The sequence below is a fragment of the Streptomyces sp. NPDC091649 genome (assembly GCF_044756785.1).
GTDB lineage: Bacteria > Actinomycetota > Actinomycetes > Streptomycetales > Streptomycetaceae > Streptomyces.
In genome coordinates, this window is sequence record NZ_JBIVTR010000007.1 from 208,829 (window position 1) to 298,585 (window position 89,757).

Consider the following 89,757-nt stretch of genomic DNA (forward strand, 5'->3'; position numbering starts at 1 on the left):
CGTCACCGATGATCAGCGGCGGCATGAGCCGTACGACATCGGGGGCGGGCGCGTTCACCAGGAGGCCGGCTCCCTGGGCCGCCTGCTGCACCTGCGGTGCGAGGGGTCCGGTGAGCACGATACCCAGCAGCAGGCCCGCGCCGCGGACGTGGGAGACCAGTGGGTGCCCCAGCGCCTCGACGCCGTCGCGGATCCTCTCCCCGAGCCGTTTGACGTCGTCGAGCGCGCCGTCGGCCGCGAGGGTGTCGATGACCGCGAGCCCCGCGGCGCAGGCGACCGGGTTCCCGCCGAACGTGGTGCCGTGGTGCCCCGGCTTCAGCAGGTCGGCCGCCGGTCCGAAGGCGACCGTCGCGCCGATCGGCAGTCCGCCGCCGAGGCCCTTGGCGAGGGTCACGATGTCCGGCTCGACGCCCTGGTGCGCCTGGTGCTCGAACCACTGGCCGCAGCGGCCGATCCCGGTCTGGACCTCGTCCAGGACGAGGAGGGCGCCGGTCGCCCGGGTGATCTCCCGGGCGGCCTCCAGATAGCCCTTGGGCGGCACGACGACGCCGTTCTCGCCCTGCACCGGTTCGATGACGACCAGCGCGGTGTCGGTGGTCACCGCGGCCCGCAGCGCCTCCGCGTCGCCGTACGGCACGTGTGTGACGTCACCGGGCAACGGCCGGAACGGCTCCTGCTTCCCCGGCTGGCCGGTGAGGGCGAGCGCGCCCATCGTCCGGCCGTGGAAGCCGCCGTCGGTGGCGACCATGTGGGTGCGCCCGGTGAGCCTGCCGATCTTGAAGGCGGCCTCGTTGGCCTCCGCGCCGGAGTTGGCGAAGAAGACCCGGCCCTGACGGCCGAAGAGCTGGAGCAACCGCTCCGCGAGTGCGACGGGCGGCTCGGCGATGAACAGGTTCGACACGTGGCCGAGGGAGGCGATCTGGGTGGAGACGGCCTCGACGACGGCGGGGTGGGCGTGGCCGAGGGCGTTGACCGCGATGCCGCCGACGAAGTCGAGGTAGCGGGTGCCGTCCTCGTCCCAGACATGGGCGCCCTCGCCGCGGACGAGCGACAGCCGGGGCGTGCCGTAGTTGTCCATCAGCGCGTCCTGCCACCGCGGGGTGAGCCCTGCGGTCCCGGTCATGATTCCCCCTGTTCCGGTACTCCGTGCACGTCGATGGGGGCGTCCGGCACGACCATCGTGCCGACGCCCTCGTCGGTGAAGATCTCCAGCAGGATCGAGTGCTGGACGCGGCCGTCGATGACGCGGGCGGTCTCGACGCCGTTGCGCACCGCGTGCAGGCAGCCCTGCATCTTGGGGACCATGCCGCTGGACAGCTCGGGCAGCAGCTTCTCCAGCTGGCTCGCGGTGAGCCGGCTGATGACGTCGTCGCTGCTGGGCCAGTCCTCGTACAGGCCCTCGACGTCGGTGAGGACCATCAGTGTCTCGGCGTTCAGGGCGGCGGCGAGCGCGGCGGCCGCGGTGTCGGCGTTGACGTTGTAGACGTGGTGGTCGTCGGCGGAGCGGGCGATGGAGGAGACGACCGGGATGCGGCCGTCGTCCAGGAGCGCCTGGATGGCCCCGGTGTCGATGGCGGTGATCTCGCCGACCCGGCCGATGTCGACCGGCTCGCCGTCGATGGTGGGCCGGTGCTGGGTGGCGGTGATGGTGTGGGCGTCCTCGCCGGTCATGCCGACGGCGAGCGGCCCGTGCTGGTTGAGGAGGCCGACGAGCTCGCGCTGGACCTGTCCGGCGAGCACCATCCGCACGACGTCCATCGCCTCGGGGGTGGTGACCCGCAGGCCGGCCTTGAACTCGCTGACGAGGCCCTGCTTGTCGAGCTGGGCGCTGATCTGCGGGCCGCCGCCGTGCACGACGACGGGCTTGAGGCCGGCGTGCCGCAGGAAGACGACGTCCTGGGCGAAGGCGGCCTTCAGCTCCTCGTCGATCATGGCGTTGCCGCCGAACTTGATGACGACGGTCTTGCCGTTGTGCCGGGTCAGCCAGGGCAGCGCCTCGATGAGGATCTGCGCCTTCGGGAGTGCGGTGTGCTTCCGCGCGGCGCTCATGAGCTGTACGCGCTGTTCTCGTGGACGTAGTCCGCGGTGAGGTCGTTGGCCCAGACGACCGCGGACTCGGTGCCCTCGGCGAGGTCTGCGGTGATCCTGACCTCCCGGTAGCGCATGTCGACGAGGTCGCGGTCCTCGCCCACCTGGCCGTTCTTGCAGACCCAGACGTCGTTGATGGCGACGTTGAGCCGGTCCGGCTCGAAGGCGGCCTTCGTGGTGCCGATCGCGGAGAGGACACGGCCCCAGTTGGGGTCCTCGCCGTGGATGGCGCACTTGAGGAGGTTGTTGCGGGCGATGGACCGGCCGACCTCGACGGCGTCGTCCTCGGTGGCCGCGTTGATCACCTCGATCCGGATGTCCTTGGACGCGCCCTCGGCGTCCCCGATGAGCTGCCGGGCGAGGTCGTCGCAGACGGCCCGTACGGCCTCGGCGAACGCGCCCTGTTCCGGAGTGATGCCGCTGGCGCCGGAGGCGAGGAGCAGCACGGTGTCGTTGGTGGACATGCAGCCGTCGGAGTCGACCCGGTCGAAGGTGGTGCGGGTGGCGTCGCGGAGCGCTGCGTCCAGCGCGGCGGCCTGGACGTCCGCGTCGGTGGTGAGGACGACGAGCATGGTGGCGAGGCCCGGGGCGAGCATGCCGGCGCCCTTGGCCATGCCGCCGACGGTCCAGCCGTCGCCGCCCGCGACGGCCGTCTTGTGGACGGTGTCGGTGGTCTTGATGGCGATGGCGGCCTTCTCACCGCCGTGCTCGCTGAGGGCGGCGGCGGCCCGCTCGATGCCCGGGAGGAGCTTGTCCATGGGGAGCGGGATGCCGATGAGCCCGGTGGAGGCGACGGCGATCTCGCCCGCGCTGTGGCCCTGGAGCACCTCGGCGGCCTTCTCGGCGGTGGCGTGGGTGTCCTGGAAGCCCGTGGGGCCCGTACAGGCGTTGGCGCCACCGGAGTTGAGGACGACGGCGGTGACCTCGCCGCCCTTGAGGACCTGCTCCGACCAGAGGACGGGCGCGGCCTTGACGCGGTTGGAGGTGAAGACGCCCGCGGCGGCGCGGCGCGGCCCGTTGTTGACCACGAGGGCCAGGTCCGGGTTGCCGCTCTCCTTGATTCCCGCGGCGATGCCCGCCGCGGAGAATCCCTGTGCTGCCGTGACGCTCACGGTGCCACTCCGATCGTCGAAAGACCTGTGTCCTCGGGAAGTCCGAGGGCGATGTTCATGCTCTGGAGGGCGCCGCCCGCGGTGCCCTTGGCGAGGTTGTCGATGGCGCAGACGACCACGATCCGTCCGGCGGCCTCGTCGTGGGCGACCTGGACCTGTACGGCGTTGGAGCCGTACACCGCGGCGGTGGCGGGCCACTGCCCCTCGGGCAGGAGGTCCACGAACGGCTCGTCCGCGAACGCCTTCCCGTACACCTCGCGCAGGCTCCCGGCGCTCACGCCGGGCTTCGCCTTCGCGCTGCACGTGGCGAGGATGCCGCGCGGCATGGGCGCGAGGGTGGGTGTGAAGGAGACGGTGACCGGCTCACCGGCGGCGGCGCTGAGGTTCTGGATCATCTCGGGCGTGTGGCGGTGCCCGCCGCCGACGCCGTACGGGGTCATGTTGCCCATGACCTCGGAGCCGAGCAGATGGGGCTTGACCGCCTTGCCCGCCCCCGAGGTGCCCGACGCGGCGACGATCACGGCCTCCGGCTCGGCGAGGCCGCCCTCGTACGCGGGGTAGAGCGCGAGGGACACGGCGGTCGGGTAGCACCCGGGCACGGCGATGCGCCGGGACCCGGCGAGCGCGGCCCGCGCGCCCGGCAGCTCGGGCAGCCCGTAGGGCCAGGTACCGGCGTGCGGGGACCCGTAGAACGTCTCCCAGTCGCGGGCGTCCTTCAGCCGGAAGTCGGCCCCCATGTCGACGACGAGGACCTCGTCCCCGAGCTGCTCGGCGACCGCGGCGGACTGCCCGTGCGGGAGCGCCAGGAAGACGACGTCGTGACCGGCGAGCACCTCCGCGGTGGTGGGCTCCAGCACCCGGCCGGCCAGGGGCCGCAGATGAGGCTGGAGCGCTCCGAGCGGCTGCCCGGCGTTGGAGTGCCCGGTGAGGGCGCCGATCTCGACCTCCGGGTGCGCCAGCAGGAGGCGGAGCAGCTCCCCGCCGGCGTAGCCGCTCGCCCCTGCCACTGCTGCTCTTACCACCATCGGTAACCCTCCTGATCGATGGCATGACTATACGCATAAACGCAGTTTTATGCAAAGAGTGACCGGGAATCCCGGACGGGCCGCCTCCTCGCACGACGGGGAGCGCCCCGCTCGTGACCGCGGGGTTCGAGGGGTCGAGCTCCGCCGCCCGCCCCCGCGTCGGAGCGAGCTGTCGGGCATGCCGCAGGCGTCGGCGATCAGCTTGGTGGAACGCGGCCGGGCCCGGGCGGAGTGGCCGACGCCGCCGTCGCCGCGCCGCAGGCCCGCACACCGCCGTGCCGGGGAAAGGACGGCCGCAGCGGTGGCGGACACCCTGGCCAAGGCGGTGCCGGTGCCGGCCGAAGAGATCGCCGCCGGACTCGGGAAGCGTCAGCGGCGCCATGCGCGGTGCGCGGGCGCCTGCCGTAGATTCCCGCCATGGACACGAACACACAGCCCGATGCGATCGAGCTGATCCGGCTGACCGACCCCTCCCAGAGCATCAGCGTTCGGCTGCGCTCGACCGTACCCGCCCACGAGGACCTGGGCGTCCGGTACTACGACGCGGAGGCCGTCGTCACCAGCGGATTCGTGAGCGGGACGGTCTACCTGGGGTTCGATTCCGAGGACCTCACAGACTGGGGCCGGCTTCTGGACGCCATCGAGGAAGCCGGGCAGGACGCTGATCCCGACGAGCCGTTCACGGCGGACTGGCCCCCATCGGGCCGCACCGCCTACCTCCGCCTCATCGCCGACGACCCCTACGTGGTCGAAGTCCACGACGGAACCAGCACACAGATCGTCGTCTCGATGCCGCTCGACATGGACGACGAGTGGATAGCCGCGTCCAGGGAGCGACTCTCGGCGGCCCGAGTCGCCCTTGACGGGTGACACAGGGGGCCACCATGGCGCACGTCGCCGTCCGGAGCCGGCCTGCACCCATTCCGGCCGCTCGACGACGACGAGGGGGAATCAGTCACAGGACGGCCCCGTCGCGGGGCGGCCGGACCACCGCCGTCCCGTCCCAGGTGATCCGGGGCGTGCGCCGTCATGCCCGCGGACCGGCCGGGAGCGCGAGTCCGACGCGGCGGCGTCCCCGAGGGGACGGGCCGCCGGGGGCGCGGCGGAGCTGTCACTGGTGACTGCGATGATCGCCTCGGCCGGCGTGAGCGCGCCGGCATGGCGAATACTGGGTGGCTTCGAATGGATGCATGGCGGGACCTTTCCGCGCTGGTGGAGGAGCGGCTGAAGGCGGTGTCGTCCGGGGAGCGTGCCGTGTTCGCCGCCGGTGTCGCGGAGCGCCTGATGAGTCGGCACGAGGCCCTGCCCGAGGACGAGCAGGCCCCGTTCACCGTGAGCCTGCGGCCTCTGCTGCACTCCGTATGGGAGGGCGTCCTCGGCGACTCGACGGCCTTCGCGGCCGTCAAGCGCGGTGTCGGCGAGTACCTGCTCAGCGTGTACTGCCACAACGACGGCCAGGACGGGCCGGACGACGCGGACGAGTCGGCTGCCGCGGCGACGTTGTACGCCGCACACGCCTACCTGTTCCGCTGCCAGGAATTCGCCGCCTGGACCAGCGGCCGGGCGGTCGAGGCCATCGACCAGCACCTTGAGTACCTGGCCGGTCGGGAAGAGGACGAACTCCCCGACGCGGACGCGGCGATCGCCTCCGAGCTCCAGCGGCAACTGCGGGATCTGGAGCTCATCGCGCGCCACTCGAAGGACCTTCGCCACGCCGGCTTGGGACTGCCCATCGACACGTCCGTCCGACTGCGCGCCGAACTGCGCGCTCCTCTCTCCAGCGGGGAGTGACCTCCCTGGCGGCCACCACCTCGGCACGGATCACCTCCGGGAGACCGCCCGCAGCCCTTCGGAGGGGCAGACGCGGACAACGGGGACAGCACCCGGGAGCCCGGATCCCCGGCTTTCGGCTTTCGGGCGCTGGGCCGGCGGGCTCGGCGACGCGGTCGGCAAGCGGCCCCGCCGTGCTGTTCCCCGGCTCTCAGGAACCCTCCGCACGGCCCGCACGGGCGATGTGGGCGACGGCGCGGCGGCGCCAGTTCGAGGTCCACGCCGAGGCGGCGAAGAACAGCGCCAGGCCGGGGGGGGAGGAGGATCGGGTCGGCCAAGTTGTTCTCCGGCTGGACCCATGCCCTGATGCCGGTTCCGGTCATCAGGAAGGCCGCGACGACGGACCGACCAATCAGGCAGCCCTCGCCCCGCAGGAGTGTCGGCAGGTCCTTGGGCCTGATCCGTGCCGTACGGGGATCGATCCGCAAGATCGCGTCCGGCTCGCCCGGTGGCTCGGGGGCGGGCTGCCCCGCCGGCGTCCGCCGAGCACCGTCGGACGGCCCGTCACGGTCCGGCCTCGGCGCCTCGGAGTGCGGGCCGGCGATCCGGGTGGTGAAGACGGCGCCCGGAACGATGACGACGGCATTGCCGTCCGTCGGCGCGACGCGCAACTGCCGCAACGCCGCCTCGGTGTGCGGGGAACCGAGCGCGGCGATGTAGCCGGCGAGGGCCCGCCCGGCCTCCGCCTCGGCGGGGTGGTCGCCGCCGGTGCCGACCGGTGAGCAGAAGGGACTGTCTTCGCTGTAGTGCGCCCAGGTCCACGCGGTGTCCACCCGGTCAAGTTGTCGACACCGGGCGTACCTGCGCGAGGGGGTCGCGGCCCCTTCCGCGTACACCCCGCGGGCTGGACGAGCCCCTCCCCCAGTGCGTCGGCCGGTGAATGCCGACGGCCCAAGCGGTCGGCGACACCTCGCCGCCCCCCGGGACCGGGCCGATGCGCCGCGGCGCCCCGCGTACGCTCTTCCCCGTGCCCGCCCCGCCCCTGCGCCGTGTCGCCGTCCTCGTGCTCGAAGGCGCCAAGCCCCTCGATGTCGGCATTCCCGCGCAGGTGTTCACGACACGCGCGAGCATGCCGTACGAGGTAGGGGTGTGCGGTGCGGCACCCGGCCCCGTGACCGGCGGCGACGGCCTCTCGTACCATGTCGCCCACGGCATCGAGGCACTCGCGTGGGCGGACATCGTCTTCGTCCCCGGCTACCGCCACCCGGACCGCGACGACCCGCCGCGGGCCGTCATCGAGGCGCTGATCGCCGCGCACGACCGGGGCGCGCGGCTCGCCGCCATCTCCACGGGCGCCTTCGCGCTCGCCGCCACGGGGCTGCTCGACGGCAAGCGCGCGACAACGCACTGGCACTACACGCGCGCACTCGCGGCGAAGCATCCGCTCGTCCGGGTCGACGCGAACGTCCTCTTCGTCGACGAGGCAGGCGTGCTGACGTCGGCCGGCGCCGCCTCGGGCATCGACCTGTGCCTCCATATGCTGCGCGGCGATCTGGGGGTGGCCGCGTCGAACCACGCCGCTCGGCGCCTCGTGGCGGCCCCGTACCGCAGCGGCGGGCAGGCGCAGTACGTGCCGCGGAGCGTGCCGGAGCCGCTCGGCGAGCGGTTCGCCGCCACCCGGGAGTGGGCGCTGCGCCGGTTGGGCGAGCCCCTCACCCTCGACCTGCTCGCCCGCCATGCGGCGGTGTCGCCGCGCACGTTCTCGCGGCGCTTCGTCGAGGACACCGGCTACACGCCGATGCAGTGGGTCATGCGAGCCCGCATCGACGTGGCGCGTGAGCTGCTGGAACGTTCGCAACGGGGCATCGAGCAGATCGCCGCCGACGTCGGTCTCGGCACCGGGACGAACCTGCGGCTGCACTTCCAGCGCATCCTCGGCACCACGCCGAGCGAGTACCGGCGCACCTTCGCGCAGGGGCAGTAGATCCCGGCCCTCACCGCGGGGCGAGCATTCTCCTCCCCACCGCGTGGCGCGATCCTTGCGGACCGTGGCGATCACGCCGCTGTCATGGGTGGATGACGAGCGGGAACCTGTTGGCGAACCCGAAAGGACACCACTCATGACTCGCATCGCCATCAACGGATTCGGCCGCATCGGACGCAACGTACTGCGCGCGCTGCTCGAACGGGACAGCGACCTGGAGGTCGTCGCCGTCAACGACCTGACCGAGCCCGCCGCTCTCGCGCGGCTGCTCGCCTACGACTCGACGGCGGGCCGGCTCGGGCGCCCGGTGACGGTCGACGGGGACACGCTCGTCGTCGACGGCCGCAGGATCACCGTGCTCGCCGAACGTGAACCGGCACAGCTGCCGTGGGCGCGACTCGGCGTCGACATCGTGCTCGAGGCGACGGGCCGCTTCACGTCCGCCGCGGCCGCCCGCGCCCACATCGACGCCGGTGCGGCCAAGGTCCTCATCAGCGCGCCGGCGACCGGGGCGGATGTCACCCTGGCGTTCGGGGTCAACTCCGACGCCTACGACCCGGCCGCGCACACGATCGTCTCGAACGCGTCGTGCACGACCAACGCGCTGGCGCCGCTGGCCAAGGTGCTCGACGATCTCGCCGGGATCGAGCACGGCTTCATGACGACGGTGCACGCCTACACGCAGGAGCAGAACCTGCAGGACGGCCCGCACCGCGACGCCCGCCGCGCCCGCGCGGCCGCCGTCAACATCGTGCCGACCACGACAGGCGCCGCCAAGGCGATCGGGCTCGTGCTGCCGAACCTCGAAGGGAAGCTGTCGGGCGACTCGATCCGCGTACCGGTTCCGGTGGGCTCGATCGTCGAACTCAACACGACCGTCGCCCGCGACGTGACGCGCGAGGACGTGCTGGCGGCGTACCGGGACGCGGCCCGGGGGCCGCTCGCGGGCGTACTGGAGTACTCCGACGACGCTCTCGTGTCGTCCGACATCACGGGCAACCCCGCCTCGTCGATCTTCGACTCGGCTCTCACCCGGGTGGACGGGCGCCACATCAAGGTGGTCGCCTGGTACGACAACGAGTGGGGCTTCTCGAACCGTGTCATCGACACGCTCGAACTCCTCGCCGCCGGCTGACGCGCGGCCCGTGCGGGTGCGGCCGAGCGCGGGACCGGCCGCCGCTCGGGACCGGCCGCCGCTCGGGGACGGCCGGTCGAGGCGTGACGTCCGGCCGGCCGCCGTGTGACGGCCGGTCGGGCGGGGGCGTCCGGCCGGTGGGGCGTGGCGGCCGGGCCAGGCGTGGCGTGACGGCTGGTCAGGCGGTGTGTGACAGCCGGACAGGCGGTGTCCGACGGTCGGCCGGGCGGAGCGGTGCGATGCGGTGGGTCGGTCAGACGAAGAGGACCGATCGCACCTTCAGCCGCTCCGAGGCCCCGCCGGTGTGCGGACGGAGAGCGAAGGAGTCGCCCCCGCAGTCGGCATCGGTGAAGACCTGCGCCCAGGCGTCCGTGCGGTTCTTCGGGGAGTGCCCGGGCTCGGGGTTCTCGGGTCCGACGCCCGGGAGGTTGATGCACGCGCCGCTGGGCGGACTGTTCAGGAAGCCGGTCGCCTCGTATCCCTCGACGGTCACGTAGTCGTAGCGGAACTGCCCCTCGGCGGCCGAGGCGGAGGTGGGGACGGCGGCGAGGAGCAGAGCGGCGCCGAGAACGGCGGGGAAGGCGGAGCGGAAGCGCATGGCTGAGATCCTTCTGGTGGTGGGGAGGCGCTGCGCGGCCCTCGTCTCCCGGCAGGCAGGACCGGTCGCGGATGGGGCCACGCGCGGGAACGGGTATCCGCGGGCGCGCTGACGTACGGTCACCGAAGCGACTGATGGCGTCACGCTGCGCACATATGGTGACACACAAAGCGACCGGTCATGATCCGGGGGCGAGCGCCGGGGGGCGGCCGGCGATGGCTCGCGGCCCCTGGCGGTGCCGCGGCAGCGAAGCCCTTCGGAGAACCGCGGCGGGTCGGCCCGGTGCCCATCCGGCGAACACCGAACGGGACCGCACACACCGAAGGCCCGCCCCCATGCCCTCACGGCACGCCCGCCCGGCGCCACCGACGAGCGGGAGCCCTCAACGGAGCCTCGCGCCGTGACATTCGCCGTTCTGCGGCGGCCCCGGGGGCCCTTGCGGGCGGTGTGTTCGCGGGCGGTCGCGGCGGGCTCCGCGGAGTCCGCCCGTCGGCACTGTCGGCGGCCCTGCGTACTGTCTGCGCATGGTCGATCAGAGCACCTCTTTGCCACGGGTACGCGATTTCGCGGCCTGGGAGCCCGTACTGCGGCTCATGCTGGCCGACGACGCGGACCGGCGTGCCGCCCGGCCGGCCCGGGTCGCGGGACGCGTCAGCCGGCACGGCTGGAGCCTCGCCCACCGGGGGCCCATGACCTCGTCGGCGCGGGCCGCCGTGGAGCAGATACAGGGGGCGCTCGCGCGCGGCGCGGTTCAGGAGGTCGCGTTCCGGGCGGAGTGCCGTCCGGACGGCAGGACCACGCTCGGCCTGGTCTGGCCGTGCCCCTCCGTGGAACCGGCCGTCGGTTACCCGGACCTGGGAGTGCTCCTTCTGGCCGATGGCGCCCTGCCGGGGCCGTGGCTCCGGCGGCCCGATCCGGTGCCCGGCGCGGCGCCCGCCCCGTCGGCGGATCCGAAGCTGCTGGAGCGGACGCTCCGCGAACGGTTGCCGGACGCCGTCGGCGCGACGGAGGAGGAGATCACCGCCGCCGAGGCGCGCCTGGGCGTCGCCCTGTCCGAAGAACTCAAGGTGCTCTACCGGGTGACGCGGTGCGACTGGGAGGAGGACTTCGAGGCCGCGGTCCGCGCGGGCGAGGCGGTCGGCTGCGAACTCTCCGGCCTGGAGGATCTGCGCCCTGTCGACGCGGCGGCCCGGTGCCCCGGCTGGGCCCTCGGCTCGCGGCGTGCGGCCGGCACCGCGCACGGCTCCCCGGTGCAGGGCCTCGCCGGCTCGCCGGGCTGGATCGGCTTCGGAGGCAATGGCGGCGACGAGTTCGCGGTCGATCTGACTCCCGGGCCGGCCGGACACCTCGGCCAGGTCATCCTGGTCGATCACGAGCAGAGCCTCGGTGCCGAGCTGGTGGCCGACTCCCTCACCGATTTCGTCCTGGGCCGGGTGCGGAAGGAGCGGGGCGGCCGCCACGCGGACCACCTGCCGGCCGTGGCCGAGGTCGGGCCCGGCTCCGGACGCCCGGGGTCCGTCCGGGCCGCCGCCCACCCCGCCCTGGAGGTCCTGTCCATCGATGTCCCGGACGGCGCACCGGTCACGCTCGCGCCGGTCGTCGGAGCGCCAGGGCTGCGTACGCTCACCGCCGCGCCCGGCGCCCTGGCCGACCCCCTGGAGGTCGCCGCGCTCGCCGGACTGGAGTTCCTGGAACTCGGCGCGGGGGAATGGCGTTCCCTCCTGGACGCGGGAACCGTTCCGCGCACCCTCAAGGCCGCCGCCATCGGTGTCAGGGACCAGGACCACCTGCCCGTCGTGGACCTCGCCAACGAGATCCTCGCCCTGTACGGCCGGCCACCGGTCGTACAGACACTCCTCGATGGAGACCTCGGCCCCGTGAGCTGACCGGCGCGGAGGCGATACTGGTCGTAGCAGTCCGCCTCGCCGCCGAACCGGCTCCTGGCCGTCGCGGGCCGGTGGGGGTCCGCCTTTGTCGACGCCTTGAGGGGAGCCGTTCATGACCACGGCCACAGACCTGTTCATCCTCGCCATGGACCCGGTACCGGAGCACACCGTGGGACAGGGTGACCTGTCGCTCGCGCTCGCGGGAGCCGAACTGCTCGATCTGATCGGTGCGGGAGCCGTCACGGTGGACGGCGACCTCATCGTGCCGGGTGGGCCGGCGCCCGACGACCGGCTTCTCGGCCAGGCCGCCGCGCAGATCATCCGGCGACCTCCCCACGAGCGGATCGAGGACTGGCTGTGGCGGCGCGGCCGGGATCTGGCGGCCACCTATCAGGACGCTCTGGAGGAGGACGGCGAGCTCACGCAGCGGAGAAGCGGCCGGCTGCCCTTCGGCCCGAAGCGTGTGGAACTGGTGGACACGCCCGGCCGCCGCCGGGCCGCCGACCGCTGGGAGGAGGGGGACCCCGTCCTGGCCGCCCTCGCCTCCGCCGTGGGCATCGACGGCGGACGGTCCGGCGACGAGGAGCCCCGCCTCGACGACGAGACGGTGACGACGGTGGTCGCCACCGTCCATGAAGCGGTGATGGAGCTGGAGGCCGTACGTCAGCGGCGGACCATCGAGAACACGGCTTTCGCCAACATCTGGCGCGGGCCGTGAGCCGGGGTCAGGCCGCCCCGGCCGCCCCTGACATCCCGGCCGCACCGGTCGGGACTTCCGACATCACGGTCCCGTGTCGTCTCCCGTGACGCCTCGGGGGACGCGTCGCGGAGCCCTGGGCCGGCCGGCCGGTCCAGGAGCAGCGGGACCGCCAGGACGGGCAGCAGCCAGACGAACACGATGAGGCGGTAGCCGAGCAGCTGGTCGAGATTCGGGTGGCCCGCCTGGTTGAGGAGGCCGGCCGCCCCCGCCGCCACGGCGACGGGCAGCACTGCGGAGCGCCGCCGCAACAGGGCCCAGGCCGAGAGTGCGAGCAGGACCGGGAGGACCGGATAGGTGGCCTGGCGCCGGAGCCACGCCGCCCAGAAGACCCGCTCCTGGACGAAGAACTCCGGCCAGGGGTTGGGCAGATCGGGGCGCTGGTAGTGGTGGGTCAACAGGTCCTGGGCGCTGTCCTGGCCCATGGGCCAGGACAGCAGATGCGCCCCGGCGTAGATGAGCGCCGCCGCCGCCCCGCACCATCCGGCCGTCCGCAGTACGGGGGCGGCCTCCCGGCGCTTCAGGCGGAGCCACCCGTACCGGACCAGGAGAACGCCCGCCAGGGCCGCCGCCAGCAGCAGCGCCTGCGAGTAGCGGACGAGGAACATCAGGGCGAGGCCGCCCGCGACGAGCGCCGCCCCTGTACGGGGCCGGTCCCGCAGCAGCAGGGTGCAGCCGAGGACGACCGCCGTGCCCAGCGCCAGGGAGAGCCCGTCGCTCAGGGGGTTCATGGCGACGGTGCCGGTGGGCAGGGCGAGATACAGGGCCTGCCCGGCCAGGCCGGCGCGCCGGGAAGCACCCGCGCTGCGGAGGGTGAACAGGACACACACGCTCCCGGCCAGCGCGACGACGATTCCGGCGAGCCAGAGGCCCCAGGTGAGGCCGAAGACGGTCACGAAGGGGACCAGGAACAGTGGATAGCCGGGTCTGGCCTCGAAGATCGCCATGAACCGCTGGTTGGCGAACGGCGCGGTCATCCCCGAGGTGTTGCCGTGGCCGGACCAGTACGCCACCGAGTCACGCAGCCGGCGGACGCACTGCTCCTCCGTCTCCCCCGCGGCCTTCCTGCTGGTCCACGGGATGGAGTCCAGGGGGGCGTGCTGCCCGCTGGCACAGGAGTAGCCGATGGCCAGGCGGCCTGCCTCCTGACGGCTCTCGCCGCTGAGGCTCAGGGCGTAGGAGAGGTAGTTCTTCGTGTCGGGCGAGGCGCGTCCGGTGACCGCTGTCAGCTGGAGCCCGGTGAAGGCCAGGGCGATGAGCAGCATCCCGACGAGGCCGAGGCGCCGGCTCCTCCGGCTGGTGTCCGACGTCCCGAGGATGCCGGGCACCGGTCTGCGGACACTGTTCTGCATCGCTCTGCGGATGTTCGGCATCGGACGGACGCTCCCCTGCATACGGCGTTGTTCCGTCCAACGAGACAACCGGCGTGGGGTGGCGTCGTGGCGCCCGTCCCGATGGCCCCCGCGAGCGCGGGGCCCCTCCTTGGGCCGGCCGGCGGGTCGCCCGGACGCTTCGACCGCCGGAACGCCTCGCGGAGACCTTCGGCGCCGAGGAGCGGGCGGCCCGGCCGGAGGGCCGCACGGGGCCGGGAGCGGGACCCGGCCCGCGGCACGGTGAGCTGCCGGACCGGTCCCGGGCCTGCGGCCCGGTGCGCTATCGGCCCCGGGGTTTTCCGCGCTTGCCGCTCTGGCCGCCGGCCCGGCCGCCCGACGGGGGCTTTCCGCCCGATGCGGGCTTGTGCCGGGTACCGCCCGTGCCCGGCCGCTTGCCCTTGGCCTTCTCCTTGCCCTTGGTCTTCTCCGTGCCCTTGGTCTTCTCCGTCGGCCGCGGCGGGGTGGCCGCTCGGCCTCGGGTGCTGTTGACGGTGCGCCCCCGGACGATCCCGATGAACTCCTCCACCAGGTCGGGGGTGACCTCCGCCTCGGGCCAGGACAGGGCGACGCGCGACTCGGGGGCCTCGGGCACCGGTCGGTAGGTGAGGTCCTTGCGGTGATGGAGACGGGCCAGGGACTGCGGGACGAGGAGGACGCCCACGCCCGCCGCCACCAGTTCGATGGCGTCCGCCGTCGTCTCCGGGCGCTCGATGGCGGGGAGGCCGGGCAAGGTCTCCCAGTCGAGGAGGTCGTCCAGCGGGTGCAGCACGATCTCGTCGGCCAGGTCGGCGAGCGACACCTCGTCCGCGGTGGTCGCGGCGTGGTCCTTGGGGATCACGACGACGGTCGTCTCGGTGTAGAGAGGAATCGCGCTCAGGACGCTCCGGTCGACCGGGAGCCGTACGAGACCGGCGTCGGCCCCGCCGCCCGCCAGCAGCTCCGGCGCCTCGGTGGCATCCGCCTGGACCAGCTCCAGCGAGGTGTGGGGCAGCCGCTCGTGCCAGACCCTCACCCACTTGGTCGGCGTCACGCCGGGGACGTACGCGAGCCTGAAGGATGAGGGGATCTCCGAGCCTGTCACGGAACCAGGCTACCGGTCGGTGGTCGGAGGTATGTCCCATGGTCGATACCCTGGACCCATGACGTCGCACAAGACCGCCCAGACCATGAAGCCCGCCACGGCGGCGAAGAAGCTGGGTGTGTACCTCCAGGCCACCCCCGCCGAGTTCCAGGAGGGTGCCGTCTCCCGCACCGAACTCAACGCCCTCCAGACCGATCCGCCCGCCTGGCTGGTGGAGCTGTACCGCACCGGCCCGCACCCCCGCCCGGTCGTCGCCGCGAAGCTCGGCATCTCCATCGCGGGGCTCGCCCGCGGCGGGATCACCGAGGCGCTCACCACCGAGCAGATCGACGCGCTGAAGGACGAGATGCCCGAGTGGCTCCGGAAGGAGCGCGCCACGCAGGCCGATGTGCGCAAGGAGGCCGCTCGCATCAAGGAGCGCAACGCGGAGCGGGCGGCGCAGTCCGGCGGCCCGCGCCCCTGACCTTCCCGCCCGGGCCACGCGCCCGGGTCACACGCCCGGCCTTCCGCTCCTGGAGTCTTCTGGAGTCAGGCCCGGGTGTCCGGAGCCCCTCCCCGGGCCCACGCCCATCGGGCGCCCGTCCTCGACCGAGACGTTCACGACCCGCTCGACGTCCGTCCAGGGGAGCAGAGCGACGGCGCCCGCGATGCGATGGCCCCCGCTCGTGCACGCCTCGCATCCTGCCCGACCGCGGGGGCGCCGGGGGCAGGGCCGGACGAGGTGGAGTCGCGGGCGGAGACCCCGGGCCCGATAGAAGCGGAGACATACCGAGGGCCCGTGGCCGGTCCGCCCCGCCGACGCGTACGTCGGGTGGAGCGACCCGCCACGGGCCCGTCCCGTTACCGGATCGCTCAGAGAGCGCCGGACTCGGCGATGGTGACCTTGGCGCTGGTGCGGCCGCTGGAGGAGCCGAGCGCCTCGATCTTGCGGACGAGGGCCATGCTGTCCTCGTCGGCGACCTCACCGAAGACCACGTGCTTGCCGTCCAGCCACGGGGTGAGCACCGTGGTGACGAAGAACTGCGAACCGTTGGTGTTCGGTCCGGCGTTGGCCATCGAGAGCAGGCCCACCCGGTCGTGCTTCAGCTTGAAGTTCTCGTCGGGGAACTTCTCGCCGTAGATGCTCTTGCCGCCGGTGCCGTCACCGCGGGTGAAGTCACCGCCCTGGAGCATGAAGTCCGTGATGACGCGGTGGAAGGAGGAGCCGGCGTAGCCGAAGCCCTTCTCGCCGGTGGCGAGCGCGCGGAAGTTCTCCGCCGTCTTGGGGACGACGTCGTCGAACAGGTTGAACGTGATCCGCCCTGCGGGCGCATCGTCGATGGTGATGTCGAAGTAGACCTTGGTTGTCATGGTGACATCCTCACATTCCCGGCAACCGCAAGGGAAACCCGGGTTGGGTCGGCACGTCGGATGTCCGGCGCCCGCCGTCTCCCCGCGGTCTTCCGACAGGCCGCGGGGACGGTGTGCGGGCCCGGGGCCGGGCCCGCACACCCCCGTGGCGGACGGGAATGTGTGAGATACGGCCTACCGGCCCGGGAGCCCGTCGAAGGCGGTACGGAGACGGCGTACGCCCTCCGCGATCTCGGCCGCACCGGAGACCGCGGCGAAGCTCAGGCGGACGTGTCCGGCCGGGGGCTCGGCGCAGAAGTAGGGGCGTCCGGGGGCGATGGCGACCGAGGCGCGGAGGGCGGCCGAGACGACGGCCGGCTCGTCGGTGCCCGTTCCCGCGCCGCCGCCGGGGAGCCGGAGCCAGAGGCTGCCGCCGCCCGCCGGCAGAAGCGGCAGCGCGAGTTCCGGCAGCTCGCTGCTCAGGGCGGCCGCCATGACCGTGCGGCGGTGTCCCAGCTCGGTGGCGACGGCGGCCAGATGGCGGCCCCAGGACGGGGAGCCGACGAGTTCCAACGCGGCTTCCTGAAGCGGCCGGGGCACGAAGAAGCTGTCGACGACCTGGATGGCCCGCAGGCGCTCCCGCACGGGCCCGCGGGCGGCCAGGGCGCCGACCCGCAGGCTGGGTGAGGTGACCTTGGTCAGGGAGCAGACGTGGACGACGACGCCGTCGGGATCGTCGGCGGCCAGCGGCGCGGGGAGCGGTCCGGCGTCGTCGTGGACGAGCCGGCGGGCGAAGTCGTCCTCGACCACGAACGCCCCGGCCGCGCGGGCGATGGCCAGGATCTCGGGGCGGCGGGCGGGCGCGAGGGTGGCTCCCGTGGGGTTCTGGAAGAGCGGCTGGGTGACGAAGACCCGCGCGCCGGTGGCCCGGAACGCGTCGGCGAGCAGCTCGGGCCGGACCCCGTCGGAATCCATCGGCACGGGGACGGGGCGCAGCCCGGTGGCGCGGGCGGCGGCGAGCATCCCCGGGTAGGTGGGCGACTCCACGAGGACCGGGGCGCCGGGCGGGGCGAGCGCGCGCAGCGCGGTGGCCAGCGCGCTCTGGCCGCCCGCGGTGATCAGGACGTCGGTGCCGGAGACTGCGGGGCCGATCTCGCGGGCGAACCAGGACCGCAGTTCGGGCAGTCCGTCCGTCGGGGGGCGGCCCCAGGCGCCCGGCCTGCGGCCCGCGCGGGCCAGGGCCGCGGAGAGCGCCCGCTCGGGCTGGAGCGAGCCGTGGAGGTAGCCGCCGTTGAACTCGATGACCCCGGGCGGCGGTGCGGCGAGGGTGACCAGCACCCCGGAGGCATCGACCGTACGGGGGACCACTTCCGGCCCGCCGTCGCCGCTCAGCGACACCTCCTGCCAGGACGTGTCGCCCGGGGCGGGCAACGCCGCGCGGAGGTGGGCCCGGAAGGCGCCGGATCCGGGGCGGGTGACGACGAGCCCCTCGGCGGCGAGCTGGGCGATGGCGCGGGAGACGGTGACGGGACTGACCCGGAACCGTTCGACGAGCGCACGACTGGACGGCAGCTTTCCACCGGGTGAGTAGCGGTTGAGATCAGCCCGCAGGGAAGTGACCAGTTCGGCGACGCTGCTACGCTCTTGCATGAGAGCAGAGAATAGCGCTACCCCGTCCTCGCCGATAGCGGTTGCCCAGTCGGACGGCACCCCGCGAACCGCCCCGGCCGTCATGTCGAAAGCGGCCGCGGACGGGCCTGCGAGCGGGTCGGTGCCGACGCCCCCGTCCGGCCGGGGCGGCACCGTACTCGCCGGGCTCGGTGTCGTGGCGTTCTCGCTCACCTTTCCGGCCACGGCCTGGGGCCTGGAGAGTTTCGGCCCCTGGTCCCTGGTCGCGCTGCGCAGTGTGCTCGCCGCCCTGATCGCGGGGAGTGTGCTGCTGGCCGCGCGGGTCCCGCTGCCCGAGCGCCGGCACTGGGCCGGGCTCGCGGTCGTCGGGGGCGGGGTGGTGGTGGGCTTCCCGCTGCTGACGACGCTGGCCCTGCAGACCTCCACCACCTCGCACGCGGCCGTGGTCGTGGGCCTGCTGCCCCTGACCACGGCGGTCCTGGGGTCCCTCCGCACCGGCGAACGGCCGTCCCGCGTCTTCTGGATCGCGGCCCTCGCCGGCGCGGCCGTGGTGATCGCCTTCACCGTGCGGGAGAGCGGCGGGGCTCTCGCCTCCGGCGACCTGTACCTGTTCGGCGCGCTGCTCGTGTGCGCGGCCGGATACACCGAGGGCGGCCGGCTCGCCCGGGTGATGCCGGGGTGGCACGTGATCGGCTGGGCCCTGGTCCTGTGCCTGCCGCTCGCGGTGGCGGGCAGCCTGGTGGCCCTGCCGCTGGAACCCGTGCACCTGAACGCCCACGGCGTCGTCGGCCTGGTCTGGGTCGCCGCCGGATCGACCTTCCTCGGGCTGTACGTCTGGTACCGGGGCATGGCGGCGATCGGCGTCGCCCGCGCCAGTCAGCTCCAGCTCGCCCAGCCGCTGCTGACGCTCGTGTGGTCCTTTCTCCTGCTCGGCGAGGAGATGTCCGCCGCCGCTCCGGTCGCGGCGGTGGCGGTGCTCGTCTGCATCGCCGCCACCCAGCGGGCCGGGCGCCGCGCAGGACGGGTATCCAGGACCGTACGGTCCTAGACTTGTCGATACGGACACCGTCTCCCCCTGTGAGGAGGTCGCTCCCGATGGAGGCACACACGGGCGACCGGCTGCTGATGCACGGCAGGACCGTGGGACAGCACGACCGGGTCGCAGAGATCATCGAGGTGCTCGGCGACGGGGGCGCTCCCCCGTACCGGCTCCGGTTCGAGGACGGCCGTGAACACCTGATGTCACCGGGCCCCGACAGCGTCGTCCAGCACATGGAGGCGCCGAGGGACGGGCAGCCGCAGTAGGAGCGCCGGGCCGGGACCGCACGCCAGGGCCCCGGCCCCCGCGCCCCTCCACCCTCCGGAGACAGGCCCCGGCCGCGGCTCACCCCGAAGGACGGCCTCGGTGCGGGTAGGAGCGGCCCCGGTCCGGGTAGAGCCGGACGCGGTCCGTGTAGTGGTCGGCCACCACGCGGCGCATCGCGCCGATCCGGTCCGCCACGACGCTCCTCCCGGAGAAGAAGACGTGACCGCCCACCTCCGCGTGCTTCCGCGCGAGAGTGAGGTGGCGGGAGAGTTCCGCCGGGTCCTGCCAGGGATCGGGCTGGGCCGGGTCCCCCGCCTTGTACAGCGCCTCGCCGGCGTACAGATCGACGCCCGTGCCGCGGACGGTCCCGCTCCACCAGGCGAGCACCTTGGCGTAGTCGGCGGCGGTCTGGCCGATGTGCCAGTAGATCTGGGGGCAGATGTAGTCGACCCACCCCTTCCTGACCCACTTGCGGGTGTCGGCGTACAGGTCGTCGTAGGTCTGCACCCCCGCGCGGGTGTCCGAGCCGAGCGGGTCGGTCTTCGCGTTGCGCCAGACCGCGAAGGGGCTGATGCCGAAACGGACGCGGGGCTTGAGCCGCCGGATGCGCTCACCCGTCTCGCGCACGAGCCGGTCGATGTTGTCGCGCCGCCAGGCCGCCCGGTCGGCGAAGCCGCCGCCGTACCGCGCGAACGCCGCGTCGTCGTCGAAGGTCTGCCCGGCCACCGGATACGGGTAGAAGTAGTCGTCCCAGTGCACCGCGTCGATGTCGTAGCGACGCACGGCGTCCAGCATCGCGTCCTGGACGAAGCGGCGGACCTCCGGGAGCCCGGGGTTGTAGTAGAGCTTCCCGCCGTACGGGACGACCCAGCCCGGGTGCTGACGCGCCGGGTGGGAGGCCGTCAGCCGGGAGGGGTCCGTGTGGTTCGCCACCCGGTAGGGGTTGAACCAGGCGTGCAGCTCCAGGCTCCGGTCGTGCGCGGCCCGCACCGCGGTGCCGAGCGGGTCCCAGCCCGGGTCCTTGCCCTGGGTGCCGGTGAGGCAGGCGGCCCACGGCTCGTGCGGCGAGGGCCACAGGGCGTCGGCGGTCGGCCGGACCTGGAGCACCACCGTGTTGAGCCGCAGCTCCACCGCCCGGTCCAGATAGGCGATCAGCTCGGCCTCCTGCCGCGCCGCCGTGAGGCCCGGCTTCGACGGCCAGTCCAGATTGGCCACCGTGGCGACCCACATGCCGCGCACCTGGCCCGCCGCCTCCTGCCGCCCGCCGCCCCTGGCCCTCCCCGCCGGGGCGGCGACCGCGTCTCCGGCCGACGTCATCGCCGCCAGCAGCCCGGCCGCGCTCAGCACGAACGCCCTTCTCGCCACACCCGTTCGCCGCATCCTGACCCACCTCTCTCCACGTCACGCCCGACATCCGACGGAATAGCCCTACGTAACCGCATCATGCCCATCGGTAGCCGCCATGACCCGCGGGCGGCCGGGGTCGGCGTTCGGAGTAACGTCGTGGGGTCGAGGCGGGCTCCGGAATCACACGGGACCCTGCGATACGGAGAACAGCGAAAGGCACGAGGTGACGGACTCTATGGCCGACATTGCACGCGTCGGAGTGGTGGGCTGTGGCCAGATGGGCGCAGGTATCGCGGAGGTCTGTGCGCGCAGCGGCCTCGAAGTGAAGGTCGCCGAGACCACCGGCGAAGCGCTGGAGATCGGCCGCACCCGTCTGCACAACTCCCTCTCCAAGGCCGCCGAGCGCGGCAAGATCAGCGCGGAGGAGCGGGACGAGACCCTCGGCCGCCTGAGCTTCACGACCGATCTCGGAGAGTTCGCCGACCGCGACCTCGTCATCGAGGCCGTCGTGGAGAACGAGCAGGTCAAGACGGAGATCTTCCAGGTGCTCGACCAGGTGGTGACCCGGCAGGACGCGATCCTGGCCTCCAACACCTCCTCGATCCCGCTGGTGAAGCTGGCGGTCGCCACCTCGCGCCCGGACCGGGTCATCGGCATCCACTTCTTCAACCCGGCCCCGGTGCAGAGGCTCGTCGAACTGATCCCGGCGCTGACCACGTCGGACGAGACGATCACGCGCGCCGAGGCCGTCGTGCAGGACGTGCTCGGCAAGCACCCGATCCGGGCCCAGGACCGGTCCGGGTTCGTCGTGAACGCGCTGCTGATCCCGTACCTGCTCTCCGCGATCCGGATGTTCGAGTCGGGCATCGCCAGCCGTGAGGACATCGACAACGGCATGGAGATGGGCTGCGCCCACCCGATGGGCCCGCTCAAGCTGGCGGACCTGATCGGCCTGGACACCGTGGCCTCGGTCGCGGACTCGATGTACGCCGAGTACAAGGAGCCGCTGTACGCCGCTCCCCCGCTGCTCCAGCGCATGGTCGACGCGGGGCGGCTGGGCCGCAAGACCGGGTCGGGGTTCTACCCGTACGCCTGAGATCGCACGGCGCGGGGCCCCGGGCGTACGAGACCCCGTAGGCCGGGGCCCCATGCGCCCCCGACCCCGTAGGCCGGGGCCCCGTACGCCAGGGGCCCCGTACGCGCCTTCGCTGTCGGGAGCCGGTCCCGGCCGCCCCGGGGCCGGCTCCTCGCGCGTACGGGACCCTCGTGCGGATACGGGGTCAGCCGAGTCTGAGGTGGTGCAGCATCAGCAGGGCCGCCGCCATGTTCGCGGCGGGCACCTCGCCCCGGGCGATCATGTCCGGGACCACCTTGAGCGGCACCCACTCGCGGCGCGAGGACTCGAAGGCGTCCTGCGGCGGCCCGGTCCAGTGCGCCTCGTCGGACCAGTACAGGTGGTGGCGGGCGTCGGTGAGGCCGTTCGACGGTTCCACGGTGAGCAGCGGGCGCAGCTCGCCCGGGCGCCAGCCGGTCTCCTCCTCCATCTCGCGGGCCGCGGCCGCCGCGATGTCCTCGCCGTCCTCGACGACGCCCGCGGCCAGTTCCCATCCCCAGCTGCCGGTGATGAACCGGTGGCGCCACAACAGCAGCACCTCGTTCGCCTCGTTGACGACAGTGGCCGCCGCGACGGGCCGCAGCCGGATGACGAAGTGGTCCAGGTGGCTGCCGTCGGGGAGCTGGACGTCCGCCAGGTTCACCCGGAACCACGGGTTCTGATACACATTCTGTTCGCCTAAGTTCGTCCACTGCACGGTTGTGCCGCCTTTCGACATGTTGGGGTCAACATGTCAGCAGGCGCGGCGGCCGGGGAGAACGAACGACGGGGCGTCGGCGGAGCTCACAGGGGCACAAGGAGCGCCTCGTCGATGAGGTCGGTGGTGCGCACGGCGTCGGCGCACCCGCTCTCGGCCAGCTCGCGCCGGACCTGCCGCAGCCGGTCGCGCAACCGCTGGGACTCCATTCCCCGGGCTCGTGTCGCCATTTCGGCAGCTGTACCGGCCGCGCGGTCGGCCTCGCCCTGTAGCAGCTCGATATGACTGAGCATCGCGAGACGGTGCACGCGCCCCCGGTCGTGCGCCGGGGCGCGCACCGCGGAGGCCGCGTGCGCCCGGGCGGCCGGCAGGTCCCCGAGACCGAGCAGCGCCTCGGCCACCTGGACATCGACCAGTCCCGGCTGGACGTACCCCGTCTCGTCCGGCTCCCGGCCGGCGTGGATGCGGTCCGCCTGCGCCTCGGCCCGCCCGATGCAGACCCGGGCGTTCGTCCCGTCGCCCAGCTTGGCGTACGCCTTCGCCTGCATGGCGTGCAGGTCGGCGGCCAGCGCCGGGGTGAGGTGGTCTCCGGCGGCCCGCAGCGCCGCCTCGGCGAAGGCGATGGAGCGGCGGTGGTCGCCGAGGAACAGCGACTGGGTGACCAGCAGGGCGATCACATAGCCGCCGAGCCCTCGGTCGCCGCTGGACTTGGCGAGCCGCAGCGCCTGGTGGAAGTAGCGCTGCGCGAGACCGTGGGCGTCGGAGTCGTAGGCGCAGATGCCCGCCACCGCCACCAGGCCCGCCGTCGCCCGGTGCAGGGCCCGGCCGAGGGAGTCGCTGTAGCCGCCGCGCAGCAGCGGCGCGGCCTCCGCGTCGAGGAAGCGGACGATCCGGGGCCTGGTCGCGATGCCGCCCGCCTTGCGGTACAGCTGCTCGTAGTGGTCGCGGGCCGCCTTCAGCATCGCTATGTCCGCCGGACCCACCCGGCTCGGTCCCGGCCGCGAGACGTCGGTGTCCTCCGGGGGGTTCTCCCACTCCCAGACCGGTATCACCGCGGTGGTTCCGGTGACGGCGGGCACGGTGGCCAGGTGCGGGCGCCGCTGATCGTCGGAGCGCCACAGGGCGGTGGCCCGCTCGACGAATCCGGTCAGGGAGGCTCCGCCGGCGCCGGCGGCCGCCGGCGCGGCGCGGGCGCCCATCCCGATGTCGTCGAGCCCCACGGGCCGCCCCAGCCGGCCGGCCAGCACCTCGCAGATCAGGTCAGGCACCTGGCCGCGCGGGCGCTGGCCCTTGAGCCAGCGGGAGACCGCCGTGTGTTCGTACCGCAGGCTCACTCCGCGGGTCGTCCCTGCTCGGTTGACGTGACCGGCGAGGCCCGCACGGGACACCCCGGCCTCCTCGATCAGGGCTTCGAGCAGGACATTGGGCTCCATCGTCCCCCCAGGTGCGTGTCGCAATGATGCTAGTGGAGCACGGTTCACACGGGGTGTGAACGGAATGCCCGAACCCTCCTGCTGTGCACTCTGCCGCACGGTCCCGGGGTTGGGTTGAATGAGCTCCCTCGCAAGAGGCGGCCCGGGTCGTCGGCTCCCCCTCGTAACGGCCCACGACCCGTACCCGCGCCGTCCGCACCGCTGACCTGCCCGACACTCCGAGGCGGCGCGGACGGCGCCCGGACCGCACGGCCCACTGACCGACGACGAAGGAGGGTGGCTGCGGAACGGAGGCGGGAATCGTGTTCCTCCCGGTTCCCGCTCCCGGTCCGGCGTGTGGTCCCGTCCGCCGCTCGGCGGGACGGAAGAAGGGGCGTATCCGGTGGCCGGATACGCCCCTTCTCGACGCGCTCGCAGGTGCTACGCCCCGCGCAGCACCGCGCCCGTGCGCTCGGCGGCCAGCGCCACCGCGCTGTCGCGGGCGGCCGACGCCTCCTCGACGGTCAGCGTGCGGTCGGCGGCGCGGAAGCGCAGCGCGTACGCCAGGGACTTGTTGCCCCCGCCGATCTGCTCGCCGGTGAAGACGTCGAACAGACGCAGCGATTCGAGGAGTTCACCCGCGCCCTCGCGCAGTGCCCGCTCCACGTCGGCGGCCGGGACGTCCCCGGCGACGACGAGTGCGACGTCCTGGGACGCCACCGGGAAGGTGGAGATCCGGGGCGCTTGGAGCGCTCCGTCGACGGCCCGCTCCAGGACGTCCAGCTCGACCTCGGCGGCGCAGGTCCGCTCGGGCAGGTGGAGCGCCTTGATCACGCGCGGGTGCAGTTCGCCCGCGTGTCCGAAGAGGGTCTCCTCGCCGTTCACGGTGACGTACAGCGCGGCGCAGCGGCCGGGGTGCCACGGGGCGTGCTGGTCGGCGCGGACGACGACCTCCACACCGGCCTCCGCGGCGATGGAGCGAGCGGCCTCGACGGCGTCCGCCCAGGTCGCCGGGGCGCCCTTGCCCCACCAGCCGGACTGCTCTCGGGCGCCCGCGAGGACGACGGCGGCGCGGCGCGGCTGACGCGGCAGGGCCGCGTCGAGGGAGGCGATCTCCTCGTCGGTGGGCCGGCGGTCGACGGGCAGCCGGACCGCCTGCGTCTCCTGGCCCGTCGGCCTGAAGACGAGACCGGTCTCGAAGAGCGCCAGGTCGTGGCTGCCGCGGCCGTCGTTGCGCCGCAGTGCGCCGAGGAGGCCCGGCAGCAGCGTGGTGCGCAGCGCCGGCTCCTCGTCGGAGATCGGGTTGACGAGCGTGACCGTGCGGCGGCGGGCGTCGTCCGCCTCCAGACCGAGCTGGTCCAGGACGGCGTCGCCGATGAACGGGTAGCTCAGCGCCTCGACGTATCCGGCTCCGGCCAGCACCCGGCCGATGCGGCGGTGCAGCCGCTGGCGGTCGGTGAGACCGCGGCCGGAGGGGGGCGTCGGGAGGGTGGAGGGCAGGTTCTCGTAGCCCTCCAGCCGGATGACCTCTTCGGCGAGGTCGTTCGGCTCGTTCAGGTCGGGACGCCAGGACGGGACGGTGACGATCAGTTCGTCCTGCCCGTAGACGTCGCAGCCGACCTGCTGGAGGCGGCGGACGACGGTCTCGCGGCCGTAGCCCACACCGGCGACCCGGTCGGGGTGGTCGGCGGGCATCGCGATGGTGCGCGGCGCGGACGGGGCGGTGATCTCGGTGACCCCGGCCTCGGCGGTGCCGCCCGCGAGCAGGACCAGCAGGTCCACCGTGCGCTGCGCGGCAGCGGCGGCGGCCTGCGGGTCGACGCCGCGCTCGAAGCGCTTGGACGCCTCGGAGGACAGCTTGTGCCGGCGCGCGGTGCGGGCGATCGAGATCGCGTCGAAGTGCGCGGCCTCGACGACGACCTCGGTGGTGATCGCGTGCTCGCCGTCCGCGTCGGCGATCTCGGTGTTGGCGCCGCCCATGACGCCCGCGAGGCCGATCGGCCCCCGGTCGTCGGTGATGACCAGGTCCTCGGCGTCCAGCACGCGCACGGTGCCGTCCAGCGTGGTGAGCTTCTCGCCCTGCGCGGCGCGGCGCACCCCGATCGGTCCGTCGACCCGGCTGCGGTCGTAGACGTGCAGGGGCTGGCCGAGCTCCAGCATCACGTAGTTGGTGATGTCGACGGCCAGCGAGATGGGCCGCATCCCGGCCTTCTGCAGGCGGCGCCGCATCCAGATCGGGGAGCGGGACTCCGGCTGGAGGCCGGTGACGGTGCGCGCGGTGAAGCGGTCGCAGCGCGCGGGGTCGGAGATCTTGACCGGGTAGCCGTACGCGTTCGGCGCGGGCACGTCCAGGAGCGCCGGGTCGCGCAGCGGCAGCCCGTACGCGATGGCGGTCTCGCGGGCGACACCGCGCATCGAGAGGCAGTAGCCCCGGTCCGGGGTGACGGCGATGTCGAGGACCTCGTCGACGAGCTGGAGCAGCTCGATCGCGTCGGTGCCGACCTCGTGCTCCGGCGGCAGCACGATGATGCCGTGCGTTCCGTCGTCGCCCATGCCGAGCTCGTCGGTGGAGCAGATCATGCCGTGCGAGGTCTTGCCGTACGTCTTGCGGGCGGCGATCGCGAAGTCGCCGGGCAGGACCGCGCCCGGGAGGACCACGACGACCTTGTCGCCGACCGAGAAGTTACGGGCGCCGCAGACGATCTCCTGCGGTTCGCCGGTGCCGTTGGCGGAGCCGACGTCGACCGTGCAGAAGCGGATGGGCTTCTTGAAGCCCTCCAGCTCCTCGATGGTCAGGACCTGTCCGACGACCAGGGGGCCCTTGAGGCCCGCGCCGATCTGCTCGACGGTCTCGACCTCAAGGCCGACGGAGACGAGCTTGGCCTGTACGTCTCGGCCGGTCTCCGTCGCCGGCAGGTCGACGTACTCCCGCAGCCAGGAAAGCGGGACGCGCATCAGATCTCCATCCCGAACGGCCGGGTGAACCGGACGTCACCCTCGACCATGTCTCGCATGTCTTCGACGTTGTGGCGGAACATCAGCATCCGTTCGATGCCGAACCCGAAGGCGAATCCGCTGTACTTCTGGGGGTCGACGCCGCAGGCGGTGAGCACCTTGGGGTTGACCATGCCGCAGCCGCCGAGCTCGATCCAGCCCTCGCTGCCGCAGGTGCGGCAGGGCCGGTCCGGGTTGCCGACGGACTCGCCGCGGCAGACGTAGCAGACCATGTCCATCTCGGCGGACGGCTCGGTGAACGGGAAGAAGTTCGGCCGCAGCCGGGTCTTCATGTCCGGTCCGAAGAGCGCCTGGACCATGTGGTCGAGGGTGCCCTTGAGGTCGGCCATGGTGAGGCCCTCGTCGACGGCGAGCAGCTCGATCTGGTGGAAGACCGGGGTGTGTGTGGCGTCGAGCTCGTCGGTGCGGTAGACCCGGCCGGGGCAGACCACGTAGACGGGGGGCTTGCGCTCCAGGAGCGAGCGGGCCTGGACCGGGGAGGTGTGCGTACGCAGTACGACGCCGGACTCGTCGCCCTCGGTCGCTTTCCCGTCGGGCGTGGTGCCCCGTACGAAGAAGGTGTCCTGCATCTGGCGGGCCGGGTGGTCGGGCACGAAGTTCAGGGCGTCGAAGTTGAACCACTCCGCCTCGACCTCGGGGCCCTCGGCGATCTCGTAGCCCATGGCCACGAAGACGTCCGCGACGCGTTCCATGATGGTCGTCAGGGGGTGGCGGGCGCCGGCCGGGGTGCGGTCGTAGGGCAGCGTGACGTCCACGGCCTCCTCGACGAGCACCCGGGCGTCCCGCTCGGCCTCCAGCTCAGCCTGCCGGGCGGCGAGCGCCTTGGAGACGGCTCCGCGGGCCTGGCCCACGCGCTTGCCCGCCTCGGCCTTGGCCTGCGGGGGCAGGGCGCCGATCTCGCGGTTGGCGAGGGACAGCGGCGAGGTACCTCCGGTGTGCGCGGTCTTCGCCTGGGCGAGCGCGTCGAGGTCGCCGGCGGCGGCGAAGGCGGCGAACGCCTCGTCCCGCAGGCGCTCGATCTCTTCCGGTTTCAGTGCCTCGACCTCGACTGGGTCGTACGACTTGTTCGGTGCCGACATCTCTTCCCGTGCTTCCGATTGGCTGGTGGCGCGACCCCGCTCGACGACTGGAGGACGCAAAGGTGCCAAAGGTCGAGTCTAAGGGCCGCAGGACGGTCGGGAGGCCCGTGGGCTGCTCACACCAGGCAGGCGGGCATGCTCACGGGCAGAATAAATCGGAACTCGGCCCCGCCGCCGGGTCCCCGGTCGACGGTGATGGTGCCGCCGTGGGCCTCGACGATGCCCTTGACGATGTAGAGGCCCAGGCCGGTGCCGCCGCGCTTGCTCCCCCGCCAGAAGCGGGTGAAGACACGGGCCATCGACTCCTCGGGGATGCCGGGGCCTTCGTCGCTCACGGTGACAGCCGTTCCCGTCTCGTCGCTCGTCCCCGGCGCGGGTGCCGGGGCGATCTCAATGGTGACGGTTCCCTCGCCGTGGCGCACCGCGTTTTCCAGGAGGTTGCCGAGGACCTGGTCGACCTTGTCGGGATCGGCCCACAGGGCGGGCAGCGGGCCCCGGGTGCGGACGAGGAAACGGTCGGGGGTCTGGCCTCCCGCGATGAGCGCCTGGATGTGCCGGGCCACGGCGGCGGAGACATCGACGGGCTGGCGGCGCAGCTCCAGGCGGCCGGAGTCGATGCGGGAGATGTCGAGGAGCTCGGCGATCAGCCGGGTGACCCGGCCGGCGTCCGCGTCGACGGTCTCCAGCATCAGCCGCTTCTGGTCGTCGGTGAACCGCTCCCACTTGGCGAGCAGGGTGGCGGTGAACCCCTTGACGGAGGTCAGCGGGGAGCGGAGTTCGTGGGCGACGGTGGCGATCAGTTCGGCGTGGCTGCGCTCGGTACGCCGACGGGCCTCGGTTCCCCGCAGCGAGACCACGACCCGGTGCACCGGGCCGAGCGGGTGATCGCGTACGTAACGGGCGGAGACGAGCACCTCACGGCCGCCGGGCAGCAGCAGGTTGCGCTCGGGCTGGCCGTTACGGGTGGCGAGTCCGCCGTACGGGTCCGTCAGCGTCCACCAGCGCTTGCCCTTGAGGTCCTCCAGCGGGAGGGCGGCCTCCAGCCGGCGGCCGATCGCGTCGGCGCGGGGGGTGGCGGTGATGCGGGCGGCGGCGGCGTTGAAGCAGATCACGTGCCCGCTCTCGTCGGCGACGACGAGACCGTCGGGAAGGTCGTCCAGGCTGATGCCGATGGCGTCCGGACCGGCCGTCGGCCCGTGCGGCTCCTCGTCCGCAGCGGGCGGTGCGGTGGTGTGCGCCGGTCGCGGCGAGCTCATGCCGACAGCCATCTTCCCGTATCCCCACCTCTCGAACCGGTGCAGTGGGCCCCCGAGTTCGTCACCCTACTAGCCGTCGGTGAACGGGCGACACCCTGTGGGGGCGCGGAGGGGAGTGTGCCGGTGGGACGGGGCTGGGATTGGCCGGGATCATGTGCTCACAGGCCGGGGAAGCGTCGTTCCGCTACGCGCCGGGGACGCGCCGGGGACGCTGCGCGCGGGCGGAGGCGTACAGGCAGACGGCGGCGGCGGTGGCGAGGTTGAGGCTCTCCGCCCTGCCGTGGATGGGGACGCGGACGACGGCGTCGGCGAGCGCGCGGGTCTCCTCCGGGAGTCCCCACGCCTCGTTGCCGAAGACCCAGGCGGTGGGGCCGCCCATGGTGCCCGCGTCGAGCTCGTCGTCCAGGTCGTCGGCCCCGGCCCCGTCGGCGGCCAGGATGCGCACCCCGGCCTCCCGCAGGCCCCGCACGGCCTGTTCGACGGGGACGCCGACGGCGACGGGCAGGTGGTAGAGCGAACCGACCGAGGCCCGTACGGACTTGGGGTTGTAGAGGTCGACCGAGGCGTCGGTCAGGATCACCGCGTCGGCGCCGGCCGCGTCCGCGCAGCGCAGGACCGTCCCGGCGTTCCCGGGGTCGCGCACATGGGCCAGAACGGCCACCAGCCTGGGTCGCGCGGCGAGGATCTCCTGGAACGGGCTGTCCAGGAAGCGGCAGACGCCGATGAGGCCCTGCGGGGTGACGGTCTGCGAGAGGTCGGCGAGGACGTCGTCGTCGGCCAGGTGCACCCGGGCGCCCGCCGTGTGGGCGGCCTCGACGATGTCGGCGTACCGCTCGGCGGCCTCGGGGGTGGCGAACAGTTCGACGAGGGTCGGCTCCCCGTCGCCGCCCCGGTGGGCCGCCGCCTCGCGCACGGCCTGGGGTCCCTCGGCGATGAACCTGCGCTCCTTGCCGCGGAAGGTGCGGCGGGCCAGCCGGCGGGCGGCGGCGACACGGGGGGAACGCGGCGAGATCAGTTCGGGGGTGCCCATGGTCGGCGGCGAGCCTCTCTGCGTACGGCTGTGGCGGTGTGGGGTGTCGGGCGGGGGCAACGCACCGGACCCGCAGGCGGCGTGCGCCTGCGGGTCCGGTTCGCGTACCTGGAAGGGGGTGCCTGGATCAGGCGGCCTTCGGGGCGTTGACGTCGCTCGGGAGGGCCTTCTGAGCGACCTCGACGAGGGCGGCGAACGCGTTGGCGTCGTTGACCGCGAGCTCGGCCAGGATCTTGCGGTCCACCTCGATGTTGGCGGCCTTCAGACCCTGGATGAGGCGGTTGTACGTCATGCCGTTCTGGCGGGCAGCGGCGTTGATGCGCTGGATCCACAGCTGACGGAAGTCGCCCTTGCGCTTCTTGCGGTCGTTGTAGTTGTAGACCAGGGAGTGGGTGACCTGCTCCTTGGCCTTGCGGTACAGGCGCGAGCGCTGCCCGCGGTAGCCCTTGGCCGCCTCGAGGATTGCCCGGCGCTTCTTGTGGGCGTTGACTGCCCGCTTGACGCGTGCCACTTGTTAACTCCTTGTAGCGGGGCCGTGGGTGTCCTCACACGGCCCGGAAACGAATTGGTCCCGGTGTGATCGAAGTCGAGCCTCCGGGGCGAGCCGGAGGCCGGACCTCACTTGCCGAGAAGCTTCTTGATCTTCTTGGCGTCGGCCGGAGCCACGACGACCGTGCCGGTCAGCGAGCGGGTCTTCTTGGACGACTTGTGCTCGAGAAGGTGGCGCTTGCCGGCCCTCTCGCGGAGCACCTTGCCGGAGCCGGTGATCTTGAAGCGCTTGCTGGCACCGCTGTGCGTCTTGTTCTTCGGCATCGCGCCGTTCTCTCCTCGTCAGTGGCGCCCCTCACGGTGCGGGGCACCGGACTGCAGGGGCGTCAGATCTCTATGGGATTCCGGGGAGACCCGGGGGCGCCTGGATGGCGGCCCCCGAAAGTCACGCCTCGGAAGGTGTCTCGGCCGAAGCCTCGTCCGCCGCGGCCGGGGCCTCGGCGATGGTGTCCTCGGACGGAGCGTCGGTCGTGCCCTGACGCTCGGCCTTGCGGGCGGCCTGGGCCTCACGGGCTTCGGCCATGGCTTCGGTCTTCTTCTTGTGCGGGCCCAGAACCATGATCATGTTCCGGCCGTCCTGCTTCGGGTTGGACTCGATGAAGCCCAGGTCCTCGACGTCCGAAGCGAGACGCTGGAGCAGTCGGAAGCCCAGCTCGGGGCGGGACTGCTCACGACCACGGAACATGATCGTGATCTTGACCTTGTCGCCCTGCTTGAGGAACCGGACGACGTGACCCTTCTTGGTGTCATAGTCGTGCGGGTCGATCTTCGGCCGGAGCTTCATCTCCTTGATGACCGTGTGCGCCTGGTTCTTGCGCGCCTCACGGGCCTTCATGGCCGACTCGTACTTGAACTTCCCGTAGTCCATGAGCTTGCACACGGGCGGACGGGCTGTCGCCGCCACCTCGACCAGGTCGAGGTCATACTCCTGTGCGAGTTCCAGGGCCTTGGCAAGCGGAACAATCCCGACCTGCTCGCCACTGGGACCGACAAGTCGGACCTCGGGAACGCGAATCCGGTCGTTGATGCGGGGCTCGGCGCTGATGGATCCTCCTCGGTAGCACCACGCGACCGCCTGGCGGACAGCCGCGTAACGTCTGTAACGTCAAGACCAACCGAGCCGGAAGCGAAAAAAGGCCCCGGACGGGACACAGGCGAGGCTCCAGGAACTACCGGAGCACCGCCGCAGTCAACCGCGGGGCGCATCGGACGGCTCCATCGTCCGTACGGAACGATGGGGACCGCCTGACCGGTGACCCGCCGCCCGATGAGGGCAGCCAGGTGGGAGATCGGAGCCTCCACTTGTGGGCCGGGCACATAGATGTCCGGCCGGTCGTTACACAAGGTTAGCAGCCCGGTCCCGGGTGCGCTAATCCCGCGTCGCCGCCGGTTTCCTCCCCCGCCGTTCCGGCGCCCCGGACGCCCTCCCGCGCGCGGGAGGGCGATGGCCTGGCCTTATCGTGTGGACATGAGTGACGCGACCCCCAGCAGCGATAACCCCGGCTTCGACGACATGGCCCGCGACATCGCGGAAGTCCCCGCGGTCGAGGTGATCGTGACGGTCGCCGTCAACCTGATGAGCGCGGCCGCCGTGAAACTCGGCCTCACCGAGGAGGGCGAGGAGCACAAGGACCTCGACGAGGCCCGCAAGCTGGTCCAGGCGCTGGCCGGGCTGCTGGACGCGAGCGCCACGGAGATCAGCACCTTCCACGCCTCCCCGCTGCGCGACGGCCTGAAGTCCCTCCAGCTCGCCTTCCGGGAGGCGTCGCTGGTACCGGACGAGCCGGGCCACGGCCCCGGCGAGAAGTACACCGGCCCGGTCTACGGCTAGAGCCCCCGCCTTCCCCGTACGCCAGGGAGCCCGCCGTCCCCCGTGGGGCGGCGGGCTCCCTGGCGTGCGCGGCCGGGACGGCCGCTCAGACGGCGTCCTCGGTCTCCTCGGTCTCCTCCGTCTCCTCGGGCGGAACGTTCGGGCAGGGGTGGGTGAGCCGGTGGGCGTAGGCGGCGATCGCTCCGCCGACCAGCGGCGCGAGGAGGAACAGCCAGAGCTGGGAGAGCGCCCCGCCGCCGGCGAACAGCGCCGGGCCCAGGCTGCGCGCCGGGTTGACCGAGGTGCCCGTCAGCGGGATGCCGACGAGGTGGATCGCGGCGAGGGCCAGGCCGATGGGCAGCCCGCCGAAGCCGGTGACCGCCACCTTGCGGGTCACCGCGAGGACCACGTAGACGAGCAGGAACGTCAGCACCACCTCGGCGAGGAAGGCGCCGCCGATGCTGATGCCGACCGCCGACCGGTCCTCGTAGCCGTTGGTGCCGAACTCGCCGCTGGTCTCCAGCCCCGGGATCTGCTTCGCCAGCAGGAACAGCAGGGCCGCGCCGACGATCGCGCCGAGGATCTGGGCCGCCCAGCGCTCCACGGCCGAGCGGAGGTGGATCCGGCCCGCCATGTACAGGCCCAGCGTCACGGCGGGGTTGACGTGGCAGCCGGAGATCGGGCCGAGCGCGTAGGTGAGCGCGAGGAGAGTGAAGCCGAAGGCGAGGGCGATGCCCACCGTGCCGAGGTACTCGACGGCGACCACCGCGGACCCGACGGCGAAGAACACCAGCAACAGGGTGCCGAGGAACTCTGACGCAACGATCCGCTTCTGCATGGAACCACCTCGCGAGCTTGACCGGTCGGTCGGATTTCTCCGAATTTCCGACAATTCTCGCGGCGGCGGGCGCTCGGCGCGCGCGGACCGGGTCGGCCCGGCACGTCAGCGGGCGAAGAGGGGCTCCCCCGGCGTGGCCGTGCCGGCGGGGAGAACGGCCAGATCCAGGCCGCTCACCAGCCGGGCCCGCAGCACCTCGCTGGCCGACAGGGCGCGGGCGACGCGGCGGGCCGCCTCGGCGGGCGCCGCGTCCGGGGCGAGGACGAGGGCGAGCGTGCCGTCCGCGCTGCCGGGCCCGAGCTGGGCGCGGACCACGGCGGGCTCGGCCGCCACGATCTCCCGCACGGCCTCGATGACGGCGGGGTCCTGGAGCGGGTCGGTGCTCGTGCGGTTCTCGGCGAGGGCCAGGAGCGCCTGCCCGCTCAGTTCGAAGGCGACGGGCCCGGCGAGGTCCAGCACGACGGTGTCGGCCTTCTCGTGGGCGGCGGCCTGGAGTGCCTGGTGCAGCGGTACGGCGACGGGGCGCGCCTCGGGGTCCCAGAGCGCCAGCGTCGCGGTCGAGGTGAAGGCGGGGAGCGCGCGCCGGTCGCCGGCCCGGAGGGTGGGTACGGCCATGTCGCTGGTCTTCTCCCGCCGGAGCCCGCCCCCCCGTCTCCCACCACCGCCCTTCTGAAGTGCTTCGCGCCCCTCTTGACTGTCCTCCTCGACCTCGCCGAGGACGGCGACGACGGGGACCAGGAGACGGGCGTCGCGCAGGGCCGAGAGCACCGGGCCGACGGCGCTCCGGTCGCGGGACCAGGCGTCCAGCGCCTCGGTCAGGGCGGGGGACGCCGAGCCGTCGTCGTCGGAGAAACCGGGGTCCGGGATGTTCTTGAGCTCCACGGGACGAGGGTAGTGCCTGGGGTCCCGCCGCTCGCCCGCAGGTGGCAGGTGACCGGCCCGGGGGCGGGGCCTCAACGCCCGGTCGCCCCGGCCAGCAGGGCGTGCGCCTCGTCGCGGGCGTGGGCGATGGGTTCGGGGAAGACCTTCCGGCCGTCCGCGACCAGGGCCCCTTCGTGCGGCAGCATGAGCGTCCCGCCCAGCCGGTCGGCGACGTCGGGGCCGATGCCTCCGACGTCCCGCGTGGTGCACCGCGGTGCGGCCCCGCGCGGCAAGGGGCCCGCCGGGTCTGCCGTCGCGCCGGATCCGGCCCGGCGCGAGCGGACGGACGCGGTGCCCGGGGCGGCCCGATGAGGTGGTGCGGGCCGGCCGGTCCGGGCGGCGGGCGTCCCGCGGCGGCGTTCCGGGCGCGGTGCGTTCAGCGGCGGCCGGGGGCGTTCCGGCCGCGCCACAGGACGACGGCGACGGCCAGCAGCGCCGCGCCGAGGCCCCCGGCGAGCGGCGCGGCCCAGCCGGCCGTACCGTCGGCCGCCCCGGCCGGGGCCGGGCCCTCGCCGAAGTACCGCCCCTGGTGCCCGGCCGGGGCCTTGGCGCGCAGGTCCCCCGGGCGCAGCCGGGAGCCCGCTTCGATGGCCTCCGCCGGGTCGACGATGCCGTAGCCGCGGGCGTCGTCGCGGCCCTGGGCGGGGGCGTCGCGGGCGGTGTCGGCCAGGAGCTTCTTGATCTGGGCGGGGCCGAGGCCGGGGTGGGCGGCACGGACGAGGGCGACCGCGCCGGAGACGAACGCGGCGGCGGCCGAGGTGCCCCACTCGATGTAGTAGTGCCCGTCCGGATTGGCGACCACGATGTCGACGCCGGGGGCGCTGACGGTGGCGTACCAGCGGCGGGTGGAGAACGAGGCGTGCGTGCCGTACTCGTCGACGGCGGCGACCGCGATCACTCCGGGGTAGGCGGCGGGGTAGGAGATCCGGTCCCCCTTCTCGCCCCCGTTGCCCGCCGAGGCGACCACGGGCACGCCCTTGGACAGGGCGTACTGGATGGCCGCGTCCTCGCCCGGGTCGGGGTGGGCGGACTTGCTGTCGTCCCCGAGGGAGAGGTTGATGACGTCGGCGCCGTTGTCGACGGCCCAGCGGATGCCGTCGGCGAGTGCGCCGCCACGGGACTTGCGGGCCTTGGCGCGGGCCGGGTCCTTGGACTCCAGGATCACCCGGACCGGCAGGACCCGGGCTTCGGGGGCGATGCCGAGGATGCCGTCGGCGCGCCCGGGGCCGTTGCCGTGCCCGGCGATGATCCCGGCCATCGCGGTGCCGTGCAGGGCCCAGGAGGAGTCGCCGCGGGCGGCGCCGAAGCCGACGAGGTCCTTGCCGGGGAGCACCTGGCCCGCCAGGTCGGGGTGGGCGTCGTCGACCCCGGTGTCCAGGACCGCGACGGTGACGCCCTGGCCCCGGGTGGTCTCCCAGGCCCGGTCCGCGTGCAGGGCCTCCAGCGCCCACTGCTGGTCACGGATGGCGTCCGCGTGGGCGGGCCCGACGGAGGTGAGGGCGAGGACGCCGGCGGCGCAGACCGCGGCGAGGACGCGGTGGGGGCGTCGGGTCATTCCGGCTGCTCCGTGAGGTCGGCGACGGCTCTGCGCAGCCCGCGCTCCACCCGGTCCGCGATGCCCTTCGCCTCGTGGCCGAGCCCCGCCTGGGCGATGTCCGTCGTGGCGTCCGGGGCCACGGCGTCGGACGCGGGCTGCGGATCGGTGACGGGACGCCCGTCCGCGAAGCCGGAGACGGCGAGGACGACGACCGGGATCTCGGTGAGCGGGCTGACGGTCCAGCTGGCGCGCTGCTCGTCGCCGAAGGAGGCCGCGAGAGTGCCCTCGGGGGCGTACGTACGGGGCATGAGGTCCTTGCGCGCGCCGAGTCTCTGCTCGGTGAACCGGGTGCGCAGAGCTTGCATGCCCGGGGCGTCGGCCTCCGCGAAGACCAGGCCGACGGTGGTGACGGCGGAGCGGGTGGCGTCGGTGTAGGTGGCGCGCACCAGCCGTTCGCAGCCGACCGGCCGGAGCGTGGTGCCGAGCAGCGGGTCGAGTCCGTCGGCACAGGCGCTGTCGGCGGCGACGGCGAGCCGCGTCCAGGTGCGGTCGGTGCCGCCGGGGCCCGCGCCCCTGCCCTGGAGCGTGCGGGGGAACAGCGTGTCGACGGGGACGCTGTGCCAGGCGCCGCGTGCGGTGCTGTACGGGCTCCGGGCGGCCCCGGCCGAGGAGTCGCCGGTCAGCCAGGCTCCGGTGGCCGCCCCGCCGATCAGCCCGAGCCCGAGCACGGCGCAGGCGGCGGCCGCCGTGGTACGCCACCGCTGCCGGGGCCGGACCGGCCGCAGCCGGGTGGTGGTCTCGGCCGGGGTCTCCGGGTAGCCGTAGCCGTAGCGGGCCGGCACCCGGTAGCCGCCGGGAGGCGGCGGAACGGTTCCGGGGGCGGGCGTCAGGTCGACCGCCCCGACGGGCCTGCGCCGGGGCCCGGGCGCGGACCCCGGCGGGGGGCCGGGGAGCACGGGCGCGGCGGGGTGGGCCGGGGGCTCGGGCACGGGGGGCGCAGGTGCGGGCGCGGACGGTGCGGGCACGGACGGCGCGGGCGCGGGGGGCGCGGGCGCGGGAGGCGCAGGCGGCGCGGGGGCCGGACGCGTGGGGGCCGGAGGCGCGGACGGGGAAGGGCGGGGCGCGGGCGGGGTGGCCGGGCGGGGCGGCACAGGGGGGCGCCGCGCTTCGGTACTCATCCGGCCCCCTGCTTACACGTCCTCGTACCGACCACGGATCACCGCCGCTGACAGGCCCGTTGGTGCTCGCGTGCACCTCACTCTACGGGCTGCGCACGAGCGGCGGGGAACGGGACGCCCCCGCGGCGGAGGATCTGCCCCGATCGTCCCCCTACCCAGCCGTAGGGGCTCTCTGACAAGCTGCGGCCATGACTGCCCGCGCCGCTGACCGGACCCGTTACAACCGGGCCACCGCCCATCTCGACGCCCCGATCGCGATCGTCGATCTGGACGCCTTCGACGCCAACGCCGACGATCTGGTGCGACGGGCGGGCGGGAAGCCGGTCCGGGTGGCGAGCAAGTCGGTGCGGTGCCGGGCCCTGCTGGAGCGGGTCCTCACGCGGCCCGGGTTCGCCGGGATCATGTCGTACACGCTGGCCGAGTCGCTGTGGCTGGCCCGGGCCGGGTTCGACGACGTCCTGCTGGCCTACCCGTCGGCCGACCGGGCCGCGTTCGCGGAGCTGGCCGCCGATCCGAAGCTGTCCGGCGCCGTCACGGTGATGATCGACGATCACGCGCAGCTGGAGCTGATCGACGCGTCCCGGGCGGGCGGGCGGGAGGAGGTCCGGGTCTGCCTGGAGCTGGACACCTCGCTGCGGATGCTGGGCGGCCGGGTGCGCGTCGGGGCGCTGCGCTCGCCGCTGCGCTCCCCCGCGCAGCTGGCCGAGCTGGCCCGCTCGGTGGCCCGCCGGCCGGGTTTCCGGCTGGTGGGCCTGATGGCGTACGAGGGGCATGTCGCCGGGGTGGGCGACGCGCTGGCGGGGCGGCCGCTGCGGTCCCGGGCGATCCGGCTGATGCAGTCGGCCGCCCGCAAGGAGCTGGCGGTGCGCCGGGCCGAGGTGGTGCGGGCGGTGCGGGCGGTCGCCCCGGACCTGGAGTTCGTGAACGGCGGCGGCACGGGCAGCGTGCAGCACACGGCGGCCGAGGCCGCGGTGACGGAGATCGCGGCCGGTTCGGGGCTCTACGTGCCCCGGCTGTTCGACAACTACACGTCGTTCACCGGCCGGCCCGCGGCCCTGTTCGCGCAGCCCGTGGTGCGCCGGCCCGGCGTGGGCGTGGTGACGGTGCTCGGGGGCGGCTATCCGGCGTCCGGCGCGGCGGGTGCGGACCGCTCCCCGGTGCCGTATCTGCCTGAGGGGCTGCGCTACGACGCGCAGGAGGGCGCGGGCGAGGTGCAGACGCCGCTGCTGGGCTCCCCCGCCGACGACCTGCTGATCGGGGACAAGGTGTGGTTCCGGCACGCCAAGGCCGGGGAACTGTGCGAGCGGTTCGAGGCGCTGCACCTGGTCGAGGGCGACCGCGTCACGGCGAGCGTTCCGACGTACCGGGGCGAGGGGATGACCTTCCTCTGACCGGGTCCGCTCCCGCTCGGGGGCCGGACCGGACAGGGTCGGAGGCCGACGCGGACCCGGTCAGGGGCCGATGGACGCGCCCACTCCGCCGTTCGTCGCGCTGTCGCCGAGCGGGCGGATGCCCCGGGTGATCGTGTCCATCAGGGACAGCGGCAGGCCGGCGACGTCCGCGTCGAAGGCGAACCGGACGGTCACCGGCGTCTCGGTGCCCACCGAGGAGGGGAAGGCGAGGGACTGCACGTACCCGCCGGGCCCCTCGCCCGTGGTGACCTTCCAGCGCACCAGGTAGCCGGTGCGGCCGGCGACGGTCAGCTCCCGCTCCTCGATCACCCGGTGGGCCTTGATGCCGCCGTGGGTGCGCCGGCCGAGGCCGTCCTCCTCGAAGGCCCGGTCGGCGGCGGTGACGATGTCGGCCTTCGCCAGCGCCTCGGGGTCGCTCTCGGCGCCCCGGGCGGTGTGCGTGGTGACCGTGCCGTGGTAGCAGAAGGACGCGGCGCCGGGGCAGTCGTAGGACTGCTCGGTGCGGATGGTGGGGACGTCCTCGGAGGTGTTCTCCGGCTTCTCCCAGCCGTCGGGCACCGGCAGGGAGATCCCGTTGAGCTGGTCGACGAGCACGGCCGGGTCCTCGTCCGTGGCGGGTTCGGCGGTCGGGGAGGCAGTGGCCGCGGGGGTGGCGGCGGAGGACTCCGACGACGTGGTCGCCGCCGGAGCCGCCGGCGTACCGTCCTCGTCGCGACCCAGCAGCACGGCCCCGGTGACGGCCGCGCCCAGGACCAGCAGCCCCGAGAGTGTGATCGCCAGGACCTTCGTCCGGCTGCCGTCGCCGGCCTCGTCGCGGGGGCCGTGCTGGTGCGGGAGCGGGAGCGACGGCGGGCCGAAGGCTTCCGGTGCGGACGGCTGCGGAGATGCGGCGTGCTCGGCGGCGGGCGGACGGATGTGCGCGGTCCAGGCCGTGCCGTCCCACCAGCGTTCGGTGCCGGGGGCGCCCGTGTCCGGGTACCAGCCGGGCGGCGTCGCGTAGCTCATGCCCTCACTCTAGGCTCCGGCTCCAGCACGGTCGCCGGGGCTGCCGGCGGCGGACTACGGGCTGTCCCGGCCGGTCAGGGACAGCAGATCGCGGGCGGGGCCGGTGGGGCGGTGGCCCGCGGGCCAGACGGCGCGCAGTTGGCGGCGCAGCCGTACGCCCGCGACGGGGACCTGGACGAGACGGCGGGACGACAGCTCTTCGCCGAGGGCGAGTTCGCTCAGGACGCAGGGGCCCGCGCCGCTCTCCGCCGCGCCCTTGACCGCCGTGGTGGAGGAGAGTTCCAGCAGCGGCTGGGCCAGCCCGCCGTGCACGGCGAGCGCCGCGTCCAGGACCTGGCGGGTGCCGGAGCCGCGCTCGCGCAGGATCAGCGAGGTGGCGGCGAGTTCGCCGGGCAGCAGCGGGGTGCGGCGGCGGGCCCAGGGGTGGCTGGGGGCGACCACGACGACGAGGCGGTCGTGGGCGATGACGGTGCCGTCGAGGCCCTCCGGTATCGACAGGCCCTCGACGAAGCCGAGGTCCGCCTCGCCGGTGACCAGGCGGCGGGAGACCGCCGCGGAGTTGCCGACGAGGAGGGAGACCGCGGTGTCGGGGCGCTCGCCGCGCAGGGCGATCAGCCAGCCCGGCAGCAGGTATTCGGCGATGGTCATGCTGGCGGCGACCCGCAGGCGGGAGTCGCGGCGGTCCCGCAGCGCCTGCGTGCCCGCGTCGAACGCCTCCGCCGCCTCGACCACCCGGCGCGCCCAGTCGGTGACCAGCGCTCCCGCGTCGGTCAGCCGGGAGCCGCGCGGGGAGCGGTCCAGCAGGGTGACGCCGAGCTGCCGCTCCATGGACCGGACGCGGCTGGAGGCGGCGGGCTGGGTGATGCCGACGTCCCGGGCGGCCCGCCCCAGGCTGCCGTGCCGGGCGACGGCGATCAGCAGTTCCAGCGCCCCGAGGTCGGGGACCCGGTGGGAGAGAGGGGTGCGGGGCTCGTGCGGGTCGCCGGTCATCGAGCCAGCTTATGACCTCATAGGGCCGGGGTCCCTGGCGGGCGCGTGCCCGGCCGCCAAGAATCGTGGCATGGCCATCTTTCCGCAGACCCGGACCGTCGTTCCGTCGCCCTCGGCACCACCGCCCCCCGGTCCGAGCGGGGCGTCCCCCGACTCGACGCGGCTGCCGTCCCTGCGGCACATCGGCCCGAACTGGTATGCGAGCGTCATGGGCACCGCGATCGTCGCGAGTGCCGGTGCGACGCTTCCGGCGGACGTTCCCGGTCTGCGCGCCGTGTGCACCCTCGTGTGGGCGCTGTCGGCCGTGCTGCTCGTGGCCGTCCTCACCGCGCGGGCCGGGCACTGGCTCTGCCACCGCGACCAGGCGCACGCCCATCTGCTGGACCCGGCGGTCGCTCCGTTCTACGGCTGTCTGTCGATGGCGCTGATGGCCGTCGGCGGGGCCACTCTGACGGTCGGCGGGGACGTGGTGGGCGTCCAGGCGGCGCTGGTGGTGGACGTGGTGCTGTTCGCCGCGGGTACGGCGGTGGGGCTGGCCGCGGCGGTCGTGGTGCCGTATCTGATGGTCGTACGCCACCGTCCCGCCCCCGGGACCGCGTCACCGGTCTGGCTGCTGCCGCTGGTCGCCCCGATGGTGTCGGCCTCACAGGGCGCGCTGCTGGTGCCCCACGTCTCCGCCGGGCAGGGACGTGAGGCGCTGCTGCTGGCGTGCTACGCGATGTTCGGGCTGTCGTTGCTGGCCACGCTGGTGGTGCTGCCGCTGGTCTTCTCCCGGCTGGTCCACCACGGTCCGCTGCCGCTCGCGCTGACCCCGACGCTGTTCCTGGTGCTGGGGCCGCTCGGGCAGTCGACGACCGCCGTGAACCAGCTGGCCGACGTGGCCCCGGGTGCGGTCGGGGCCCCCTACGCCTCCGCGTTCGGCGCGTTCGCCGTGCTGTACGGGGTGCCGGTGATGGGCTTCGCGCTGCTGTGGCTGGCCCTGGCGACCGCGATGGTGGTGCGGGCCGTGCGGAACGGGATGGGGTTCGCGATGACGTGGTGGGCGTTCACCTTCCCCGTCGGTACGTGTGTGACGGGTGCGGCGGGGCTGGCGCGGCACACCGGTCTCGACGCGCTGACCTGGCTGGCGGTGGCGCTGTACGTGTTCCTGGTGGCGGCGTGGGCGGCGGCCGGGGCGCGGACGGCGGGCGGGGTGCTCAGCGGAGCGCTGACGGCAGCGCCCGTGCCGCCTCGGCCAGCGACGGCCCGTACCAGGTGAGCAGCCGCCCGTCGACGAGCGCGGCGGGCAGCGAGGGGAAGGCGTCGGGCCCGTCGTCCGCGGTGAACCGGTAGGGCTCGTCGGGCAGCACGACCAGTTCCGCCCCCGACGCGTTCAGCTCGTCGAGCGGGACGCGCGGATAGCGCTCGGCGTGGCCGGCGTACACGTTGCGGATGCCGAGGCGGGCGAGGAGGCCACCGGCGAAGGTGTCGCGGCCGAGGACCATCCAGGGCCTGCGCCAGACCGGTACGACGGCGGGGCGCGGGTTCCCGGCGGGTGCGGGCAGGGCGGCCCAGGCGTCCTCGGCCGTATCCAGCCACGCGGGCCGGGCGAGCCCGCAGCCGGTGACCAGGACGCGGTGCAGTTCGGCGAACGCCTGCTCCAGGGTACGGATCTCGGTGACCAGGACGGTCAGCCCGGCGGCCCGGAGGGCGTCGAGGTCGGGGGCCCGGTTCTCCTCCTCGTTGGCGATCACGAGATCGGGGGCGAGGGCGGCGACCGCGGCCACGTCCGGGTTCTTCGTGCCGCCGATCCGGGCGGCGGTGAGCCCGGCCGGGTGCGTGCACCAGTCGGTGGCGCCGACGAGCAGCCCGGGCGCGGTGTGGGCGACGGCCTCGGTGAGCGAGGGGACCAGGGAGACGACGCGCACGGACGGGCCTTTCGCGGGGGTGGGGGGCGCACGCGCCCCCCACGGGCTCAGCGGCGGGAGTCGAAGGTGGCGTCGATGTGCTCGGCCACCGCGACGGTCAGGAGCCGGGTGCCGGGCACGGTGGCGCGCCAGCGGTGGCGGACGCCGCCGGAGAGGAACAGGGTGTCGCCGTGCTCCAGGCGGTGCACCTGGCCCTCGGCCTCGACGTCGACGGCGCCCTCGACGACGTACAGCAGTTCGTCGTTGCGGTGCTGGAACTCCCGCCCCAGGTCCGGCTCGCCGGTGAACTCCAGTGCGCTGAGCTGGTGCCGGCCGCGCACCAGGCGGCGTACGCCCTCGCCCTCCTCGGCGCGGACGACGTCCACGGCGCGCGCGGAGTCGGCGGCGGCGCGCAGACGTCCGCTGGTGGTCTCCAGCGCTTCGGCGACCCGGTCGAGGGAGCGGGGGCTGGGGCGGGCGCGCTCGTTCTCGACCTGGCTGAGGAAGGGCACGGAGAGACCGCTGCGCGAGGCGACCACGGCCAGCGTGAGCCCCAGGGTTCTGCGCCGTCGGCGGACGGCGGCGCCCACCCGCGGTGTGTCCTTGTCGTCCATGTCCCAGCTCCCTCCCACCCTCGCCATCCTCGCGGTTGCCAGCACCTTACGCACATGGTTGCGCACGACGTCCGGTAATCGACCTCCGGGCAGCCGGAAGGGGTGGCCCCGCCCGAAGGCGGGGCCACCCCTTTCGACCTGTGCTTTCGTGCCCGTGGGGCCCCTACTGGGGCGCCATGGTGTCCGCGATGCCCGGGTTGTCGTCCATCCAGGTCTTCACGGCTTCTTCCTCGTGACCCACGCCGTGCCTCTGGATCTCGTTCTCCAGTCCGCCGAGCTGCTTCTCGGTGAGCTTGAAGTCCTTGAACCACTTCGTCAGCTGCGGGTACTGCTGCGGGAAGTCCTTGGAGGCGATGGTGTGCAGCCGGTCGCCGTCACCGAACGTCTTCTTCGGGTCCTTGAGCTTGGTCATGCCGTACTCGTTGTACGCCCAGTGCGGGGTCCACAGCACGACCGCGACGGGCTCCTTCTTGGCGTACGCGCGCTTCAGCTCGGCCAGCATGCCGGGCGTGGAGGAGTCGAGGACCTCGTACTCCTCGTCCAGGCCGTACTGCGGCAGGACGTTCTTCTTGAGGTTCTCCATGGCGGCGGCGCCGGGCTCGATGCCGACGATCCGGCCCTTGAAGTCCGAGCCCTTGCCCTTGAGGTCGTCGAGGGACTTGACGTCCTTGACGTAGTCGGGGACGGCGATCTCGACGGAGGTCGGCCCGTACCAGGAGCCGATGTCGGTCAGCTTGTCGCCGTACTTGTCCCAGTAGTTCTTCTGCGTGTACGGCAGCCAGCCGTCGAACTGCACGTCGATCTGGCCGCGGGACATCGCGGCGTACATCGGGCCGACCTCGAACTGCTTGAGGTTGACCTTGTAGCCGCGCTCCTCCAGGACCGCCTTCCACAGGTAGGTGGCGGCGATGTCCTCCTCCCACGGGAACCAGGCGATCTCCAGGGTACGGTCGCGCTCGTCCTTGCCCTTGGCCGCCTTGGCGTCCTTCGGGGCCGGGGACCACGTGTCGGCGACGCCCGGGTTGGCCTTCAGCCAGGTGCGGACGGCTTCCTGCTCCTTGCCGGAGCCGGACTTCTGGATCTGGGCTTCGAGGCTGGTGAGCTGGTCCTCGGTCATCTTGAAGTTCTTCAGCCACTTGCTGACCACGGGGTTCTCGGCGGAGAAGCCCTTGCGCGCCAGAGTGTGGACGCCGTCGCCCTCGCCCCAGAGGCCCTTGGGGTCCTTGAGCTTGGTGAGGTCGTACTCGTTGTACGCCCAGTGCGGCGACCAGAGCGGAACGACGATCGGTTCCTTCTTGGCGTACGCGCGCTTCAGCTCGGCCAGCATGGACGGCGTGGAGCCGTCGATGAGCTTGTACTCCTCGTCCAGGCCGTAGCCCGGCAGCAGCTTGTCCTTGAGCAGGCCCATCTCGCCGGCGCTCGGCTCGATGCCGACGATCCGGCCCTTGAACTCGGACGCCCGGCCCTTCAGGTCGTCCATCGACTGGACGTCCTTCATGTACGCGGGGACGGCGAGCTCCAGCGACGTCGGGGCGTACCACGCGCCGAGGTCCTCCAGGCTGTCCTGGTACTTCTCCCAGTAGCTGGCGTGGGTGACCGGCAGCCAGGAGTCGGTCTGGAAGTCGATCTGCCCGTTGGCCATGCCGGTGTACAGCGAGCCGGCCTCGTACTGCTTGACGTCGACCTCGTAGCCGTGCCGCTCCAGCATCTCCTTCCAGAGGAAGGTGGAGGCGATGCCCTCGTCCCACGGGATGTAGCCGATGCTGATCTTCTTGCCGTCGCCGACCTGGGCGGGTCCGGCGGTGTCCTCCGTCTTCGAGCCGCCGAAGACGCTCATGCCGCCGGCGACGAGCGCGAGGACGACGATGCCGACGACCGCGAAGCGGGGCTGCGGGCGGTAGGTCCAGATCTTCCAGCCGTCGGTCATGGCCTGGGCCTTGGCGACCGCGCGGCGGGCCAGCGGGGAGACCTCGGTGCCGAGCGCTCCGGTCATCCGGTCCAGGTACATGGCGAGGATGACGATGGAGACGCCCGCCTCGAAGCCGAGGCCGACGTCGACGTTGCCGATGGCGCGGTAGACGGAGCCGCCGAGGCCGCCGCCGCCGACCATGCCCGCGATGACGACCATGGAGAGGCCGAGCATGATGACCTGGTTGATTCCGGCCATGATCGTGGGCAGGGCGAGGGGCAGCTGGACGCGCAGCAGGGTGTTGCGCGAGGTGGTGCCGAACGCTTCCGCCGCCTCGACGAGTTCGCCGTCGACCTGGCGGATGCCGAGTTCGGTCATCCGGACGCCCGGGGGCAGCGCGAAGATGATGGTGGCGATGATGCCGGGTACCACGCCGACGCCGAAGAAGATGACGCCGGGGATCAGGTAGACCATGGCGGGCATGGTCTGCATGAAGTCCAGGACCGGCCGGGTGATCGCGCTGACCGTCCTGGACCGGGAGGCCCAGATGCCCAGCGGCACGGCGATGATCAGGGTGACGAGCGTCGCGACGAGCACCAGTGTGAGGGTGTCCATCGCTTCGTCCCACAGTTCGACGGAGTCGATGAGGGCGAACCCGACGAAGGTGAGCAGTGCCGCGGGCAGGCCGCGCAGCCACCAGGCGATGATGGCCACGATGCCCGCGAACAGCAGGGGCGCGGGGGCGGACAGGACGGCGGCTATGCCGTCGAACATGCCGCCGACGACGGAACTGATGGCGTCGAAGAGCCAGGCGAGGTGGGTCTGCAGCCAGTCGACCGCGGAGTCGACCCATTCGCCGAGGGGGAACCTAAACACCGGCCACCTTCTTCACGCCGCCCGCGGCTGCGGGCTCGGTGGCACGGGGGGCCTCGGCCGGGGTCATCGGTTCGCCGAGGACGGCGAGCAGCCGGGAGCTGGGGACGACGCCGACGAGCCTGCCCTCGGCGTCGGTCACGGCCACCGGGTTCACGCTCTGCGAGCAGGGCGTGAAGAGGTCGATGATCGGCGTGGACTCCGCGACCGTGGCGGGGGCCGCGGCGAGCACGTCCTGCGGGGTGCGCAGCTCCGTGCCGTCCGCCGCCTCGGTGCCCATCACGGTGTGCGCCTCGGCCATGATCGCGCCCGCGGTGAGCACCCGGGAGCGGTCGACGTCCTGGGTGAAGGAGGCGACGTAGTCGTTGGCCGGGGTGACGAGGATGTCCTCGGCGGTGCCGAGCTGGACGATCTTCCCGTCGCGCATCACGGCGATCCGGTCGCCCAGGCGCATGGCCTCGTTGAGGTCGTGGGTGATGAAGACGATGGTCTTCTTCAGGCGCTTCTGGAGCTCCAGCAGCTGGTCCTGCATGTCACGGCGGATCAGCGGGTCGAGCGCGCTGAAGGACTCGTCCATGAGCAGCAGGTCGGCGTCGGTGGCCAGGGCGCGGGCGAGGCCCACGCGCTGCTGCATACCGCCGGACAGCTCGTCGGGCCAGGACTTCTCCCAGCCTTCGAGGCCGGTCAGCCGCAGCGCCTCGGCGGCGCGCACCTCGCGTGCTTCGCGCGGCACACCCTGGACCTCCAGGCCGTACGCGGCGTTCTCCAGGACGCTCCGGTGGGGGAAGAGCGCGAAGTGCTGGAACACCATGCTGATCTTGGTCGAGCGGACGTGCCGCAGTTCGCGCGGGCTCAGGGCGGTCAGGTCCTCGCCGTCGAACAGCACCCGGCCCGCGGTGGGGTCGAGAAGGCCGTTGAGCATCCGCAGCAGGGTGGACTTGCCCGATCCGGACAGCCCCATGACGACGAATATCTGTCCCGGCTCCACGGTGAACGAGGCATCGATCACCGCTGCGGTCGTTCCGTCGGCGCGCAACTCGTCGCGGCCGACGCCGCCCTCGAGCTTCCGCACCGCTTCGTCGGGTCGTCTGCCGAAGACCTTGTACAAGTGTTCGGCTTGCAGCCTGGACACATACACCTCACGCGTTGAACCGAAAACGGTCCGCCACCCCCCGGCAGACCGTGGAGCGGCGCGGGTTCGGTCCGCGTGGCACATGCACTAGTTGAAAATGCGACGTGGTTCGCTCCGGTGGCGCGCCTGCCCTCGCTTACACATCCCAAACACAACAGTGATCCAGGTCACCGGCCTGCGACGGAGGGCGATCGCGGTCTCACCCGGAGCGATGGACGGCGGCTGTCGGAGGCGTGGGGCATCATCGGGTCTGTGACGCGACGCCTGATGCTCCTCGACACCGCCTCCCTGTACTTCCGCGCCTACTTCGGCGTGCCCGACTCGGTGCGCGCGCCGGACGGGACGCCCGTGAACGCCGTGCGCGGACTCCTCGACTTCATCGGCCGCCTGGTGCAGGACCACCGGCCGGACGACCTGGTCGCCTGCTGGGACGACGACTGGCGCCCGCAGTGGCGGGTCGACCTGATCCCGACGTACAAGGCGCACCGGGTCGCCGAGGAGACGCCCGCCGGACAGGCGGACGAGGAGGAGGTCCCCGACACGCTGTCCCCGCAGGTCCCGATCATCGCGGACGTGCTGGCGGCCCTCGGGATCGCCCGTGTCGGCGTCACGCCGTACGAGGCGGACGACGTCATCGGCACCCTCACCGCGCGGGCGACCGGACCGGTGGACATCGTCACCGGCGACCGGGACCTCTACCAGCTGGTCGACGACGCCCGTCAGGTGCGCGTGCTCTACCCGCTCAAGGGCGTCGGCACCCTCCAGGTGACCGACGAGGCGTGGCTGCGCGAGAAGTACGGCGTCGACGGCGCGGGGTACGTCGACCTGGCGCTGCTCCGCGGCGACCCGAGCGACGGGCTCCCGGGCGTGCCCGGCATCGGCGAGAAGACGGCGGCGAAGCTGCTGGACGCGTACGGCGATCTCGACGGGATCATGGCCGCGGTCGACGATCCGAAGGCGAAGCTGACCCCCTCGCAGCGCAAGCGGCTGGACGAAGCGCGCCCCTACGTGGCCGTCGCACCCCAGGTGGTCCGGGTGGCCGGGGACGTGCCCCTGCCCGACTTCGACGCGGCGCTGCCGCGCGAACCGCACGACCCGGCCGCCCTGGAGGCGCTCGCGGAGCGGTGGGGGCTGGGCGGAGCGCTCCAGCGGCTGCTGACCGCCCTTCAGCACTGAGATGTTAACTTAGGTATACCTAAGAACCACCGGTCGTGGGTGTGGAGAGGCGCGTGCCCGGATCCGCGCCGCCGGCCCCGGCCGCCGGTGGTGCACGTCTTCGAACCAGGGAGTACCCCGTGGCAGAGCGGCCGGCCCGACAGGCACCCAAGGCCCAGGGGGCGCAGGTCGTGCGCACCGAGCGGATCACCCCGCACATGGTGCGGGTGGTCCTCGGCGGCGAAGGGCTCGCGGACTTCGCCCTCTCCGGCTTCACGGACCACTACATCAAGCTGTGCTTCGCGCCCGAGGGCGCGGAGTACGCGCACCCCTTCGACATGGCCGCCATCCGCGAAAACCACCCGCGCGAGCTGTGGCCCACCACCCGTACGTACACGGTGCGCTCGTGGGACCCGGTCGCCCGGGAGATGGCCGTCGATTTCGTCGTGCACGGCGACGCGGGCCTCGCGGGACCGTGGGCGCAGCGGGCCCGGGCGGGCGAGCAGGTGACCTTCCTCGGCCCCGGCGGCGGCTATCGCCCGGAGGCGTCGGCGGACTGGCACCTGCTGGCGGGTGACGAGAGCGCGCTGCCGGCGATCGCGGCGGCGTTGGAGCGGATGCCGTCGGGTGCGCCGGTGCACGCCTTCGTGGAGGTGGCGGACGCCTCGGAGGAGCAGAAGATCGTGACGCCCGACGGGGTGGCCGTGACCTGGCTGCACCGCGGCGACCGGCCCGTCGGCGAGCTGCTGACCGCCGCCGTGCAGGGGCTGGACTTCCCCGGGGGCGAGGTCCAGGCGTTCGTGCACGGGGAGGCGGGCTTCGTGAAGGAGATCCGCCGCCACCTGCGCGTGGAGCGCCGGATCCCGCTGGCGCGGCTGTCGATCTCCGGTTACTGGCGTCTCGGCCAGAACGACGACGCCTGGCGCGCGGTCAAGCGCGAGTGGAACGAGCAGGTGGAGCGCGAGCAGGAGAGCGGCTCGGCGGCCGCGTAGCACGCACCCCGCCCGGCGAGCAGACCACCGGACCCCGCCCACCGCACCCGCGGCGGGCGGGGTCCGCGCGTCGGAGCGCGGCGGACGGGCCCGCACTCCCCGGGGCCGCCGCGCCGCCCCCGGGCGCCGCCGGACACGCCCCGGCGCGTCAGGCGTCCGGGGCGGCCCGCTCCGGGCCGGGGACGCCGCCGCCCGCCCCCGGTTCCGTGCCGCCGACGGCCGCTCCGGCCTCCCGGGCACCGCCCTCCCCGGCAGCGGGCCCGCCGGCGCCGTCCGCGGCACCGGGGCCCTCGGGCCCGGCCGGACCGGCGAGGCACTCCGGGGGCTCGAAGCGCCGGAAGGACACGTCGACGTGCGCGAGCTTCCGCAGCGCGCCGAACATCGCCTCGCCGAGAACGGTCCCCACGACGACGCTCTCGACCTGCTCCTCGCGGGCCACCCGGCGCTGCACGTAGTCGAGGTCGGCGCGGGCGACCGACTCGGCGGCGTCCGCGTAGACGTCCAGCAGGTCGGTGTACCCGCCGTGTCCGGCCCGGTGGAGCGCGGACAGCACCCCCGCCAGTGATTCGGCGGCCGGGCCGCGGCCGTCGGCCTGCCAGCCACGCCGCCGCAGCAGCTCGGCCACCTCCTCACGCGCGTCCTCCAGCTCGGGGCCCGGCTCCTTCTCACCTGCGGGCGTCACGCCGTCCGCCGCGATGCCGAGCACCGTGTGCACCGGCTGCGCGGGGTCGTCCATGGCGCCCAGGATCTCTCCGATGCCGGCGAGCGAGAGGCCGCCCACATCCCGCAACGCCCGGATCAGGCGCAGCCTCCGCTCGTGCCCGGGGCCGTAGTGCGCCTGGTTGGGGCTGGTCAGCTCCCCTGTCGGCAACAGCCCTTCCCGTAGGTAGTACTTGATCGTCGGTATCGGAACCCCGGATCTGCGACTCAATTCACCGATGCGCACCGTGTGTTCGCCCTTTCACCCTTGCCAGAAACTCCCCCATCATAGATAGTCCCCCTATCGGATAGCGGACAGCGCAGCTATCCATACGTACGATTATCGCAAGGGGCCTCTCGTGTCGTCATCGCGTTCCTGGCATCGCCCTTTGGTCGCCCTCTCCGCCGCGATGGCCGTGCTGGCCCTCGTGTCCGCCGTTGGCCTGGTGGTGGACGACCGGGTCCTGGTGGGTGCTCCGATCTGGGCGAAGCCGTTCAAGTTCTCCGTGTCCTTCGCCGCCTACTGTCTGACCCTGGCCTGGATGCTGACCCACCTCACGCGAGGCCGGCGGACCGGCCGGTGGGCGGGGCACGTCGTGGCTCTGACGAGCCTGGCCGAAATGGTGATGATCACCGTGCAGGTCGTCCGGGGCAGGCGCAGCCACTTCAACTCCGCGACCCCCTTCGACGCGGCGCTGTGGGACGCGATGGGCACGACCATCGTCGTCCTGTGGGCGGCCACCCTGGTGATAGCCGTCCTGGTGCTGCGCACCCCCCTCGCCGACCGGGCGACGGCCCTGGCCCTGCGGGGCGGCCTGCTGATCGCGCTGGCCGGCGCGGCCCTCGGCTTCCTGATGTCGCTGCCGAGCGCGAGCCAGCGGGCGGCGGGAGACCTCGACCGTGCCGACATCGTCGGCGCGCACTCCGTGGGCGTGCCGGACGGCGGTCCGGCCATGCCCCTGACGGGATGGTCGACGACCGGCGGCGATCTGCGGGTACCGCACTTCGTGGGCATGCACGCCCTCCAGTCGCTGCCGCTGCTCCTGATCGCCCTGGTGCTCCTCGCGCCCCGCTTCGCCCCGCTGCGCGACGCCGGGGTGCGGCTGCGCCTCGTGCGGGTCGCCATCGGCGGTTACGCGGCGCTCGTCGCACTCCTCACCTGGCAGGCCCTGCGAGGACTGCCGCTGCTCCACCCGGACGCGGCCACTCTGGCCGCCGCCGGGGCGATCCTCACGGCGGTGGCCTGCGGAACGGCGAGCGCGCTGCGTCCCGCCGCCCCCGCCCTCCCGTCCCGACCCTCCAACGGCAAGGAGCCCGTGGCATGACCGGCGCACTCTTCGAGATCACGTTCTATCTGGCCGCTCCGTTCTGGCTGTTGATGATCTTCGCTCCCACCTGGTCCGGCACCGCCCGTCTGGTCGCCTCACCCCTGACCGTGCTGCCCCTCCTCGCCGTCTACACCGTCCTGGCCGTCCCGGTGTTCCCGGAGCTCTGGACGGCCGTGAGCAGCCCGGACATCGACGCCTTCCGTGAGCTGACGGCGCTGCCCGGCGGGGCGGGGGCCGTCTGGGCGCAGGTGATCGCCTGGGATCTCCTGCTCGGGCAGTGGATGTACCTCCAGAGCCGGAAGCTGGGGCTCTCGCCCCTGCTGATGGGGCCGCTGCTGGTCCTGTCGATCCTGCTGTCGCCGTTCGGACTGCTGATCTTCCTCGCCGTCCGCGCCGTCCGCCGACGGGAGCGGGAGCGGGAGCCGGGGCGGGTGCGGAAGCCGGAGCCGCAGCTGGAACCGGAGCAGAGGCGCAAGACGCGCGCGGGCTGAGTCGCGTCCTCCCGGGGCCGGATCTGGAAAGATCGCCCGCACCGACCAATCCGCACGGCCGTCCGCTCCGAATCATGCCCGGAACCGACGATCGTCCCGGGAGGAAACCCGCGTGAAGGAAGCCGTACACATCAGTGGGGTGCCCTCGCCCGGTCCCGATCTCCAGGAGCTTCTGGTGCGGGTCGCGCGGGGCGACCAGGAAGCCTTCGCGTCGGTGTACGACGCGGTGAGCGGACCCGTACTGGGTCTGGTGCGCCGGGTGCTCCGCGACCCGGCCCAGTCGGAGGAGGTGGCGCAGGAGGTCCTGGTGGAGGTGTGGCGCACCGCGCCCCGTTTCCAGGCGTCCCGGGGCAGCGCGATGAACTGGGTGCTGACCCTGGCCCACCACCGGGCCGTCGACCGGGTCCGCTCGGCCGAGGCCGCCGCCGCCCGGGAACACAAGGCGGCACTGCTGGACCGGACGCCCGCCTTCGACGAGGTGTCCGAACAGGTCGAGAGCCGGCTGGAGAGAGAGCAGGTACGGCGCTGCATGCGCACCCTGTCCGAGCTCCAGCGGGAGTCGGTGACCCTGGCCTACTACCGGGGGCTGACCTACCGTGAGGTCTCCGAACTGCTCTCCGTGCCGTTGGGCACCATCAAGACACGGCTCCGCGACGGCCTCATCCGGCTGCGCGACTGCCTGGGGGTGAGCGCATGAGTACGGCCGAACTGCACACGCTGACCGGGGCCTACGCCCTGCACGCGCTGCCGGATTCCGAACGGCACGCGTTCGAGCGGCACCTGGAGGACTGCGCGGCCTGCGCCCAGGAGGTGCGGGAGCTGTCGGCGACCGCCGCCCGGCTCGGCCTCGCCGTCGCCGACACCCCTCCGCCGGAACTGCGCGACCGGGTGCTGCGGGAGATCTCGACCGTACGCCAGGAGACGCCGGCGCCCGGCAGGCGTGAGCGCACCGGCGGGGGCGCACGCACCGGCCGCCGGTACGCCTACGCGCTCGCCGCCTGCCTCGCCGCCGCTGCCGCCTTCGGCGGGGTCGCCGTCTGGCAGAACCAGGTGGCGCGGGACGCGCGGCAGGAGGCGAATCAGGCCCAGCGGCAGAACGAGCGGCTGGCCCGGGTGCTCTCCGCGCCCGACGCGAAGACCGCCTCGGGCGAGCTGACCGGCGGCGCCCGCGGCACCGTCGTCGTCTCGCAGAGCCAGAACCGTGCGGTGTTCCTGGCCTCGGGCATGGAACGGCCGCCGGGCGGCAAGGTCTACCAGCTCTGGTTCAACGACGAGGGCACGATGCGCCCGGCCGGTCTGATGGACCCGTCGGCGAGCGATGACGCGGTCCTGCTGGACGGTCCGGTGGACGAGGCGTCCGGGATGGGCATCACGGTCGAGCCCGCCGGAGGTTCCGCGGAACCGACCTCGTCGCCGGTGGCGCTGATGGACTTCCCGACCGCCTGACCCCACCCACGAGTTACGCGAGGAGCGCCCGTTCCATGAGTGTCGCGGTGGTGCTGTTCACCTCCGATCTACGTCTGCACGACAACCCGGTGCTGCACGGCGCCCTGCGGGACGCGGACGAGGTCGTCCCGTTGTTCGTCCGGGACGAAGGCGTCCACCGGGCCGGGTTCGACGCGCCCAACCGGCTGGCGTTCCTCGCCGACTGCCTGGCCGGCCTGGACGCCGGGCTCCGGCGCCGGGGCGGCCGGCTGGTCGTCCGCCGGGGCGAGGTGGCCGCCGAGGTGGGGCGGGTGGCCGAGGAGACCGGGGCGGCCTCCGTGCACGTGGCCGCCGGAGTCAGCCGGTACGCGGCGCTGCGCGAGGAGCGGATCCGGGAGGCCCTGGCGGGCGCCGGCCGCGAACTGCGCGTCCATGACGCGGTGGTCACCGCGCTCGCCCCGGGCCGGGTGGTCCCGGCGGGCGGCAAGGACCACTTCGCGGTGTTCACCCCGTACTTCCGCCGTTGGGAGGCGGAGGGAGTACGGGGCACACTGGCCGCTCCCCGTTCGGTCCGGGTGCCGGACGGTGTGGCGAGCGACCCGCTTCCGGACCGGGACGCCGTCGGGGACCTCTCCCCCGGCCTCGCCCGGGGCGGCGAGGAGGCGGGCCGCGGACTGATGACGTCCTGGCTGAACGGGCCGATGGCCGACTACGAGGACGCCCACGACGACCTGGCCGGGGACGCGACGTCCCGGCTCTCGCCCCATCTGCACTTCGGTACGGTCTCCGCCGCCGAACTGGTGCACCGTGCCCGGAAGAAGGGCGGTCCGGGCGGCGAGGCGTTCGTGCGGCAGCTCGCCTGGCGCGACTTCCACCACCAGGTCCTCGCGGCCCGCCCCGACGCCTCCTGGGCCGACTACCGGCCGCGCCGGGACCGCTGGCGCTCCGACGAGGACGAGACCGACGCCTGGAGAACCGGGCGGACGGGCTATCCGATGGTGGACGCGGCGATGCGGCAGCTCGCTCACGAGGGCTGGATGCACAACCGGGGCCGGATGCTGGCCGCGAGCTTCCTCACCAAGACGCTGTACGTGGACTGGCGGGTGGGCGCCCGCCACTTCCTGGACCTGCTGGTCGACGGCGACCTGGCGAACAATCAGCTGAACTGGCAGTGGGTGGCGGGCACCGGCACGGACACCCGGCCCAACCGGGTGCTCAATCCGGTGGTCCAGGGCAAGCGCTTCGATCCGCGGGGCGACTACGTACGGCGCTGGGTGCCCGAACTGGCGGAGCTGGAGGGGGCCGCCGTCCACGAGCCCTGGAAGCTGAAGGGCCTGGACCGGGCGGGCCTGGACTACCCGGAGCCGGTGGTCGACCTGGCCGAGGCACGGTCCCGCTTCGAACGCGCCCGCGGCCTGGACTGACCGGACGACTGCCGAAAGGGGCCGGCCCCGGGCACCCGCGCCCCGGAGCCCCTCCCGTCCCCGGACCGTACGACGGTCACGGCGCCCGGGGCCGGCCCCTTTCGGTTGTCCGGCCGGGGCGTCAGGTCCGGCGCGGCGGCCGGGGGAAGAAGCCGCTGGTCCGCGCCGCGTACGCGGCGAACCCGGGCCGGTCGGCCATATGACGCTCCAGCAGGGCTGCGCCGCTGCCCCGCGTCAGCAGGTAGCTCATCACCAGCGGGGCGACGACGGTGGCGGCAGCGGCGGCGGGAGCCTGGCAGACGAAGAGGAAGAGACCCCACCAGACACAGAAGTCGCCGAAGTAGTTCGGATGGCGGGTCCAGGACCACAGTCCCCGGTCCATGATCTTCCCCTGGCCGGCGGGGTCGGCCTTGAACCGGGCGAGCTGAGCGTCGCCGATCGCCTCGAAGGCCAGGCCCACCGCCCACAGGAGCACCCCCGCCCAGACCCACCGGGCCAACGGCGCGGTGAGGTAGTGGGACGCCTGCACGGGGAGCGAGACGAGCCAGACCAGCGCGCCCTGGAGCAGATACACCTTGCGCAGGGCGTGGAGGTTCGGGTTGCCGGGGGCCTTGGCCAGCATCTTCGCGTAGCGCGGGTCCTCGCCGTGGCCCCGGCCGCGCCGGCCGATGTGGATCGCGAGGCGCAGCCCCCAGATCACGGTCAGCGCGGTCACCAGGAGCCGGCGGCCGTCGTCGCCCGTGCCCGCCGAGAGGCCGTAGGAGACCAGGGCCACGGCGGCGAACGCGAGGCCCCAGGCGATGTCGACGATCCGGTGCACGCCCTTGTTCAGCGCGACGGCGAAGGTGACGAGCATGACGCCGAGGGCGGCGACGGCCGCGCCCGCGAGCCCGCTCGCGAACGCGGCCCAGGCGAATCCGCTCACCGGCCCTCCCGCACGGGCGCGGCCGGTGCGTACCCGTCCTGTCGGACGGTTCCGGAGCCCTCCGGCAGGGCGGACGGACAGGCGGTGGTCACGCGGTCTCCTCGCGGGTCAGCAGCAGTTGCTGCACATCGAGATAGCCGGAGCGGAAGCCCGCTTCGGAGTAGGCCAGGTAGAAGGTCCACATCCGGCGGAAGACGGCGTCGAAGCCGAGGGCCTCGACCTCGGCCGCCCGCTCGGTGAACCGCTCCCGCCACAGCCGGAGGGTCTCGGCGTAGTGGGCGCCGAAGCGGACGCGCTCGGTCGTGCGCAGGCGGGTGTGCGCGGCGGTGACCCGCTCCACCGCCTCGGTGGAGGGCAGCAGTCCGCCGGGGAAGATGTACTTCTGTATCCAGGTGTACGTGGAGCGGCTGGCGCGCAGCCGGTCGTCGGGCATGGTGATGACCTGGAGGGCGATCCGGCCGCCGGGGGCGAGCAGACGGTCCAGGGTCTGGAAGTAGACGGGCCAGAACTCCTCGCCCACGGCCTCGACCATCTCGACGCTGACGATGGCGTCGTAGTCTCCGGTGACGTGGCGGTAGTCGCTCAGGCGTACCTCGACACGGTCCGCGAGACCGGCCTCACGGACCCGGGCGCGGGCCAGTTCGCGCTGTTCGGCGGAGAGGGTGACGGTGACGACCCGGGCGCCGCGGGCGGCCGCGCGGATGGCCAGCTCCCCCCAGCCGGTGCCGATCTCCAGGAGGCGGGTGCCCCGGCCGACCCCGGCGGCGTCCAGCAGCCGGTCGATCTTGCGGTGCTGGGCGGCGGGCAGCAGGTCGTGCTCGGCCGGGAAGCCGCGGAAGACGGCGGAGGAGTAGGAGAGCGTCGTGTCGAGGAAGAGGGCGAAGAGGTCGTTGGACAGGTCGTAGTGGTGGCTGATGTTGTCCCGGGAGCCTTCGGGGGTGTTCAGCTGGGCGGCGGGCCTGCGCGGCGCCCAGATGCCGCGCAGGCGTTGCAGCGGCCGGGGGACGAGGCCGGCCGCGTGGTCGGCCAGCACGGTCAGTACGCCGACCAGGTCGGGTGTGTCCCATTCGCCGGCCATGTAGGACTCTCCGAAGCCGATGAGTCCGCTCGCGCCGATCCGGCGGAAGAAGGCTCCGGGGTCCCGGATGTCCATGAGGGGGCCGCCGAGGCCGATGTCCTCGGCGCCCGTGAGCCGGACGCGCAACGGAAGCCGGGCGAGAGCGTGGCGGACGATGTGTTCGGCGACGGCGGTCCGGGCGCGGGAGAGCCGGGGCGGGGCGACGATGCCGGTCCGGCGTTCCGGGTGGGCCCCGGGGGTGTGTGCCGCCGGCGCGGAGGGGGGCGCGGTCACTGCATGCCTTCCTGTGGGCGATGAGGGGGGCGGGGCCGCACGGGCAGCCCGCGCAGGAGGAGCCGGATGCCGTGCAGGCGGATCGCGGCGGAGACGAGGACGGTGGACAGAGGGTGGCGCAGCGCGAGGCGCACCAGCTCCCGGGGGGTGGCGGGGCGGCGGACTCCCCGTACGGTCGCGGTGAAGGGGCGGGATCCGCCGCGCTCCAGCCGGATGCTCAGGTCGAGCCGGACCCCGGGTTCGGGCAGCCTCATCCGGTAGCCGCCGTCCACGGGGAAGAACGGCGAGACGTAGAACTCCTTGTCCGTCGCGGCCCGGTCGCTCCCGTCGGGGTACAGGAGGTAGCCGTGCCGTTCGCCGTACGTGTTGTGCACCTCGGCGACGACGCAGAGGGGGGTGCCGTCGGCACGGCGGCACCAGTAGACGGTGATCGGGTTGAAGACGTGGCCGAACACCCGGGCCTGGGTGAGCATGGTGACGGTGCCGTCGCCGAGTTCGACGTCCCGGGACCGCAGGAAGCGCTCCAGGCCCGCCCGGACGGTGGGGGCGGTGCCGCCGAAGTGGTCGCGGGCCTCGAACCGGGCCAGCGGGCGCAGGAGGCGCGGCAGCCGGGGCGGCCGGTCGGGGTCGATCAGCCACAGATACGTACGGTGCCGGAAGGCGTACGTCCCCGGCCGGGTCCGTACGTGCGTGATGGCGCACGGGTAGAGGGCGCTCACCAGGTCACTCCGAGTGCGGCCGCGGCCTGGACCCCCGAGCGGCAGCCGTCCTCGTGGAACCCCCAGCCGTGGTAGGCCCCCGCGTAGGCGGTGACGGGACCGGACAGCGCGGGCAGCCGGGACTGCGCGGCGACGGACTCCGGGGTGTGGACGGGGTGCTCGTAGACCATGCGGGCGCGGACGGTGTCCGGGGCGATCCGGTCGGCGCCGTTCAGCGTGACCACGAAGGTGTCCGGGGCGTCGAGCCGCTGGAGCCGGTTCATGTCGTAGCTGACGGTGACCCGGTCGGCGTCGGCGGCGCAGGAGGGCATCAGGTAGTTCCAGGAGGCCCTGGCGCCCCGGGCGCGCGGCAGCAGAGCGGTGTCCGTGTGCAGCAGGGTCGGGTTGCGGGAGTACCGGAACGCCCCGAGTGTGCCGCGCTCGGCGTCGGTCGGGTCGGCGAGCAGCCGCAGCGCCTGATCGGGGTGGACCGCGATGACGACGGAGTCGTACGGGGTGGTCGTGCCGTCCTCGGTGGTGATCTCGACACCGTCCGGGTGGCGGGCGACGGCCCGGACCGGGGTCGCGGTGCGCACGGCGTCGAGCCGCTTGACGACCCGTTCGACGTAGGCGCTCGACCCGCCGGTGACGGTGCGCCAGACGGGGGAGCCGCCGACGGCGAGCATGCCGTGGTGCGCGAGGAACCGGAAGAGGTGGCGGGCCGGGTAGCGCAGGGCGGTGACCGGGTCGCAGGACCAGACGGCGGAGACCATGGGAGTCAGGAAGTGGGCGTGGAAGTACGGCGAGAAGCGTTTGCGCCGGGCGAACTCCCCCAGAGACATGTCGCTCCCGGTGCCCTCGGGCAGCGCCAGCAGGGCCCGGGCCGCGCGGTGGAAGCGCGGTACCTCGGCGAGCATCCGCAGATAGGGGCCGCGCACGGCGGAGCCGGGCTGCGCGAAGAGCCCGGCCGGGCCGCGCGCCCCCGCGTACTCGAGGCCGCACCCCTCGCACCGCACCGACATGCTCATCTCGGACTCCTGGGTGGCGACGCCCAGTTCGCCGAAGAGCCGCAGCAGGTGGGGGTAGGTCCGCCGGTTGTGCACGATGAACCCGGAGTCGACGCGGTGCACACGGCCGTCGGACGCGGCCAGATCGTGTGTGTGGGCGTGGCCTCCGACGCGGTCCTCGGCCTCGTACAGCGTCACCTCGTGAGCGTCGCGGAGAACGTGGGCGGCGGTCAGTCCCGCCACTCCGGCCCCCACCACGGCCGTCCGTTGCCGTTCCGCTGCCATTCCGGCTCCCTCCGGTCCTCCGCACAGGTCGGAGCGCTGCTGGAGTGCTCCTCACCCTCTCTTCGTGGCCGGTGCCCGGAGGGATTGGTCGGTCATCCCTTTCGTGGCCGGAGCGGAGGGGGCTGACCGGCCTGGAGGCTTCCCCGAACGGGTGAAGGAGAGGACGGGACCAATCCGCCGGCCGGCCGGCGCCGAACCCCCGGTGTGAGAACAGAACGGAACAACGCGCGGACGGACGGAGCACCACTGCTCCGGCGGCCCCGCCCGGCGGGTGCCGTGGTCACCGCGTCCGGCGGCCCGGCCGCCGGACGCCCGGTGCGCCGTCGTCGCTCCGCCCCGGTACGCCGTACGGATTCGGCCGGCGCCGAAGCCCGGGGTGTCCGGTGCGGGGCGGCGCACTGCCCGTCGGGGGCTCCGGTCCGCGGTGCGGCCGGGGAGCCGTCCGGGCGCCCCGCCCCCGCCGACGGCGGCCCCGCTTCTCTCGCCCTCGCACTCCGCTCTTCGCACCACCCCTTCGATTCAGGAGAAACGCCATGAACACGCTCCTCTTCCGCCGCGCGGCCCTCACCGTGTCCGCGGCGGCCGTGCTGCCGCTGACACTGACCGCCTGCTCGTCGGACGACTCCTCCAAGGACGCGGCGGCGGGCTCGACACCCAGCGCCTCCGCGCCGGCGAGCCCTTCGGCCGATGGCTCGACGACCATGGACGAGCCGTTCGGTCCGGCCTGTTCGTCGGTGCCGGAGGAAGGCGCGGGCTCGTTCGGCGGCATGGCGAAGGACCCGGTCGCCACGGCCGCCTCGAACAACGAGGCCCTGTCGACGCTGGTGGCCGCCGTGAAGCAGGCCGGCCTGGTCGACACGCTCAACAACGCCGAGAACATCACGGTGTTCGCCCCGACCAATGACGCCTTCGCGAAGATCCCGAAGGCCGACCTGGACGCGCTGCTCGCGAACAAGGCCGAGCTGACGAAGGTCCTCACCTACCACGTGGTGGGCGAGAAGCTGACGCCGCGGCAGCTGGAGAAGGGCTCCTTCGACACGCTGGCGAAGAGCGAGCTGACGACGGCCGGCTCGGGCGTCGAGTACACCGTGAACGACGCCTCGAAGGTCGTCTGCGGCAACGTCCCGACCGCCAACGCGACGGTCTACATCGTCGACACGGTCCTGATGCCGCCGAAGTAGCCCTCGGCGGCCCCCTCGGACGAGGGGCGGGGAGCCCCGGTCTGCCGCGGCTCCCCGCCCCTCGTCCGCGTGCGGAGAATCCCTCCCGACAATCTCGCCCGAAATCTACACATAAGCGACAGATAAGAGCACTATGGGAACAAGGGTGCTTGCCGCATCCCTCCGCACGGCCGCAAGGCCCGCAGCAACGAAGGAGACGACATCTCATGAGCAACGTCTCACACGCGAGGAGTGACATATCGGGCCACCCCGATGCCTCCGAAATGCGTGCGCGGCACGACCGCGTGATGAGCGGTCGCGATGTGGCGCTGGTGGACGCGCCGGTGTTCCTCGTCGGCCTCTACTGCGCCGTTTCCCCGTGGGTGCTCCACTTCACGGCCAGCCAGCCGGCCCTGGTGACGCACAACCTGGTGCTGGGCATCGCCATCGCGGTATTGGCCCTCGGCTTCACCGTGGTACCCGAGCGGATGTCCGGCATGAGCTGGGCGATCTGCGCGATCGGCGCCTGGATCATCGTGTCGACCTGGGTAGTGGGCAACAGTCCGGACACGGGAATCGTGATCAACAACATCATCGTCGGCGGCCTCGCCGTCCTGCTGGGCATGGCCTGCGCGGGAGTGGCGGCCAAGAGCCGCAGCACCTGACCACGACGCCGCCCCCGCGACCGACAGCCCCGCTCCTGGGCCGCCGCGGTCTTCTGGACCCCCGCGGTCTTCGAGGAGCGGGGCTGCCACGCCTCCGGCCCGGTCACCCGACCGAGCTGTAGGCCACAACCCCCCGCAGTACCGCGTCCACCGCCTTGCGCGCGTTCTTCGCCACGCCGGAGGCGCCCGGACCCGCGTCCCGGGGAGCCGCCGCGGCGACCTGCCCGAGGACGTCGATGACCTGCTTGCACCACCGTACGAAGTCCCCCGCCGGCATCTCCGCCTCGCGCAGCACCTCGTCCAGCGTCCGGCCGGAGGCCCACGTGTACACCGCCCAGGCGAAGCCGAGATCGGGCTCGCGCTGGCCGACCCCCTCCGCCTGGTTGATCTTGAAGTCCTCCTCCAGGGCGTCCAGCCGCCCCCAGATCCGCACCATCTCGCCCATGGCGAGCTTGGCCGGCCCGGACGGCAGCTTGGGCGCGACCGCGTCATCGGCCTGCCGCGCCTCGTACACCAGCGCCGAGACGCACGCGGCGAGTTCGGCGGGGTTGAGCCCCTCCCACACGCCCTCCCGCAGGCACTCACTGGCGAGCAAGTCCAGCTCCCCGTACAGCCGGGCCAGCCGCCGGCCGTTCGCGGTGACCTCGTTGCCCCGGAGGTAGTCCAGCTCGGTGAGGAGCGCCACGATCCGGTCGAAGGTCCGGGCGATCGTGTTCGTCCGCCCCTCGATCCGCTTCTCCAGCTGCCGGGTGTCCCGCTGCAACCGGTGGTAGCGCTCGGCCCACCGCGCGTGGTCCTCCCGCTCGTCGCACCCGTGGCAGGGGTGGGCACGCAGCTCGGCCCGCAGCCGGTTGATCTCGCGGTCGTCGGCGGCCGGCGCCCGCCCCTTGCGGTGCCGGTCGGGGGCGACGTGCCCGGCCTTGGTCCGCAGCGCGGAGGCCAGGTCGCGCCGGGACTGCGGCGAACGCGGGTTGAACGACTTCGGGACCCGCATCCGGTCCAGCGCCTCCACCGGCACCGGGAAGTCCATCGAGGCCAGCCGCTTGACCTGCCGCTCGGCGGTCAGCACCAGCGGACGCGGCCCGTCATGGTGGTCGAACCCTCGGTGGCCGTTGGCCCGCCCGGCGGGCAGACCCGGATCGAGCACCAGGGCGAGCCCGGCGAATTTCCCCGTCGGCACATGGATGACGTCCCCCGGCCGCAGCTTCTCCAGCGAGGCGGCGGCCGCCGCACGCCGCTGCGCCGCCCCCTGCTTGGCCAGCTCCGTCTCGCGGTCCTTGAGGTCGCGCCGCAGGCGCGCGTACTCCTCGAAGTCGCCGAGGTGGCAGGTCATGCCCTCCTTGTAGCCCTCCAGACCCTCCTCGTTGCGCTGGACCTGCCGGGAGATCCCGACGACGGACTTGTCCGCCTGGAACTGGGCGAAGGAGGTCTCCAGCAGTTCGCGCGAACGGTGCCGCCCGAACTGCTGCACCAGGTTGACCGCCATGTTGTACGAAGGGCGGAAGCTGGACCGCAGCGGGTACGTGCGCGTCCCCGCGAGCCCGGCGAGCGCCGTCGGGTCCATGCCGCGCTGCCACAGGACCACCGCATGGCCCTCGACGTCGATGCCCCGGCGTCCGGCCCGGCCGGTGAGCTGGGTGTACTCGCCGGGGGTGATGTCGGCGTGCTGCTCGCCGTTCCACTTGACGAGCTTCTCCAGCACCACGGAGCGAGCCGGCATGTTGATCCCGAGCGCCAGCGTCTCGGTGGCGAAGACGGCCTTCACCAGGCCCCGCACGAACAGCTCCTCGACGACCTCCTTGAAGGTCGGCAGCATGCCCGCGTGGTGCGCGGCGATACCGCGCTCCAGACCTTCGAGCCATTCGTAGTAACCGAGGACGTTCAGGTCCTCGCCGGGGATGGAGGCGGTGCGCTCCTCGACGATCTCGCGGACCAGCCGGCGCTTGTCCTCGTCGTTGAGCCGGAGACCGGCGTACAGGCACTGCTGGACGGCGGCCTCGCAGCCGGCCCGGCTGAAGATGAAGGTGATGGCGGGCAGCAGGCCCTCGTTGTCCAGCCGCTCGATGACCTCGGGCCTGCCCGGGGTCCAGATCCGGCCGCGCTGGCGCCTCTCGCGCTCGCGGTCGGCCTCGCGCACCATCTTGCCCCGGCGGCGGTCGCGCGGGTTGTACCCCTGCTGGTTCTCCTGCCGGGCGAGCCGGACCAGGTCGGGATTGACCTCGCGGCGCCCGACGCCCCGGCCGCCGTGGTCGGTGGCCTCCTCGAAGAGGTCGTACATCTTGCGGCCGGCCATCACGTGCTGCCACAGCGGCACCGGGCGGTGCTCGGAGACGATCACCTCGGTGTCGCCGCGCACGGTGTCCAGCCAGTCGCCGAACTCTTCCGCGTTGGAGACGGTCGCCGACAGGGAGACCAGCGTCACCGACTCCGGGAGGTGGATGATCACTTCCTCCCACACCGCGCCCCGGAAGCGGTCGGAGAGGTAGTGCACCTCGTCCATGACCACATAGCCGAGGCCGGACAGCGACTGGGAGCCCGCGTACAGCATGTTCCGCAGGACCTCGGTGGTCATCACGACCACCGGCGCCTCGGAGTTGACGCTGTTGTCGCCGGTCAGCAGGCCGACCTTGTCCGCGCCGTACCGTTTGACCAGGTCGGCGTACTTCTGGTTGGAGAGCGCCTTGATCGGCGTCGTGTAGAAACACTTGCGGCCCTGCTCCAGGGCCAGATGCACGGCGAACTCGCCGACGATCGTCTTGCCCGACCCGGTGGGGGCGGCGACCAGCACCCCCTTGCCCGCCTCCAGGGCCCGGCATGCCTCGATCTGGAACGGGTCCAGCCCGAACTCGTACATCTCGCGGAAGGGCCCGAAGGCCGTCGCCATCTCGGCCGCACGGACCTGAGAAGCCTGGTATCGCTCAGCTGGTGAGAGGTCCTCTGTCATCTTGCTCACGAGCCTACCCGTCACCTCTGACACTCAGCGCGATCTTTAAATGCCCTTGGCCATCCCCCGGCCGGCGCCCCCTCAGCACCCGGTGAGCACCCGCACAGCACCCGGTACGCAGGTGGCCGTGAGCGGCAGAGCGCCCAGGGGCTCGCCGTCCGCGTACGCCGTGACCCCGGCCGCCGCCAGCTCGATCGAGGAGACACGGTGCACGGTGACGGCGGGGTGGCCCAGGTGCGTGCCCCGGTAGACCTTCGGGAAGACCCTGAGGAGTGTGGTGCGGCTGCACTTCCCCACCACGGTCACGTCGAAGAGTCCGTCGTCCATCTCCGCGCCGGCGCAGATCCGCATACCCCCGCCGTAAGTGGTTCCGTTGCCCACCGCGATGAGCGTGGCCTCGACCTCGCGGGCCTCTCCCCCGTCGAGCCGGAGCCGGTACGGGATCGGCCCGAAGGCCGCCAGTTCGGCGAGGATCGCGAGGTCGTACCTGAACCGTCCGCCGACGAAGCGCATCCGGTTGCCCCGGTCGTTGACCCGGGAGTCGAACCCGGAGGCGAGGACGGAGCCGAACCACCGGCCCCCGGCCCGCCCGAGGTCGATGTCGCGGTGGCCGTCCCCCTTGAGCGCCCGCGCGGCCAGCCGTCCGGCGGCGGCCGGGTCGCGGATCGGCAGGCCCAGCGCACGGGCGAAGTCGTTGCCGGTGCCGACGGCGACGACGCCGAGCGGGGTGGCGGTCCCCGCGACGGCCTGGAGGGCGAGGGACGTCAGCCCGTCGCCGCCCACGGCTATCAGCGCCCCGGTCCCCGCCGCGACGGCCTCGTGCGCGCGGCGCAGCGCGTCGTCGGCGTCCTCACCGAGCACGGTACGAACGGAGAATCCGGCGTCCCGCAACGCGGAAGCGGCCGGCCGCGCGGCGTGCGCGCCCCGGCCGCGTCCTGCGGTGGGATTGACGAAAAGGGTGATCTCGCTGGTCACCCGCCGGACCCTACAAGGTCAGGTGACGTCGTCGTAACCGTTCAGCCGGTGCGAACCGGAGCCGTCCGCCTCGCCGCTCGCCTGCCCCGGAAGCGTGGGGCGGGAGCCGGAGACGTGCTCCACAGCACCGACGGGCTCGGGCGTCAGATCGAGATCGGATGCCTCGTCGTCGGCGAGCGCGGCGTCGGGGTTGTTGCGGTTGCGGCGCTTGTCGTTCAGCAGGGAGAAGCCGACGGCGATGAAGTAGAGGACAGCCAGCGGGCCGGCGAGGAGCAGCATGGAGATGGGCTCACCACCGGGGGTGGCGATCGCCGCGAACCCCGTGAGGCCGACGATCATGCCGCGCCACCAGCGCAGCATCCGGGTGCCGGAGAGAACGCCAGTCATATTGAGGGCGATGAGCAGCAGCGGCAGTTCGAAGGCCAGACCGAAAACGATCACCATGCGGGTGATCAGGTCGAGGAAGTCATCGAGCGGCAGCAGGTTCTTCACGTTGTCGGGCGTGAAGCCGAGCATGATCTCGGCGGTCTGCGGAAGGATCGTGTACGCGAGGTAGGCGCCGCCGACGAACAGCGGGACCCCCGCGGCGACGAACGCGAGTGAGTAGTGCTTCTCCTGCTTGTGCAGTCCCGGGGCGACGAAGGCCCACAACTGGTACAGCCACACCGGTGTGGCGATCAACACGCCCGCCATCAAGGAGACCTTCAACGCGATGGTGAAGGGGGACAGCAGTCCGTTGGTGGTCATCTCCGCGCACGGACGGCCGTTGACCATCGTGACCGCGCCATTCTTGCAGCCGACCGAATCGAGGATCGGCTTCATCAGGAACTCGAAGATCTCCTTCTGGAAGAACGCCGAAATGATCACCGCGACGACGATCGCCAGCACGGCCTTCAACAGCCGGTTACGCAGCTCACGCAGGTGATCGAGGAGAGGCATCCGCCCCTCGTCGTCCTTCTCCTGCTTGCGGGCAGACTTGAGCAACCCACTTCCCTCGTCTCGTGCGGCGGCTGTCGGCGAAGCGCGTCAGCTCTGGGTGGTGGGCTTGGCCTCGCTGACCGGGCGGGAGCTGGTGACGTCTCCCGGAGCGGCCTGGATGGTGCGCGCGGTGGTGGACTGCGGGGGCGTCGTGTCCTCGACGGTCTCCGTCGTGGGCGTCGCGGTCGCGCTGTCGTCCTTCTTCATCGCCTTGGCCTCGCTCTTGAGGATACGGGCCGACTTGCCGAGCGAGCGCGCCATGTCGGGGAGCTTCTTGGCACCGAAGAGCAGCAGGATGACAGCGATGATCAGAACGATCTCGAGGGGCTTCAGATTGCCGATCATGTGCGACTTCCTTCTCACTGAGGCGGCTGGAGGGTGGGCTCGCTACCCGTTCGACCGGGCATACGTCCGATCGTTGCCCTTGGCAGCGATCGTAACCCGCAGGGGTAAACGCGAGGCAATGCCCGTGCGTACTCCGGCTTGCGACCCGCACCTGCCTGCCTGGGCCGACCCCTGCAGACTACCCCCCGGCCCCGGGGAGCATCAGGCCCCCGGGCCCGTTATCGCAGGCCGTCGCCGGTGGCCGCGAGGCGGGTGGCCGCCCGTTCCAGGTCCTCCGACGCCCGGTTGATCCGCTCGGTGGTGACCGTGACCTGCCGGCCGAGACGCCGGGCCTCGACGAAGACCTTGACACCGAGCACACCGAGCACGGCGATGCCCAGGAAGCCGAGGGCGATGGCGAGCATGGGCCAGAACATACGGCGGTGCCTCTTCTCCACGGGAACTGCGGGGCCCTGGCGGTCAGGGCGCTGTGGTCGGGGCGCTACAGGGCGGTGTGCAGGCGCAGTGTCCGTACGCCGCCGCCGGTGAGCAGTTCGATGATGCGCTCCCCGGCCGGCTTGCGGACCGAGGCGCCGCACTCGGGGCAGGTGAAGGTGTAGAAGGTGGTGCGGCGGGTGGCGCCGATGGCCAGGCGCAGGGCCCCCGCGGACAGTTCGAAGCGCCCCCGGCAGTCGGGGCAGGCGGCCCGGAAGCGTACGGCGGCGGGCACCGCCACGGGGACGGGTCCGGCGCCCGGGTGGGGCGGTGGGCGGCTTCCGGTGGCGGCGGCCGGAAACAGGGACGTCCGGTTCATCGTTGTCTCCCCTCCCCGGGGCTCAGACCGCTTCCTCGTAAGCGGCGAGCGCCTCACGGGCGGCCTCGCGCGCGCTGTCCGCGAGCTCCGGCGGAGTGACGATGCGGCCGTCTCCGCCGAGGCGCAGGGCGAGCCGGCGCAGCGACGCCGGATCAGGGGTGCGCAGGGTGATCCGCAGGCCGCCGTCGGGGAGTTCCTCGGCGGAGTCGTGCGGGTAGTACTCGGCGACCCAGCGGCCGCCGGTGCCGACCTCGATCACGACCTCCGGGTCCTCGGCCGCGGGCTGGACCAGCCCCGCGGACAGGTCGCGCAGTTCCAGCTCGGGCGGGGCCGCGGGTGCGTCGAGGAGGCGGATCTCGGCGACCCGGTCCAGCCGGAAGGTCCGGCGGGCCTCGGAGAGCCGGCACCAGCCCTCCATATAGGTGTGGCCGACGGCGAAGAGCCGGATCGGGTCGACCTCTCGCTCGGTGAGTTCGTCGCGGGCGGGCGAGTAGTAGCGCAGCCAGAGCCGGCGGCGCTCGGAGATGGCCCGGTCGACGTCGGCGAAGACGCCGCCCTCCGCCTCGAAGGTCACCGAGAGCCGGGAGCTGGCCGCCCCGGACTCGCCGGCGGCCGTCTCCAGTTTGGCGGTCGCGCGGACGAGGGCGAGCCGGTCGCTCTCCCGCAGGCCGGGGAGGGTGGCGACGGCGCGGGCGGCGACGAGCAGCGCGGTCGCCTCGTCGGCCGCGAGCCGGAGCGGCTCGGCGACGTCGTCCGGGTTGTGCCACCAGATCCGGTCGCCGTCGGTGTCGATGTCGAGGAGATCGCCGCCGCGGAAGCTGGTGCCGCACATGGGCAGGACGTCGAGATCCGAGATCAGCTCGTCCTCGGTGATGCCGAAGGCCCGCGCCACGTCCTGGACGTGGGCGCCGGGGCGCTCGCGCAGATACGTCACCAGGGACAGCATCCGGCGGGTCTGGTCGATCGCGTTCGTGGCCATCGTTTCCCTGCCCCTAGTCCTTGGCCACGGCGCGGAGCCGGTCCACCACATCGGCCCGCAGATCGGCGGGTTCCTCCACGACGACGTCCGGTCCGAACTCGACGAGCCAGGCGTCCAGGCCGTGTCCGTACGGGATCTCCAGCTCGTCCCAGCCGTCGCCGCGTTCCCTCACGGCTATCGCCCGCGACCGCAGCGGGTAGCCGGCTCCGGCGCGAAGCCTGATCCGGGCGGTACGGGTCGCGGTCTCGCCGGCCCAGCTCTCGACGGTCTCACGGACGGTGACCACGTCGGGCACCCCGGCGCTGAAGGCCCCGGCGCGGGACCGGACCCGGCCGGTGATGCGGGAGAGCCGGAAGACGCGCTCGGCGCCCCGCTCGCGGTCCCAGCCGGCGAGGTACCAGTGGCCGCGCCAGCATTCGAGGGTCCAGGGTTCGACCTGGCGCTGCTCGGGGCGGGCGGAGTTGGCCTTGCGGTAGTCGAAGGTCACGGGCCGGCGGTCGCGGCAGGCCAGCATGAGGGGCTCGAAGGCGGCCTCGTGGACGGGGATGCGGGGTTCGAGGGCGCTGTGGACCTCGTAGGCGTCCTCGGCCTCGGGCATTCCGGCGGCCCGCAGCTTCTGGAGGGCGCCGCTGGCGGCTCCGGCGAGGCGGGCCTGCTGCCAGACCTTGGCGGCGAGGCCGAGGGCGGCGGCCTCCTCGGCGTCCAGGGTGATGGGGGGCAGCCGGTTGCTGTCGCGGCGGGCCAGGTAGCCGGTGTCGCCGTCGAGGTTCTCGACGGTCTCGATGACGAGGCCGAGCTCGCGCAGATCGTCCTTGTCGCGCTCGAACATCCGGTTGAAGGAGTCGTCCGATCCCGCTTCGAGGTACGCCTCGATGGAGCCGCGGAGTTCGCGCTTGCTGAGCGGGCGCCGGGTCCCCAGCAGGCACAGTGCGAGGTTCATCAACCGCTCGGCCTTGGCAATCGCCATCGACGCCCTTTCTCTTGTTGCTCTACGACCGTCGACCGTACCGCCCCGGGGTGTGGTGACCAAAGCCGGGCCGCTGACCGGCAGGCGCTGGGGGAAGCCGTCGGACGGCGACGAGGGCCCCCGCCGGACGGCGGGGGCCCTCGTTCGCGCAGCGGGAACGGATCAGACCGCGACGAGGTCGCAGACGAAGATCAGCGTCTCGCCCGGGGCGATCTTGCCGCCGCCGGCGCCGCGGTCGCCGTAGGCGAGGTGCGCGGGGATGGTCAGCTGCCGGCGGCCGCCGACCTTCATGCCCTGCACGCCCTTGTCCCAGCCGGAGATGACCTGGCCGGCACCGAGCTGGAACTGCAGCGGGGTGCCGCGGTTCCAGGAGGCGTCGAACTCCTCGCCGGTGGAGAAGGCCACGCCCACGTAGTGGACGGAGACGGTCTGGCCCGCCTGGGCCACCGCGCCGTCGCCCTCCCAGATGTCCTTGATCTCCAGGTCGGCCGGCGGCTCGCCACCCGGGAAGTCGACCTCGGGCTTCTCGATGCTCACTGAACTGCTCCTCTAAATGATGAACTGGGCAACCGGGACAGTCTTACACCTTGGCGAGGACGTCCACGGCGAAGACCAGGGTGGAGTTCTTCGGGATCGTCTGCTGCTCCTGGTCGCCGAACGCCTGGTCCGGCGGGATGACGAGCAGCACCCGGCTGCCGACCTTCTTGTCGACCAGGCCGTTCTTCAGCCCCTTCAGCGTGACCTGGGACAGCGGGAAGGTCTGGGTCTTGCCCGTGCTGTACGTGTTGTCGAACTCCTTGGCGCCCTTCCAGATCATGCCGACGTAGTTCACGACGACGCTGTCGGACTCCTTGACGACCTCGCCGTCGGACTCCAGGACATAGGTGGAGACGAGCTTCTTCGGCGGGTCGCCCTTGGGGATGGTGACCGTCGGGGCCTTGCCGTCGGTCTTCACGCCGACCTTGGGCAGGTCGATGTTGTCCTGGGCGACCTCGGTGCCCTTGGCGGAGGCCGGGATCTGGGTGGCCTTGACGACGTCGACGACGAACACGAGCGTGGCGTTCGGCTTGATGTCCTCCCCCTGGCCCTGCTCGCCGTAGCCGAGCTCCGGCGGGATGACCAGTTCGACGCGACTGCCGACCTTCTGACCGGCCAGGCCCTTGTCCCAGCCCTGGATGACCATGCCGGCGCCGAGGGTCAGGTCGAAGGGCTGCTTGCGGTCGAAGCTGTTGTCGAACGGCTCCGTGGAGTCCCACGCCTGGCCGAGGTAGTTGACCTGGATGGCGTCGCCGTTCTTGAGCGTCGCGCCGTCCCCCTCGCTGATGACCTCGGTCCGCAACTCCTTGGGCGGGTCACCCTCGCCCTTGGAGAGGGTGGGCTTCTCGCCGAACTCGGCGCCTGCGGTGATCGCGGGGACGCCGTTCTTGGACGAGGCGGAGTCGGAGCCCTTGTCGCTGCCGCACGCCACTGCCGACAGCAGCAGGAGGGGGGCGACGAGAAGGCCGGCGGTTCGGCGCACTGGTTCCTCAGATCTCAGGGGGCACGGTGAAACAGTTACGCATCACTCTAAGGGTTGTCCCGCGATTCCCGGCGGGCGCGCGACGACGGCTACGGCGCCGCGCCGCGTTGTCGGAACATCCGCATACGGCCAATGTGCGGACGTCCCTCCGCCTTGCGGCGCACCGCATCCGACGCCGCGCGCCGATCCGCCCGGAATCGCGGGACAGCCCTTGGGCGCTTCGATCCGGTGGGGGGCCGGGCCCCGCGCGGACCGGCCCCGGTGTCCGGGACGGTGCGTCCTGGAGGCCGGGGCCGTCCGTGCGGTGACGTCGGCTCACATGCCGGCGATCAGCTTCTCCACCCGCTCGTCCACCGAGCGGAACGGGTCCTTGCACAGCACCGTGCGCTGCGCCTGGTCGTTGAGCTTGAGGTGGACCCAGTCGACGGTGAAGTCCCTCCGCTGCTCCTGGGCTCTGCGGATGAAGTCGCCCCTCAGCCGCGCCCGGGTGGTCTGCGGGGGCACCGACTTGCCCTCGAAGATCTTCAGGTCGTTGCAGATGCGGGCGGTCTGCCCCTTGCGCTCCAGGAGGTAGAAGAGACCTCGGCGGCGGTGGATGTCGTGGTAGGCGAGGTCTATCTGGGCGACCCGCGGATTCGACATGGTCATGTTGTGCTTGGCCCGGTACCGCTCGATGAGCTTGTACTTCATGACCCAGTCGATCTCGGTGTCGATCCGGTCGAGGTCCTCGGCCTCGACCGCGTCGAGGGTGCGGCCCCACAGCTCCAGGACCTGGTCGACCGTCCCGGTGCGGATGCCCCGGCGCTCGACGAAGTCCACGGCCTTCTCGTAGTACTCCCGCTGGATCTCTATGGCCGATGCCTCCCGGCCGCTGGCCAGGCGCACCTTGCGCTGACCGGTGAGGTCGTGGCTGACCTCGCGGATCGCCCGGATCGGGTTCTCCAGGGTCAGGTCCCGCATCACCGTGCCCGCCTCGATCATGCGGAGCACCAGGTCGGTGGCGCCGACCTTGAGCAGCATGGTCGTCTCGGACATGTTCGAGTCACCGACGATGACGTGGAGGCGGCGGTACCGCTCCGCGTCGGCGTGCGGTTCGTCGCGGGTGTTGATGATCGGCCGGGAGCGGGTGGTCGCGGAGCTGACGCCCTCCCAGATGTGCTCGGCACGCTGGCTGACGCAGTAGACCGCGCCGCGCGGGGTCTGGAGCACCTTGCCCGCACCGCAGATCAGCTGCCTGGTGACGAGGAACGGAATGAGGATGTCCGCGAGCCGGGAGAATTCTCCGTGCCGGGCCACGAGGTAGTTCTCGTGGCAGCCGTAGGAGTTTCCCGCCGAGTCGGTGTTGTTCTTGAAGAGATAGACGTCGCCCGCGATTCCCTCCTCGTGCAGGCGGCGTTCGGCGTCGACGAGCAGGCCCTCCAGAATGCGCTCGCCCGCCTTGTCGTGCGTGACCAGTTCGGTCACGTTGTCGCATTCGGGGGTTGCATATTCCGGATGCGATCCCACGTCGAGGTAGAGGCGGGCGCCGTTCCGCAGAAAGACGTTGCTGCTGCGGCCCCATGACACAACACGGCGGAAGAGGTAGCGCGCCACTTCGTCAGGTGACAGTCGGCGCTGTCCCCTGAACGTGCACGTGACGCCGTACTCGTTCTCCAGCCCGAAAATGCGGCGGTCCATGACTGAACATTACGCCTTATGGCCTGAGCTGAAACCGGGTTCGACGGCACCGTTTCGATCATTTTCCGAACCCGCCACTACGTCGGGTGTACGGCCGGGGGCCGCGACGCCCTCCAGGACCCTTCCGGTGGCCAGCAGGACGGCCAGGGCCGCCACCCCTCCGGCCCCCGCGACGGCGAAGCTCCAGGCGGTCGAGCCGAGTTCGACGGCCGGCCCCGCGACGGCCGTGCCGGCTGCCGCGCCTACGCCGAACGTGGTGACGAGCCAGGAGAACGCCTCGGTCACCGTGCCGCGCGGGGCGTGCCGGTCGACCACGATGAAGGAGCAGGCGATGGCCGGTGCGAGGAACACGCCGGCGAGGGCGGCGAGGGCGGTCATGGCGGGCACCGAGGGGGTGAGCGTCAGCGGCAGGTAGCCCAGTGCCAGCAGCCCGACGATGACCCGCAGCCGCTTCTCGGGCGGACCCGCCCACTGCCGCGCCCCGTAGGCCAGGCCGCCGATCAGCGCGCCGAGGCCGAGTGCGGCCATCAGCCAGCCGTACACCGACTCCCGGCCGTGGTCGTCCGCGTACGCCACTCCGGCCACCGTGATGGAGCCGAGGGCGAGCCCGACGAAGAAGAACGCGCCGAGCAGGGCGAGGAGTCCGGGCGAGCGCAGGGCGCCGAGCCAGTGCGCTTCGCGGGGCGCGGAGCGCCAGGCGCGCGAGGGCTCGGACAGGACGACCGACAGCGCGCCGAGGACGCCGATGGCGTTGATGACGAGCAGGGCGGCGGCCGGGGACCAGAGGGAGACGAGCAGCGTCACCAGGAGCGGTCCGACGGTGAACATGATCTCCTGCGCCACGGCGTCCATGGCGTAGGCCCGGTGAACCTGGTCCTCGCCCTTGAGGACGCTGGGCCACAGGGCCCGCAGGCCGCCCTCCAGCGGCGGTGTGGCGACTCCGGCGACGACGACGGCGAGGCAGGCCAGCGGGAGGGACGCGAGGCCGGCGAAGGCCAGCAGGGACATGCCCAGCGCGGAGAGCACGGCTGCCGGGAGCTGGACGCGCGGCTGCCCGTACAGGTCGACCGCCCGGCCGAGCAGCGGCTGGCCCACGGCGGTGGCCAGTCCGTAGGCGGCGGCGAGAGCGCCGGCCAGCGTGTAGCTGCCGCCCTCCGCCCGGGTGAACAGCACGATCGCGATGTGCGCGGTGCCGTTGGGCAGCCGCCCCACCAGGGTGCCCGTCAGCAGCCGGGCGGCATGCCGCGCCCGGAGGATGTCCAGATATCCTGCGGCCATTCCCGCCCCTCTCCGCCCCGGGGCGGTGCCGCCCACCGAGGTGTTACGTATAACTTCGAGGTTCATACGTACCATGTGCGCAGTTCGCGGGTCCACCTCGCGGCAGCACGGAGACAACTCGCACGGAGGCACGAGTGACCAGCGCGCAGCAGCCCGTCCCCGCCCGGCCCACCAGCCGCGACGTGGCCCGTGCGGCGGGGGTCTCCCAGGCGACGGTCTCCCTGGTGCTCGGCGGGAAGTGGCCCGGCAGAGTGTCGGAGACCACGGCCCAGCGGGTCCGGGACACCGCGGCGGAGATCGGCTACCGGCCCAATCTGGCGGCCCGCAGTCTGCGGCTCGGCCGCACCAGGACCGCGCTGCTGGTGGTGCCCGCGCTCACCAACGAGTTCTTCGCCCGGGTGTACGCCGGGGCGGCGGCGGTCGCCGCGGAGCACGACTTCGGTGTGGTGCTCTACCCCTCGCCGGACGGCACGGGCCCGGCCCGGGACCCGTTCGCCTCGGCGCGCGCGGCACTCGACGGGGTCATCGCCTCCTCGATGGCCGCCGACGCCCTGGAGGCGCTGCACGGCGCGGACCTGCCGCTGGTGATGCTCGACAGCGACCCCTCGGGCAGCGGGCCCGCCGCCCATGTGAACCTCGACATCGCCGACGGGATGCGGCAGGTGACGGGCCATCTGCTGGGACTCGGCCACCGTCGCTTCCTGCACCTGGCCTCCGCCGTGGACACCTGGACGTTCGCGGTGCGCGCCGAGGCGCTGCACGACGCGCTGGGCACGGCGGGGGACGCGACGGTGCGCACGGTACGGGCTCCACTGGACGTACGGGCGGGGCGCGAGGCGGCCGAACAGGCCCTGGCAGCCGCCGGCGGCCGGCCCACCGCGATCGTCTGCGACGACGACATCCTGGCCGCCGGAGCCTGCAAGGCGGCCCGCCGGCTCGGGCTGCGGGTGCCGGACGACCTGTCGGTCACCGGATTCGACGACCTGGCGCTGGCCACCGCGCTGGAGCCGGAGCTGACCACGGTGCGGCTGCCGGCGGAGCGGGTCGGGCAACGGGGCATGGAGGCGCTGCTCGCGGTGCTGGACGGCCGCCCCGTCGAGCCGGGCGGTCCGCCGGTCTCGCTCGTCGTGCGCGGTTCCACGGGGCCGCCGCCCGGCGCCCGGGCGTGACGGCGCCCCCGGGCCGGAGGGCGCGGGGGCGCCGGGGGCGCCGGGGGCCTACGTGTCCGTCTCCTCCGTGGAGCCGGTGGCGGTCTCGGCGGAGTCGTTGTCCTCGGTGTCGGACGGGGCGTCCGTCGGCGTGCTGCCGGCGGCCTCCGTGTCCAGCAGCCGGGCCAGCTGACGGCCGACGATCCGCTTGAACTTGCGCTGCTGCGGACGGGTGCGGTCCAGGACGGCGACCTCAAGGCGCTCCGCGGGGATCTCCCGCTCACCGCCGCCCGGTTCCCGCGAGAGCGCCTGGACAGCCAGCTTGAGCGCCTCGGCCAGCGTCATGCCGTCGCGGTGCCGCTGGTCGAGGAAGCTGCTGATCTGTTCGGAGTTGCCGCCGACCGCGACGGAGCCGTGCTCGTCCACGATCGAACCGTCGTGCGGCAGCCGGTAGATCTGGTCGCCCTCGGCCTCGCTGCCGACCTCGGCGACCACCAGCTCCACCTCGTACGGCTTCTCGGCCGCGCTGGAGAAGATGGTCCCGAGCGTCTGGGCGTAGACGTTGGCCAGCCCGCGGGCCGTCACGTCGTCCCGGTCGTAGGTGTATCCACGCAGATCGGCGTAGCGCACCCCGCCGATGCGGAGGTTCTCGTACTCGTTGTACTTGCCGGCGGCCGCGAAGCCGATCCGGTCGTAGATCTCGCTGAACTTGTGGAGTGCGCGGGACGGGTTCTCGCCGACGAACACAATGCCGTCGGCATACTGCAGCACAACGAGGCTGCGACCACGGGCGATGCCCTTGCGGGCGTATTCCGCCCGGTCGGCCATGGCCTGCTGGGGTGAGACATAGAACGGCGTCGACACCGGCTATCCGTCCCTTTCTGTCAGTGACGAGTGCGTCGGGGGAGGCTCGGGGTCCGGGTCAGAGCAGCGCGGCGCGCGGGCCGTCGGGCTGCTCGAGTCGGCGTTCCAGGATGGAGCGCGCGATCTCGGAGGACTCCTGGTCGGTCAGCCTCCGGAAGCCTTCGTCGGTGATGACGGTGACGATCGGGTAGATGCGGCGGGCCACGTCCGGGCCGCCGGTCGCCGAGTCGTCGTCCGCCGCGTCGTACAGCGCCTGTACGACCAGGGTGAGGGCCTGCTGCTCCGTCAGGTCCTCGCGGAAGAGCTTCTTCATCGCGTTGCGGGCGAAGATCGACCCGGAGCCGGTGGCGGCGTAGCCGTTCTCCTCGGTGCGTCCGCCGGTGACGTCGTAGGAGAAGATGCGGCCCTTCTCGCGGTCGACGTCGTAGCCGGCGAAGAGGGGCACCACCGCGAGGCCCTGCATGGCCATCGCGAGGTTGCTGCGGATCATGGTGGAGAGGCGGTTGGCCTTGCCCTCCAGGGAGAGCTGGGCGCCCTCGACCTTCTCGAAGTGCTCCAGCTCCAGCTGGAACAGCTTGACCATCTCCACGGCCAGTCCGGCGGTGCCGGCGATGCCGACCGCGGAGTACTCGTCGGCCGGGAAGACTTTCTGCATGTCGCGCGACGCGATCATGTTGCCCATGGTGGCGCGCCGGTCGCCGGCCAGGACCACACCACCGGGGAAGGACGCCGAGACGATGGTCGTCCCGTGCGGCGCCTCGATGGCCCCCTGGAGCGGCGGCAGGCTCCGGTTGCCCGGGAGCATCTCGGGCGACTGATCGGACAGGAAGTCCATGAACGAGGACGAACCCGGCGTCAGGAAGGCAGCTGGTAGACGCCCGGTGCTACGAGTGTTGGCTTCCACGCGTTTCCCTCCAGGTAAGCGATGGCCCTGCGCAAGAGAGTCAGGATCATCCCCCAACTTGCCGATGGCCGAATTGCAGTTGAAGCACGTACGTCACGGACCCTACCCGCCCGGTGGCAGTGATCCACATGTTCGGGGAGGGTTATCCGCACCGATCCGGCGGGGCCGGGAGGCGGCCTCCGGTCGGCGGGCGGGGTGACGGCCCACGCCGTGGCGTGCGCCGTCACCCCGTCCTCCCCGCTTGCCCGCGCGGACGCCCGGAACTACCGGTCGCTCACACCGGTGAACTACTGTCCACCCTTCTGAACGAACGACCTCACGAAATCCTCGGCATTCTCTTCGAGGACATCGTCGATCTCGTCGAGAACCGAGTCGACGTCGTCGCTCAGCTTCTCCTGGCGCTCCGCGAGGTCCTCGGACGCCTGCAAGTCCTGTGCCTGCTCCTCGGCCTCCTCGGTGGAACGCGTCGCCTTCTGCTGTCCGCCGCCGGTGTCCTTGGTCGCCATGTAGCTCACCCCGCTCGGTTCGAAGCAATCGAAGCTCTTGATCAGACCCTACCCACGGGGCCCGACATTTGGCCCGGTAGTTGATGCAACGCCCGCGCCCCAGATGATTGATTCCCAGCCCGGGGGCCTTTCAGCCGCCCGAGAGCGCCCGGACCAGCTCCTCCGCCGTCCGGCAACGGTCCAGCAGGCCCTCGACGTGCTCCCTCGTGCCGCGCAGCGGCTCCAGGGTGGGCACCCGCTGCAGGGAGTCGCGGTCCGGAAGGTCGAAGATCACCGAATCCCAGGACGCCGCCGCCACGTCGTCGGCGTACTGTTCGAGGCACCGGCCCCGGAAGTAGGCCCGGGTGTCCTCCGGGGGCTTCGTACGGGCCCTGGCGACCTCCTCCTCGTCCAGGAGGCGCTTCATCTTCCCGCGGGCCGCCAGGCGGTTGTAGAGGCCCTTGTCGGGCCGTACGTCCGCGTACTGGAGGTCCACCAGATGCAGCCGGGAGGCGTCCCAGTCCAGCGCGTCGCGGCGGCGGTAGCCCTCCATGAGCTCCCGCTTGGCGATCCAGTCCAGTTCGCCGGACAGGCTCATCGGATCGGTCTCCAGCCGGTTGAGGGTGTCCTCCCAGCGGATCAACATGTCCTTGGTCTGCTCGTCGGCGTCGGCGCCGTACCGCTCGTCGACGTACTTGCGGGCCAGCTCGAAGTACTCCATCTGGAGCTGGACCCCGGTGAGCGTCCGGCCGTTGCGGAGAGTGATCAGCTGCCGCAGGCCGGGGTCGTGCGAGACCTGGTGCAGGGTGCGCACGGGCTGGTCGACCGCGAGGTCGACGTTGATGAAGGCGTCCTCGATCATGGCCAGCACCAGGGAGGTGGTGCCCAGCTTGAGGTAGGTGGAGATCTCCGAGAGGTTGGCGTCGCCGATGATCACATGGAGCCGGCGGTACTTCTCCGCGTCGGAGTGGGGCTCGTCGCGGGTGTTGATGATGGGCCGCTTGAGCGTGGTTTCCAGGCCGACCTCGACCTCGAAGTAGTCGGCGCGCTGGCTGATCTGGAAGCCGTGCTCCCGGCCGTCCTGGCCGATGCCGACCCGGCCCGCGCCCGTGACGACCTGGCGCGAGACGAAGAACGGCGTCAGATGGCGCACGATGTCCGAGAACGGCGTCTCCCGCCGCATGAGGTAGTTCTCGTGCGTGCCGTAGGAGGCGCCCTTGTTGTCGGTGTTGTTCTTGTAGAGGTGGATCGGCTGCGCCCCGGGGATGGCGGCCGCCCGCTCGGCGGCCTCCGCCATGATCCGTTCGCCGGCCTTGTCCCAGAGCACCGCGTCCCGCGGATTGGTGATCTCCGGGGAGCTGTATTCGGGGTGCGCGTGGTCGACGTACAGCCGGGCGCCGTTGGTGAGGATGACATTGGCCAGGCCGATGTCCTCGTCGGTGAGCTGGCTGGAGTCGGCGGTCTCACGGGCGAGGTCGAAGCCTCGCGCGTCCCGCAGCGGATTCTCCTCCTCGAAGTCCCAGCGGGCGCGTCGCGCCCGGTGCATCGCCGCCGCGTACGCGTTGACGATCTGGGACGAGGTGAGCATGGCATTGGCGTTGGGGTGGCCGGGGACGGAGATCCCGTACTCCGTCTCGATGCCCATTACTCGCCGTACGGTCATGCGGCCCTCCTTGCCCGGCGTCGGTCCCCTCCGGGAGCGACGCTCAAGTACCGCTGCTGTGTCCGGTGCGTTCGCGGTGCCCGTCACCGCACTGCGCGATTCGGCGGTACCGCAGAGCCTAGAGGGCCTCTGCGCCGGTGGGGAGCTCCATTACGACATTGCTCCGGCACGGCCGGAACGGGGGAATGAAACCGGCTGCGGACGCCCCTGGGGGCTTCCGCAGCCGGTCCGCGTATTACAGGTACTGGCCGGTATTGGCCACCGTATCGATGGACCGTCCGGTGTCCGCGCCCTGCTTTCCGGTGACGAGTGTGCGGATGAAGACGATCCGCTCACCCTTCTTGCCGGAAATCCTGGCCCAGTCGTCCGGGTTGGTGGTGTTCGGCAGGTCCTCGTTCTCCTTGAACTCGTCCACGCACGCCTGCAGGAGGTGGGCGACCCGCAGCCCCTTCTGGCCCTGTTCCAGGAATGCCTTGATGGCCATCTTCTTTGCCCGGTCGACGATGTTCTGAATCATCGCGCCGGAGTTGAAGTCCTTGAAGTACAGGACTTCCTTGTCGCCGTTGGCGTACGTGACCTCGAGGAAGCGGTTCTCCTCCGACTCCGTGTACATCCGCTCCACGACGGACTGGATCATGGCGTGGGCGGCGGACGTCCGGGAGCCGGTGTGCTCGGCCAGATCGTCCGCGTGCAGCGGGAGCGACGGGGTCAGGTACTTCGCGAAGATGTCCTTCGCCGCCTCGGCGTCCGGACGCTCGATCTTGATCTTCACATCGAGACGGCCGGGCCGCAGGATGGCGGGGTCGATCATGTCCTCGCGGTTGGAGGCGCCGATGACGATGACGTTCTCCAGCCCCTCCACCCCGTCGATCTCGGCGAGCAGCTGCGGGACGATGGTGTTCTCCACGTCCGAGCTGACGCCGCTGCCGCGGGTGCGGAAGAGGGACTCCATCTCGTCGAAGAAGACGATGACGGGGGTGCCCTCGCTCGCCTTCTCCCTAGCCCGCTGGAAGACCAGCCGGATGTGCCGCTCGGTCTCGCCGACGTACTTGTTGAGGAGCTCGGGGCCCTTGATATTGAGGAAGTAGCTCTTCCCCGCGGGCTGCCCGGTGACCTCGGCGACCTTCTTGGCGAGCGAATTGGCTACGGCCTTGGCGATGAGCGTCTTGCCGCAGCCGGGCGGCCCGTAGAGCAGGATGCCCTTCGGCGGGCGCAGCTCGTGCTCCTTGAAGAGGTCGGGGTGCAGATACGGAAGCTCGACCGCGTCGCGGATCAGCTCGATCTGGTCGCCCAGACCGCCGATCTTGTCGTAGTCGATGTCCGGGACCTCTTCGAGGACGAGCTCCTCGACCTCGCTCTTGGGGACCACCTCGTAGACGTAACCCGATCTGGAGTCCAGAAGCAGGGCGTCGCCGGCGCGGATGGTCATGTCCAGCAGCGGCTCGGCGAGCCGCACCACCCTCTCCTCGTCGGTGTGTCCGACCACGAGGGCGCGCTCGCCGTCCTCAAGGATCTCCTTGAGGGTGACGATGTCCCCGGCCCGCTCGTACTCCATGGCCTCGACCACGTTGAGCGCTTCGTTGAGCATGACCTCCTGGCCGCGCCGGAGGTCATCGAGCTCGACACTCGGGCTGACGTTCACCCGGAGCTTGCGGCCCCCGGTGAAGATGTCGCAGGTGCCGTCCTCGTTGGCCTGCAGGAAGACCCCGAAGCCGGCCGGCGGCTGCGCGAGCCGGTCGACCTCCTCCTTGAGGGCCACAATCTGGTCACGCGCCTCACGGAGCGTGTTGGCGAGCCGCTCGTTCTGTGCGGACACGCCTGCCAGGTTCGTCTGCAACTCGACGATCCGCTCTTCGAGAATCCTCGTATGACGCGGAGAGTCGGCGAGCTTACGTCGCAGGACGGCGATTTCCTGCTCGAGAAAGGCAACCTGGCCCGCTGGGTCTTCTGACCCTCGCGCGGGCCGGATGCCGCGGTTGATGTCGTCGTCGTGGGCTGCCACGGTCCTCACCTCCTCCATGGGGAGCTGGACGCTTCCTGACCCTACCTGGGTGGGTGGTGATTGAAACCCCTAGATCACAAAGACTGCGGGGCGTGTCCGATCTTCACTCTTGCGCTCTCCCTCACGCCAAGGGAATACCCACCCTTCGGCACCGGAAAGCCGCCGGTTGTATCGTCGAACCGTTCAACACCCGTCAGGGCTGGCTCCAATTGGTTCAGATACGCAGGAACGGCAGGACACATGACCGTGCAGCAGGACTCGCCGGGCGACAGTGACACGCAGGACCTGGAGGTCTGGATCGACCAGGACCTCTGTACGGGCGACGGCATCTGTGTGCAGTACGCCCCCGATGTCTTCGAGCTGGACATCGACGGCCTGGCATACGTGAAGAGCGGCGACGACGAGCTCCTGCAGAACCCGGGGGCGACCACTCCGGTGCCGCTGCCGCTCCTCCAGGACGTCGTCGATTCGGCCAAGGAGTGCCCCGGGGACTGCATCCACGTGCGGCGCGTCAAGGACAGCGTCGAGGTGTACGGGCCGGACGCCGACTAGGCGGCCGGGGGCCCCGGACGCGCTTGCGGACGAGGCCCCGGGGGGCGGCGCTCAGGCGCTTCGGGCGAGGTCCCCCGAGGCGCGGACGAACGCCCGTCCCTTCCACCGCCAGGACGCCTGTTCCTCCTGGTCGGGGCAGCAGCGGGGCACATCGAGCGAGGAGTAGCCGAGGAGGGTCGCCGAGACGACGCCGTCGCGCACGGCGAAGTCCCCGACCGTCTTCTTGTCGGCGGGGTCCACCAGGGTCGCCACGACCCGGGGTGCGGCCCCGCCCGTCCGTGTCAGGACGTAGATGCCGCCGGGCGGGGTCCCCGATCCGGCGGCGCAGTGCACCACGGCGACGGTTTCCGGCCGCCCGTCGCCGTCGAGGTCCCCGGGGGCCTGCTTCGCGACGGTCGTCCCGGCGCCGGCGCACTCCAGCGGGAAGTCCACGCCCGCCGGGTCCGGTGCGGGTGCGCCGTGGGTCGTGGTGGTCCGCTGCTCGGGGGCCGTGGCGGTCGCCGTGGCCGTACGGGGCTGGAGCAGCCCGGCCAGCGCGACGACCCCCGCCATCGCCGCGGCCGTGGCGAGCCAGTGCACCGGCTTGGCGGCGGTGTGGGCGAGATCCGGGAGCGCGGGGGTCTGCACGCGGTATGTCTCCTGATGGTTCCTGGAAGCCCGGTGAAGGGTGGGGAACACCCCCGAGGGGTGGCCAGCATCGTGCCACACCTCACACCCGGGCGGAACGGCGGGGTCAACGAAAAGGCGCCGCCGCGCGGTTCCCCGGTCGGTCGGGGAACCGCGCGGCGGCGCCGGTGCGTTGGACGGGTCAGCTACGGGAGGCGGCGGAGCCGCTCTGGCTGCCGGGCCCGTCGTAGTCGTCGCCGTAGGCGCCCTTGGACGGGCGGCGGCGGCGGAGCGGCGGCTCGACGCCGTCCGCGAGGCGGCGGGCGGTGACCAGGAAGCCGGTGTGGCCGATCATCCGGTGGTCGGGACGGACGGCGAGGCCCTCCACGTGCCAGTTGCGGATCATCGACTCCCAGGGCTGCGGTTCGGCGAAGCAGCCGATCTCGCGGATGGACTCGACGGTGCGCGAGAGCTGGGTGGTGGTGGCGACGTAGGCGCAGAGGATGCCGCCGGGGACCAGGGCCTTGGACACGGCCTCCAGGCACTCCCAGGGGGCGAGCATGTCCAGCACGACACGGTCGACGTCGGTGTCGGAGAGGTTGTCCTGGAGGTCGCCGACCGTCAGCTGCCAGGCGGGGTGCGGGGAGCCGAAATAGCGCTCGACGTTCTGCTGGGCGATCTCGGCGAAGTCCTCGCGACGCTCGTAGGAGTGCAGCATGCCCTGCTCACCGATGGCGCGCAGCAGGAAGGTGCTGAGCGAGCCGGATCCGACCCCGGCCTCCACGACGCGGGCGCCGGGGAAGATGTCGGCGAAGGCCAGGATCTGGCCCGCGTCCTTGGGGTAGACCACGGCGGCGCCGCGGGGCATGGACAGGACGTAGTCGGGGAGCAGGGGGCGCAGCGCGAGATAGGCGACGTTTCCCGTGGTTCGGACAACACTGCCCTCGGGAGCACCGATCAGCTCGTCGTGCGGGAAAGAACCCTTGTGGGTGTGGAAGTTCTTTCCGGCTTCGAGCGTGAAGGTGTAGTGGCGTCCCTTGGGGTCGGTGAGCTGGACCTGGTCCCCGACCTTGAAGGGCCCACGTCGGCGGGCGGCACCGGTCGGTTCAGACATGTGACCAGCGTACCGGTGATTCCGGGGCCGCCGACCGCCCGGCCGGTGCGGCGACGGGCCCGCGGGCGGCGGCTTCAGGATTCGGGGCGGGCCATGGCCTTGACGAAGGCGCGCTCCACGTCGCCCGTGGAGAGGACTCCGTAGATCTCGCCGGTCTCCTCGACGACCAGGTACTCGGTGGCGGGGGTCGCCTTGAGCCGGTCCAGGAGGGCCTCGCCGGCCAGCTCCGCGGGGATCTTCATGCCTTCGGTGAGGTCCTGGGCGAGGCCGCTGACGGCGACCCAGGGGCGGCGGTGTTCGGGGACGCCGACGATGGCGGCCTCGCGGACGACGGCCTTGGGGTCGCCCTGCCCGTCGACGACGACGAGGGCGCGGGCGCCCGCCTCGTTGGCCCGGCGCAGCGCTTCGGAGAGCGGGGTGGCGGACTCGACGGGGACGGCGCGGCGGGTCAGGGTGCGGGCCCGGAGGTCGGGCAGGTGCTCGCGGAGGCGGGCCATGCGCAGGCTGTTCCCGGCACCGGTCCAGATGATGCCGGCGAGGATCGCGGCGAGCAGCGCGTCCATGACGGTCTCGACCCCGCCGACGTCCTGGGCGGAGCCGCCGAGCGTGCCGGTGTGGGTGAGCAGCGGCAGTCCGACGAGGACGACGACGGCGAGGCCGCGGCCGACCCAGGCGGCGGCGATGGTGCCGCTCATGGGCTTGCCGGTGATCTTCCAGACGACGGCGCGGAGCATCCGGCCGCCGTCGAGGGGGAGGCCGGGCAACAGGTTGAAGGCGGCCACGATGAGGTTGGAGATCATCAGGCCCGCGAGCAGGACGCCGGGGACCGTGCCGGGCTCGACCAGTTGCATCGCGCCGTAGAAGACGCCGCCGAGGACCAGGGACAGCAGCGGTCCCACGAAGGCGAGGACGAACTCGCGGCCGGGTGTCTCGCTCTCCTTCTCGATCTCCGAGACGCCGCCGAAGAACTGGAGCTGGATGCGGCGGACCGGGAGCTTGTAGCGCAGGGCGGCGACCGTGTGGGCCAGTTCGTGGACGAGCACGGAGGCGTAGAAGGCGATGGCGAAGAACAGGGCGACGAGGTACCGGGCGCCGCCCAGCTCGGGCAGCACGCGGTCGAGCTGGCCGCCGAACACCCAGGTGATCAGCGCCGCGACGACGAACCAGCTGGGGGCGACGTAGACGGGCACGCCGAAGGGCCGGCCCATCAGCAGGCCGCCGCCCGGCTCCGCGGGGCGTTTCGGCTTGCCGTTGTCGGGGTCGGCGCCGGGGGCCGCTCCCCCTGGGCCGGGCTGCGGCCGCCCGCTGTCGCCGCTGTCGTCCACGGGTTCCCTTCGGTTCGGTGAGTGGCGTGCGCCACGCTCGTGCAGTGTGCGAGGGTCTGCGGTCGATGGTATGCCGCTCGCTGTCAGTGGCGGGCCGTAGGGTCTTCAGACATGACTTCCGTGCCGCGGCCGCCTCAGCCGCCTTCGTCCCTGTCGCCGTCGCGGGCGAGTGATTTCATGCAGTGCCCCTTGCTCTACCGCTTCCGGGTCATCGACAAGCTGCCGGAGAAGCCCAGCGAGGCGGCTACCCGCGGCACGCTGGTCCATGCGGTGCTGGAGCGGCTCTTCGACGCACCGGCGGCCGACCGTACGGCGCCGCGGGCTCGGGCGCTGATTCCCGGCCAGTGGGACCGGCTGCTGGAGGCGAAGCCGGAGCTGACCGGCCTGTTCGCCGGAGACACCGAGGGTGAGCGCCTGTCGCGCTGGCTGGGTGAGGCGGAGCGCCTGGTCGACCGGTGGTTCTCGCTGGAGGACCCGACGCGGCTGGAGCCGGCGGAGCGCGAGCTGTTCGTCGAGACGGAGCTGGAGTCGGGGCTGCGGCTGCGCGGGGTGATCGACCGGGTGGACGTCGCGCCGAGCGGCGAGGTCCGGATCGTCGACTACAAGACGGGGAAGGCGCCCCGGCCGGAGTACGCCGAGGGGCCCCTGTTCCAGATGACGTTCTACGCGCTGGTGGTCTGGCGGCTGAAGGGGGTCGTGCCGCGCCGCCTCCAGCTGGTCTATCTGGGCAGCGGGGACGTCCTGACGTACGACCCGGTGGTGGCGGACCTGGAACGGGTGGAGCGCAAGCTGCTGGCGCTGTGGGACGCGATCTCGCTGGCGACGGAGACGGGTGACTGGCGGCCCCGGCCGACGAAGCTGTGCGGCTGGTGCGACCACCAGGCGGTGTGTCCGGAATTCGGCGGGACTCCCCCGGTATACCCGCTGTCGGTCCGCCCGGCGGGTTCGGGCGAGGATGGCCAGGGCAGAATGGGACCGGTCCAGGCCGAGGCCGGCCGAGCCGTGGCCCTTGAGGGCCCTTAAGGAGTTCCTGTGGCGATCCGCGTCCTTCTGGTCGACGACCAGCCTCTGCTGCGCACCGGTTTCCGGATGATCCTGGAGGCCGAGGGCGATCTGGCGGTGGTCGGAGAGGCCGGTGACGGTCTGCAGGCCATCGACCAGGTGCGGGCACTGCAGCCCGATGTGGTGCTGATGGACATCCGGATGCCGCGGATGGACGGGGTGGAGGCGACCCGTCAGATCTCCGGCCCCGGGAAGGACGGCCCGGCGAAGGTGCTGGTGCTGACCACCTTCGATCTCGACGAGTACGTGGTGGAGGCGCTGCGTGCGGGGGCGAGCGGCTTCCTGCTGAAGGACGCTCCGGCGGCGGAGCTGGTGCAGGCGATCCGGGTGGTGGCGGCGGGCGAGGCGATGCTCGCGCCGAGCATCACGCGCCGCCTGCTCGACAAGTACGCCGACCATCTGCCGTCCGGTGAGGACCCGGTGCCGGACGCCCTGCACACGCTGACGGACCGTGAGGTCGAGGTGCTGAAGCTGGTGGCGCGTGGCCTGTCGAACGCGGAGATCGCGGCGGACCTGTTCGTCAGCGAGACGACGGTCAAGACGCATGTGGGCCATGTGCTCACGAAGTTGGGCCTGCGCGACCGGGTGCAGGCCGCGGTGTACGCGTACGAGAGCGGGCTGGTGCGCCCGGGCGCACAGTAGCGGGCGCCTCCTCCGGTCGCGGCGAAGCCGTCCGGCCCGTCCCCATCTGTCGGCAGGTGGGGACGGGCCGGACGGCTTCGGTGGTCCGGTGGTCAGGCGCCGGGCCGGTTGAGCTCCCAGAGCTGGAGTTCGGAGGTGGCGCTGACGGAGCGTTCGACGCCGGCGATCCCGTCCCGGGAGGCCACGTACTGCTTGCCCTGCCAGATCGGGAGCACGGGCACGTCGGTGGCGACGATGTCCTGGAGCTTCTCGTAGGTGGCGGCGGCAGCGCTGCGGTCGGTCTCCCGGCGGGACTGCGGGATGAGGGTTCGCGCCTCGCGGGAGCGGTAGGGCGAGTTGAGGAAGTTGTTCTCGTCCAGGAAGGGCGCGGTGTAGTTGTCCGGGTCCGGGAAGTCGGGGAACCAGCCCATGCCGTAGACGGCGTAGTCGCCGCGCTTCTGCTCGGGGCGGTACTTCGACCATTCCTTGCCCTGGAGGGAGACCTCGAAGAGACCGGAGCTGTTCAGCTGCTGCTGGATCGCCTTGAACTCCTCGGCGGTGGCCGGGCCGTAGTGGTCGTCGGTGTAGTGCAGGGTGAACTTCACCGGCGTCTCGACGCCGGCGTCGCGGAGGATCTTCGCGGCCTTGGCCGTGCTGGGCTCGCCGTACTTGTTGAAGAAGGCGTTGGTGTGCCCGGCGATGCTGGTCGGGATCAGTGAGTAGAGCGGTTCGGCGGTGGTGCCGTACACCTTGCCCGCGATCTCGCCCCGGTCGATGATCTGCGCCATGGCCTGCCGGACGGGCTTGTCGACCACCGGGTCCTCGGTGTCGAACCCGAGGTAGCTGATGGCCAGGCCGGGCAGCTCGGTGAGCTCGATGCCCTCCTTCGGGTCCACGAGCATGTCGTGGGCCTGCTCGGGCGACATCGCCCGGGTCATCATGTGGATCTTCTTCTCGTCGAGCGCGCGGGCCATGGCCCCTGCGTCGGGGAAGAGGTCCATCTCGACCTTTTCGTTGAGGACCTTCAGCTCGCCCTTGTACGAGGGGTTCCTGGTGAAGGCGATCTCGACGACCCGGCCGTCCTCGGACCGCGGCTTCATGGTGTACGGGCCGGAGCCGTTCACCTGGAAGCCCTTGCGCGCCTCCTTCGCCGGGTACTGGGCCTTCGGGACGATGCCGGCGGCGGGGGTGGCGAGCTTGTACGGGAAGGTCGCGTCGGGCGTGTTCAGGTGGAAGATCACCTGGTCCTCGCCCTTGGTCTCGATCATGTCGATGTTGGCGAGCAGGCCGACCGGCCCGCTGTCCGCGTCGATGTCGATGACGCGCTGGATGGAATGCTTGACGTCCTCGGCGGTGACGGGGGTTCCGTCGGCGAACGTGAGGCCCGCCCGCAGGGTGCAGCGGTAGCTCTCGTTCTCGGTGTCGGTGAAGGTGCAGCTGCGGGCGGCCTCGGGCACCGGCTCGCCGCCGCCGCCAGGCACCGTGGTCAGGGTCTGCACGGTCTGCCGCAGGACGTTCCAGACGCCCGCTTCGTAGCCGACGGCCGGGTCGAGCGGCGCGGGATTCTCCTTGGATGCCACGAGCTGGTCCGTGGTGCCGACGACGATGGCTCCCTCGCCACCGGCGCCGCTGTCCGTGCTGCCGCAGGCGGCGAGCACGGGGGCGAGCAGGCCGACGACGGCCGGCAGCACCAGGGTCTTGCGGTTCATCTGGACGTTCTCCCTCATCCCGGCAGGTGAGGAATCCAAGTTAGTAGCCGCGCGTGACCTCTCCGACCGTCCGGAGAGCGGCTCACGCTCGCCGGACGACCGGAGGTGGCGACATATGATCACTATTGCGGACAACTCGCCCGATTCCGGCGGCCTACCGGAGGTTTTTCGGTGAGGAAGATCACCCGTCCGCCCTCTTCACAGATGCACTCGATCAATGATCCACATCCACGGAACGTTGCCGGAACGCACACGGAGGGGAACAGGAAATCCGCCGTTCCTTCACACACGTCGGCCCGGTGCGGGTGTGCGTCCGATGCGCGGGTGCGTCCCGTACGGGGTCAGCCCGTCCCGCCCGCTCCCGTGATGAGCTTGCGCAGGAAGGCGAGGTCGACCTCTTCGAGGGAGCCGACGACCACGCGCCCGGCCGCGGGGGCGATGGGGGCGACGGACGGCACGGCGACGACGCGGCAGCCGGCTGCCTCGGCGGCGGCCACACCGGTCGCGGTGTCCTCGATGACGGCGCAGCGCCAGGGGTCGGCGCCGAAGCCCGCGGCGGCGGTGAGGTAGGGCTCGGGGTGGGGCTTGGTCCGGACGACCTCGTCCCCGGCGACCGTGAGAGCGAAGTGGTGGTGTCCCACCGAGCCCATCACGCGGTCGATGATCCGGCGGTGGGAGGCCGATACGAGCGCCGTGGGGACCTCGTAGGCGCCCAACTCGGCGAGCAGCCGCTCCGCCCCCGGCATCAGGGGCACGCCGCGGTCGATACGGCTCTCGAAGCCGTCGTTGAGCAGCACGGTCAGCTCGTCCAGCCGGATGTCGGCGCCGGTGGCGTCGATGAGGTAACCGGCGCTGCGGGTCATCGGACCGCCGACGACCACGTCCCGCCAGGACTCGTCCAGCCGGTGCCCGAGGCCGGCGAAGACCTCCTTCTCGACGTCCCACCAGAAACCCTCGGTATCGACCAGGGTTCCGTCCATGTCGAGAAGGACCGCTTGCAGGGCGGCGTCTTCGGCCGTGCGGGTCAAGGACGCGGGGACCGTACTGGTCATCCGGCACACCTTCCGTAAGGGAGGAGAAGGCCGGCCGCCATTCCCCCGAAAGCGGGAGGGCGACCGGCCTGCACTGGACCGACCAGTGTACGACGTGTCCGTCCACGGTGCGCGAAAGGCGCGAGGCCGCTGCGGGAACACGGGGTTACCGGGCGTTGAAGTACTTCGCCTCGGGGTGGTGGATGACGATGGCGTCGGTGGACTGCTCCGGGTGGAGCTGGAACTCCTCGGAGAGGTGGACGCCGATCCGCTCCGGCCGCAGGAGGTCGGCGATCTTCGCCCGGTCCTCCAGGTCCGGGCACGCGCCGTAACCGAGCGAGAACCGCGCGCCGCGGTACTTGAGCGCGAACATGTCCTCGACGTCCGCCGGGTCCTCCCCCGCGAAGCCCAGCTCGCTGCGGACCCGGGCGTGCCAGTACTCGGCGAGCGCCTCGGCGAGCTGGACGGAGAGCCCGTGCAGCTCCAGGTAGTCGCGGTAGGAGTTGGCGGCGAACAGTTCGGCCGTGGCCTCGCCGATCCTGGAGCCGACGGTGACGACCTGGAGGCCGATGACGTCCCTCTCGCCGGACTCCTCCGGGCGGAAGAAGTCGGCGAGGCAGAGGCGGCGGCCGCGGCGCTGGCGCGGGAAGGTGAAGCGGGTGCGCTCGGAGCCGTCCTCGTGGAGGAGGATCACGTCCTCGCCCTTGGAGACACAGGGGAAGTAGCCGTAGACGACGGCCGCTTCCAGGAGGTTGTTCGACTGGAGGTGGTCGAGCCAGCCGCGCAGGTGCGGACGCCCCTCCGTCTCGACGAGTTCCTCGTACGTCGGTCCGTCGCCGGTGCGGGCCTGCTTGAGGCCCCACTGCCCCTTGAACAGGGCGCCCTCGTCGAGCCAGGAGGCGTAGTCCTTGAGCGGGATGCCCTTGATGACGCGGGTGCCGAGGAACGGCGGGGTGGGGACCGGGTTGGTGGTGGAGACGTCCGAGCGCACCGAGCCCTCGGGCTCCTCGACCTCCAGTACGGCAGTGTCGATGTTCTTCTTGGGCACCCTGCGCTGCTTGAGCTCGGGCAGCACCGCGCCGGGGACGCCGCGCTTGACGCCGATGAGGGCGTCCATGAGGCGCAGGCCCTCGAAGGCGTCGCGGGCGTAGCGGACCTCTCCCTCGTAGATCTCGTGCAGGTCCTGCTCGACGTACGCCCGCGTCAGGGCCGCTCCGCCGAGGATGACGGGGAAGTCGGCGGCCATCTTGCGCTGATTGAGTTCCTGGAGGTTCTCCTTCATGATCACGGTCGACTTGACCAGGAGTCCGGACATGCCGATCACGTCGGCGCGGTGCTCCTCGGCTGCTTCCAGGATCGCGGAGACGGGCTGCTTGATGCCGAGGTTGACGACGGTGTAGCCGTTGTTGGAGAGGATGATGTCGACGAGGTTCTTGCCGATGTCGTGGACGTCGCCGCGGACGGTGGCCAGCACGATGGTGCCCTTGCCCTCGTCGTCGGTCTTCTCCATGTGCGGCTCCAGCTGGGCCACCGCGCCCTTCATGACCTCGGCGGACTGGAGGACGAACGGCAACTGCATCTGGCCGGAGCCGAACAGCTCGCCGACGACCTTCATGCCCTCCAGCAGCGTGTTGTTCACGATGTCGAGCGCCGGGGTCCCCTGGAGGGCTTCGTCGAGGTCGGCCTCCAGGCCGTTCTTCTCGCCGTCGACGATGCGCCGCTTGAGGCGCTCGTCCAGCGGGAGGGCCATCAGCTCCTCGGCCTTGCCCGCCTTCATCGACTTCATGTTGACCCCCTCGAACAGCTCCATGAGCCTCTGGAGGGGGTCGTAGCCCTCGACCCGGCGGTCGTGGATCAGGTCGAGGGCGACCTTGACCTGCTCCTCCTCCAGCCGGGCGATCGGCAGGATCTTCGACGCGTGCACGATCGCGGAG

General features: G+C 72.2%; 84 protein-coding genes and 1 pseudogene (1 of these 85 running past the window's edge). 26 read left to right on the forward strand and 59 right to left on the reverse strand.

Features of this window, described 5'->3' with window-relative positions:
• The 4 genes in view from ACIQMU_RS15445 to argC are tightly spaced (each overlapping or abutting the next) and all read right to left on the reverse strand, a layout consistent with a single transcriptional unit that may run on beyond the window.
• Nucleotides 1-1,123: the 5' portion of an acetylornithine transaminase gene (locus tag ACIQMU_RS15445; RefSeq protein WP_352241636.1), read on the reverse strand. It extends 77 nt beyond the left edge of the window; only the first 1,123 of its 1,200 coding nucleotides appear in the window; its start codon is at nt 1,121-1,123; the stop codon falls past the left edge of the window.
• Nucleotides 1,120-2,049, reverse strand: a complete 930-nt coding sequence (gene argB / locus ACIQMU_RS15450; protein WP_352241637.1) for an acetylglutamate kinase — start codon at nt 2,047-2,049, stop codon at nt 1,120-1,122. Before argB ends, ACIQMU_RS15445 begins: the two co-directional genes overlap by 4 nt.
• Nucleotides 2,046-3,200 (reverse strand): bifunctional glutamate N-acetyltransferase/amino-acid acetyltransferase ArgJ, encoded by a 1,155-nt coding sequence (gene argJ, locus ACIQMU_RS15455; RefSeq protein ID WP_402688999.1) that lies wholly within the window; start codon nt 3,198-3,200, stop codon nt 2,046-2,048. The genes argB and argJ overlap by 4 nt, the downstream gene beginning before the upstream one ends.
• On the reverse strand, nt 3,197-4,225 hold the full coding sequence (gene argC, locus ACIQMU_RS15460; protein ID WP_402689000.1) for an N-acetyl-gamma-glutamyl-phosphate reductase: 1,029 nt from the start codon (nt 4,223-4,225) through the stop codon (nt 3,197-3,199). Before argC ends, argJ begins: the two co-directional genes overlap by 4 nt.
• Nucleotides 4,226-4,642: 417 nt before the next feature.
• On the opposite strand from argC, the gene ACIQMU_RS15465 reads away from it, so the two are divergent.
• From ACIQMU_RS15465 to gap, 4 genes are all read left to right on the forward strand, one after another.
• Nucleotides 4,643-5,095: a DUF5959 family protein gene (locus ACIQMU_RS15465; RefSeq protein WP_402689001.1), complete on the forward strand. Its 453-nt coding sequence runs from the start codon at nt 4,643-4,645 to the stop codon at nt 5,093-5,095.
• A 312-nt stretch (nt 5,096-5,407) separates the two neighbouring features.
• Nucleotides 5,408-6,016, forward strand: a complete 609-nt coding sequence (locus tag ACIQMU_RS15470) for a hypothetical protein (RefSeq protein ID WP_352241641.1) — start codon at nt 5,408-5,410, stop codon at nt 6,014-6,016.
• A 1,006-nt stretch (nt 6,017-7,022) separates the two neighbouring features.
• Nucleotides 7,023-7,979 carry a GlxA family transcriptional regulator gene (locus ACIQMU_RS15475; RefSeq protein WP_402689002.1) on the forward strand — a complete coding sequence of 319 codons (957 nt, stop codon included), beginning with the start codon at nt 7,023-7,025 and terminating at the stop codon, nt 7,977-7,979.
• A gap of 136 nt (nt 7,980-8,115) precedes the next feature.
• Entirely contained in the window at nt 8,116-9,114 is a 999-nt protein-coding gene (gap, locus tag ACIQMU_RS15480) for a type I glyceraldehyde-3-phosphate dehydrogenase (RefSeq protein WP_352241644.1), read from the forward strand.
• Between the two features lie 253 nt (nt 9,115-9,367).
• On the opposite strand, the gene ACIQMU_RS15485 is transcribed toward gap, so the two are convergent.
• Nucleotides 9,368-9,712: a hypothetical protein gene (locus ACIQMU_RS15485; protein ID WP_352241645.1), complete on the reverse strand. Its 345-nt coding sequence runs from the start codon at nt 9,710-9,712 to the stop codon at nt 9,368-9,370.
• 524 nt (nt 9,713-10,236) lie between these two features.
• On the opposite strand from ACIQMU_RS15485, the gene ACIQMU_RS15490 reads away from it, so the two are divergent.
• The gene (locus ACIQMU_RS15490; RefSeq protein ID WP_352241646.1) at nt 10,237-11,598 is read left to right on the forward strand and encodes an SMI1/KNR4 family protein; all 1,362 of its coding nucleotides are present in this window, start codon (nt 10,237-10,239) and stop codon (nt 11,596-11,598) included.
• Between the two features lie 112 nt (nt 11,599-11,710).
• On the forward strand, nt 11,711-12,316 hold the full coding sequence (locus ACIQMU_RS15495) for a GPP34 family phosphoprotein (RefSeq protein WP_352241647.1): 606 nt from the start codon (nt 11,711-11,713) through the stop codon (nt 12,314-12,316).
• Here the strand turns inward: ACIQMU_RS15495 and ACIQMU_RS15500 are convergent.
• A complete protein-coding gene (locus ACIQMU_RS15500; RefSeq protein ID WP_388537533.1) occupies nt 12,262-13,620 on the reverse strand; it encodes a hypothetical protein in 1,359 nt (452 codons plus the stop codon). The two genes, ACIQMU_RS15495 and ACIQMU_RS15500, sit on opposite strands and share 55 nt — an antisense overlap.
• 388 nt (nt 13,621-14,008) lie before the next feature.
• Nucleotides 14,009-14,809, reverse strand: a complete 801-nt coding sequence (locus tag ACIQMU_RS15505; RefSeq protein ID WP_352241648.1) for a LysR family substrate-binding domain-containing protein — start codon at nt 14,807-14,809, stop codon at nt 14,009-14,011.
• A gap of 58 nt (nt 14,810-14,867) precedes the next feature.
• Between ACIQMU_RS15505 and ACIQMU_RS15510 the strand changes: the two genes are divergently transcribed.
• Complete coding sequence (locus tag ACIQMU_RS15510) at nt 14,868-15,272, forward strand: DUF5997 family protein (protein WP_352241649.1); 405 nt, start codon at nt 14,868-14,870, stop codon at nt 15,270-15,272.
• 389 nt (nt 15,273-15,661) lie between these two features.
• Here ACIQMU_RS15510 and ACIQMU_RS15515 read toward each other — a convergent pair whose 3' ends face one another.
• Both ACIQMU_RS15515 and ACIQMU_RS15520 read right to left on the reverse strand, forming a co-directional pair.
• Nucleotides 15,662-16,159 carry a peptidylprolyl isomerase gene (locus tag ACIQMU_RS15515; protein ID WP_352241650.1) on the reverse strand — a complete coding sequence of 166 codons (498 nt, stop codon included), beginning with the start codon at nt 16,157-16,159 and terminating at the stop codon, nt 15,662-15,664.
• A gap of 174 nt (nt 16,160-16,333) precedes the next feature.
• A complete protein-coding gene (locus tag ACIQMU_RS15520; protein WP_402689003.1) occupies nt 16,334-17,941 on the reverse strand; it encodes a PLP-dependent aminotransferase family protein in 1,608 nt (535 codons plus the stop codon).
• Here ACIQMU_RS15520 and ACIQMU_RS15525 point away from each other — a divergent pair.
• Both ACIQMU_RS15525 and ACIQMU_RS15530 read left to right on the forward strand, forming a co-directional pair.
• Entirely contained in the window at nt 17,871-18,815 is a 945-nt protein-coding gene (locus ACIQMU_RS15525) for a DMT family transporter (RefSeq protein WP_402689004.1), read from the forward strand. The two genes, ACIQMU_RS15520 and ACIQMU_RS15525, sit on opposite strands and share 71 nt — an antisense overlap.
• Before the next feature lie 47 nt (nt 18,816-18,862).
• Entirely contained in the window at nt 18,863-19,072 is a 210-nt protein-coding gene (locus ACIQMU_RS15530) for a DUF1918 domain-containing protein (RefSeq protein ID WP_352241653.1), read from the forward strand.
• Nucleotides 19,073-19,151: 79 nt separating this feature from the next.
• Here the strand turns inward: ACIQMU_RS15530 and ACIQMU_RS15535 are convergent, their stop codons facing one another.
• Nucleotides 19,152-20,420 carry a family 10 glycosylhydrolase gene (locus ACIQMU_RS15535; protein WP_352241654.1) on the reverse strand — a complete coding sequence of 423 codons (1,269 nt, stop codon included), beginning with the start codon at nt 20,418-20,420 and terminating at the stop codon, nt 19,152-19,154.
• 235 nt (nt 20,421-20,655) lie between these two features.
• Between ACIQMU_RS15535 and ACIQMU_RS15540 the strand changes: the two genes are divergently transcribed.
• Nucleotides 20,656-21,516 (forward strand): 3-hydroxybutyryl-CoA dehydrogenase, encoded by an 861-nt coding sequence (locus ACIQMU_RS15540; RefSeq protein WP_352241655.1) that lies wholly within the window; start codon nt 20,656-20,658, stop codon nt 21,514-21,516.
• A 184-nt stretch (nt 21,517-21,700) separates the two neighbouring features.
• On the opposite strand, the gene ACIQMU_RS15545 is transcribed toward ACIQMU_RS15540, so the two are convergent.
• The 9 genes from ACIQMU_RS15545 to infC all read right to left on the reverse strand — a co-directional run bounded on the left by ACIQMU_RS15545 (nt 21,701) and on the right by infC (nt 31,617).
• Nucleotides 21,701-22,231 (reverse strand): NUDIX domain-containing protein, encoded by a 531-nt coding sequence (locus tag ACIQMU_RS15545; RefSeq protein ID WP_352241656.1) that lies wholly within the window; start codon nt 22,229-22,231, stop codon nt 21,701-21,703.
• A gap of 86 nt (nt 22,232-22,317) precedes the next feature.
• On the reverse strand, nt 22,318-23,664 hold the full coding sequence (locus ACIQMU_RS15550; protein WP_352241657.1) for a transcriptional regulator: 1,347 nt from the start codon (nt 23,662-23,664) through the stop codon (nt 22,318-22,320).
• Between the two features lie 420 nt (nt 23,665-24,084).
• Nucleotides 24,085-26,598: a phenylalanine--tRNA ligase subunit beta gene (pheT, locus tag ACIQMU_RS15555; RefSeq protein ID WP_402689005.1), complete on the reverse strand. Its 2,514-nt coding sequence runs from the start codon at nt 26,596-26,598 to the stop codon at nt 24,085-24,087.
• The gene (gene pheS / locus ACIQMU_RS15560; protein ID WP_352241659.1) at nt 26,598-27,737 is read right to left on the reverse strand and encodes a phenylalanine--tRNA ligase subunit alpha; all 1,140 of its coding nucleotides are present in this window, start codon (nt 27,735-27,737) and stop codon (nt 26,598-26,600) included. The genes pheT and pheS overlap by 1 nt, the downstream gene beginning before the upstream one ends.
• Before the next feature lie 116 nt (nt 27,738-27,853).
• The gene (locus ACIQMU_RS15565; RefSeq protein WP_402689006.1) at nt 27,854-29,005 is read right to left on the reverse strand and encodes an ATP-binding protein; all 1,152 of its coding nucleotides are present in this window, start codon (nt 29,003-29,005) and stop codon (nt 27,854-27,856) included.
• Nucleotides 29,006-29,177: 172 nt separating this feature from the next.
• Nucleotides 29,178-30,023 (reverse strand): RNA methyltransferase, encoded by an 846-nt coding sequence (locus tag ACIQMU_RS15570; RefSeq protein WP_352241661.1) that lies wholly within the window; start codon nt 30,021-30,023, stop codon nt 29,178-29,180.
• A gap of 127 nt (nt 30,024-30,150) precedes the next feature.
• Nucleotides 30,151-30,534: a 50S ribosomal protein L20 gene (gene rplT, locus ACIQMU_RS15575; RefSeq protein ID WP_007457565.1), complete on the reverse strand. Its 384-nt coding sequence runs from the start codon at nt 30,532-30,534 to the stop codon at nt 30,151-30,153.
• 107 nt (nt 30,535-30,641) lie between these two features.
• Nucleotides 30,642-30,836 (reverse strand): 50S ribosomal protein L35, encoded by a 195-nt coding sequence (rpmI, locus tag ACIQMU_RS15580; protein ID WP_003970213.1) that lies wholly within the window; start codon nt 30,834-30,836, stop codon nt 30,642-30,644.
• A gap of 121 nt (nt 30,837-30,957) precedes the next feature.
• Entirely contained in the window at nt 30,958-31,617 is a 660-nt protein-coding gene (infC, locus tag ACIQMU_RS15585; RefSeq protein ID WP_402689025.1) for a translation initiation factor IF-3, read from the reverse strand.
• A 423-nt stretch (nt 31,618-32,040) separates the two neighbouring features.
• On the opposite strand from infC, the gene ACIQMU_RS15590 reads away from it, so the two are divergent.
• Nucleotides 32,041-32,403: a DUF1844 domain-containing protein gene (locus tag ACIQMU_RS15590; RefSeq protein ID WP_352241662.1), complete on the forward strand. Its 363-nt coding sequence runs from the start codon at nt 32,041-32,043 to the stop codon at nt 32,401-32,403.
• 85 nt (nt 32,404-32,488) lie between these two features.
• On the opposite strand, the gene ACIQMU_RS15595 is transcribed toward ACIQMU_RS15590, so the two are convergent.
• From ACIQMU_RS15595 to ACIQMU_RS15615, 5 genes are all read right to left on the reverse strand, one after another.
• The gene (locus tag ACIQMU_RS15595) at nt 32,489-33,220 is read right to left on the reverse strand and encodes an MIP family channel protein (RefSeq protein WP_402689007.1); all 732 of its coding nucleotides are present in this window, start codon (nt 33,218-33,220) and stop codon (nt 32,489-32,491) included.
• A 105-nt stretch (nt 33,221-33,325) separates the two neighbouring features.
• Nucleotides 33,326-34,102 carry an SseB family protein gene (locus tag ACIQMU_RS15600; RefSeq protein WP_402689008.1) on the reverse strand — a complete coding sequence of 259 codons (777 nt, stop codon included), beginning with the start codon at nt 34,100-34,102 and terminating at the stop codon, nt 33,326-33,328.
• Nucleotides 34,103-34,173: 71 nt separating this feature from the next.
• On the reverse strand, nt 34,174-34,374 hold the full coding sequence (locus ACIQMU_RS15605) for a hypothetical protein (protein ID WP_402689009.1): 201 nt from the start codon (nt 34,372-34,374) through the stop codon (nt 34,174-34,176).
• Nucleotides 34,375-34,517: 143 nt separating this feature from the next.
• Entirely contained in the window at nt 34,518-35,696 is a 1,179-nt protein-coding gene (mycP, locus tag ACIQMU_RS15610; protein ID WP_352241665.1) for a type VII secretion-associated serine protease mycosin, read from the reverse strand.
• Nucleotides 35,693-36,634: a hypothetical protein gene (locus tag ACIQMU_RS15615; RefSeq protein ID WP_402689026.1), complete on the reverse strand. Its 942-nt coding sequence runs from the start codon at nt 36,632-36,634 to the stop codon at nt 35,693-35,695. The genes mycP and ACIQMU_RS15615 overlap by 4 nt, the downstream gene beginning before the upstream one ends.
• 410 nt (nt 36,635-37,044) lie before the next feature.
• Here ACIQMU_RS15615 and ACIQMU_RS15620 point away from each other — a divergent pair, with 410 nt between their 5' ends.
• Entirely contained in the window at nt 37,045-38,247 is a 1,203-nt protein-coding gene (locus ACIQMU_RS15620; RefSeq protein ID WP_352241666.1) for an amino acid deaminase/aldolase, read from the forward strand.
• A 60-nt stretch (nt 38,248-38,307) separates the two neighbouring features.
• Here ACIQMU_RS15620 and ACIQMU_RS15625 read toward each other — a convergent pair whose 3' ends face one another.
• Together ACIQMU_RS15625 and ACIQMU_RS15630 are read right to left on the reverse strand one after the other, a co-directional pair.
• Entirely contained in the window at nt 38,308-39,273 is a 966-nt protein-coding gene (locus ACIQMU_RS15625) for a DUF2510 domain-containing protein (RefSeq protein WP_402689010.1), read from the reverse strand.
• A gap of 54 nt (nt 39,274-39,327) precedes the next feature.
• The gene (locus ACIQMU_RS15630; RefSeq protein ID WP_352241668.1) at nt 39,328-40,263 is read right to left on the reverse strand and encodes a LysR family transcriptional regulator; all 936 of its coding nucleotides are present in this window, start codon (nt 40,261-40,263) and stop codon (nt 39,328-39,330) included.
• A 70-nt stretch (nt 40,264-40,333) separates the two neighbouring features.
• Between ACIQMU_RS15630 and ACIQMU_RS15635 the strand changes: the two genes are divergently transcribed.
• Nucleotides 40,334-41,521, forward strand: coding sequence for a TDT family transporter (locus tag ACIQMU_RS15635; protein ID WP_402689011.1), 1,188 nt, complete (start codon nt 40,334-40,336; stop codon nt 41,519-41,521).
• On the opposite strand, the gene ACIQMU_RS15640 is transcribed toward ACIQMU_RS15635, so the two are convergent.
• The 4 genes from ACIQMU_RS15640 to ACIQMU_RS15655 all read right to left on the reverse strand — a co-directional run bounded on the left by ACIQMU_RS15640 (nt 41,460) and on the right by ACIQMU_RS15655 (nt 46,677).
• Nucleotides 41,460-42,170, reverse strand: a complete 711-nt coding sequence (locus tag ACIQMU_RS15640) for a helical backbone metal receptor (RefSeq protein ID WP_352241670.1) — start codon at nt 42,168-42,170, stop codon at nt 41,460-41,462. The genes ACIQMU_RS15635 and ACIQMU_RS15640 overlap by 62 nt on opposite strands.
• 47 nt (nt 42,171-42,217) lie before the next feature.
• Nucleotides 42,218-42,763: a cupin domain-containing protein gene (locus ACIQMU_RS15645; protein ID WP_356730169.1), complete on the reverse strand. Its 546-nt coding sequence runs from the start codon at nt 42,761-42,763 to the stop codon at nt 42,218-42,220.
• A 163-nt stretch (nt 42,764-42,926) separates the two neighbouring features.
• On the reverse strand, nt 42,927-45,548 hold the full coding sequence (locus ACIQMU_RS15650) for an ABC transporter permease/substrate binding protein (RefSeq protein WP_352241672.1): 2,622 nt from the start codon (nt 45,546-45,548) through the stop codon (nt 42,927-42,929).
• The gene (locus ACIQMU_RS15655) at nt 45,541-46,677 is read right to left on the reverse strand and encodes a glycine betaine/L-proline ABC transporter ATP-binding protein (RefSeq protein ID WP_352241673.1); all 1,137 of its coding nucleotides are present in this window, start codon (nt 46,675-46,677) and stop codon (nt 45,541-45,543) included. The genes ACIQMU_RS15650 and ACIQMU_RS15655 overlap by 8 nt, the downstream gene beginning before the upstream one ends.
• Before the next feature lie 267 nt (nt 46,678-46,944).
• On the opposite strand from ACIQMU_RS15655, the gene ACIQMU_RS15660 reads away from it, so the two are divergent.
• Both ACIQMU_RS15660 and ACIQMU_RS15665 read left to right on the forward strand, forming a co-directional pair.
• A complete protein-coding gene (locus ACIQMU_RS15660; RefSeq protein ID WP_352241718.1) occupies nt 46,945-47,853 on the forward strand; it encodes a 5'-3' exonuclease in 909 nt (302 codons plus the stop codon).
• 119 nt (nt 47,854-47,972) lie between these two features.
• On the forward strand, nt 47,973-48,824 hold the full coding sequence (locus tag ACIQMU_RS15665) for a siderophore-interacting protein (RefSeq protein ID WP_352241674.1): 852 nt from the start codon (nt 47,973-47,975) through the stop codon (nt 48,822-48,824).
• Nucleotides 48,825-48,972: 148 nt separating this feature from the next.
• Here ACIQMU_RS15665 and ACIQMU_RS15670 read toward each other — a convergent pair whose 3' ends face one another.
• Nucleotides 48,973-49,770 (reverse strand): MerR family transcriptional regulator, encoded by a 798-nt coding sequence (locus tag ACIQMU_RS15670; RefSeq protein ID WP_402689012.1) that lies wholly within the window; start codon nt 49,768-49,770, stop codon nt 48,973-48,975.
• A gap of 163 nt (nt 49,771-49,933) precedes the next feature.
• Between ACIQMU_RS15670 and ACIQMU_RS15675 the strand changes: the two genes are divergently transcribed.
• The 5 genes from ACIQMU_RS15675 to ACIQMU_RS15695 all read left to right on the forward strand — a co-directional run bounded on the left by ACIQMU_RS15675 (nt 49,934) and on the right by ACIQMU_RS15695 (nt 54,191).
• Nucleotides 49,934-50,848, forward strand: a complete 915-nt coding sequence (locus ACIQMU_RS15675) for a hypothetical protein (RefSeq protein ID WP_352241720.1) — start codon at nt 49,934-49,936, stop codon at nt 50,846-50,848.
• Complete coding sequence (locus ACIQMU_RS15680) at nt 50,845-51,342, forward strand: ABA4-like family protein (RefSeq protein ID WP_402689013.1); 498 nt, start codon at nt 50,845-50,847, stop codon at nt 51,340-51,342. Before ACIQMU_RS15675 ends, ACIQMU_RS15680 begins: the two co-directional genes overlap by 4 nt.
• A gap of 112 nt (nt 51,343-51,454) precedes the next feature.
• On the forward strand, nt 51,455-52,039 hold the full coding sequence (locus ACIQMU_RS15685) for a sigma-70 family RNA polymerase sigma factor (RefSeq protein ID WP_352241677.1): 585 nt from the start codon (nt 51,455-51,457) through the stop codon (nt 52,037-52,039).
• Nucleotides 52,036-52,788, forward strand: coding sequence for an anti-sigma factor domain-containing protein (locus ACIQMU_RS15690; RefSeq protein ID WP_402689014.1), 753 nt, complete (start codon nt 52,036-52,038; stop codon nt 52,786-52,788). Before ACIQMU_RS15685 ends, ACIQMU_RS15690 begins: the two co-directional genes overlap by 4 nt.
• 35 nt (nt 52,789-52,823) lie before the next feature.
• Nucleotides 52,824-54,191, forward strand: a complete 1,368-nt coding sequence (locus tag ACIQMU_RS15695) for a deoxyribodipyrimidine photo-lyase (RefSeq protein ID WP_352241679.1) — start codon at nt 52,824-52,826, stop codon at nt 54,189-54,191.
• A gap of 121 nt (nt 54,192-54,312) precedes the next feature.
• On the opposite strand, the gene ACIQMU_RS15700 is transcribed toward ACIQMU_RS15695, so the two are convergent.
• The 4 genes from ACIQMU_RS15700 to ACIQMU_RS15715 form a co-directional block, all read right to left on the reverse strand.
• Nucleotides 54,313-55,116, reverse strand: a complete 804-nt coding sequence (locus ACIQMU_RS15700) for a DUF1295 domain-containing protein (protein WP_352241680.1) — start codon at nt 55,114-55,116, stop codon at nt 54,313-54,315.
• Nucleotides 55,117-55,204: 88 nt separating this feature from the next.
• On the reverse strand, nt 55,205-56,467 hold the full coding sequence (locus tag ACIQMU_RS15705) for a class I SAM-dependent methyltransferase (RefSeq protein WP_402689015.1): 1,263 nt from the start codon (nt 56,465-56,467) through the stop codon (nt 55,205-55,207).
• Nucleotides 56,464-57,189 (reverse strand): DUF1365 domain-containing protein, encoded by a 726-nt coding sequence (locus ACIQMU_RS15710; protein WP_402689027.1) that lies wholly within the window; start codon nt 57,187-57,189, stop codon nt 56,464-56,466. The genes ACIQMU_RS15705 and ACIQMU_RS15710 overlap by 4 nt, the downstream gene beginning before the upstream one ends.
• The gene (locus ACIQMU_RS15715; RefSeq protein WP_352241683.1) at nt 57,183-58,457 is read right to left on the reverse strand and encodes an FAD-dependent oxidoreductase; all 1,275 of its coding nucleotides are present in this window, start codon (nt 58,455-58,457) and stop codon (nt 57,183-57,185) included. Before ACIQMU_RS15715 ends, ACIQMU_RS15710 begins: the two co-directional genes overlap by 7 nt.
• 533 nt (nt 58,458-58,990) lie before the next feature.
• On the opposite strand from ACIQMU_RS15715, the gene ACIQMU_RS15720 reads away from it, so the two are divergent.
• Together ACIQMU_RS15720 and ACIQMU_RS15725 are read left to right on the forward strand one after the other, a co-directional pair.
• A complete protein-coding gene (locus ACIQMU_RS15720; RefSeq protein ID WP_352241684.1) occupies nt 58,991-59,638 on the forward strand; it encodes a fasciclin domain-containing protein in 648 nt (215 codons plus the stop codon).
• A gap of 206 nt (nt 59,639-59,844) precedes the next feature.
• Nucleotides 59,845-60,282, forward strand: coding sequence for an SPW repeat protein (locus ACIQMU_RS15725; RefSeq protein WP_356730147.1), 438 nt, complete (start codon nt 59,845-59,847; stop codon nt 60,280-60,282).
• 103 nt (nt 60,283-60,385) lie between these two features.
• Here ACIQMU_RS15725 and ACIQMU_RS15730 read toward each other — a convergent pair whose 3' ends face one another.
• From ACIQMU_RS15730 to ACIQMU_RS15785, 12 genes are all read right to left on the reverse strand, one after another.
• Nucleotides 60,386-63,226: a DEAD/DEAH box helicase gene (locus ACIQMU_RS15730; protein WP_402689028.1), complete on the reverse strand. Its 2,841-nt coding sequence runs from the start codon at nt 63,224-63,226 to the stop codon at nt 60,386-60,388.
• An 81-nt stretch (nt 63,227-63,307) separates the two neighbouring features.
• Nucleotides 63,308-64,201 carry a diacylglycerol kinase gene (locus ACIQMU_RS15735; RefSeq protein WP_402689016.1) on the reverse strand — a complete coding sequence of 298 codons (894 nt, stop codon included), beginning with the start codon at nt 64,199-64,201 and terminating at the stop codon, nt 63,308-63,310.
• Between the two features lie 18 nt (nt 64,202-64,219).
• Complete coding sequence (gene tatC, locus ACIQMU_RS15740) at nt 64,220-65,185, reverse strand: twin-arginine translocase subunit TatC (protein WP_352241687.1); 966 nt, start codon at nt 65,183-65,185, stop codon at nt 64,220-64,222.
• 42 nt (nt 65,186-65,227) lie between these two features.
• Complete coding sequence (gene tatA, locus ACIQMU_RS15745) at nt 65,228-65,524, reverse strand: Sec-independent protein translocase subunit TatA (protein WP_352241688.1); 297 nt, start codon at nt 65,522-65,524, stop codon at nt 65,228-65,230.
• Between the two features lie 218 nt (nt 65,525-65,742).
• Nucleotides 65,743-65,940 (reverse strand): hypothetical protein, encoded by a 198-nt coding sequence (locus ACIQMU_RS15750; protein ID WP_352241689.1) that lies wholly within the window; start codon nt 65,938-65,940, stop codon nt 65,743-65,745.
• Between the two features lie 65 nt (nt 65,941-66,005).
• Nucleotides 66,006-66,317 carry a hypothetical protein gene (locus ACIQMU_RS15755; protein WP_352241690.1) on the reverse strand — a complete coding sequence of 104 codons (312 nt, stop codon included), beginning with the start codon at nt 66,315-66,317 and terminating at the stop codon, nt 66,006-66,008.
• A 22-nt stretch (nt 66,318-66,339) separates the two neighbouring features.
• Nucleotides 66,340-67,296 (reverse strand): WYL domain-containing protein, encoded by a 957-nt coding sequence (locus tag ACIQMU_RS15760; RefSeq protein WP_352241691.1) that lies wholly within the window; start codon nt 67,294-67,296, stop codon nt 66,340-66,342.
• A 13-nt stretch (nt 67,297-67,309) separates the two neighbouring features.
• On the reverse strand, nt 67,310-68,263 hold the full coding sequence (locus ACIQMU_RS15765; RefSeq protein WP_352241692.1) for a WYL domain-containing protein: 954 nt from the start codon (nt 68,261-68,263) through the stop codon (nt 67,310-67,312).
• 162 nt (nt 68,264-68,425) lie between these two features.
• The gene (locus ACIQMU_RS15770) at nt 68,426-68,800 is read right to left on the reverse strand and encodes an FKBP-type peptidyl-prolyl cis-trans isomerase (RefSeq protein ID WP_352241693.1); all 375 of its coding nucleotides are present in this window, start codon (nt 68,798-68,800) and stop codon (nt 68,426-68,428) included.
• Nucleotides 68,801-68,843: 43 nt separating this feature from the next.
• Complete coding sequence (locus ACIQMU_RS15775; protein WP_352241694.1) at nt 68,844-69,782, reverse strand: FKBP-type peptidyl-prolyl cis-trans isomerase; 939 nt, start codon at nt 69,780-69,782, stop codon at nt 68,844-68,846.
• 315 nt (nt 69,783-70,097) lie between these two features.
• Nucleotides 70,098-71,459: a Pup--protein ligase gene (pafA, locus tag ACIQMU_RS15780; RefSeq protein WP_352241695.1), complete on the reverse strand. Its 1,362-nt coding sequence runs from the start codon at nt 71,457-71,459 to the stop codon at nt 70,098-70,100.
• A 9-nt stretch (nt 71,460-71,468) separates the two neighbouring features.
• Nucleotides 71,469-72,737 carry an MFS transporter gene (locus tag ACIQMU_RS15785; protein ID WP_402689017.1) on the reverse strand — a complete coding sequence of 423 codons (1,269 nt, stop codon included), beginning with the start codon at nt 72,735-72,737 and terminating at the stop codon, nt 71,469-71,471.
• Between the two features lie 134 nt (nt 72,738-72,871).
• Between ACIQMU_RS15785 and ACIQMU_RS15790 the strand changes: the two genes are divergently transcribed.
• Nucleotides 72,872-73,906: a LacI family DNA-binding transcriptional regulator gene (locus ACIQMU_RS15790; RefSeq protein WP_352241697.1), complete on the forward strand. Its 1,035-nt coding sequence runs from the start codon at nt 72,872-72,874 to the stop codon at nt 73,904-73,906.
• 48 nt (nt 73,907-73,954) lie between these two features.
• Here ACIQMU_RS15790 and prcA read toward each other — a convergent pair whose 3' ends face one another.
• The 6 genes and pseudogenes from prcA to arc all read right to left on the reverse strand — a co-directional run bounded on the left by prcA (nt 73,955) and on the right by arc (nt 79,803).
• Complete coding sequence (gene prcA, locus ACIQMU_RS15795; protein ID WP_352241698.1) at nt 73,955-74,749, reverse strand: proteasome subunit alpha; 795 nt, start codon at nt 74,747-74,749, stop codon at nt 73,955-73,957.
• A 58-nt stretch (nt 74,750-74,807) separates the two neighbouring features.
• Nucleotides 74,808-75,653 (reverse strand): proteasome subunit beta, encoded by an 846-nt coding sequence (prcB, locus tag ACIQMU_RS15800; RefSeq protein WP_352241699.1) that lies wholly within the window; start codon nt 75,651-75,653, stop codon nt 74,808-74,810.
• Nucleotides 75,605-75,784 (reverse strand): annotated as a pseudogene (locus tag ACIQMU_RS15805) (endonuclease domain-containing protein); the annotation flags it as partial. The gene prcB and the pseudogene ACIQMU_RS15805, both read right to left, overlap by 49 nt.
• A 156-nt stretch (nt 75,785-75,940) precedes the next feature.
• Nucleotides 75,941-76,159 carry a ubiquitin-like protein Pup gene (locus ACIQMU_RS15810; RefSeq protein WP_402689018.1) on the reverse strand — a complete coding sequence of 73 codons (219 nt, stop codon included), beginning with the start codon at nt 76,157-76,159 and terminating at the stop codon, nt 75,941-75,943.
• Between the two features lie 130 nt (nt 76,160-76,289).
• Nucleotides 76,290-77,801, reverse strand: a complete 1,512-nt coding sequence (gene dop / locus ACIQMU_RS15815) for a depupylase/deamidase Dop (RefSeq protein WP_352241701.1) — start codon at nt 77,799-77,801, stop codon at nt 76,290-76,292.
• Nucleotides 77,802-78,036: 235 nt separating this feature from the next.
• On the reverse strand, nt 78,037-79,803 hold the full coding sequence (arc, locus tag ACIQMU_RS15820; protein ID WP_352241702.1) for a proteasome ATPase: 1,767 nt from the start codon (nt 79,801-79,803) through the stop codon (nt 78,037-78,039).
• Nucleotides 79,804-80,043: 240 nt separating this feature from the next.
• Between arc and ACIQMU_RS15825 the strand changes: the two genes are divergently transcribed.
• A complete protein-coding gene (locus tag ACIQMU_RS15825) occupies nt 80,044-80,355 on the forward strand; it encodes a ferredoxin (protein WP_073745426.1) in 312 nt (103 codons plus the stop codon).
• Between the two features lie 51 nt (nt 80,356-80,406).
• On the opposite strand, the gene ACIQMU_RS15830 is transcribed toward ACIQMU_RS15825, so the two are convergent.
• The 3 genes from ACIQMU_RS15830 to ACIQMU_RS15840 form a co-directional block, all read right to left on the reverse strand.
• On the reverse strand, nt 80,407-80,982 hold the full coding sequence (locus ACIQMU_RS15830; RefSeq protein ID WP_402689019.1) for a hypothetical protein: 576 nt from the start codon (nt 80,980-80,982) through the stop codon (nt 80,407-80,409).
• Between the two features lie 181 nt (nt 80,983-81,163).
• The gene (locus ACIQMU_RS15835) at nt 81,164-82,075 is read right to left on the reverse strand and encodes a tRNA (adenine-N1)-methyltransferase (protein ID WP_030583650.1); all 912 of its coding nucleotides are present in this window, start codon (nt 82,073-82,075) and stop codon (nt 81,164-81,166) included.
• 74 nt (nt 82,076-82,149) lie between these two features.
• On the reverse strand, nt 82,150-83,400 hold the full coding sequence (locus ACIQMU_RS15840) for a site-2 protease family protein (protein ID WP_402689020.1): 1,251 nt from the start codon (nt 83,398-83,400) through the stop codon (nt 82,150-82,152).
• A gap of 177 nt (nt 83,401-83,577) precedes the next feature.
• Between ACIQMU_RS15840 and ACIQMU_RS15845 the strand changes: the two genes are divergently transcribed.
• Entirely contained in the window at nt 83,578-84,423 is an 846-nt protein-coding gene (locus ACIQMU_RS15845) for a PD-(D/E)XK nuclease family protein (protein ID WP_352241706.1), read from the forward strand.
• Nucleotides 84,424-84,432: 9 nt separating this feature from the next.
• Nucleotides 84,433-85,104 carry a response regulator transcription factor gene (locus ACIQMU_RS15850; RefSeq protein ID WP_352241707.1) on the forward strand — a complete coding sequence of 224 codons (672 nt, stop codon included), beginning with the start codon at nt 84,433-84,435 and terminating at the stop codon, nt 85,102-85,104.
• Between the two features lie 92 nt (nt 85,105-85,196).
• Here the strand turns inward: ACIQMU_RS15850 and ACIQMU_RS15855 are convergent, their stop codons facing one another.
• The 3 genes from ACIQMU_RS15855 to ACIQMU_RS15865 form a co-directional block, all read right to left on the reverse strand.
• Entirely contained in the window at nt 85,197-86,792 is a 1,596-nt protein-coding gene (locus ACIQMU_RS15855) for an ABC transporter substrate-binding protein (protein ID WP_352241708.1), read from the reverse strand.
• Nucleotides 86,793-87,133: 341 nt separating this feature from the next.
• On the reverse strand, nt 87,134-87,844 hold the full coding sequence (locus tag ACIQMU_RS15860) for an HAD family hydrolase (protein WP_402689021.1): 711 nt from the start codon (nt 87,842-87,844) through the stop codon (nt 87,134-87,136).
• Between the two features lie 145 nt (nt 87,845-87,989).
• Nucleotides 87,990-89,757, reverse strand: a 1,768-nt coding sequence (locus ACIQMU_RS15865) for a vitamin B12 dependent-methionine synthase activation domain-containing protein (RefSeq protein ID WP_402689022.1), incomplete at its 5' end; no start/stop codon positions are given.

Bases quoted from the DNA above. Each gene is read 5' to 3' on its own strand.
- argB (WP_352241637.1), bottom strand. From the start codon at position 2,049: ATGAGCGCCGCGCGGAAGCACACCGCACTCCCGAAGGCGCAGATCCTC.
- argC (WP_402689000.1), bottom strand. From the start codon at position 4,225: ATGGTGGTAAGAGCAGCAGTGGCAGGGGCGAGCGGCTACGCCGGCGGG.
- ACIQMU_RS15465 (WP_402689001.1), top strand. From the start codon at position 4,643: ATGGACACGAACACACAGCCCGATGCGATCGAGCTGATCCGGCTGACC.
- ACIQMU_RS15470 (WP_352241641.1), top strand. From the start codon at position 5,408: ATGGATGCATGGCGGGACCTTTCCGCGCTGGTGGAGGAGCGGCTGAAG.
- gap (WP_352241644.1), top strand. From the start codon at position 8,116: ATGACTCGCATCGCCATCAACGGATTCGGCCGCATCGGACGCAACGTA.
- ACIQMU_RS15485 (WP_352241645.1), bottom strand. From the start codon at position 9,712: ATGCGCTTCCGCTCCGCCTTCCCCGCCGTTCTCGGCGCCGCTCTGCTC.
- ACIQMU_RS15490 (WP_352241646.1), top strand. From the start codon at position 10,237: ATGGTCGATCAGAGCACCTCTTTGCCACGGGTACGCGATTTCGCGGCC.
- ACIQMU_RS15495 (WP_352241647.1), top strand. From the start codon at position 11,711: ATGACCACGGCCACAGACCTGTTCATCCTCGCCATGGACCCGGTACCG.
- ACIQMU_RS15500 (WP_388537533.1), bottom strand. From the start codon at position 13,620: ATGCTGCTCATCGCCCTGGCCTTCACCGGGCTCCAGCTGACAGCGGTC.
- ACIQMU_RS15510 (WP_352241649.1), top strand. From the start codon at position 14,868: ATGACGTCGCACAAGACCGCCCAGACCATGAAGCCCGCCACGGCGGCG.
- ACIQMU_RS15515 (WP_352241650.1), bottom strand. From the start codon at position 16,159: ATGACAACCAAGGTCTACTTCGACATCACCATCGACGATGCGCCCGCA.
- ACIQMU_RS15525 (WP_402689004.1), top strand. From the start codon at position 17,871: ATGTCGAAAGCGGCCGCGGACGGGCCTGCGAGCGGGTCGGTGCCGACG.
- ACIQMU_RS15530 (WP_352241653.1), top strand. From the start codon at position 18,863: ATGGAGGCACACACGGGCGACCGGCTGCTGATGCACGGCAGGACCGTG.
- ACIQMU_RS15540 (WP_352241655.1), top strand. From the start codon at position 20,656: ATGGCCGACATTGCACGCGTCGGAGTGGTGGGCTGTGGCCAGATGGGC.
- ACIQMU_RS15550 (WP_352241657.1), bottom strand. From the start codon at position 23,664: ATGGAGCCCAATGTCCTGCTCGAAGCCCTGATCGAGGAGGCCGGGGTG.
- pheT (WP_402689005.1), bottom strand. From the start codon at position 26,598: ATGCGCGTCCCGCTTTCCTGGCTGCGGGAGTACGTCGACCTGCCGGCG.
- pheS (WP_352241659.1), bottom strand. From the start codon at position 27,737: ATGTCGGCACCGAACAAGTCGTACGACCCAGTCGAGGTCGAGGCACTG.
- ACIQMU_RS15565 (WP_402689006.1), bottom strand. From the start codon at position 29,005: ATGGCTGTCGGCATGAGCTCGCCGCGACCGGCGCACACCACCGCACCG.
- ACIQMU_RS15570 (WP_352241661.1), bottom strand. From the start codon at position 30,023: ATGGGCACCCCCGAACTGATCTCGCCGCGTTCCCCCCGTGTCGCCGCC.
- rpmI (WP_003970213.1), bottom strand. From the start codon at position 30,836: ATGCCGAAGAACAAGACGCACAGCGGTGCCAGCAAGCGCTTCAAGATC.
- ACIQMU_RS15590 (WP_352241662.1), top strand. From the start codon at position 32,041: ATGAGTGACGCGACCCCCAGCAGCGATAACCCCGGCTTCGACGACATG.
- ACIQMU_RS15595 (WP_402689007.1), bottom strand. From the start codon at position 33,220: ATGCAGAAGCGGATCGTTGCGTCAGAGTTCCTCGGCACCCTGTTGCTG.
- mycP (WP_352241665.1), bottom strand. From the start codon at position 35,696: ATGACCCGACGCCCCCACCGCGTCCTCGCCGCGGTCTGCGCCGCCGGC.
- ACIQMU_RS15620 (WP_352241666.1), top strand. From the start codon at position 37,045: ATGACTGCCCGCGCCGCTGACCGGACCCGTTACAACCGGGCCACCGCC.
- ACIQMU_RS15625 (WP_402689010.1), bottom strand. From the start codon at position 39,273: ATGAGCTACGCGACGCCGCCCGGCTGGTACCCGGACACGGGCGCCCCC.
- ACIQMU_RS15630 (WP_352241668.1), bottom strand. From the start codon at position 40,263: ATGACCGGCGACCCGCACGAGCCCCGCACCCCTCTCTCCCACCGGGTC.
- ACIQMU_RS15635 (WP_402689011.1), top strand. From the start codon at position 40,334: ATGGCCATCTTTCCGCAGACCCGGACCGTCGTTCCGTCGCCCTCGGCA.
- ACIQMU_RS15645 (WP_356730169.1), bottom strand. From the start codon at position 42,763: ATGGACGACAAGGACACACCGCGGGTGGGCGCCGCCGTCCGCCGACGG.
- ACIQMU_RS15660 (WP_352241718.1), top strand. From the start codon at position 46,945: ATGCTCCTCGACACCGCCTCCCTGTACTTCCGCGCCTACTTCGGCGTG.
- ACIQMU_RS15675 (WP_352241720.1), top strand. From the start codon at position 49,934: ATGGCCGTGCTGGCCCTCGTGTCCGCCGTTGGCCTGGTGGTGGACGAC.
- ACIQMU_RS15680 (WP_402689013.1), top strand. From the start codon at position 50,845: ATGACCGGCGCACTCTTCGAGATCACGTTCTATCTGGCCGCTCCGTTC.
- ACIQMU_RS15690 (WP_402689014.1), top strand. From the start codon at position 52,036: ATGAGTACGGCCGAACTGCACACGCTGACCGGGGCCTACGCCCTGCAC.
- ACIQMU_RS15695 (WP_352241679.1), top strand. From the start codon at position 52,824: ATGAGTGTCGCGGTGGTGCTGTTCACCTCCGATCTACGTCTGCACGAC.
- ACIQMU_RS15715 (WP_352241683.1), bottom strand. From the start codon at position 58,457: ATGGCAGCGGAACGGCAACGGACGGCCGTGGTGGGGGCCGGAGTGGCG.
- ACIQMU_RS15720 (WP_352241684.1), top strand. From the start codon at position 58,991: ATGAACACGCTCCTCTTCCGCCGCGCGGCCCTCACCGTGTCCGCGGCG.
- ACIQMU_RS15725 (WP_356730147.1), top strand. From the start codon at position 59,845: ATGAGCAACGTCTCACACGCGAGGAGTGACATATCGGGCCACCCCGAT.
- ACIQMU_RS15730 (WP_402689028.1), bottom strand. From the start codon at position 63,226: ATGACAGAGGACCTCTCACCAGCTGAGCGATACCAGGCTTCTCAGGTC.
- tatA (WP_352241688.1), bottom strand. From the start codon at position 65,524: ATGATCGGCAATCTGAAGCCCCTCGAGATCGTTCTGATCATCGCTGTC.
- ACIQMU_RS15750 (WP_352241689.1), bottom strand. From the start codon at position 65,940: ATGTTCTGGCCCATGCTCGCCATCGCCCTCGGCTTCCTGGGCATCGCC.
- ACIQMU_RS15755 (WP_352241690.1), bottom strand. From the start codon at position 66,317: ATGAACCGGACGTCCCTGTTTCCGGCCGCCGCCACCGGAAGCCGCCCA.
- ACIQMU_RS15760 (WP_352241691.1), bottom strand. From the start codon at position 67,296: ATGGCCACGAACGCGATCGACCAGACCCGCCGGATGCTGTCCCTGGTG.
- ACIQMU_RS15765 (WP_352241692.1), bottom strand. From the start codon at position 68,263: ATGGCGATTGCCAAGGCCGAGCGGTTGATGAACCTCGCACTGTGCCTG.
- pafA (WP_352241695.1), bottom strand. From the start codon at position 71,459: ATGGACCGCCGCATTTTCGGGCTGGAGAACGAGTACGGCGTCACGTGC.
- ACIQMU_RS15785 (WP_402689017.1), bottom strand. From the start codon at position 72,737: ATGGCCGCAGGATATCTGGACATCCTCCGGGCGCGGCATGCCGCCCGG.
- ACIQMU_RS15810 (WP_402689018.1), bottom strand. From the start codon at position 76,159: ATGGCGACCAAGGACACCGGCGGCGGACAGCAGAAGGCGACGCGTTCC.
- dop (WP_352241701.1), bottom strand. From the start codon at position 77,801: ATGACCGTACGGCGAGTAATGGGCATCGAGACGGAGTACGGGATCTCC.
- ACIQMU_RS15825 (WP_073745426.1), top strand. From the start codon at position 80,044: ATGACCGTGCAGCAGGACTCGCCGGGCGACAGTGACACGCAGGACCTG.
- ACIQMU_RS15835 (WP_030583650.1), bottom strand. From the start codon at position 82,075: ATGTCTGAACCGACCGGTGCCGCCCGCCGACGTGGGCCCTTCAAGGTC.
- ACIQMU_RS15845 (WP_352241706.1), top strand. From the start codon at position 83,578: ATGCAGTGCCCCTTGCTCTACCGCTTCCGGGTCATCGACAAGCTGCCG.
- ACIQMU_RS15855 (WP_352241708.1), bottom strand. From the start codon at position 86,792: ATGAACCGCAAGACCCTGGTGCTGCCGGCCGTCGTCGGCCTGCTCGCC.
- ACIQMU_RS15860 (WP_402689021.1), bottom strand. From the start codon at position 87,844: ATGACCAGTACGGTCCCCGCGTCCTTGACCCGCACGGCCGAAGACGCC.